Origin of the sequence: Anaerococcus urinomassiliensis (genome assembly GCF_900128425.1) — a bacterium.
Lineage (GTDB): Bacteria > Bacillota > Clostridia > Tissierellales > Peptoniphilaceae > Anaerococcus > Anaerococcus urinomassiliensis.
In genome coordinates, this window is record NZ_LT635782.1 from 1,576,887 (window position 1) to 1,692,229 (window position 115,343).

The following is a 115,343-nucleotide window of genomic DNA, read 5'->3' on the forward strand; positions in this document are numbered from 1 at the left end:
CCAGCTGTTGCCATATTTGACAAAACTGATGCTATACCACCAATAAGTCCAGCGCCAACAAAGGCTGGTATTAATGGAACAAATATCGAAGCTATAGTAGCTGTAAACTTCTTAAATCCACTTTGTTTTTGTTTTGCCTTATAGGATTCTTTGTTTTCTCTAGTTCTTCTTTCTAGGCTTTCTTTATCAGTGCTTGTTGCTAATTCTTCAGATAATTTTGCATTTGAAATTTCTGCCATTGCCTTAGCGACTTTTTCACTTTTACCTGGTCCCAATACTACTTGTATCTGGTCTCCTTCAACTAGGCCCATTACGCCCTCGCGACTTTTTATGGCACCGTAGTTTACCTTACTATTATCTCTTACTTTTACTCTAACTCTTGTCATACAATTGATAACTTCTATGAGGTTGCTACTACCCCCAAAGTCATCTACTAATAATTTTGCTAATGTATTATTATCCATTACAAATCCTCTCTTATAAATCCTTTATTATTTTCAAGAATTTTTATAGACTCTTCATAGTCTACATTCTTTGTAGCCATTATTATTGCAGATTTTACATTATTGTTGGCTTGGCTTAGTATCTTTTTTGATGATTCATAATCATATCCACTAATTTCGCTTATAATTTTTGTTGCCCTATCTACCAGCTTCTCGTTAGTTGGTTTTAGATCGACCATTAAATTGTCGTATACTTTCCCAATTTTGATCATAGCTGTGGTAGTAATCATATTTAGAACCATTTTTGTTGCAGTTCCTGCTTTCATACGAGTTGATCCACTCAATACTTCTGGGCCAGTTTCTATCTCTATTGGGTAGTCTACATAGGTGGAAATCTTTGCATCTTTGTTGCAGGCAATAGAGCCTGTCTTTGCTCCAATTTCTCTGGCATATTCCACTGCTCCAATAGAGTATGGTGTTCTACCACTAGCAGCAATACCTATTACAAAATCCTTATTAGTTAAATTTGCTTTTTGTAAATCCATTTTTGCTGCTTCTTTGGAATCTTCTGCATTTTCTATTGGATTTCTTAAAGCATCATCACCCCCTGCTATAAGACCCGTAACTAAAGTTGGATTTACTGAAAAAGTTGGAACCGTCTCAGATGCATCCAAAACTCCTAGCCTTCCACTTGTGCCTGCTCCTAGGTAGAACAATCTACCTCCATTAACAAATGTAGTAATAACCTCATCAACCAAAGGTTGAATTTGGTCCATGGCATCTTTTACCTTATAAGCTATCTTTTGGTCTTCATTATTGATAATTTCTAATATTTCTCTAGTTGATTTTAAATCCAAATCGTAACTTATAGGATTCCTATCTTCTGTCGAATTCAATAATATCACCTCCTTTTATCAAATCTAAAATACCTATATAAGACTTATCAATCCTGCCAATAAAGTTTCTATCTTCGCATAAGCCTAGATCTTTTCTTACAATTTCAATCTCTCCTGCATATCGACCTGACAAATTGTTCATGATAACAAGGTCTCCCCTCTTTATCTGTCTAGGCTGGTCTGGACTGACATCCTTTTTCTTTCTTTCGTTTCTAATTATATAGTCACTTATGTCATTTCTAACTTTTATTTTTGATATCTGCTCATTGTTTTTTTTCCAAATTATAGGTAGGCTTATAACTCTATCATTTATAAATTTAACTATGCAATTTTGGCTATATTCGTCTACATCTTCGGCCAGAATAATTTCATCCATCTTGTATTTTCTTTTTTGTTTTACTAAGCTAAGGTATGGATTCATATGCCTATCTTCTTCTAGTGTAGGCAAACCTTCAAAAACAGGTCCTCGAAGATTTATATTGCCTGGGACAAAGCTTGCAATTCTAATATCAAAAGATTTGATAAGCTCATTCTGTCTTAGGAAATATTCTTGGGATAGACCAGAAAAAACTAGCGGATAGTAATTATGAATTGCTATCATATTTGCCATATTTGCACCTGCTTTTGCCAAGTCTTCCAAAAACTTGTAATTAACAGTAGAGGCGTTTATAGCTATCTGGTTCTTGTTGGATAAATCTGATATTTCTTTTGGACTAAAGCCAAAATCAAGCCTTATAATTAAATCCATATCTAGTAAATCTGGATGATCCTTTAGGGTTTGATTGTTGATATCTACACAAATATTAATATCTTTAGCCACATCCAACAAAGTTAGAAACTTATCATAAGTTTCATCACTTGCTGGATAGTGCAAGGATGTAAACAACAAATCAAAGCCTTTAAATTTTTCTATTTGTTCTTCAAAATCAGTATCATTTTCAAAGTATAAAGAAAATCCTAACATTTACATATCCTTTAGTTTATTTGTCAGTAGTTTAGATGTTCTCATATTTTCATTAACTTTTTCTGTGTTTGCAGCAACATAGCCATAGTAAAGAATGTCCGTTATTATTTGTGATGATAGTCGTGAAGAAATAGCGCCATATCGCATTTCCCTTTCAATCTCTGGAATAAGGAGTAGTTCGTCAGTATTGTTAGCCAAAGCACTGTTAAGAGCCTTGCTAATGCTTACAACTTTCGCTCCTATATTTTTAGCGTATTCTGATGCAATCAAAATTTCTTTTGTTAATCCAGAATAACTAATAGCTATCAGTAAATCATCTTTACAGATATTGCTAACTAGGGCTAGATTGGTATGAGCATCTACTTGGTAGAAAACTTTTTTCCCAGATCTTTGTAGTTTGTAGGAAAAATCTTCACATATCAAGCCCGAACTTCCCACTCCAGCAAGGTAGATATTATTTGCCTTGTTTATATCCTCTACGGCTGTCTTAATTCTCTGATCATCAATCAGTGCATAAGTTTTTTCCACGGTAGATAAGACATTGTTCTTGCTTTTTGAAATAATATTTTCTATACTTTCGTCTTTCGATATTACCTCATCAAGCAAGAATTCACTATTCTCTTCAATTGATCTTGCAACATCGATTTTAAAATCTATATAGCCCTTATAGCCTATTTTTTTGATAAATCTTATTATAGCTGATTGGCTAGTTTGAATAATCTCAGCAAGTTGTAAAGTATTATAATTAATTATTTGCTCGGGATTATCTATTATATATTCACCTATTTTTTTATCAGATGGAGTAAAATCATCCCATCTTTCTTTGATTTTTATTAAATAATCCATATTACTCCTGTAAAGAAAAGCTTTTCTTAAGTAAATTATAGCGTATTAAATAAATATTTCAAGATGTTCAATATAATGTTAAATAATTATTTTATATATTCAATCACATCTAATAATGAATCTACTTCTTTGTCGGCTTTAAAAGTTTTATGAAATGATGTATCGTGGATTATGAGATAGTCTATTCCACTTGACTTTGCTGCCAAGTATCCATTGTGGGAATCCTCAAGTATTAGGGCACGACTTTTATCAACATTAGCTATTTCTGCGGCTTTTTCAAATATTTCTGGATTAGGTTTGCTATTTTCAAAATCTCCCCCAGATACTACAAAGTCAAAGTAGTCTTCTATATTTTCTTTTTCTATTAAGTATAGGATTTTTTCTTTGTCAGAAGATGAAGCTATACATGCTCTTATGCCATTTTCCTTTAGAAAATCCAATAGCTCAACAAGTCCCTCTTTTTTTATTGAATCATTGTAGTTTTTTAATCCTTCTTTCCTATAAGCATTAATTTCATCACGCAAATTCTTAGCTTTATCATAGTCCCCTAAAATTTTGGCAAACTCATCTCTAACATTGTCTTCATTCATTCCGGCAATTCTGTTGCGAGTTTTTATATCAAAGCGAAAATTATACTTATCTTCAAATGCCTTCCAAGATTTAAAATAAAAAATCTCAGTATCAAACATCAATCCGTCCATATCAAATATTATCAAATCGTATTTCATATCAACCCTCCTTTATGTCTATTATTTACCCAATGTAAATTTTCACAATATCTCTACATATTTTTTAAAAGAGAAAAACTCACAATACTGTATAATACTGTGAGTTTTCCCCTAAATATATTATTTACTATTTTGTTGGATCCTATAGAATTAGTATCCTAGTATACTTTCATATTCCTTTAGAACAAGTTTTGCTTGTTCCTGTAAATCTACAGATTCTTTGAGCAAACTTTCAAGTTGGCCTCTTACATCTTTTACTGTATTCGGTGTATATTTTAGTAAAATTCTTATAGCCTGAGCATAGATTTCATTCTCATTTAGGGCAAGTTTTAGTTTGTAGTAAGAATCTTCTAAATCTAATCTGTGATAGAAACCTTCACTAACGTACTTATAACCTTTTGCTACGTATATTAAATCACTTGATGAATCTTCTGACTCGTCCTTGCTGTGAGGAGGTTTTGCTGGATTGATTGGATTTTCACTTTCATTTTCTTTTGATGGTTTTTGCTTGCGAGAAGTATTTAAAGCTACCGCCTCATTGTATATATCGTAAATCTCAGCATTAGTCTTTGCCTTATCCATTCTTTCTTTGAATGATTCTTTTTCTGCATAGCTTAGTTTAGACAAGGTCAAAAGATTATTTAAGAACATATCTTTGTAATCTTTATTTACAGACGAGTCTTCAGGCTTCTTGTCTCGTGAGTTATTTAAATCAATAGCTTGGTTATAGATATCATAGATTTCACCATTGGTTTTTGCTTTTTCTATTCTCTCTTTGAATGCTTCCTTTTCCTCATCTGTTAATTTTGATAGGCTTAGAAGGTTTTCTAAGAACATATCCTTGTAATCCTCATCTATTGTTGGTGTCTCTGGATCTTGAGGATTTTCTGGTTCTTGAGGGTTTTCTGAGGCTTTTTTAGCTTCTTCTAATATACCAGTTATAGCGCCTTTTGTTGGTGCCTTGTCTATTTGCTCTTTGAATGATTCTTTTTCTTTTTCTGTTAGTTTGTCTCCGTAATCATCTATTTCTTTTTTTGCATTTTCTTTATCTTTTGCAAAGTTTTCTTCTCTTTCTTTCTTTTCTCTGTCGTATTCTGCATCTTGGTTTGCTGAGTATGCTTTGTTATATGCTTTGTTTACTTCAGCTTCACTTGTTGCATTTGCTATTTCTTCTTTTGCTGCTGCTTTTTCTGCTTCTGTTAGATCGGATAGACCATCTATTTTGTCGCTATATTTCTTTTTATAGTCTTCAAATTCCTTAGCTTTGTCTGCTTCTGTTGAACCATTGCCTGGATTTTCTTCACCTGGTGTTGGTGAATTTTCTAAAGCTTTTATTTGTTCTTGAATGGCTGCAATTTTTTTATCCAATTCAAGCATTTGTGCATCACATTCTTCTATTACCTTTCTGTCTTTCTGATCCCATATTTCATATTGTTTTAATTTTTCCTCAGGTAATTCGGATACCTTTCTATTATCTTCTCTCCAATTAATAGCATTTTTAGATTGAGCTTTTTTTCTATCTATCTCATTTTTTTCATTTTTTAGTTGTGTAATTTGAGCTTTAAGCTCTTCTATTGTTGGTTGACTTTCTGAAGCATAGGCAACATTTATATTGCTATTAGCTAGGTATGCTCCACTAAAAACTAAACCTGCTGATAATGCTACAGCTAATACTTTATTATTTTTCATATTGTTCTCCTATTATAAAATTTAATATATTAATTTCGCTATTACTGTATGCCGATAATATAAGTTTACAACGGAAATATGTAAGGTTTGTGATAAGTTTTTGTAATGATTTTGAAATTTTTATATTTTGAATAAGTTTCATTAAAAGTTTGTTAGTATTAATTTTTTTTTATTATTAAACAATGATTATAATAATTATTTACTTGCATTGCTGTAAATCATAATACATCTTCTCAGTGTCAAATATAAGTCCATCCATATCAAAAATTATAAATTCATAGTTCATATTATCTCCTCATAATAACTTTACGCTAAAATCGGCAAAATAAAAAGCACCTTTGTTTTACAAAGATGCTAGCTCTCTACTTTAAAATTGGCATTTTAGATTTGACATATTTTGACGCACAATTTCTTGGCATATAAGGCCGAGTTTGCGGTCTTATATGTAACAGAGATTTAATATTTTATTTTCAATAGATTATTAAACTAACTCTAAAATAGCCATTTCAGAGCCGTCACCTCTTCTTGGTCCTAGTTTAAGTACTCTTGTGTATCCACCATTTCTTTCGGCATATTCTGGTGCGATTTCATCAAATAGTTTTTGTACTGTTGATGGTTTATATATATAGCTTGCAGCTTGACGTCTGGTGTGAAGAGTGTTTGTTTTACCAAGTGTGATCATTTTTTCAGCTACTTTTTGTGTTTCTTTTGCACGTGTAACTGTTGTTTCAATTCTACCATTATCAAATAATGATGTAACTTGGTTTCTTAGCATTGCGTTTCTGTGGTCACTTCTTCTGCCAAGTTTTCTTTTGTTTGCCATTCTTACCTCCTATTCATCTTTTAGTGTAAGGCCCAAATCATGGACCTTATTTTTTACTTCTTCTAAAGATTTTTTACCAAAGTTTTTGATAGCTTTTAGTTCTGCTTCAGTTTTATCAACTATGTCACCTACTGTATCAAAGCCTGCTCTTTTGAGGCAGTTAAATGAACGTAAGGATAGGTCTAATTCTTCTATAGTTTTATTTAGGTTGCTATCACTAACTTCTTCTTCGGTGATTTCTTCTTCTACTTCTTCACTTTGGTCTTCTTCTACGAAAGAAGCGTTTGGTAATTCTTTAAAGTAGTTAAAGTCATCTATTAAGATACCTGCTCCTTCTGCAAGGGCTTCTTGTGGAGTTATTGTTCCATTGGTCCAAACTTCTATTATTAGTTTGTCATAGTCTGTGATTTCTCCAACTCTGGTATTTTCTACATAATAGTTTACTTTTTCTACTGGTGTAAATGAAGAGTCGATTGCTATTGTTCCAATTGGATCTGATTCAGATTTGTTAAATTCTGAAACTCTATATCCCTTACCGTTTGTAACTTCTAGTGAAATGAATAGTCTGGCTTTGTCATTTACTGTAGCTATATAATGGTCTGGGTTTGCAATTTCAATTGAAGCATCTTTGCTGATATCTTTAGCTGTTACAATCTTTGGTCCTTCGATTTCTAAAAATAATGTTACATCTTCATCAGAATGTTTTTTTACATCAAGACCCTTGATATTTAATATTATTTCAGGAACGTCTTCTACTACTCCATCGATAACTGAAAATTCATGAAGTACGCCTTCTATGAGTATTTTAGAGACGCTAGAACCAGGTAAGGATGATAATAACACCCTTCTCATACTGTTTCCAATGGTTGTACCATAGCCTCGTTCAAGTGGATATAAAGCAAATTTACCGTAGTTATCTTCTTCCTTTATATCCAGAATTTCTATTTTTGTATCTAATTTTTCGATCATGGTATCTCCTTGAGTCTCAACTATTTTATTTATTATTTAGAGTAGAACTCTACGATCATACGTTCTTCAACTGGAATATCAATATCTTCTCTTTCTGGGAATCTATTGATTGTAACTTTTAAGTTTTCTAAGTCTGAAGTCATCCAATCAACTACACCAAATGTAGCATTAGTTTCTTTGATTGTTTTAAATAAAGTATTGCTTCTAGATTTTTCACGAACTTCTATTACATCGCCTACTTCTACTAAGTATGATGGGATGTCTACTTGTTTGCCATTTACTAGTAAGTGGCCGTGTGTTACGATTTGTCTTGCTTCACGTCTTGTTCTTGCAAGTCCTGATCTAAATGCTATATTATCTAATCTTCTTTCGCAAAGGATTATAAGTTGTTCACCTGTTTGTCCTTTGATTTTTGTAGCTTTATCGTAATATCCTCTAAATTGTTTTTCAGATACACCATAGATAAATTTAGCTTTTTGTTTTTCTCTTTGTTGCATACCATAATCAGAAAGTTTGCCACGTCTTTGTGGTAATTGTCTTTTTGACTCGCCTGTATAACCTAAGTATGCTGGAGAAATTCCTAAAGCTCTTGCTCTTTTATATACTGGATCTTTTGATACTGCCATTATTTCTCCTTATTAAACTCTTCTTCTTTTTGGTGGTCTACATCCATTGTGTGGGATTGGAGTTACGTCTTTGATCATTGTAACTTCAAGGCCAGCTGCTTGTAAGCTTCTAATTGCTGATTCACGTCCAGAACCTGGTCCTTTAACGTACACTTCAACAGTTTTTAATCCTTGATCCATTGCTTTTTTTGCAGCTACTTCTGCAGCTTCTTGTGCAGCAAATGGTGTAGATTTTCTGCTTCCTCTAAATCCTAATTGTCCAGCTGAAGCCCAAGATAATGCATTGCCTTGCATATCTGTTAGTGTTACCATTGTGTTGTTAAATGTTGAGTTAATGTGAGCTTGGCCACGTTCAACGTGTTTTTTAACTCTTCTTTTACGAGATGTTTTTGCTTTAGTTGCCATTTATTCTCCTTAACCCTTTCTGTTTTTTCTTGTTCTAGCGTTGTTTTTTGTATTTTGTCCTCTTACTGGAAGACCTGCTTTGTGTCTTAATCCTCTATATGAACCAACTTCACGTAGTGCTCTTATGTTCATTGATGTTTCACGACGAAGGTCACCTTCGATTGTGTAGTGATTTAGTTGTTCACGGATTTTACCTAACTCTTCTTCAGTAAGATCTTTCATTTTAGTATCAGGGTTGATTCCTGTGTTTTTTAGTATTTCGTTTGCAGTTGCACGTCCTATACCATAGATATAGGTAAGGCCAATTTCTGCTCTTTTTTCTCTTGGTAAGTCTATACCAGCTAATCTAGGCATTAAACCCTCCTAACCTTGTCTTTGTTTATGTTTTGGATTCTCGCAAATTACCATAACTTTACCATTTCTTTTGATAATTTTGCATTTATCACACATTTTTTTAACTGATGCTCTAACTTTCATGTTATGCTCCTATCTGTTAACCTTATGCTTTATAGAATAGTCATAATTTTAGTTTGTAATCTTTCGGATTTTCCACCCAAGATGATGTCCTCTCGCTTGGACTTTCGTCCTCGCTCGCTTAGTTCTCTGGATTCGCTTGATGCTTCGCATCTTCGCTTATCTCAGAGATGAAAAATCCTTCGGATTTTCCACCCAAGATGATGGGACTATTTTTTACGCCAAGTAATGCGTCCTTGGCTTAAGTCGTATGGAGATAATTCTACTGTTACTTTATCTCCTTCTAGTATTCTTATGCTGTTCATGCGGAGTTTGCCTGATAAGTGGGCTTGTATTTCGTGTCCATTTTCTAGTTCTACTTTAAATATTGCATTTGGTAGAGCTTCTGTGACAACTCCTGTAACTTCTATAGCATCTTTTTTTGACATATATAGAACCTCCTTTAATTCTTCAACATGTCTTAAAAAATCTTACTTTTGCCTTAACTTAATAAGACATATCTTAGAAACTAATTAAAGATTCTAATGTAACTTTTGTTTTTGCCATAAGTTAGTTTATTTCCTCTAACTTATCTTCGAATTCTTTGTATACAAGATCTGGTTTTTTTGTGCCATCAATACTCTTTAATATACCTTTATTTGTGTAATATTCAATAAGTACAGAGGTTTGTTTGTTGTATACATCGATTCTATTTTCAACAGTTTCAATTGTATCATCTGCTCTTTGGATTAACTTAGTTCCACATTTATCGCAAATGCCTTCTTGTTTTGGTGGATTGTTTGTGATATGGTATGTTGCTCCACACTCTGGACAAGTTCTTCTTCCTGTTAGTCTTTGGATTAAGATCTCATCATCTACGTCAAAGTAGATTACCATATCTATCTTTTGATTTCTTTCTTCCATTCCAGCATCTAGTGCTTTTGCTTGGCTAATGGTTCTTGGAAATCCATCAAATAAGATTATTGAGTCTTTACTTTCATCATCAAGACTATCGAATTTGTCCCACAATAAATCTATTGTTAGTTCATCTGGGACTAATTCTCCCTTGTCCATGTAAGCTTTTGCTTTTAAACCAAGTTCAGTTTCATTTGAAATATTATATCTAAATATGTCTCCAGTTGATATTTGAACTGCTTGTTTGTTTTCAATGATTTTGCTTGAAAGTGTACCTTTACCAGCTCCTGGAGGCCCTAACAAAATTATATTCATCTTTTACCTATTTAAAAACCCTTTATATTGCTTCATAGTCATCATTGCTTCAATTTGTTTGATAGTTTCTATTATTACACCTACTACGATTATTACTGATGATCCACCAAATGATATTGATAGTCCTAGTAATTTTGAAGCTATTGCTGGAATTATTGTTAGTAGGGCTAGTGCTATTGAACCAATGAATGTGATTCTTGTTGCAACTTTTCCTAAGTAGTCACTTGTTGGTTTGCCAGGTCTAATTCCAGGTACAAAACCACCGTTTTGTTGAAGTTGTTTTGCATATTCTACAGTGTTAAATTGAATTTGATTGTAGAAGTAAGCAAATATTAATATTAGTGCTGATTGGATTACTAAGTATAGTATAAACCCAAATGTTGTGTTTTGGAAGAAATTTGTTATTCCAGATTGTCCAGCATTTCCAAAGAATAAGGAAACAGTTGAAGGTATTGCTAGTACTGCTGATGCAAATACTATTGGCATTACTCCGCCCATGTTTACTTTTACTGGGATGTGAGTAGATTGACCACCATACATCTTACGTCCAACAACTCTTTTGGCGTATTGGACTGGAATCTTTCTTTCACCTTCTGATATTAATACTACGCTCATTACAATTAAGATTACTAGGATAACCATGATTACTATTGGTAAGTATCCTACTAGTCCATAATGAACTTGGTTTTTCCAACGAGCGATAGTTTTTGGAAATGAAGCTATAATACCCATAAAGATTATTAAACTTGTACCATTTCCAAGTCCTTTTTCGGTAATTGTTTCACCCATCCATGTTACAAACATTGTGCCACCGATTAGGACAACATTCATAACAATTTTTTGAAATACTGTAGCATTTGATAAGGCAGATCCATATAGACCATTTGTTACTGCTATGGCTTGGAATATTGCCAAAACAATTGTCATATATCTGGTGTATTTTTGGATTTGCTTACGGCCTTGTTCTCCCTCACGTGTCAATTCTTCTAGTCTTGGTATTACAACTGTTAATAGCTGCATTACGATAGATGAAGTGATGTAAGGTTGTACACCTAGGGCAAAGATTGATAGGGTTGATAGGCCCCCACCTGTTAGCATGTTAAGATAATCAACTAATGTTCCTTCTACATTTGAATATGCATCACGAAGGGCTTGGGGATCTATAAATGGTATTGGAATATTGTTCCCAAGTCTATAGATTACAAGCATTAGGATTGTAAACCAAAACTTTTTCTTAATTTCTGGCTCTTTAGATGCTTTTTTTATTGTTTCTAGCATTCTTCACCTCGCAGATTATTCACTAACTTTATCGTTCTTAGATGGTTTTACCCATTTTTTAACTTCTATTTCTTCGAATGATCCGCCTGCTTGCTCAATTTTTTCTTTTGCACTTGCTGTAAACTTGTGAGCTTTAACATTTAATTTTACATTTAGCTCACCATCGCCAAGGATTTTAACTCCATCTTTAGCTTTGTGTTTATTCAATATTTTATTTTCGAATAATAATTCTGGTGTTACGTCAGTACCATCTTCAAAGATGTTTAAGCTTTCAACATTGATGACTTCATATTGTTTTTTGTTGATGTTCCTAAATCCTCTTTTTGGAAGACGTCTGTATAGTGGCATTTGTCCACCTTCAAAACCTGGTCTTGTTCCTCCACCAGATCTTGAGTTTTGTCCATCTTGTCCACGTCCTGCGCGTTTACCATTACCTGAACCTGGACCTCTACCTTTTCTCTTTCTCTTTTTTACTGGTTGGTTAGGTTGTAATTCATGTAATTTCATCTTACACTCCTAGTTTAATTCTTTTACTTCAAGCATAAATGGAATTTTGTTAATCATTCCTCTTACTGCTGGATTATCTTCTCTTACAACGCTTTGGCCGATCTTTTTTAGACCTAGGGCTTTAGCTGTTGCAATTTGATCATCTTTTCTGCCGATAAAAGATTTTTTAAGTTTGATTTCTAATTGTGCCATAGTCTTCTCCTTAATAATCGAATTCTTCTACCGGAATACCACGAAGTTTAGCTACATCTTCAACAGTCTTCATCTTGTTAAAAGCATCTAGACAAGCATTAATGATGTTTCTTGGGTTGCTTGATCCTAAGTTTTTAGCACGGATATCTTTGTAACCAGCAAGTTCGCATATAGCACGTACTGGACCACCTGCGATAACTCCAGTACCTTCTTTAGCTGGCATTAGTAATACATGTCCTGCGCCTTTTGCTCCTTCGATTCTGTGAGGAGTTGTTGTTCCTACAAGTGGAACTCTGATCATGTGTTTTTTAGCATCTTCGCTTGCTTTTCTGATTGCTTCTGGTACTTCAGTAGCTTTACCTGTTCCAACTCCAACTACTCCGTTAGAGTCTCCAACAACTACTAATGCAGCAAATCTCATGTTACGTCCACCTTTTACAGTTTTAGCAACTCTGTTGATTGATACTACTCTATCTTCGAGGTTTAGTTTTTCTACTTCACTTCTTAATAAATAATTCATCTAATAGCTCCTTAAAACTTAAGACCAGCACTACGAGCGCCTTCAGCTAAAGCTTTAACTTTACCGTGGTATAGGTTACCATTTCTGTCAAAGGCTACTTCGCTAATTCCTGCTTCAATAGCTTTTTTACCAATAGTTTCTCCTACTTTTGTTGCAGCTTCGATATTAGATTTGCTTTCTAATCCTTCTGCTACATCTTCTTGTAAAGTATTAGCACTTACTAGTGTAACGCCGTTTACATCGTCAATTATTTGTGCATAGATGTTGGCATTTGATTTGTATACTGATAGTCTTGGTCTTTCAGGAGTTCCGCTGATTTTTGCTCTAACTCTTTTTTTACGAGTTAAAAGTCTTTGTCTTTTATTATCTTTAGCCATTTATTATCTCCTACTTACCTGTCTTACCAACTTTACGTCTTACATGCTCGTTTTCATATCTGATACCTTTACCCTTGTATGGTTCAGGTCTTCTCCAATTTCTGATATTTGCAGCGTGTAAGCCTACTAATTGTTTGTCTACACCTTTTACAATAATAGTTCTATCGTTTGGTACTTCTACTTCGATTCCTTCTGGATCAGCCATTGTTACTTGGTGAGAGAAACCTAGGTTCATTACAAGGTTGTTACCTTGTTTTGCTGCCCTATATCCTGTACCTTCGATTTGTAAAGTCTTGCTATAACCTTCAGTAACGCCTGTTACCATGTTAGCAATTAGTGATCTAAATAAACCGTGGTCTATGTTTTGTTGTTTTGTATATTCTTCTGGAATATTTACATGTATTTGATTGTCGCTTTCAACAACTTCAACTGTTGTTGGGAATTTTTGAGCTAGTTTACCTTTTGGTCCTTCAACTCTAATTTCTTGACCATCAATATTAACTGTTACTCCAGATGGTATATCGATTGGTTGTTTACCTATTCTTGACATATATTTCTCCTTACCATACGTAACAAATAACTTCGCCGCCTACATTTTCATGTCTAGCTGCTTTGTCAGTTAAAAGTCCTTTTGATGTTGAAATAATTGCTGTTCCAAGACCGTTTAATACCTTTGGTACTTCGTTTGCTTTTACATATACACGAAGACCTGGCTTACTGATTCTTCTAAGTCCTGAGATTACTTTTTCACCGTTTTCTGTATATTTTAAATCTATTGTAAGAATTCCTTGTTTATTGTCTTCTTCTACGTTAAATCCGCTTATGAAGCCTTCATCAAGAAGAATTTGTGCAATAGCTTTCTTTTCATTAGAAGATGGTAAGCTAACTTGTTTATGGTTAGCTTTAACTGCATTTCTAATTCTTGTTAGCATATCCGCAATTGGATCTGTCATCATAATTATTATCCTCCCTAATTACCAGCTTGATTTTCTTACTCCAGGAATCTTGCCTTCGTTTGCTAGTTCTCTAAAGCAAATACGGCAAATTCCATATTTTCTTAAATAACCATGTGGTCTACCACAAATTTTGCATCTGTTGTATTCTTGAGTTGAAAATTTATGTGGTCTTTTTTGTTTAGCTATCATTGACTTTTTAGCCATTTAGCGCTCCTTTATTTTGTAAATGGCATTCCCATTAGTTCTAAGAATGCTTTAGCTTCTTCATCTGTTTTAGCTGTAGTAACAATTGTAATATCCATACCGTGTAAGAAATCAACATCATCATATTTGATTTCTGGGAATATTAATTGTTCTTTGATTCCTAGTGAATAGTTTCCACGACCATCAAATGAGTTTGGATTGATACCTCTAAAGTCACGTACACGTGGTAGTGAAATTGAGATTAGTTTGTCTAGGAAATCATACATTTTTTCACGTCTAAGTGTTACTTTTGCTCCTATAGCTTGACCTTCTCTAAGTTTGAAGTTAGCTACTGATTTTTTAGCATGAGCTTCAATTGGTTGTTGACCTGTAATTAAAGCAAGTTCGTTTTTAACAGACTTTAGTAGGTTTTGGTTGTCTTTTGCTTCACCAACACCAACGTTTACTACTATTTTTTCTATTTTTGGAACTTCCATTACATTTTTGTAGTCAAACTTTTCAATTAATGCTTTTACTACTTCATTTTCGTATTTTTCTTTTAATCTGTTTGCCATAATATCTCCTAACTAGTCAAATTTCTCGTTTGTTTTATGGTTTACTCTGATTTTTTTACCATCTTCAAACACTTTGCTAGTTCTAACACCTTTTTTAAGTTCTTCTGAATAAAGTAGAACTTTTGAAGCATCAATTGGACATTCTTTTTCGATTCTTCCACTTTCGCCACCAAGTTGAGTTGCTCTTTGGTGTTTGATTCTAATGTTAGCACCTTCGACTATTACTTTGTTTTCTTTTGGGAAAGCTTTAAGTATTTCTCCAACATGACCCTTATCTTGGCCTGATATTATTTGAACTTTATCGCCTTTTTTAACGTGCATTTGTGCCTCCTATAAAACTTCTGGAGCAAGGGAGATGATTCTCATAAATCCCTCTCTTCTTAGTTCTCTGGTAACTGGTCCAAATATACGTGTTCCTACAGGTGATTTGTCGTCTTTGATGATTACTGCTGCGTTTTCGTCAAAGTTAATTTTTGATCCGTCAACTCTTTTTAGACCTCTTTTGCTTCTAACTATTACAGCTTTTACAACGTCACCTTTTTTTACCGCTCCGCCGGGTGTTGCACTTTTAACTGAACAAACTACAACATCTGCAATATTAGCGTATCTTATACCTGTTCCACCTAGAACTTTAATTACTGATAATTCACGAGCTCCGGAGTTATCTGCAACTCTCATACGAGTTTCTTGTTGTATCATTATAATCTCCTTAATTAATTAAATAATTTCAGCAGCTTGTGCAATTCTAACAAGTCTCCATCTTTTTGTTTTTGATAGAGGACGAGTCTCCATAATTACGACTGTATCGCCTACTTTAGCTTCATTATTTTCATCATGAGCTTTATATTTTTTACTTCTGTTTATTCTTTTTTTGTAAACTGGGTGTGAGATTTTTTCCTCTACTAAAACTGTAATTGTTTTATCCATCGCATTGGAAACTACAACACCACGCTCTACTCTTCTACTATTTCTTTCCATGAAATTTAAGCCTCCCTATTTATATTAAGCTTTCTTTCAGTTTGAATTGTTTTAACTCTTGCGATGTCTTTTTTGACATTTCCAATTTCTGATGGATTTTCTAATTGGCCAGTTGCAAGTCTGAAACGAAGATTAAAAAGCTCACCTTGTAAATCATATAATTTTTTATCTAAATCTTGGTCTGATAAATTTCTGATTTCTTTTGCTTTCATTATTATTCCTCCGTACCTGTCACTTCAAGTCTTTTGATGAATTTTGTTTTAACAGGAAGTTTTTGTGCAGCAAGCCTCATAGCTTCTCTAGCAACTTCTTCGCCTACACCACTCATCTCAAATAGTACACGGCCTGGTTTTATTACTGCTACCCAATATTCTGGAGCACCTTTACCAGAACCCATTCTTACTTCTGCAGGTTTCTTAGAAACTGGTTTATCTGGGAATACATTGATCCAGATTTGACCGCCTCTTTTTATATATCTTGTCATCGCACGACGAGCAGCCTCGATTTGGTTAGCTGTCATCCAGGTTGGTTCAAGAGCTTGTAAGCCATATTCACCGTAAGCTAGTTGGTTTCCCTTTTGAGCTTTACCTTTCATTCTGCCCCTGTGTTGTCTACGATATTTAACTCTTTTAGGCATTAACATAAGTTATCTCTCCTTATATAAATACTATCTGTTAGTATTTTCCTTGTTGTTTCTATTAGGACGTCTGTTATTATTTCTTCTTTTTTTGTTTCTGTTGTTTGGTTGATTTTTCATCTTTGGTTCACGAACAGCTTTTTCTCCTGGTAGGATTTCGCCTTTGTAGATCCAAACTTTACAACCAATTTTACCATATTCTGTATCTGCTTCTGCAAATCCATAATCAATGTCAGCTCTTAGTGTTTGAAGTGGAATTGTTCCTTCAGAATATCCTTCACTTCTTGCCATATCAGCTCCACCAAGACGTCCTGATACCATAGTTTTGATACCCTTAGCTCCAGCTCTCATTGTTCTTTGGATAGGTTGTTTCATAGCACGTCTAAATGCAACTCTGTTTTCAAGAGCAGATGCTATATTTTCTGCAACTAATTGAGCGTTTAGGTCTTGGTATTTGATTTCTTCAACGTTTATGATTGTTCTTTTGCCTGGAGCAACTTTTTCGATTTTCTTCTTTAGTTCTTCGATTCCTGCTCCACCTTTACCTATAACCATTCCTGGTTTTCCAGCAAAGATTGTGATTTTAAGGTTATTTACAGCTCTTTCGATTTCGATATCTGCAATACCTGCATCATACATTTCTTTTTTGATTAATTTTCTGATGTTATAGTCTTCCACTAGTAGGTCTGAGAAGTCTTCTTTGTCCGCAAACCATTTTGAATCCCAGTCTTTAATAACACCAACTCTAAATCCCTTAGGGTTTACTTTTTGGCCCATTTTTTCCTCCTAGTCTTCTATATTAGTAAGAACCACACCAATGTGGCTGTTTCTCTTAAGTATTGGATAAGCTGCACCTTTAGCTTTTGGATGCCATCTTCTAAATGTTGGAGCATCGTTAGCAAATGCTTTTGATACTATTAGGTTTTCTCTGTCTAAACCATTGTTGTTTTCAGCATTTGCAATAGCACTTTTTAGTACATCTTCAAGTAGTCTAGCACCCTTTTTGTTTGTAAATCTTAGAATGTTTAGTGCTTCGTCTACTTGCTTACCTCTGATTTCTTTACAAATATAGTTAACTTTTAGAGGAGATATTCTTTGATATTTAGCTGTTGCTTTAACTTCCATTTCTATCTCCTAACGCATTTTTGCTTTTTGTTCAGTAGCTTTTTTAGCATGGCCTCTAAATGTTCTTGTTGGTACGAATTCACCTAATTTGTGTCCTACCATATCTTCTGTGATATAGATTGGAACGTGTTTTCTACCATCGTGAACTGCTATAGTGTGTTCTACAAATTCAGGGAATATTGTAGAACGTCTTGACCATGTTCTAATAACTTTTTTCTCATTTTTTTCATTTAATTCGTCAATTTTTTTCATTAAATGATCATCGACAAATGGTCCTTTTTTAAGTGATCTAGCCATTATATCCCCCTATTTTTCGTCTCTTCTTCTTACGATATATTGATTAGAAGCTTTTTTCTTATTACGTGTTTTAACACCGATAGCTTTTTGGCCCCATGGTGTCATTGGTGCTGGACGACCAACTGGTGCTCTACCTTCACCACCACCGTGTGGGTGATCTACTGGGTTCATTGCAGAACCACGAACGTGAGGTCTTCTTCCTAGGTATCTAGATTTACCAGCTTTACCAAGTCTTACTAATTCGTGTTCTTGGTTACCTACTATACCAATTGTTGCCTTGCAGTTTAGATGTATTAGTCTTGTTTCACCTGAAGGTAATCTTAGTGTTGCAAATTTACCTTCTTTAGCCATAAGTTGTGCTCCAACTCCGGCACTTCTTACAAGGATTCCTCCTTGACCTTGGCGTAATTCGATGTTGTGTACTGTTGTACCAACTGGGATATCTTTAAGTTCAAGTGCATTACCTGGTTTGATATCAGCTTCTGATCCTGAAAGTATTTCATCTCCAACTTTAAGTCCTCTTGGAGCTAGGATATATCTTTTTTCACCATCAGCATAAGCAAGTAGAGCAATGTTTGCAGATCTGTTTGGATCGTATTCAATTGTCTTTACTCTTGCTGGGATACCGTCTTTATTTCTCTTAAAGTCGATTATTCTATATTTTCTTTTTACTCCACCACCTCTAAATCTTACTGTGGTTCTACCTGTGTTGTTTCTACCACCTTTTGATTTTAGGTCAGTTAGAAGTGATTTTTCTGGTTTGTTTGTAGTAATTTCTTCGAATGTAGAAACAGACATATTTCTATGGCCGTTTGAGGTTGGTTTTAATTTTCTTATAGGCATTTAAATCCTCCTTATAAACCTTCGAAGTATTCGATTTCTTGGCTATCATCTGTTAGTGTTACGATAGCTTTCTTCCAGTCTGCTCTTTTACCATAACCATATTTTGTTCTAACTTTTTTACCTTCATAGTTCATGGTTCTAACTTTTTTGACTTTTACACCGTCAAATATAGCTTCGATAGCAGCTTTTATTTCTGGTTTGTTAGCATTTTTATCTACTTCAAAAGTGTATTTGTTTTCATCAAGCATTCCCATGCTTTTTTCTGTTATAATTGGTCTTTTGATTACTTCATAAGGTGATTTCATTAGATAAATACCTCCTCAAGTTTAGCAATAGCATCTTTTGTTATCACTAACTTGTTATGTCTTATAAGGTCATATACATTTATCAAGTTTGCAGGAGCTACATCTACGCCTTCGATATTTCTAAATGATCTATATACTACATTGTCATTTTCAGCTGTAACAACATATGCTTTTTTACCAGCATCTATTGTATTTAGGATGTTTGCTGCTTCTTTTGTTTTAAATGTATCCATCTTTAATTCATCAAGTACTACTAGTTCATTTTCGTTAACTTTGCTTGTTAGTACTGAATAAAGTGCTTTACGTCTAAGTTTCTTTGGAACTTTGTAGCTATAATCTCTTGGCTTTGGAGCAAATACAACACCACCACCTGTGTAGTGTGGAGCTCTTATAGAACCTTGACGAGCTCTACCTGTTCCCTTTTGTCTAAATGGTTTACGTCCACCACCACGAACTTCAGCACGTGTTTTAGCAGATTGTGTACCTTGTCTTTTATTAGCTAGTTGGTTTTTTACAACTTCATAAACAGCTTGCTTGCTGATATTTGTTGCAAATAGAGTTTCGTTTAACTCGATTTCGCCAACATTTTCTCCTTTAATGTTTAAAACGTTAACTTTAGGCATTACTGTCCTCCTTAGTTTTGGCCTTTGACAGCTTGTTTAACTTCTACCACGCCGCCTTTAGGTCCTGGAACCGCACCTTTAACTAGGATGTATGAGTCATCAGCATTAACCTTAACCACTTTTAGGTTTTGGATTGTTACGCGTTCATTTCCCATTTTTCCTGAACCTTTTCTACCTTTGAATACTCTAGCTGGATCTGAACCTGCTGCACGAGCACCAGCAACTCTGTGTGATTTAGAACCGTGAGATACTGGACCTCTACCATAGTTCCATCTCTTTATTGCACCTTGAGTTCCCTTACCCTTGCTTGTTGCAACAACGTCTACTACTTCGCCTTCTTCAAAGATATCAACGCTTAGTGTGTCACCTGCTTTAAGCTCAACCGCTTCATTTCCGAAGTTGATTTCTTTAAGGTGTCTTTTGTAAGATGCGCCTGCTTTGTCAAAATGTCCTCTTTGTGGCTTTTTAACATTCTTTTCTTTTTTGTCTATGTAGCCAATTTGAGCTGCGTTGTAACCATCGGTTTCATCTGTTTTTACTTGTACAACTACATTCTCATCAGCTTTTAGAACAGTAACTGGAGTAACAGCTCCATCTTCGTCGATGACTTGAGTCATGCCTACTTTTGTTGTAAATATACTCTTCATTCGAGTACCTCCTTAATTACAGCGGATTGAATATCCAATCATTCTAATTACAGTTATTATAACTTAATCTCGATATCAACACCTGCAGGTAAGTTTAGTTTCTTAAGTGCATCAAGTGTTTTTGCATTTGGGTTGATGATATCGATTAATCTTTTGTGTGTTCTTTGTTCAAACTGTTCTCTAGAGTCTTTGTATTTGTGAACCGCTCTTAAGATTGTGATCTTTTCTACTTCTGTTGGAAGTGGGATTGGTCCAGATACTTCTGCTCCGCTTCTTTTAACCGCTTCTACGATTTTCTCTGCTGAGCTATCGATTACTTCGTGATCGTAAGCTCTAAGTCTAATTCTGATCTTTTGTTGATTAGCCATTTTTCCTCTCTCTTTCTTTGCCACGCTTCCGGGCGTTTGATATTTTTTTGGAAAGCGCTTGAAATATATTTTCAAACTTGCTGGTCAAGAGTTCCCTTAGCTTGCGGCCTACAAACCAAGCAACATCTTGCTTCAAAGCACCATATAATAATACAACAAAAGACTTATAAAATCAAGCCTTAATTATTAATTTTTACATAATTTTAGATAAATTTATGATAATATATAAAAATTAACTTAAAAGCTTAATAATCAGCCTTTTGCCAGTTGCTTTTAAATATACTAGGGATTTTTTACTTGTCAAGGCAAAAAATAATGTTAAAATCTAATTAGCTTATATTATATATAAATGTAAGAAAAAGGAGTTTATATGAATTTTTTAGAACAATTTGCAATTTTGATAGCTGCCCTCTTTGCTGGTAGTGTCTTAAAAGCAATATTACCCCTGCCAATACCAGAAACAATTTATGGCATGGTTATACTTTTTATCTTGTTTTTGACCAAGGCCCTAAAAACATCAGATGTCAAAAAAGCCTCAGAGACCATTCTTGAGAATATGAGTTTCCTCTTTGTCCCAGCTGGAGTTGGCATCATAGAAAATTTTGACTTATTTAGGCAAAATTTCCTTGCAATGTTTGCAATCACTTTTATAACAGCTAGCATAGCCATGATAGTTAGTATGAAGCTTGTATCAATCGTACAAAAAGGAAAATAATATATTTGCTAATTCATATTTTGGAATAATTTTATCATTTGTAGTCTTTGAAGCTAGCAAAAAATTAAATGCGAAAATTAATAATGTGATTTTGAAAGCTATCTTTAACCCACTGCTTCTATCCATCGTTACCATATCTGCCATTTTATCATTGGCTGGCATCCATTACGCAGATTATAACATGGGAGGATCAATCATTTCCTTTTTCATAGGACCTGCAACTGTAGCTCTAGTAGTTAGTCTTTATGAAAATATTGATATATTAAAAGAGAATTTCAAGGCTATAATGATTGGAATCATAGGCGGAAGTTTTATCTCCATGTTTCTTACAGTAATTCTTGCTAAAATTTTTGGAGTAGAATTTGTAATGACTGTAACACTCTTGCCAAAATCCGTAACCACAGCCATAGCCATAGGTTTATCTGAGGAATACGGAGGCATAGTAGCCCTAAGTGCTATAGCTGTTATAATCCGAGGAATTGTAGGCATCATAATAGCCCCAATTATAATTAAAGTATTCAAAATCACAGATCCAGTAGCCCAAGGAGTTGGCATAGGCACAGTTGCCCACGCCCTAGGAACAACCAAAGCCCGTGATATGGGAGAAGTCCAAGGAGCCATGAGTGGCCTATCAATAGCTGTAGCAGGCATTGTAACAGTAATCCTAATGCCTCTAATGGTCTTTATCACAAACATAATAAGCTAAAAACCTGCAAGAAAAGAGTCCTTGCAGGCTTTTTATTAGTCTAATACTATATTGTTGTAGGTTTTTTCTGTTAACTTGAAAGTCACAAAATAAAATACTATATAGAAGGCAAATACTGATACTAGGCATATCATGTATAGGCTTGTGTTTGACAGGCTTAATAATTCCAAGAATTTGGTAATTATTGGTATGGCAAATAGGGAGTGGGCAAAGGCAAATATTAGTGGTAAGAAAAACACCAGACCCATTTGCTTTGATATAGATTTTTTGGCTTCCTTGTCAGTCATACCAAGTTGGCGCATGGTCTTAAATCTATTTTTATCTTCTATACCTTCTGAAAGCTGCTTGTAGTATATGGCAAGTACTGTCGATACAATAAATCCTAAGCCAAGGATAATTCCTACAAAAAATATTCCTGCATAAATGGCCATGAATTCCTTCCTACTACTTATGTCATCATTTATGCTAAACCAACTGTCGCTAAATTCATCCATTAGTTTGTCACGTAAGATTTCTATTAATTTTGGATCGTATGGACCATCTACATCAAAGTTAATATGCCAATTAGGTTCATAGCCCCCATTATCATCCAAGGCAAGAGTCTCTTTAACTCTGTTATATTTTTCTGGATCCTTGAATACTAGCATATCTTTATTGGTCATTGTAATATCAGCTACGGCAAAAGTAATTGGATAATTTTCTCTTTTTTCCTTCTTAACTTTTAGGTCCATATCTCCAATTTTGCTGATATCGGTATGATCATCTTTGGCAAATAATATTGCATCATATTCCCCAAAATCATAGGTGGGTTTTTCATCCAAAAATGTATGGATCCCATCAACATCTTCATCCCAAGCAAAGCCAGGGTCATTGTCTACATGATTAATCTTGCTACCATCTCTACTTACAGGTAAGAAATTGCTCTTATAAGAATAGATTTTTCCATTTTTATTGTTTTCTTTTAGAATATCATCTATCAATTTTTCAAAGTAGGAAACATCATAATCATTTGCTGGAAAAGACATGCTGTAGTCTGTTGGAAATAGACTATCTTGGACTTCGCCTATGCCAAAATATAGGGAAAAACCAGAAGTAAGGACAATAATTACCATAGTTGATAGGATTGCTATACTTGCAAGGGTCTTGGCACTGTTTCTAACCCTATAGATTAAACCAGAAACAGCAGTAAAGTTTTCTTTTTTGTAGTAGAAGCTTTTTTTCTTTTGTAAAAGTTTCAAAATGCCAGAAACAATTACAGTAAAGGCGGCATATGTTCCGATTATTACAAGAAGAACTGCAAAGAAAAACAACTTAAAGGCTTGCATAGGGTTTTGGGTTGTAAGGCTTATATAATAGCCTGCTCCTATGCACAAAATTCCAAATATACCAATGGCTATAGGGTTTCTTGGAGCTTTTTGTCCAGCCTTTGATTCTCCAATATAGTCAAGAGGTGTATAGTTCCTATTTTTGACAATTTGTTGGATCAATAGCAGCATAAATATTACAAAAAATATAAATATTGTTATTAACAAGGGCTTTATTGCAGGCAAAACTCCACTATCTAAGACATTATAGTCAATGTTAGCAAGATTTATAAAGCCTGATAAAACCAGCTTATAGATAATAGCTGAAATTATGGTCCCAAGAACTATTGATTTAAAAAACAAATACAATAGTTCATTTACATATATCCTTATGAGGTGCTTTTTTTCCATGCCCAGCATCAAGTATAGACCCAATTCTTCAGATTTATTTTTCTGTATGAATATATAATTTGTAGAAATAGTTAAAATAGCAAAGATGGATAATATTATAGATCCAAGCTTCATCAATGTTATTATAGTAGTTTTACCAAAAAATGTAGTCGTTATAGGATCGTATTTAATGGATAAGCACAAGCCAATCAAAACTATAAAAAATACTGTGGTTCCCACAAAAGGGTAGTAAAGTCTCTTGTGCCTTTTTATCCCATCTATGGCAAGTCTATGATATAGGGAATTCATCTTATATCACCTCTTTGGAGCATTTGCATAGTGTCGGCTATCTTCTGGCTCATCTCATAGTCAGAAAAACCAGAGTTATAAAGTTCGTGGAAGATCTTGCCGTCTTTGATAAACAAAACCCTCCTTGCTCCTGATGCTGCTTGGATGGAATGGGTTACCATTATTACGGTTTGACCGTTCTTGTTTAACTCTTTGAAAACTTCCATCAATTCCCTAGAAGAGTTAGAATCCAAGGCGCCTGTTGGCTCGTCTGCTAGGAGCAATTTGGGATTGGTGATAAGGGCTCTTGCTACAGCACATCTTTGCTTTTGTCCACCAGAAACTTCATAAGGATATTTGTTTAATAATTCATATATCCTTAGAGGCTTTGTCACTTCTAGAAGCTTCTGATCAAAAGTTTTGGGATCATCTTCTGCAAGTATTAGGGGTAAGAGGATGTTTTCTTTTAATGTAAGGGTATCCAAAAGATTGAAATCTTGGAATACAAAGCCTAGGTGGTCACGTCTAAATTTTGAAATCTCAGAATCACTTATGGTCGATAGATCCTTGTCTTCTAGTATTATTTTCCCTTTGCTAGGCTTGTCTAATAGAGCTAACAGGTTAAGCAAGGTAGTTTTTCCTGAACCGGACTCCCCCATGATTGCAATATATTCGCCCTCTTCTACTGAAAAATTCACATTGTTTAAAGCGTGAACTTGGTTTGTTGATAATCTTGACTTGTATATTTTTTCTAAATTTGATACTTTTAATAACATATTTTCACTTTCCTTTCTTATCTTTTCTCTATATTACAACAGAAAAGAGAAAAAATCCTTGCATTAAAATAACACTTATAAGATTAATGTGACAATATGTTAGTTTAGGACATTTTTTAGATCAAATATAACTTTTGTTCCCTCAGTAAGCTTTGACTCTATAGATACATCTATAGCCAAATTTTCACTAGCAGCTTTTACCAGACTTAGGCCGATGCCTGTCGATTTTTTGTAAATTCTGCCATTGTAACCAGTGTATGATTTGTCAAAAATCCTAGGCAAATCTTCCTCTCTTATTCCAATGCCGGTATCTTCGATTATCAGCTTCTCACCTTCCATATAAAAAGAAATTGTCCCATCTTGGGTGTACTTGTTTGAGTTTGACAAAATCTGATCTAGGATAAAGGCAAACCATTTTTTATCCGTTGTAAGCATAATACCTGTTGGCTTAAAGTCCACCTTGTTTTTCTTTCTTATGAAAACTTTGGAGTATTTTTTGATAGATGAACTTATAAGCTCATCAAGTGAGGCTTCCTCAAAGACAAAGTCTGTAGAAAGAGACTCCAAGCGTGTATATGATAGGAGAGTTTCTATATATTCTTCTATGGCAAAAAGCTCAGCCTTGGCCGCATGGTCATCTATGGGATCGTCATTTAGTATCAAGTCCAGAGAAAAAAGTGGGGTTTTGATTTGATGGGCCCACATACTAACATATTCCTTGAAAACTCTCATCTTATCTTCAAAAGAATTTTCCATGTCCTTATTTTTCTCATAGATAGTCATAATGTTCTCATATATTTTGCTTTTTTCTATTAAAAAGTTTGGACTAGATGAAAAGTCGTTGGTCCACATAGTTATTTCCTTGTAAGCTTTCTTAAATTTTATATAAGAAATTACAAGACTTAACACAAAGAAAAACGTGGCTAGTATCAAAATGTAATAAATATAGTTTCTGTCTATGCCAAAGGATATGCTAAAGATCATCAAGACAAAAAAGATTATGAAAATCACCAGGCTATGGGCCTTAATTCTAATAAATTTAGACATCTCTTTCAATGTAATAACCCACCTTTTTCTTGGTCTTTATCAAATCGCCAAGACCCATGTCTTCTAGTTTTTTTCTAAGTCTCATTATATTGACAGTCAAAGTATTATCGTCAATAAATTCGTCTGTTTGCCAAATCTTATCCATTATTTCTTCTCTCTTGTAGACTTTTTCTGGATATTCGAACATCATCTCTAGTATCAAATATTCATTTTTTGATAAGACCAAATCATTGCCAGCAAAGCTTAATACCATCCTGTTTCTGTCAATTTCTATATCTTTATAGGAAAGCTTGCTAACAGTTTCCCTGTATTGGTAAGATCGCCTTAGCACAGCCTTTATCTTTGCAAGGAGGACGTCCAAGTCAAAGGGCTTAGTTATGTAATCATCTGCTCCCATATTCATAGCCATAATCTTGTTTAGATTTTCATCTGCAGAAGAAATGAAAATTATTGGCACATTTGATGAAGACCTAATCTTCTCACACCAATAATAGCCATTAAAAAATGGAAGGGACACATCTAGTAAGACCAAGTCCGGATTGATATCTAGAAAATTTTCATAAACAGAGGAAAAGTCATCTGGTGAAAAAACTTCATAAGACCATGATTTCAAAAATTTCCCCAAAGATTTTAATATAACTTCGTCATCTTCAACTATATAAATTTTAACCATAAAAACCTACTTTCTACTATAATTATAAGGCAAAATCGGCAAAATAAAACCGCCTGGAAGGCGGCCCATTCTATCTTTCTTTTATTTTTTGTTTTATGTCAGAGAAATCATAAGACCTATCATCCAAGTCACGGATTAGATTTGGGAAGGCCTTTAGTATTCTTCTCTCGCTTTTCTTTTCAAAAATCGCTTTAAACTCGGCAATTCTTTGGTCGAACTCTTTGCGTTTTTCGCTTGTTTTTTCTGCTGTTTCTATGCCCCTATCAGCAATTTTCTCCCCAATTTCGCTAGTAAGCTCACCAAGTTTTTCTGATGATCTTTCTATTTGCTTAAATTTCTTGTTGATTCCTATAATTGTGTTAAAACTTGCTATTGTGTCTATGGCAAATAGAATTGCAACTACTATATTTACACCAAGTACAAGCTTATAAGGCATAGCAAAGACCATAGATCTAATCATTGGGTGAATGGCTTCGTAGAGGATAAAGCATAGGGCTCCCCATAGTAAGGAATACTCCGCACAAATATGGCCACCAATGTTAAATTTCTTATCCGAATAGTCCCACCATTTCTTATGAAATATCTTTTCTAGGATAAATCCTGTAATTAGCTCTATTATTGATGCGATTATCATCGATGCGAAAAATAGAAATATTTTATTCTCCGTATCGACCATGTTTAAGAGCAATATTATGGAAACGGCAGCAAAACCATAGATTGGGCACCAGGGACCATTCAAAACTCCACAGTTGATGTATTTGCCAGCTCTGATGCCATTGTAGGAGACTTCCAAGATCCATCCTACTATAGCGTAGATGAAAAAATATATTATATAAACTTTTGTCATATGTCCACCTCAAAATCATTTGTGTCTTTTCTTTTTGATGATATCAATCCTTGCCCATTTCTCTTCCAGGTCCTCTGATAGGTTAGGGAAAGCGCGCAGGATTCTCTTTTCTCCAAATCTGTCAAAAAACTCTTTAAATTCAGCACTTCTTTGGTCAAATTCTTTGCCTATCTTAGATTTTTCAATTTCCTTTTTCCTATCTAAGGCCTCAAAGGTCCTATCAGCAACTTTTTGGCCAATACCATCTGAGACTTTTCTTATATCCTTTGATTGGTCTTCAATTAGCTTAAATTTCTCGCTTAGGCCCATCAAGGTAATAATGGTTGCAATTAAATCCACTACAAATATTAGTCCCATTATGATATTTAGAGTTATTATAGCTTTGATTGGTAAAAGATTGATAGCTTTTCTTATCATAGGATGGATAGCTTCATAGAGTATATAACAAACTGCTCCCCATACTAAAGAAAATTCAGCACAAATATATCCGCCTATATTAAACTTGTAAGACCTGTAGTCCCACCGTCTCTTGTGGAAGATTTTCTCTAGAATAATTCCTGTAATAAGTTCCAAAACACTAGCAACTATGGCTGACATAAAAAGTATGTATAACTTGTTGGAATTGCCCAAATCTCCCAATATTATGACCACTGCCAAGGCTCCAAAGCCATAAATCGGGCAGTATGGGCCATTTAGAAAGCCCCTATTAATAAATTTGCCTTGGCTTATTACATGAAATGAAACTTCCAATATCCATCCAATTACTGCATAAATAAAAAAATAACTTATGTAATATTGCATAATTCTTCCTTAAAAAAATAAGCTCCCAAGAAAAATATCTCAGAAGCTCATTTACAAAACTTATTTTATACCTTCAACAACTTTCACAGCTTCCTCTTTTTCAAGAGTAGATCTAGCGTAAATCTCGTTTTGGCCATTTTTAATAAAGATGTAGTTAAATGATCCATCATCCCAGTATTTGCCAGTGTTTTCGCCAATTGTGATATCTTCTGCATCTTCTGGAACATTTACAAGTTCAGCCATTCTCTCTTCGTTATTTGAGATTTGAACGGTGATTTTTTGGGCTGGATTTTTTGGAGCGCCATATTCAACTGTAAGCAAATCATTTTTTTCATCTTTGAAATTTTCACCAAAACCTTCTGGTAGGTATGAAAATTCTAAGTCATAGATGCCTTTTTCTCCAGAATCCTTATTGTCAATCTCATTTGCAGGGTCCGGCTCTACTGCTAGGTCTCCATCTTCCTTAGCTTCTTTTATTTCTTCACTTGCCTCTTGAGCTGGTTTTTCTTCTGTGGTTTCTGCCTTATTACCACAAGCAGATAATGGTGTTGCTAAAGCTAAAATTAATACTAATTTTAAATATCTCGTATTCTTCATCTTATCTCCTTAAAATATTACAGTGTTAATTATACTACAATACTTAAGAAAATAAAAAATTATTTATTATTATTCTTTGCAATCTCCTTAAGATGTGCCTTTTCCTTATCCAAGAACTCTTCCATAACTTTTATCCTTGCGTAAGGCTTATCGTTGCCCTCAACTATTATCCAAGGTGCGAAGTCAAAATCAGTGCGGTAGAGCATCTCATCCATAGCTTCAATATATTGATCCCACTTGTTGCGATTACGCCAATCTTCGTCTGTTATTTTATAATTTTTGTCTGGATTATTAACCCTATCCATAAATCTTTGGTATTGCTCATCCTTATCTATAACTACAAAAAATTTCATTACTAAAGTTCCGTGATTAGCAATCTCTTTTTCGAATTCTTTGATCTCATCGTAGGACCTTGACCATTGTCTGGTAGTAGCAAAGCCTTCTACTCTTTCTACCATAACTCTGCCATACCAAGATCTAGAGAAAATTCCGACATATCCGTCTTCAGGAAGTTTATCATAAAATCTCCACAAATAATGGTGGTCAAGCTCTTCCTTGCTTGGAGCTGATATTGCGTTTACTGTATATAATCTTGGGTCGACTTTTTTGACAAGTCTTTCTATAGCCCCATCTTTGCCAGCTGCATCCACACCTTCAAATACCAAAACTGTTGATACACCAGCTTCATAAAGCTCAAATATTACATCTCTAACTTCTTTTTGGAGCTTATCCTTTTTCTCTTTATATTCATCTTTAGATATGCTCTTATCTAGGTCCAATTTTTCAATAATCGAGTTTTGATCTTCGATAAATCTTTCTGTATTTTTATTGTCCATTTTTTGTGTGGATACTCTCTCTATGCCAATTGTTAGCATCTCAAGCATTTGATAGAGCATAGTCTTTGAAGCTTTTTTCAAGTCATCGCTATCAATTATAGTCCAAGGACTAAAGTCAAAGTTTGTCTTTTCCAATACATTCTCAAAGTGTTTTTTATATTTTTTATAATTTTTATTCTGATCTGTGTCAGACTTGGTTAGATAGAAACTCTTTTGTTTACTATCCTTCATTTGCTCTATACGTTTTCTTTGCTCTTTTTCGCTCACATTTAAGAAAAACTTGATAATGATTGTCTCATCATCGTAGAGCATTTTTTCTATTTTTTCTAGGGATTTTATATTCTTTTCCAAGTCTTTTTCGCTAATTTTAATATCATCAAATAGCTTATAATAAAAAGACCTATCAAATATTTTAACATGACCCTTTTTTGGGGTATTAGTAAAAAATCTCTTTGCAAAAGGAAACTTTTTATCGTATTCTTCATCTTTTTCAAAAACTTCTACATCAAAATACTTAGGGTTCAATTCCTCGCTTAAGTCGTTTATTACATGACCCTTGCCGGAAGATTCAAAACCATCCACCATGACTAAGACAGGAATCTCCAAATTTTCACAAATTCTCATCAGCCTTGCAAGACGCTTTTGCAAATCTGACTTACTAATATCATCGTATTCATATTTTTCACTTAAATCCATAGCACTCTCCTTATATTTACTGATACCCTATTCTAGATAAGATCAGCCATTTGTGATAGATTTGTAATCTTGATTGTCTTGTTTTCGACTTCTATCAAGCCATCATCTACCATATTTGAAAGTTCACGAGAAAGGGATGGCCTTGTAGTAACTAGAATATCCGCCCACTCTTCCCTAGAAAGATTTACCTTTACCATAGAGTTTTCTTGATTTAGCAATAGGTACTTGCTTACTTTTTGGCGTAGACTTGCTTGGGAAGTGATTTGATTTGTCCTTGATAATTCTAGACATTTTCTTGAAAGCATATCTATATACGATTTCAAAAATTCTTTTGATCCATAGGAAAAAATAGATGCAAAATCGTGAATTACAAGTATTTTACTAGGAACTTCTGCTTGGGCAGAAAAGTCAAAGCCTTCTTTGAGATATGAGTAGACTTCCCCAAAAACTCCTGGCTTTTGAATCTTTTTTATTATAAATCTCTTGCCATTAGAATCAATTTTATAAACCAAAATACTACCTTCTATAAGATAATAGGCATCTCCTGTAACATCCCCAACTCTAAAAATATGGTCTTCTTTTTGATATATCTTTTCTTCTATGATATTTCTTTCTTCTATTGATTTTAAATCTTGGGCACTTAAATCTTTAAACATAGAAATTTGTCTTAAATCCATAATTCACCTCATCTTTATTATAAAAAATAGATGCTATTTTTACAAATTTTGATTAAATATCTTTCTTTAACTAGTAGCAATTTATTATTTAAATATTTTGAAAATCAAGCTAAATTAACTTGAAATTTTGTTATCAATCTCATATACTATATTTATAGATATTTTTATCTTAAATTTTTTTATTGTATTAGTTATGTTTTATATAATATATTAAGTATAGTCTTAGTATAGGAAAGGATTATAATATGGAGGAAACATTAAAAGATAAAACAACTAAGCTAGCTTTTTCAAAATCTATTGATATAGCACTAAAGAAGATAAAAAAAGATCCAGTAAAAGGTATGGAAGATATCACTGCCATAATGGATAAGTATATAATGCCAAAGGATGCTGAAGAAAACAGTGCCAAGCACGCTCTTGACAGAATCAGAGGAGAATTTGCTGACCCATCATCAAAATGGGCTTCATTTGCAGAAGATATAGTAAATGACATTGACGACAATGTCCTAAAACAGTTTATAATGACAGTAGCCTACAACGCTGTCTATAAGGGTAACTCCAAGAGAAATAAATTGCAAAAAGGATACAATTGCAATATTCCTTGGACAATATTATTTGACCCTACCTCAGCTTGTAACCTAGCTTGTACTGGTTGCTGGGCTGCAGAATACGGCCACAAAAACAATCTTTCTTATGAAGAGATGCAAAGTATAGTAAGACAAGGCAATGAAATGGGTTGTTATTTCTTCTTACTAACAGGTGGAGAACCTCTAGTAAGAAAAAAAGATATAATCAAATTGGCCAATGAATTTAATGATTCTGCCTTTCATATCTTCACAAACGGCACACTAATTGACGATGAATTTTGCGAGGAAGTTGCTAAGGCTGGTAATATTTCCTTTGCCCTATCTGTAGAGGGAACAGAAGAATCTACCGACTTTAGAAGGGGTGATGGAGTTTATAGCAAGGTTATTAACGCTATGGAGACTCTTAAAAAACACAAACTTCTCTACGGTGTTTCTGTTTGCTACACATCAAAGAACTACTTACAGGTTACTTCAGATGAATTTATAGCAAATATGATAGATCATGGTTGTAAACTGGCTTGGTTTTTCCATTACATGCCTGTTGGCAATGATGCTGATGTATCACTTTTACCAAGCCCAGACCAAAGAAAATATATATTAAAGAGAATTAGAGAGATTAGATCTGGATCTAGTCCTCACAAAATTTATGCCATAGATTTCCAAAATGATGGTGAATTTATAAACGGTTGTATAGCCGGTGGCAAAAACTACCTACACATTAATTCTCAAGGGGATATGGAGCCTTGCGTATTTATCCACTATTCAGATTCAAATATTAGGGATAATACTATCCTAGAAGCTTTGCAAGCTCCACTATTTATGGCCTACCATGATAATCAACCATTTAATGACAATATGTTTAAGCCATGTCCAATGCTTGAAAATGCAGGAAAACTTACAAAAATGGTCAATGAGACACATGCACACTCTACTGATTTGATATCTCCAGAAGATCCAAAAGATCTAGAAGGTAAATGTGCACCATATGCAAAAAAATGGAACAAAACAGCAGATGATATTTGGGAAATAAGAAAAGAAGAAAGAAAACATCTTTAATATAAAATTAAGATAAAAACTAAAATAAGCTCGAGTCTCATTATTAAGGCCCGAGCTATTGTTTTTTGGATTTATAATAAGTTTCTAATTACTTTATGACTATAATTTGTCTCCTATATTTTAGATAGCTTCTTCTTTGTATACATAAGGAGGGTTGTTTCCCCTGCCTGGGACTCTCTTTAACAAACCTGTAACCATAAGGGCTATTGCTCCATCTCCTGTGACGTTGCAAGCTGTACCAAAGGAGTCTTGGAGAGCAAATATTGAAAGCATAAGAGCTGTTCCTGTATCATCAAAGCCAAGGACAGAAATAATAAGTCCAAGGGAAGCCATAACTGTACCACCTGGTACACCAGGTGCGCCTATAGCAAATATTCCCAAAAGAATAACAAATAGTATCATAGAACTTAATTCTGGAAGTTTGCCATATAGAATTTGTGATACGACCATTACAAAGAATGTTTCTGTAAGCACTGATCCACATAGGTGGGTGTTTGAGCAAAGTGGTATGACAAAGTCTCTAATCTTAGAATCTAGGGTCTTGGCCTTTGAGGCTGACTTTAGTGCAACTGATAGGGTTGCTGCTGAAGACATGGTACCAAGGGCTGTTAAATATGCCGGTCCGTAGTTTTTGAGTACTTCCATTGGATTTGTTTTTGATATAGCTCCACCAATTAGATATAGCAAGGCAAGCCATATGTAGTGCATAATGATTACTATAAATATTATCTTGATAAAAACTGGTAATTGCTTATTTATCATCCCTGTATATGAAAGTTCGGCAAAGGTTGTAAATATGTATAGTGGCAAGATTTTGATAATAATCCTATTTACAACTTCCAAAGTAATGTTATTAGTTTCTTTTAACAACTTAATCCAAGTTTCTGACTTTGACCAAACTACTCCAAGTCCTAAGATAACTGATGTTACTAGGGCTGTCATTACTGGCATTAGTGGATCTATGCTAAGTTCAAAGATTGATTCTGGAATTTCCTTTTGCTCGGCTAATTCCGATGCTATATGTAGGTTTGGAATCACTGATCTTCCAACTACAAGTGAGAATAGGGCAGCTCCAACTGATGATATGTAGCAAATGATTAGGGTTATAGTTAACACTCTTCCTGCTTCCTCACTTAGTGATACAATAGCCGGTGTTATGAAGCCCAAGATAATGATTGGCACTGCATAAAATATCAATTGACCCAAAACAGCTTTTATAGTATTTATTATGACTATAACTGACTCGTTACTTATATTTCCAACAATTATTCCTAAAATAATACCAAGAATTAGTTTAAATATTAAACTATCAAATATTTTTTTCTTGCTCATAAATTCACCTCTTTTATTTATCTATTATATCTAGCATCACTTTATCAGTTTGGGAGAAACCTAGGTGGGATAACTTACCTATATTTATAATGGTTTCTTCTATACTATCACCCACTATGCCTACATTCGCATCAGTCACTACTCCATTTAGGGCAAGATAGGCTGCTATGACAGATTCTTCTGCACTAGTTGATAGCTTCATCGAGCAAGACTCTTTGGCCCCATCACAGACTATGCCTGTGAGATTAGCAAAGACATTTGTACAAGCACCCTCTATCTCTTCTTCGCTACCACCTAACATAAAAGCAATTCCTGCACTAGCACCTATTGCCGCTCCTATAGCACAACCACAAAGGCCTGAGAGTTTGCCAGAATATTCCTTAACATAACGGTTAATAATATGTGCAAAAAATAGTCCTCTTGCAAGACTTTCATCATCCAGATTTTCTCTTTTTGCAACTATGTATATAGGTAAGACTACCCCCACTCCTTGGTTACCAGAACCACCGGATGTCATTATAGGAAGGGCTCCGCCGCCCATTCTCATATCAGCCGCAGCTGCAGTGAGTATTCTAGTATCAGTAACAAAATTATCTGGCAAAATTTTGGCATCCTTTAGCTCTTTTAGTTTCTTGCCAAGTTTTAGACCATAGCCCTCTAAGCCCTCATTGGCCGCATTGAGATTGACCTCAACTCCTTCTAGGACAAAAGAAATATCATCATAGTCCATGTCCCTTACAATTTGTCCAAGCTCTTCAAAGGACATATCTTTGATAGAAACTTTATCTCCTTTGCCATCATCAACTGGATTATCATATATGACTTCCTCATTTTTGATGATTTTTACAATGTTTGAATGGGAATGGGATAGAACCACCTTAGCATTATCTTCTCCTGCAAATATTGTAAGTTCTACATAAACATCAGGAACATCGTCAATGTAGTTTACTGTGACCTTCCCATCTTTGACAAAGTCTTTGGCTCTTTTTATATTACCATCACTTAGCTTTGAAAAAACTAAAAGTGGACTAGTTGTCTTCTCTGTAAAAACACCAAGGCTTGCTGCTAAATCCAAACCATGATCTCCAGTGTTTGGGATTTTGACAGCTTTGCCATTTTTAAAGATATTCTTGCTACAAAGCACTTCTATCTTTTCCACATTTGACTTATCAATATATTCTGAGCCAACATTAGCCGCATAGGCAACTGCAACGGGTTCAGTGCATCCCACTGCCTTAGTCGAGTCCTCTTTTACAATATTGATAAGTTCTTTATTTATCAAATTTTTATCCATACTCATTATCCTCCAGAAAAATTATAATATAATTTTTTTGATTTTGCAAACGATTTCATTGTTATTATAAAGATATTCGAAGTATTATATTTTTCTAAAAAAATCAGCCTCCTTAATAAGGAGGCTGGTGATTTTATGCTGTCATTGTTTTTAGGTCTTCTTCTACAGTAGAAATTGGAGAGATTCCAAAGTTTTCTACTAAGAAGTCAACAACTGTTGGTGATAAGAAGGCTGGAAGTGTTGGTCCAAGGTGGATATTTTTCACTCCTAGGCTTAGTAATGCTAGTAAGACTATTACTGCCTTTTGTTCATACCAAGCTATGTTATATTCTATTGGCAAATCATTAATATCATCAAGACCAAAGGCATCTTTTAGGGCAAGGGCAATTTGTACTAGAGAGTAAGAGTCGTTACATTGACCAGCATCAAGAACTCTTGGTATTCCGTTAATGTCTCCTAGACCAAGCTTATTGTATCTATATTTAGCACAACCAGCTGTTAGGATTACATAATCTTCTGGTAGGCCTTGAGCAAATTCTGAGTAGTAGTTTCTTTCTTTGAATCTACCATCACATCCACCCATAACTACGAATTTTTTGATGTTTCCAGCCTTAACTTCTTCTACAACCTTATCTGCTAATTGGATAACTTGATTGTGAGCAAATCCACCAACTACTTTTAAATCTTCTAGGTTAGTTGGAGCATCACAAGTTTTGGCAAGTTCGATTATTTCAGAGAAGTCTTTTTGACCATTTTCATCAGCTTCAATGTGTTTGCAACCTGGATAACCAGCATTGCCTGTAGTAAACATCTTCTCTAGGTAAGTATTGTTTTTCTTTGGTGGTACTATACAGTTTGTTGTCATTAGGATTGGACCGTTGAATGATTCAAACTCATCATTTTGGTGCCACCAGCTTGAACCATAGTTACCATGGAAGTGATCATATTGTTTGAATTCTGGGTAGTAGTTTGCAGGAAGCATCTCTGAGTGGGTGTAGATTTCTACTCCACTATCTTTGGTTTGTTCAAGAAGCATCTTCATATCATGTAGGTCGTGACCAGAAATTAGAATACCTGGTTTATTTCCTGCTGAGTAGTCAACTTCTGTGATTTCTGGGTTACCGTAAGACTCTGTATTAGCCTTATCAAGTAGGGCCATAGCCTTAACACCGTGTTCACCTGTTTGCATTACTAGATCAATTAGGCTAGGAACTTCGTTGTCATCCTTGGTAGCTTGTTCTAAAGCTTTTGCTATGAATCTGTCTACTTCAACATCATGGAAGCCTAGAACATTAGCGTGACGGTTGTAGGCAGCCATACCCTTTAGTCCATATGTACATAGTTCTACTAGAGATCTTTGATCTTCATTTACTATATTTAATACACCAACTTCTATAGCTTTTTTCTCAAGTTCTTCATCCTTATCTGTTGAGAATAGAGCAAAGTCTGATAGGCCTTCCTTGCTATCTAATTTTTCAATTAGAGAATCTTTTAGGCTGATAGTTTCTTTAACTATCTCCATAATTGCTGGAGTATCGAAGTTTGCATTAGTGATTGTAACAAATAAGTTATTTGAAATCCTAGTATAAGCTTCTTGGTTGTCATCACCCAATTTGTTAGCAACTTCTGCTAAACCCTTGGTAACATATATTAATAAATCTTGGCTGTTCGCAGTATCTTCTTTTTTACCGCATACACCTTGAACCGTACATCCTGTATTCTTTGCAGTTTCTTGACATTGATAACAAAACATAATAACCTTCCTTTTTAGTTTTTCTTATCATTCTTACTATGTTTCTATTATAAAATCTATTATTGGAAATTTCAGTAACATATGTTACTATTTCTTAAAAAAACTAAGTTAAGGGTATAATTATAGCAAATTTAAAAAATTAGGAGGCAATATGTCATTATTTGGAAATTTATTTAAAAAAGATAAAGAAAATGAAAATCAAGCAGTTAATGCAAACACTAGCGATAAAATTTTAGTACCCATAACAGGAATAGTTTCTAGCGTCAAAGAATGCCAAGACCCTGTTTTTGCAGGAGAAATGGTAGGCAAGGGAAGCTTGATCCTACCTAGTGAAGGCAAGGTTTATAGCCCTGTTGACGGCGAAATCTCAATGGTAGCTGACTCAAAACACGCCCTAGGAATCACATCAAATACAGGTCTTGAAATTCTAATTCACATAGGACTTGACACAGTTGAACTTAATGGCGAACCTTACACTTCTCACGTAAGCCAAGGACAAAAGATAAAGGCTGGAGATTTGTTAATGGAATTTGATATCGAAAAAATCAAAGCAAGCGGCAAAGCAGTAGAATCACCAGTAATCATCACAAATGCTGACGACAAAGAAATAAATCTACTAGCAAATGGTCAAACAAATCACGGCCAAGCATTAATGGAAGTCATCGGCTAATCTATGAAGCTCATTGGAGTTGATGTCGATGGAACGTTATTAAATAGCGAAAATAAAATTACCCCAAGGACACGCCAAGCCCTTATAAGAGCAGGCAAAATGGGCCATAAGATTGTCATAGTTTCGGGTAGGCCAACAAGTGCTGTCAAAGACCTTGCAAAAGAGCTTGAATTTGACAAGTTTAACGGCCTGCTAGCAAACTATAATGGTGGATCAATAACAGATTTCTCTAGTGGCAAAGTTTTGGCAAATCATAATTTAGAAAGAAATTTGGCCCTAGAAATCCTAGACCAAAGTCGAGATATGGATATTGATATCATAATACCATATGAAGATATGATATTATCTGACAAAGACCATAAATTTCTTCAAGCAGAAAGCAAACTACTAGGACTTGAAGCAAAAATAGTAAGTGATATAAGAGATAAACTAGATTTTGATCCAAACAAAATCCTCTTTGCAGCAGAAATTGCTAAACTTGAAGAAAACATACCATTTCTAAAAGAAAATTTTGGGAATGTAACAAGTCAAGTAAGAAGTCATAGAAATTATTACGAGATAATGCCAAAAGGTCTTTCAAAAGGCAATAGCCTACTTGAAATAGCAGAACTTTATAATATTGATCAAGCTGACATCATAGCCTTTGGCGATGAAATGAACGACTTCACCATGATAGAAGTAGCAGGAGTTGGAGTAGCCATGGCCAATGCTGTTGATGAAATAAAAGAAATAGCTGATTATGTAACCCTTTCAAACGATGAAGATGGCATAGGGGACTATCTAGAAAAATATGTCCTATAGCTAGTTATCGAGGTGATATAATTGTACACTTTAAAAATAGCATCTCTTATAATAATCCTTCTAGCAATTCTTGTCATGGCAAGCCACTTTGCCCATCTCATCACTTGGATCAACAAGATCTTGGGCAATATGGATTACAATCCAGACATAAAAGAAAATGCAAACGAACACGCTGGGGAAAATCACTTTGCTAATAGAGATAAGGTATTTGCAATAGTCAACCACTACGCAGATATAATGAATGAAGTTACTATAAAATCTTTTGATGGGACCAGGCTATCTGGGTCCTATCTTTTTAGTGCAAATAGCAATTTTTGGGTCATCCTAATCCATGGTTATACAGCCAAAAACATAACTATGTTTACCATAGCAGATAGATATTACAAAAATGGATATTCAATACTTGCACCAGACTTGAGAGGCCATGGCAAAAGTTCCGGCATCTTTACTACATATGGTATAAAGGAAAGTAAGGATATAATCTACTGGATAGATTGGATAAGAAAGAAAAATCCAGACGCAAAAATTGTTATCCAAGGCGAATCCATGGGAGCTAGCACTGCCATGTATGTGGCAGGGGAAAATCCTACAAATGTTATAACTTGCATCGAAGATTGTGGCTACACAACATACTACGGTATGTACGAACACCAGGTCCACAAAAGATTAAGATTCTTATATAAGCCTGCTGCTCTAATAGCAAACTTATTCATAAAAGCTCTCATAGGAGCAGACCTCTTCAAATCAACTGAAGATGCTATGAGAAAAACAAAAATCCCAACACTCTTCATCAACGGAGGAAAAGACGACATAGTACCAGTATCTATGTGTCAAAAACTCTACCAGGCTCATAGGGGGCCAAAGGAAATTTACATAGCAGAAGGCTCAGACCATGCAGAATGCAAACTCTATGACGAGGAGATTTACTACAAGAAAATCTTTGACTTCATAGAATCCACTAAAGAACATAGAGATATGATATGATAGCAAAAATAATACTTATTTTCTTAATTATAATTTTAATAGCTTTAATAATAGGGGCAAATCATTTAGTAAACAAAGCCTGTCTTAGGAAATATTATCTGAACGATGACCCCATCAAGATAAATAAAGAAGAAAATTTGGAAGCTAAACAAGAGATAAATAGAAATAAGGCAAAACTTGTAGAACTAGAAGATTACTATTTTGATACAATGAGAGATTGCTCGATAAAAAGCTTTGATAATCTAAAACTTTTCGGCAAGTACCTGATAAATAACAAGAGTAATAACTGGGTCATACTAGTCCACGGGTACACAGCAAATGCCAAAACCATGCTAAGTCTAGCTGATAAATACTACAAAAACGGCTTTTCTATACTTGCCCATGACCAAAGAGCTCACGGCCAAAGCGAAGGAACTTATACAACATTTGGCATCAAAGAAAAAGAAGATATAAAGGCTTGGATGGACTGGATCAAGGATATTAACCATGATGCAAAAATTATAGTTCACGGAGAATCAATGGGAGCTGCAAGCACTATGTTTCTAGCAGCTGATAACCCAGAAAATCTACTAGCTTTCATAGAAGATTGTGGCTACACAAGTTTTTATGACATGCAAATCGACCAACTAAAAGGCGACCTGGGATTTTTAGTATATCCCATTACTTTTATAGCCAATATAATAGGAAAAATAAGATTTTCCAGTGATTTTCATAAGTCCAACATAGACTCAATGAAAAACACAAAAATTCCCGGCCTATTTATCCATGGCCAAGCCGACAGACTAGTCCCTGTCCAAGTGTGCTATAAAGTCTACAAAAATCACCCAGGCAAAAAATCCCTATACACCCCAAAACTAGCCGACCACGCCGAATGTAAGTTTTATGATCAAGATGAATACTTTGGGAAAATATTTGAGTTTTTGGAAGAATTATAAACAATAAATCGAGTAGGAGATAGATGATTAATTCATCTACCGTCCTCTCACACCACCGTACGTACGGTTCCGTATACGGCGGTTCTACAGTTTAATATGAACTTTATTGTAATAGCTGACTAGGGATATATAGCCCCTTTCAGCTATTCTTTTGTTGTTAAGAGCTCTGTTTAGTACTGGACTTTTGGCTATTCTCCAATAGGATTTACGTGTATTTGCCCATTGCCAGGCTTGAAATTTTGCTGTTCCTAATTTTACTAAGTTTGTAAATTTGGTTTTGATTTTTTTCCAGCTTTTCCATGCACACATTCTTATTCTTCTTCTTAACCACTCGTCTAGGTTTTGAAGATGGTTTCTCATATTTGCCAATTTGAAATATTGTATCCATCCTCTTATGATTTGGTTGATTTTTATTCTTCTTTGCTTATAGCCTAGTGCATTACTTCTGTTTGTTACTTCTTTTAGTTTTGTCTTCAGTTTCTTTAGGCTTTCTTTGTGTACTTTTAGTTGGGTTCCGTTGTTATGGTAAAATCCATACCCTAGATATTTTGTTTGGCTTAATTTTCTTATTGATGTCTTTTCCTCATTTACTTTAAGTTTTAATTTTCCTTCTAACAGCTTTTTGACTATTTTGTGGTATCTTTCGGCTGCTTTTCTATTTCTTGCAAATATTAGCATGTCGTCTGCATATCTTACAAATTTGTATCCCCATTTTTCAAGTTCTTGGTCAGCTTCGTTTAGGTAGATGTTTGCTAGTAATGGACTTAAGGGTCCACCTTGTGCTACTCCTTTGTCTGATTTTACTTTTATCCATCTATCATTATTCCTGATTTTAGATATTTGTGTATTAGGGATATTACGTCTCCATCTTTTATTTCTTCTGATAGGATTTGTATGAGTTTGGATTGGTTTACTGTTTCGAAGTATTTTTCTAGGTCTAAGTCTACTACCCAGGTGTTTCCTTCTTCTGCTATTTCTTTTATCCTTTTTAGGGCATCATGCGCGCTTCTATTTGGTCTAAATCCATAGCTGTTTTCTGAGAATTTCTTTTCATAGATTGGGCTTAATTTTTGTGCTATTGCTTGTTGTATTACCCTATCTGTTGTTGTGGGTATGCCTAGATTTCGTTTCTTTCCATTTGATTTTGGTATTTGTACCCTTTTTACTGGTTTGGGTTTGTATTTCCTTGCTCTTATTTGTCCTAGTATTTTCTCTTTGTTTTCTTTTAGATATTCTAGAAGTTCTTCTGTTGTTATTCCATCTATTCCTGCTGTACCTTTATTTGATTTTACTCTCTTAAAGGCTTCGTTTAGGTTGTTTCGATGGAGTATTTTTTTCAATTAGTTCATTTTTGGTATTTTCTTTTGAGTTAATCTTTTCATGACTGTGTCCAGCTAATTTATTTTCACTTGCCGAGCTATCTTTGATTAGTCTGGTTGATTTTCTACAGTCTTTGTCATGATTAGTTTCTTTCATAAATTTATACTTCCTGTAGTTCTGTCCTTCCTAGTTTTTACTAGTACTATGACTTCTGCTGACTTCTCACTATTCGTTGTTACTACTGTTTCGCTAGTGAGACCTCCTCGGGTAAGGGCATGTTCTTTCCTCTCATATATCTGCCACATTTACATTTACGTATTCCGTGTAGTTATTGGACTTTGGCTTGTAATGCAGTCTTATCCTACGTACCTGCCTTATGTAGTTTCTGTTCGTCAGACCAAGAGTTTGCCTAGGGCTTCCTTCAGATTCCACCTCACGATGGACACCCTTGCCTTTGGCTATGTGTTTCCCACTACCGGGCACACTTAGGACTTTCACCTGTTAGAATATGCTCATGCCGAGCGCACATTAAAAATCCCAAGATCTCAAAACGATCTTGGGATTTTATATTTCGAGGTAATCATACTTTAAAATATTTCCTCAAAAGCTTTTTGTATGCATTATCAATTTCTTCTTGAATTTTTGCATCTTCTATAACTTTTTTAGCTTCTTTTACATCGTCAGCTAATTTTTCTTTTAACTTGCTATTTTTTTCTATATTATTTATTAATTTTTCAAGTTTACTAATGTTTAGTTTATTTTTCTTTGTTTCTAGCTTAGTCGATGCATCTTTTAGGTTAGATATTGCATTTTCTACTTGATTCTTGCTTGGAGAATTGTCTCTTAAAACATTTTCTGCTTCTGTTATAGCATTGCTGTAGTTTTTCACAGATTCTTCTGTGTAGTTAACAGTATTCAATTTTGAAAAAATTTCCTTGTTGGTTTTTACTAGGGTCTCAAGATTGCCCTTGTCAACAACTCCATCTTTTCTTAAGCTAAAGACAGCTCTAGCTAAGTTAGTTTTTGCTCCGTTTACTTCTTTTTGGCTTGCGTTTTGATTATTAATGACTTTTTTTGCTTCATCTATTGCATTTTTAAGTTTTCCTTTGGAGTCTTTTGTATAGCCGTTCATTCTCAAGTATTTATTAGCCTGATTAATAGACTTTTCTAAGCTACTTTTGTCCACCGGATCAATTTTTATGGTAAATGTTCTCCTATTTTGTCCATTCTCGGATTCTAGGATTATTACTTTGGTCAATTGATCGACATCTACTAAAGTATATGAAGCATTTTCTTTGGTTTTGATTTCTATGTCAGGGCTTTTGCTATGGCTTAGATACTCATCTGCATTCATTTCTTCTTTTGTCAGTTCGTAGTCATCTATTATTAGGCTTTCAAATTCTGTTGACTCATAGCTTTCTTTGCTTGAGGATGCCTGTCTGATTTCAAGTTCTGATACGGCCATTGGATTTTCATCATTTCTTAGGCCGATTTTTATAAATGTAGCTTGAGTAGGATTAAAAGTTAGGTTGTATTTTAATATGCCATCGCTTTGTTCGCTAATTTCTGTTTTTGCATTTACTTCCTTATAGGAGTCTTTGGCTCCCGTTTCTGACATATATACGCCAAGTTTTTCAGCTCCTTTATATTGACTATTTTGGGCAAAGTATAGGTCTATTTGACCAATTACTTGTTGTGTCGCGTATTCAAATATCAAATTTGCATCCTTTTTGCCAGATTCGAAATTTTTGATATTGGTCCATACATTTTCATCAGTTGGAGCTTTGATATCTATTTTACCGTCTACTAAGGCTTCTAATTTTCCTGAGTTTTTATCTTCTTCTAGGTCATGGGTCATTCTTATAGTATCTTTGGCAATATTTGCTCCTAATTTGACGGTTGGATCTGTGATTCTTATACTTGATGTTAGGTTGTAAGTTTTGCCAAAAATATTCGCTTTGCCTTTTTTTATAAGAATTCCAGGTCTTGAAACTTCTTCTTGCGTAATATCTTCCCATTGTACATTAAAAGCTTGGTCTATTATTTGTCCCTTATTATTAATGGCAAGTCTACTTTTTGCCAAATCTGGTATTACTCCAACTAAGCTTGATGTTGAATGATTTAATAGGGCAGATATTTCTTCAACTACTGTCAGTTTTACAGATATTTCGTCATTGTATTCTGTTAACCCTTTAATTTCATAAGAAGCAGGTCTATCAAAGACACTAGGGTCTATCTCTTGCCAATTAACCTTAGCTGAAACTTCACTACCATCTGCCATTATCGCAGGTATTGTTTCTGGTAAGTTTAATGAGCTACCTTGTTTTACCATGTAGTTCTTGGATAAATTGTAGTAAACTACACCTTGATAATCACTATCGTCATCACTAGCTTGTGAATTTATTGTTATGGTTTTGCTTATATCCCCACTAGATGCCGTAATATTAATTGGGCCTTGATCATGGGTGGATTTTACTATTGCCACTAACCTACCAGCTAAGGCATTTCTATTGCCAGAATCATAAGGTTGATGGTCTGCTTGGTGTCCATTATCTAGTCCCATAAGAATTCCATTGCCATCAACATTTACACTTACATTGTCATTTGCAGTAGGAACTATGTTTCCCTTATCATCTATTAGGTCAATTGTTATATAGGATAAGTCATTGTTGTCAGCTTTGATTGTTTCTCTATCAGCACTTAAATTTATATTTGTAAATTCTCCTGTTGTTTCCACCTTGTTTCTTCCAACAGTATCACTTACAATTTCATCGCCTCTGTAGCCAACGGCTTCTAGCAAGCCATCTTCGTAATCCAAATTAAATTCTCCGTATAGGGCTTTGAAATCGTCCTTTCCATCTACTGTTTTATAGGTAAATCCACCAGGGGTATGTTTTTCTACAAATTCTTGCCTACCTATTAGCCTTTTCTCTCCATTTTCTGGTGTGAAATATAATTCCACTTTGTCTAAATTTGTATAAACTACTATAGGTACATTTTTATCCCCTGATACTGCATCCTTATTCCAAGCTGGAAGAATGTGCAATGTGTCTACCTTGTCATTCCATTGAGATTGGTAGAAATAGTAGGAATCTTTAGCAAGCCCTGCTGTATCGATTATTCCAAAGTATGATGATTTTGATGATGGCCAACTTCCTTGAGCTCCAGGTGTTATTCCATTCCATGGGGTTGGTTCTCCTAGGTAGTCAAAACCAGTCCATACAGCTTCGCCCATGACAAAGTCACGTGTAATAACGTCATACCAAGCTTCTGCTGCTAACGCTCCCCAACCAACTCTAGAATTGTCATATGATGTTAGAAGCTTATCAGAAGGAGTTTCAGGAGAGTAATTAAATGAACCAGTCCTTGTATAAACACCTCTGGAGTTTACTGATGATGCTGTTTCTGAGCCAAATAAGGTCCAGTTTGGATAGCTGCTGTGGATAGTATCATATCTATTTCCACCAGCATAATTTAGACCAACAATACCACCTGCATCTGTTATAATATTTGCCTGGTCGACAATATCTCCTGCTAATCCATCCTTTAATTGATTGTCGCCCATTGTTACAAAACGTGTAGGATCAACTTCTTTTGCCCACTTTACTAAATTTTGCATTATGGCTGGATATTCACTACGACGAATTCTTGCTGTTCCTTCTATGACTTCATTACCCATGGAGTACATCACTACTGATGGGCTGTTCATATCACGAGCAACCATGGCCTTGATGTCGTATTCTGCCCAAGTCATATCTGGCTTTGTCGCAAGCATTTCATTTTCACCTATTTGATTTTCAAAATACTTAGAATAATCATTTTTATTAAGGTTTTTTGCCATAACCCAACCATCGAAGGCTTCATCTATCAACAACATTCCATGCTTATTAGCTATATCAATGAGCTCTTTACTTGCTGGGTTGTGGGTTACTCTTATGAGATTTACGCCCATATCTTTTAAAATTTCTACCTGACGTTCAATAGCCCTATAATATTGTCTAGCTCCTAAGGCACCTTGGTCATGGTGCATACATACACCCTTGAGCTTTATATTTTCACCATTTAAGAAAAAACCTCTGTCTTTTGAAGTTTCTATCCATCTAAATCCATAGTCAGTATCCACAAGATCTACATCTTCACCATTTTCTATGATTTTACTTTCGATTTTGTATAAATTTGGATTGTCAACATCCCAAAGTTTAATATTTGAAGCGATCAAACCTTGCTCATCTTCTATAGAAGATTTTGCCGAAATTTTTATGGATTCCTTAGTACTTTCTCCTACTACATTTCCATCAGTATCTAAAAGCCTATGTTCTAAAGTAACTACTCTTTCATGATCAGATTGGTTTTCTAATTTTGTCTTTATATCCATAGTCACATTGCCAGCATACTCGTCAGCAAGCTTAGGTGTTTCTATTTTTATACCATTATGGCCAATATGGAGGTCATTAGTCGTAACTAATGTTACAGTTCTTGATATTCCTGAACCAGAATACCATCTACTTGTAGGAATGTCGTTATCTACGCGGACAGCTATTATATTTTCCCCTTGCTTTAAGTAAGGAGTCAAATCATAGGAAAAGGGTGTATATCCATATGGATGATCACCTAGTTTATGGCCGTTGATATAGGTTGTTGAGTTCATATAAACAGCATCAAAATTTATGAAGTATCTTTTTGCTTCTTCTAGACTAGGAATATTAAAACTCTTCCTGTACCATCCAATGCCCCCTGGCTTGTAGCCTGATTCTGCCTCTGCCGATGTACTATAATCTTGGATTAATGAATAATCGTGTGGAAGGTCGACATTGGTCCAACTAGCATCGTTGAAGTTAACATTTTGTGCATTTAATTGCTCGCCTAGTGCAAATTTCCAGTTATCGTTAAAGTTTTGTTCTCTTTTGCCTGAATAATCTGATACATAGTATTTTTCTACATCAGATATGATTACGTTTTCATTTTTTGCAAATACTGGTCTAGCAAAGCCTGGTGCTAATAAGCCTAAACTTGTAAGTATTGCAAGTAGTTTTACGCTTGTTTTTTTCATAAAATCCTCATAAAATATTTTATCAACTAATTTAAAATTATTTTAGATAAATAGGCCAAGTGAGCTTAGGAAAGTTCACAATGGCCTATATTTTTACCTTAAATTAACCAACGCTTTTAACAATTTGCTATATGCACTGTTTACTTGCATTTGAGTTGACTGGTCGTTATTATTAATCTTTTCAGCATTAGCTAAAGCTTTTTCAAAATTCGTCCATTTTCTTTGGTCATATTTTGTTTTTTCAAACTTTTTGGCTCTTCTTATTAGCGATTGAAGTTTAGATTTATCAACTTTTGCCTTTAATACTAGGCTAGAAGTCGCATTTCTTAGTTTGCTTGTAGCCTCATTCACTTCTACTTGCGATACTTTTTCATTTTTATAAACACTTTCAGCATTTATCAATGACTCTTTAAATGGAACAACACTTGCACTTGTGTATTCTTCCACCTTTATGGCCCTTGCTATATTTAGAGCTTTTTCTAGGACTTTCTTATCAGTTTTGGAATTGTTGTCTTTAACAAGTCTAAAGCCAGCAGATACTAGCTTTGTATTAGCCTTGTTGATTTCTTCTTTGCTAGCTTTTCTATTAGCAAGAACAGCTTTTGCTTCTGATATTGCTTTTTCTAAGTTATCCTTAGAAGTCTTGGTGTAGGTTCCAGCATTAAGTCTATTTTCAGCATATTTTATATTTGCTCTTAATTTATTTTTGAATGCTGCATTTAATTCTTGGCCCCAAAGCTCTAGTTCAGTTACGGCAAGGGATTTGTTTTCTTGTGGAAGCATAACCACTCTTATTGCTCTAGTTTCAACTTCATCAAATGAAATATCATTGGCTTTTGATGTATCAAATGCTTGACCTTTAAGATTTTTAACATCTTCCCAGTTTTCTTCTTTGTTGAATGGATGGTCCACTTGTTTATATAAGTGAGCATTATCTGTAATTGGAGGAACTTCATCTGCTTTGTAATATTGAACTCTTATTTTTGCTGGTTTTTTGGTTCCATTATCTTCAAAGAAGTGAAGACTTAGACCTGATATCTTGTATTTGTCTTCTTTACTATCTCCAAATAAGATACCTATATATTGGTTGCCTTCTATAGGAGTTCTTTGCCAAGTGGTCCATCTATTGGTTCCATTTGATTCTGGATAGTCAATAATACCATCATTTAATGATGAAACTCTATCATTTGATTCTGGCGGATTATTTGTAAATGATGCGAAGGCAAGTGGATAATCACTTCCATCGTCTGTTTTACTTACTATGTTGTTTGATTTTTTGTCTATATTTGCAGCTTCTTTTAGTTCATGGTATTTGTAATCATCTTTTTGATCTTCAATCCAATCTCCAAGAGTTTCTACCATAAAGTCTGTAACTTGCACCCAGTAAGGTCCTTCAGTTAAAGATCTGACTGCTACATATCTAGCCTTGATATCGTCGTCTTTAAAGTTGAATTCTGTTGTAAGTTTAGGAGTGTTTTGAACAATAGGATCTTTATAGCGTGTCCAATTTACCTTATCATTTGAATATACTATCTCATATTTCTTGAAGTAATCGGACTTGCTTGATCCTCCCATTACAAGTCTAAACCTACCTAGTGGATATTCATGCTTAAGGTCTAAACCTACATAATCTCCCGCCTTGTACTTATCCCCTGGTGTTTGCCACCATACAAAGGTTGAATCATTCTTATCAATCATTTTATCTGGGGTGTATTGTTGATAAGCTGAGTAGTTACTTGTAATTATATTTGAAGCATTTATATTTCTGTTTTTAAATGGTCCTTCTGTTGCATCTGGATCATAGGCAACATCATTTAAGTAATTCATCATCTTTTCTACGTTTGGACGAATCCTTTTAGAACCTGTTTTAGTTGGGTATTCTGTTCCTCTAGAGTTGAAAGTATGGGAGTTTGCTTTCTTCCAAAGGTCATTTACTTCTTTATTTTTAGCAATAACATCCTTGCTTTGACCTTCATTTTTATAGGCTATTATAGTATCTATAGCTGCTATTGCAGTATTGGCAGTGTCCTTCATTGAGTCAAGATATGCGTCTAGCTCTTCTACTACTTCTTTATGGCTTGCATTTTGCCTATAAGCATCGACATTATCAGCAATTTTTTGATATTCTGCCTTTAATTCTTGACCACTTGTTTGAATTTGATCGATATCTTTGCTTTCCATAACCTTTTGGAAGGCATCTATATATGGTTTTAATTCCTCAGATTCTTTTAGATAATAGCCAACTTCTTCGGAAGATTGGTTGTGGCGAGCAAATTCTTTAAGCTCCTTATATGCTGTGGGTTCTACATATTTAAATGAATCTTCCCATGTTTGGTCTGCATCAAAGTCCTGGATATTCCAACCGTAGTTAGCCAAGGTAAATATAGAATGTTGGGATAGGTGGGCATGTTCCATAGGGTTTGTCACTGCACCAACTATATTATCAACATCATTGTTTAACATCTCCGCATGGGATAGGTAGACTCTTCTATAACCACGGCCATTGTCTATATCATTTACTGACCAGTTTAGCCAAAATAGTGGGTCACGTCTTACCTGACCTGGATTTGTTTGCCTTGTTTTAAAGGTATCAACATCTCTTTTATTGATAGTAGACATTGTTGATGATCCAGTAAAGAAAAACTGAACATTATCTGGGAAATTTTGGTCATAGGCATTTAGCTCATAGGCATTCCAGTTCCATGATAGGGTGTAGGAAGTTGGGCAGAAAAGAAGGTCGTATACATCACCCTTTGATATAGCCCAATCAGATAGACTTTTCATAACATCTATTACAACCTGGTAAGCTTCGCTACGGCTGGAAGCTATGTTGTTTAAGTTAATATCATCTGCCAAGACTCCAAATTGGCGCACACCTGCACCATATAATTGCTCAAATTTTTCAATAAGTATTTCTGTGTCTTGGTCGATTGTTTTTCTTGTTATAGGGTTATTCATAAAAGGGTGGATCATCCAAACAAATCTGTTTTTGTTTTCGTTACCAGCTTTAGATACTCTTGCTATTTCTTGCAATTGATCTTCTGGGTATAAGTCTCTCCATTGTTTGTTGTGGTAAGGATCATCTTTTGGTGCAAATACAAAAATGTTATCCTTAAATTGTCCACCAAATTCCAAGTTAGCTATTCTATCATTCCAGGACCAAGGATTGCCATAATATCCTTCTATGACTCCTCTATACTTTGTAGAAGCGTAGTCATTTATAGCTAGGTTTCTAACATTTTTATTTGCCTGACGCAAAATCAAATCAAGGGTTTCAAGACCATAAAATGAAGCGTCCGTATCTTTACCAACTATGGCTATGGTATTATCTTTTACCAATAGACTATAGGCATCAAATTTGTCAAATATATCAGCACTAGCTGCATTTTCCTTTATAAATTGATCTGCTTTATCATCGCTTCCCTTTATCCCAACTAATATGTCAGGATTTTCTGTATCTTCTAAATTATAAGTAATATCATTATTAGACAATACCTTGTTAGCTTTGGCAATTGTATAATCATCTAGGCCCTCAGCTAATAATAAGTCTGCCCCATTAGCTAAATTAACACTCCCACTAGTATAGGAAATGTTTTTAACAATTGGATATATTTCATACTGGCTAGATTCTTCATTAGATAGGTCGCTTGCATATGCATTGCTAGTAGCTTTTGATAGTGGAATCGCTACTAAAGATGTCAGCAAAATACCTGTGCATATCTTTTTAATAATTTTATTCATATTTCCCTCCATTTTATCCTTTATATGTGGAGTATTTGTTCGACAAATTTCTTATTTTTCAAAATTTTAAGAAATAAAGCTCCTTTTAAATTAATAGATATCAATCAATCCATCATAAGACTTCCTTCCCAGAAAGTTTTAGATTTATCCCACTTACTAGTGAGGACCTTCCTGGGAGGATAATCTAATGGTTTATAAAGGATTATCTATCTTGAGATAACCCTCTATTTTTATCTTAAAGCAAACATTGACCTTAATAGTTTGTTATAAGCTTGGTCGACATCTTTTTGACTTGCATTTTTAGCACTTAAAACTTCTTTAGCCTTGTTTAGATCATTTTTAAAGGTATTTATTTTGTCTTTGTCCTTGAATTTGCTCAAGTCAAATCTATCAGCCTTACTAACTAGGCTTTTAAGTTTTGCTTTATCTGCTTTACCTCTTACTTCAAGTTTTAGACTAGCTTCTTTTAAATCGTCCATAGCCTTATTGTAAGTTTCCTTATTCACATCTTTTTTTAGAGCTTCTTCGGCTGCTTTTAGGGCATCTTCATAAGCCTTGATAGATTCTTTGCTATAGTTACCAGCCTTGATGTCTTCTAGTTTGTCTTGGGCTTGTTTAACTTGTTTACCAAGTTCTTTCTTGTCAAAAGCTTTTTCTCTTTTTAAGCTAAACATAGCTCTTGCTAAGTCCGTACTTATTTTATTTACTTCTGCTTGGTTGGCATCTTCATCCTCATATATTTTTTGTGCCTGATCAAGCTTTGTTTTTAGATCTTCTAGACTTTTTTGGGTGTAGTTTCCTTTCAATCTTTCTTCTGCCTGCTTGATTAATTTTTCTAATTTTCCCTTATTTGCTTTTGCAACTAGGGATTTTACACCTTGGTCAAGTTTTGTAACCATCTGGTCTACTTGATCTTGGCTATTGGCATTGTTTACGAGTTTTTTAGCGCCATCAAATATTTTATCTAGATTAGCTTTGCTAGATGGACTTGCATTTTTATATTCATCTGTTTGCAAAATGCCTTCAATTTCTGCAATTTTTTGTTCCAATCTTTGATAGTTAATAACAGGTTTTACAACTGAGTATTTTGTTTTTATACTTTTATCCTTGTATGTTATTACAAGCTCTCCACTCAGCTCTTTTGAACTATCAAAACCTTCTACTGATACGTCTTCGTCTGATAAGGCAAGTTCTAAAGGATTTCCTCTATAGAAATTGACTTTTATTTTTGCATCCATATCAAGACTTTCACCAATTTCATAAGTTGTCTTGAAATCATTTGGCAATTCAATAGATTTTATAGTGGAAGAAAGCTCCTCTAAAGTTTTTACTTCTATTTCTAAGCTAGTTTCTTTGCCAAGATATTTTATTCTTAGTACTTGCTTACCAATAGCATCTGGGTCATAGCCTTCTACTATTACATTTTCATTTGCTAAGGATATCTCATCCTTGGACCCATTAGAAAATGAAACTTCAAGTATGCCTTCTGATAAGTCAAGATCTTCACCTTTTGCATATATGGTGTTTGGAGCTTTTTTAATCGCAATGGATTCCATCGCACTTTCACTAGCCTTATAGACAATTGCCATTACTGGAGAAGGATCTTTGCCTCCTTGTTGACTTTGATAGTAAACTATGCCTTTTTCGCCAGATAGTTTGATATCATTAAAGGTATGGGCTGCTTTTTCCTTTGAATCAAAGCTAGCCAACTCTTTTGTCAAATCCCTATCCGCAAATAATTTCACTTTAGTGTTTGCTGGAATTTCCGCAAATGTGATGTCATATAAATCATTTCTTGTATTTGTAGCTTTAACATATGGCATTGGTATTGGAGATGATGCTTTGTCTTCCTTAGTTTCATACATCTTCCAATTGTAAATTCTTGTAGCTCCCCATGGGGTACCATTGTGAGCTTGACTAATATCTAGCCTGTAGTATTTTGCTTCTACATCATTATCAAAACTAACATCTGTGACATTGAGTTTGTTATTTGTAATAGCTTTTAGTTCTGTCCAAGGATCGTCCGGATTTACCTTATAAGAAATCTTGAAGTCTTTGGTATTCATAGATCCGCCCTTGCCTGTAGATGGATCGTATGGGTCTTCACCACCTGCACCAGCGTGATCCATAACCCATCTTCTTATGGTGCGTGGCTCTGTTAGTTCGATTTCTAGCCAAGAATCATAAGAGTAACTGTTACACCACTTATCAGAGTTTCCTGAAATAGTTCCACTTAGGGCATTTCGGCCTAGTTCGCCAGAATTTTCTGCATTAACTCCAATGACACTTGCACCTATTACAACATTTTCAGCTTCTTGGGCTATAGTATCTGTGTCGCTAATGTCCATCTCATAATCTATGCTCGCTGGTGTTTTTGCTGATCTTGTACCGTTTTTACCAACAGCACGTACATAAATTTCTTGTGTATGTCCTTCGTTTCCTTCAGCTCTTCTTAGTCTATCAAGGTAGATATAATTAGAAGATGAGCTTGTGAGGTGTACTTCTTTTCCTCCGACATTTTGGAAGACTTCGTAATAAGCAGCATCATCGACCCTATCAAATTTGATGATTGCTTCAGCATTTGTTGCTGTATGGACTATTTTATCCAATACTTCTACATTAGATGGAGCTTGAATTTCGCTTTCATCGTCAATAATCGCTATCTGACCAAGGTTGAATTTATAATCATTTGAAGTTTCGTCATTGACAAATTGGAGTTTGATTGCGCTAATATTTTCTCCTGCCAAAGTGCTTATATCAAATGTCTCTGTTAGCCATCCTTCGCTATCTGTACCCAAATCAAAGTAGGTAAATGACTCTGGAGAATAATTTACATCATTAGAAAGTCCAATTCTTACAGTAGAATTTGCTCCGCCCTTATGACTGACTACTAGTTTGCTAGCGTTTGTTAGATTCACATCTGTTGAATATAGCATGACATCGTTAGTAGAACCACTTTCTAAATCTCCCTCGAAAGCTATGGAGTTTGGACCATTATAAGCATCGTCAAAGTCAAATCTTGGTGCTATTTTACTATCGGTAGATGAACGAACCCACCATCTCCATGTTGGCAGAATCTCTTGAACAGATCTTTGATTCCAGGTATCTGTTTTAGAAAGACTTCCGTCTATAAAGTATCCTTTACCATGGCCAGTATTGAAGAATGTATTAAAAGGCAAGCTTGTTATTGGTGTGCTATCTCTGACAAACCTAGCCATACCTGACCATCTGTTTGAATCATCGGAAGTAGTAGGGTCCCCACCAAAACCTGTCCAGAATTTTCTTTCTTGTTCGTGATAATCTTCTCCGTCTATAGATAAGCCCTGAATAGAGTCTGGAGTGAATAGTCCTATAGATGTCCTAAGTTTATTGTCACTACCAACTAGCTCATTTCTTCTTATGTTTGTATTGTATGAACCTGCTTGCAGCTCAAAACCGGCATAAGAATCAAAAGGACTTCTGCCAATTTCATTCATAACCTCTTGGGTTGTATTTAAAGAAGAATTTGACCAATTAAAATTCATAAAGAATTCATCCGCAGGGACTTGGCCATCACTTCTAGGCTCTACATATAGGTGGTTAGCTCTAGATACTCCATTGACGTGGTTACGTCCGCCAGAGTTTGCCATGGCATCATACCAAGAGAGTCTAATATCGTAGTCCAGCTCATTTTTTGCATAATCTTTCATATAATGCATTAGAGCTATCATTTTTTCTGCCTTACCATAAGTCTCTGAACCAGCTGTTTCTTGGTTTATGAAATATCCATCAAAACCATAATACTTAGCAGCCTTTGCCAAAGTCCTAGCTGATGGGAAGGTGTTTGATCCTGGTGAATCTTCTGTAATAAAATTCTTAAATCTTTCATTATCCTCTGTAGAAGTTGACCAGTTAAAGAAAAGAGTACCATAAATGGCAACACCGTTTCTGTGTGCAGCATCTATGACATCTGGGGTAGGAATTGGCCCATCCCAGAAAATCATAGAGTCAACATATTGCCAGAAATCAAATGTGTAGGCCTTAAACTCAGGTCCACCAACAGTTGTTGTTCCCTCACCTTTCTTGTTCATCAATGATAGAACTTGGATTTTGGCATCTTCACTTGCAAGTGGATTTATAATAGAACCTTGACTGCGGTCAACCTTATCTACACTTGATTTGTTGATTTCATTTTCTATACTATCTTCCGGCATCCATTCTTCGTTGCCTATCCAATCAATATCCACTTTTTGTTTAACTAGACTAGTTCTTGGCAAGTCAGATGCATAAGCATTGCTGGCAAAAGCCACTGCCATAGAAATAGCAAGCGCCCCCTTTAATAATTTATTTTTCATATTTTCTCCTAAAAATTACGACTATAAGCTTAAAATTCAAGCGAAGCATTGAGCTTGATTCACTTTGACTCAAATTTCAGCCTTATAATCTAAGTTAAGAATCTTATCGTATTCTATTAGCATTGCTTCTGCTTGTTTTTGAAGTTCTTCTGATTCTACGATAAGTTTTTCTAGTTTTTCTCTTACATTCTTAACTGTATTCGGATAATTTTCCATTAAAATTTTTGCTGCTGCTGCAGTTATTCTATTATCTCTATAAGCTTCTAATAATTCTTGGCGGATATTGTATAAATCTGACCTATAATAGTAGCCAGATTCTATAAATTCAAACCCTATTGGAACATAAATCATGCCATTAGCTTGCATATCCATCTTTATGGCTTGTAGGTAGAAGTCAAATAAACTTTCAAATGTATTAGCATCTTTTACTTTCGCAATGAAATATTCTTTAGAGAAATCATTCAGATTTTCTAGTTCATTTATACGGTCAATAATATATTTTCTTAGGTATTCGATGTCACCATCATTATTTTTTCTAGAAACTACTATTTCTAACGCTTTATCATAGGTGGATTTGATTTGATCTAGTGAGTTTGCCTTATCAATTTGCTCTTTGAACGATTTTTTCTCTTTAGCTGTTAATGAAGGTAGATTATCAATCATCTTCTTGTACTCATCTTTATTAGCTTTTAGTAAATCTTCTTCTGGCAACTTTTCACTACTATCGTTTTTAGCCCTACTTACTATTTCATTTACCTTTGCAATAGTATCTGTAGTAGGTCTATTGATTTCATCTTTGTAAGATTGTTTTTTATCTTCATTTATTTTTTCTAGTTTATCTATTGTTGACTTAGCGGCTTCTTTAGCTGCTTTTAGATTTTCTGCATCCTTTGCTTTAGCGGAAGCTACTGTTTCATCAATTACTTCTTTACTATTAGCCTTATCAAGCTGATCTACATAATCCTCTTTTTGTCCATCGCTTAAGTTAGCAAGATTATCTATTTCATCTTTTGCTACCACTTTTGCTTTTTCTAAGTCTGATTTTCTTTCATTTAATGCTTTTGCTGATTCGACTGCTTTATCAATTGAGTCTTTGTCATTTGCTTTATCAACTTCAGCTAGGTAATTGTTCTTTTCTTCTGACGTTAATTTTTCTAGGGCATTGATTTCATTTTTCGCTGCTTCTTTTACTTTTTCTAGGCTATCATCTTCAGCCTTCCATGCTGCAGCTTCTGCTCTTATAGCATTTATTTTTTCTGAAGCTATATTAAACGCATCTTCGTCATCATCTAATTTCACTGCCTTGACTTGGTTAAGGAACTCCTCTTTTACTTTTTCATCAGTTAAGTTTTCCAAAGCTTCTATTTCTTCCACAGCAAGAGCTTTATATTCTTCCAAAATTTTTTCGTCTAAATTTTCATCTACAGGTTCTTGGTCTTGATTTGTTGTTTGAGCATCATAATCAATCAATCTCATAGCTTCTTGATCTTTTGCTTCTTTGAATTGTTTTTCGTAAGCAGATCTTTGATCTTCTGTCAAGTTTTTATAGCTAGGAAGTTTAGCTATATAACCTTCTCTTAAGCTTTCTAACCATTTGTTTGACTCTTCATTTTGAATATCTTTATCTTTTGCTTTATCAAGTACTCCATTAAGACCACCATATGATTTTTCTTCATCTAATTGATTTTTGAAATCTTGTTTTTCCTCTTCAGATAAATTTTCTAGCCCATCTACTACAGATTTTGCAAGCTCTCTTAGCTCTTTTAATTCTTCTTGATCTTCTATAGGTTCTTGACCCTCATTTTGAGTTTGAGCTTCATTCCAAATTTCTTGTATAGCGTCTTCTGCACCATCAGCATCTTCATCTACAGCATCTATTTGATCTTTGAATCCTTGTTTTTGGTCTTCACTAAGATTTTCTAATCCATCAATTAGATCCTTATATATTCCTTTAAAGTCAAATTCTTCTACTGGAGCGTTTTCATTGTTTTCGTTTTGAGCTTCATCCAAGATTTTTCTAAATTCTTGGCTACCAGAAGCATCGTCAATTTTAGACTTATAATATGCTTTTCTTTCTTCATCAATATATTCTAATTTGTCTATATTGTTTTGGTAGGTTTCTCTTTCCTCTTTTAGTGGGTCCTCTTCTGGATCGTCTAGCTCTTCCCACACATTGGCTTCCATGACAATGTCTAACATTTCATCCATATCCTTGGCAGCATCTATCCTTGCATAATACTCCTTAACAAGATCTTCAGGCATATTTTTCACGGTAGCTACTTCATTTATCTGAGTTTTTGCCAATTGTCTTTCTTCAGCCAAATCGTCTTCTACAGGTTCCGTATCATTATCTTCTTCTGGCAACTCTTCGCCCAAGGCTAGATATATTTCAGCTTTTATAGCTTTGATAGCTTCGTCGCTTTCAGCAGAGGCAACTTTTTCAGTAAATTCGCTTAGTTTCATAGGGTCTAATGTTCCAGATGCCATAGCATCAACAAGCTTATTTCTTAACTCTTCTTTTTTAGATTCTAGATTGGATTTTCCCTCTTCACTACTTACTTGGTCAGAATCTTTTCCTAAATCTGAAATTTCTAATTCTTTATCGTCAGAAGACTTATCATTATTTTTATCGCTTGATTCAGTTAAATCTGCCTCTTCATCAGAGCTTTCATCCTCTCTCTCAAATAGGTCAGCAAAAAATTGATCTTCTATTTCCTCTAAGTCTTCTTCATTTTGAGCTTGATCAATTTGATCGCTATAATCTTTTTTCAAATCATCCGATAAATCACTTAGGTTTATATCACTTTTTAGAGATTCTTTAATAATTTTTAATTCATCTTCGTTTGTTGAAGGATCAATTTCGGCCCCATCCCCAGACTCAATATCTTTATTGCTATCAGCATCACTTTCTTCTACACCTAACTCATCTTCTTTTAAATCATTATGCGAAACCTTATCTTTACCTTGATTCTCATCAATAGCAACATCACTATTAACTCCTATTTCATCCTCACTCGCAGCATATGAAGTTTGAGTAATAGCAGAAATAGACATAGCTAGAATAATCGCACCAGCTATGATTTTCTTGTTTTTATTAACCATATTTACCTCCAAACAATAAACGTTATCATAAATAAATTATAAAACAAGTACATTTCTAAAGCAAACAATTTTAGTTATATTTTTAACTAAATTTGCCAATGTTGATTTTCCCAAAAATTTTCAGATTTATTTTTATTTTAATTAATATAAATAATATGTTAATAATCTTTGAACTTATTAATTTACTATTCATATAATTTAATTATGATTTTGCTTGTCTTTGTAAATATCCTTATTTTTTTAAGATGAAATATAAATAAAACATTTTTAACAATCTTTAAAAAGATTTTATTTTCATAATCATACAAGGACAATATCTAATTAATGAAAATGATTACATAAAACTATGATTTCTTCAAAAGAGATTAACAACCATCTCTTAATATAATCATCAATAACATATGAAACCAAATATGCCCCAGAAAAATTAAAATAAAAAATCGGATTATTCTTTGTCATAATATATACAAAGAATAATCCGCTCAGTTTTTTTAAGATCCTTATACGAAATAAGCGCAATATTATTTTTTCTAATAGTTTTTAAAAATTTTTCATCTTTTAATTCAAAAAGGGTCAGAGCTCTTATTGTATTAAAAGATGAATTTCTGAGTAAATAATGATCTACGTATCCTGGATGACACGCTGTTTCTACTACATTATAATTTTTACAATCTTTAATTAAGCTGTCAAGTTCCATTTCTTTCCAAAAACCCTTAGCATTTGAAATTTTATCAAAATATTCTACTATTTTATCTGGAGATTTTATATCTTCATCAGCGTTTAAAGTATATCTCATTGGAAGATTATATTTTCTTGCCAAGTTAAAAAACACTTCCTTAATTCCAGGTATATTTTGTACATAGTGGTGGGTATCCAGATGAGATGGATCTATACCATGTTCTATAAGTTTTTCTATTTGAGAAATCCACTCCTTCTCTACCTCTTCTAGATTAATCTTACTTATTGTTTCATAATCCATATATGAATCTACTTTTTTAAATTGTCCATTATCATTAACTAAGCTTTTAATATTGCTTGATACGGGATATCCAGTAGTTAATGTAAGATGAGCTCCTATTGGTAATTTAGGATTTTCTTTAGCAAGTATAATTGCATTATCAAATCCAATCATATTAGCCATCATGCTTGTAGAAGTCAATGCACCTTCTGTAAAACCTTCAATGATTCCAAGATTTACTCCTTTACATAAACCAAAATCATCAGCATTTATAATTAATTTTGCCATAACTAATCTTTGCCCTTGGCCGGATTGTGAATATCTACATACTTGATTTCATTATCATCACTAATGTCGAATTCTAGTATGCAACAGTTACCAAAATACTGGGCATCGTCTGTGTTTTTTTCTGCTACCTTGGATAAGTAATATACCCATAAGGCCCCACCATGGGATACACATAAGATGTTATTGGTAGCAGAATTTTCTACAATTTCTTGGATTGTATTAGAGAATCGTTCAAGTAGCTCTGCATCTGATTCTCCACCGAAAGGTACAAAGAAATTCTCATGGGTCATTTGTCCCTCGTGACGCGGTACATTTTGTAAGTCCTCAGGCTCACCTTCCATTTTACCAAAATTCCATTCTTTAAGGCCCTTCAAAGTTTTTATTGGTAAGTCTGATATAATGCTTGCAGTATCAATAGCTCTTTCAGATGTCGATGAATAAACTTCATCAATTTTTATATTATTATCTTCAAAAAACTTTCTAGTAATCTTTGCTTGCTCAATTCCTAGCTCTGTCAAAGGAGAATCACACCATCCTTGGGTTTTTCCTCTTAAGTTAAATAATGTTTGTCCATGACGGACAAGATATAACTTTCTCATTTATAATAACTCCCTAAAATGTGTGTTAGCATAGCTTTATTGAAACTTTTATTATAAAAAAAGTGATATTTAAGAATATTTAATTATATTCTTATGTATCACTTTTAACCATTATATTATTATCTATTTTGCTACTTGAGCTTGTTTTTTAGAAACACGCTCACTTATTTTTATGAACGGCAAATAAAGAACTACACCTATTACAATAGTGATTAATTGTACAATTACAGCTCTAAAATCTCCGCCAGTAGCTAAAAATCCATTTAATAATGGAGGTGTTGTCCACGGAACTAGAACAGTACATTTATTCATGAATCCAACCGCTGTAGCAAAGTATGCTAAAACTAATCCTATAGCTGGCGTTAATACAAAAGGTATTATCATAGGTAAATTGAATACTATAGGAAATCCAAATATAACCGGTTCATTTATGTTAAATATTCCCGGTGCTATAGCCAGCTTGCTAAGCTCTTTATATTGTTGATTATTCCTATAGAATAAAAATAGAGCTATTAGTAGACATATAGTTGATCCGGTACCACCGAGCATTCCAAATGTAGGAACAAATGTAGAGTTAATTATATATGGTATTTCTTTTCCAGCTGCAGCAGCAGCCATATTTTCATTCATATTAACTAACAATAAAGGTTCAAGAATAGTACCATTTACTACGGTTTGGTGTATGCCAAAAGTAAATAATAAGTTGCCAAAACTATATATTATAACCGTGCCAAGTAATGATGTATTAACCTTTCTAAGCGGTTCTTGAATTAATGTTGTAATCAATGTTATTAAATCATTATTAAATACTACATATAGTACAAATGAAACTAATGAAAAAATAATTATAGTTAGCATAACAGGAATCATATTATTAAATGATGTGTTAACTTGAGGTGGAACATCTCCACCTAAATTTATTTTCAACTTTTCAATTTTAGCCAACTTTAAGTATAATTCAGTAGATAATAACCCTACTATAATACCTGCAAACATAGAAGTAGTGCCAAGATTACCAAATGATAAAAAACCTGTAGCACTCACTTCAGATCCATCAATGCCTGATATTTTTAATGTTTGTGGCATCATAACTATTAATGAAGCTAATGCAACCATTACACATGTGTATGGGCTTGAATAGCTTTTATTTCTTGATAATGTAAAGCCAATTATACCACAAAGTATAAATCCCGATACATTTAAAGTTGCATTAGCAATTGAACTAGCCCAATAACCAGCTGTTTGAAGACTGGATTCGCTTAGGATTCTGGGAAAAATAACTGAGTTTATAAGTACTGCTAAACCTGCCAGAATGAATAAAGGCATCATAATCGAAAATGCATCTCTAAGTGATCTTAAATGCACTTCTGCCCCAAACTTCATTGCAGCTTCAGTAAATTTATCTTGAAAGCTTTTATTTTTTGTTTCTGTCATATTTTATCTCCTCTAAAATATTTTGACTATATACTTTTTTAAAATACTCGAAACTTTTTTTCTTAATTCTTCTTAAATCTTTTAAATCATGGTTATCTCTATTAACATAGATCGCACCATATCTTTTTTCTACGTCTCCTGATGAAGAAGGAATATCTATAAGCCCCCAACCTAAATATCCAATACAATCTACACCATTTTTCATAGCCTTTTTCATTTCATTTATATGACTATCATGGTAATTAATTCTCTCTTCATCCTTAATATATTCATCATCGGGTAACTCTTCTCTAAGCCCTATACCATTTTCAATTATAAAAACAGGTATATTTGAGTCAGCATATATATTCTCCATTGATATTCTTATCCCTATAGGATCTATTTCCCAATTCCATTCGCTTCTATCTAAAAACTCATTATCAATAATTTGATTCAATGATAAAGTATTAAATTCACTACCATTGCTCTTTACAGTTTGTGATTGATAGTAACTAAAAGACATGAAATCACTATATAGCTTGTCTAACTCCTCAGAATCTTGTTTAGTTAAATCAAGTGCTATATTATTTTTATTTATATAATTTAAGAAAAATTTAGGATAATTTCGGCCACTAAAAATATCTATAAAAAGTTTATTTAAAAATCTATCGTATTGATTTGCTATCAGCACATCATCTGGTCTTGAAGATGCAGGATAAAACGGTGAATATGCGAGCATTCCGCCAATTTGTAAATCTTTATAATTATCATGAACATAGTTTGCTATTTCTGCATGAGCAAGTAATGTATAATTTTGAATATTATATATATTTTCTAAGGTATGATCCTTTTTACTACCTGCGATTACAAATCCCATATCCATCGAATAAAGATTATGTTCATTAAAAGTAATCCAATATTTCACTTTTTCGTGAAATCTGTCAACCATTAATGTACCGTATTTAACAAACTCATCTTTTACATGTCTACTTGAAAAGCCATCATATTTTTCATATAAAGTTAAAGGCATATCAAAGTGATAAAGGCAAATCATTGGTTCTATATTATATTCAATTAACTTGTCTATTAAATTTTCATAAAATTTTATACCTTCCTCATTTATTTTCCCTTCTCCTTCTGGAAAGATTCTAGACCACGAAATTTGAAATCTATAGCAATTAATTCCCATTTCAGCCATGAGCTTGATATCTTCTTCATATCTATGATATTCATCAATAGCTACTTTCCAATCACTTTTATTTCTGCTAGCTTCTCTTATATCGTAAACAGATGGACCTTTACCTCCCTCATTATACGCACCTTCAGTTTGCATTGACGAGGTTGAATTCCCCCATAAAAATTTATTCATAACGTACCCTTACTATAATGTTTCTAATATTATATCAGCCATTTTTTTAACACCTGTTGACGTTGGTGAATATGCATCAAACGGTAATTGAGCTATTTTCTTTCCATTTTCTTCTGCTTTTATACTATATTCATTAAATAGCATTCTCACTTGAGGGCTAACTAAAATCATTTCATATTCAGTATTCTGAAATACTTCTGATGCATTTGCAACAGTTGTAGCGTTAATCTCTATATCTTGATTGTTATTTTTCATATATTCAGAAACTTTTTTAGCCATCAAAGAACTACTCATACCAGCATTACAAATCAACATAACTTTTTGCATTATTTACCCTCATTTTCTTTCATTTTCTTATACATTGTTACTAATCTCTTGGCGTTATCCATTGCCATAGTTGCCATTGTTAAGTGGTCTTGGGCGTGGATAAATATAACATTTATTTCGTTTTTTTCGCCGTTTGCTTCGCTTGTTAGCATATCCGTTTGGATTTGATGACAAGCTAAAAATTCTTCGTTTGCTTTTTCAAGCAATTCTTCAGACTTTTCAAAATCATATTTTTCTGCTGCATCCATAGCTTCTGTGGACAGCGACCTGGATTCCCCAGCATGAACTATGATTTGAAAGGCTATCTCATACATTTCTTGGTTATTCATAGCTATTCCCCCTTGATAAAAATATTCATAAATTCTGTTGTATTTTCTGCTTTCTTAGCCTTTGATATAGCCTGGTCATTGATCAAAAAGTCTCCCAGTTTATCGTAGTATAAGGACATATCTCCTATTTCTTTGCCCACGAACAAGGAATATATGAGGCCAACTTTATCTTTATTCCAGTCTACCTCGTTTTTAGGTATGAGTATTATGGAAAAGCTCTCGGCATCTACTTGTTGGAGTATGTGTGGCAAGGCAACATCTGTTACTAGAGCAGTTGATCCCAAGTCTTCTCTTTGCTTGTATTGACCTATGATATCTTCTTTTTCTAGACCAATTATTGGGCTAGCTATGTCTGCTAGTAAATCTAGGGCTTGGTCCATATCTTTTAGGTCAACATCTCTTAGCAGAACAGAATTTCTAAAGATTTTGCTTATCTCTTCTAATCCTCCTCCTTTCATTGCGCTTTCGATATTTTTGATATCTTTTTGTTTAAATAGTATATCTACATATACTATTGGTGTTGATGTTTGAACATCTAGCTTTATTGATGAAACGATAAAGTCATAATCGTCCAATCGATATTCGTCGATTTTTGATATATCGGTTAGCTCAAGTTTGTTAATTTGATTTGAAAATTTTGTCTTAAGCTGACTTTTCATTATTTGAGCACTAGAATTGCCACTGCCACATACTACTAGGATGTCTTTTTTTAGGTCTGAATTATTACCCATGGCTGTCATCACATGAAGGGCAATATAGCCTATTTCATCTTCAGATAGTTTTGTATCATAGTTTTCAGTTATGACATTTGATGCTATGGTTGCTATGAAAAATGCCACTTGATTTTCTTTGATATCATCAAGGATTGGATTTTTCATATCAAATCCATATTTTATTCTCTCTAGTAGAGGTCCTAAGTGGGCACTTAGGGAAAAATAGAGATCTATGTTGGACCTAAAGTCGTATTTGGTCACTTCATATATGGTATCTATCATCTCTTGGGCAAGAGCTGATACTTCTGTCGATAGCTTCTCATGCTTTGTGATAGTGTTTTTTGCTACCAGTTGCATGGCGATGTAGACTAGCTCTTGGTAGGGGATCTCCATATCAAGTTTAGAATTTAAGTTATCTACTATTAGATTAGCTATTTCGAATTCCTCGTAGGATACAATCTTTTTTTGAAGTTCCTGTGGGTGTTCGATAATCTTGTTATCTCTTATCCTAAGTATAGAAATATAGATATGGATTACTAGATTTTTAAAGTTAACATAAGGCATATAAAATGATGGACCATAGTCTATATCTGCTATTATTTCTTGAATTTGGTTGAAAATCTCATTATTTTCGTAGATGCTTGGATCTATACCAACTTCATTTTTTATAGCTTGACGAATGTTTTTTTCTTCACCTTCAACTTTCATCCCATAGTAGGGTTTTGATTCTAGGCTTAGATTGTACTTGCTCAAAATGACCTTAATTTGCGCAATATCTTTTTGGGTTTGAGATAAACTAATGTAAAATGTATCTGCTATTTCTTGTTGTTTGATATATGAGTTTGAAAATAGAAACAAACGTATAATGCTTTCAATTCTCGCCTCCTTATCCACACTGTCTTGGACAAAGTAGGCGTGCTTATACCAGTCGTCTTTCAAGAATTTTTTAAATTTTTCTTCATCATTGATTTCAAATCTATAGCCACAACCTGTACATGATTCTATAAATGCTCCACTATCTTTTATGTGGGTGTTTAATATAGAAATCTCTTTTTGTATGGTCTTGCTGCTTAGTTGAAGCTTATCAGCAATTTCTTCAGATGTGTGGTAGTCATAATCTTTTGTCAAAAAATCAAATATTTGCTTTAGTCTAGTCTCAATCATTTCATCACCTGTCTATATTATATAAGGAAAACGATAACGCTTCTACACACTAAATTTCCTTAGCTAGTTTTATCTATGTGTGAGGAGTTTTTAATACTAATTATAACAGCAAATTTAATCGAAATAAAAAACGAGGATGTATAGCTTTATTTATAAAGCTAATCCTCGCTTAGTCTATTTATTTTTTACCAAATTTGTAGTTCTTCTGCCTTTTTAGTCAATTCTTCCCTAAAGTCTGGATGAGCTATGGCAATTAGAGCCTTTGCCCTTTCACCAATGGTTAACCCTGTCAAATCAGCCACTCCATATTCTGTTACTACATAGTTAGTGTCGTTTCTAGATGTTGTAACTGCTTGGTTGATTGCTAGATGTGGTACTATCTTTGAGTAAGTCTTTTCATTTCCATTTTCATCCCTTTTGGTATATGTTGAATGCATAGCCAAGAAGGACTTGCCACCCTTTGATCTTTGGGCTCCATTTACAGTCTCTGATTGACCACCTGTACCAGAAAATGGTAATCCGTTCACAGTCTCTGAGGCTGCTTGACCATATAGGTCTATTTCAAGAGCTGCGTTTATAGATACAAACTTGTTGTTTAGTCCAATAGTGTATGGGTCATTAGTAAATGTAGATGATTTAAATAAAACTGCTGGGTTGTTATCTATATAATCGTAGAGTCTTTGGCTACCTAATGTAAATGACGCTACAGAATATCCATTCAATAATCCCTTTTGTGAGTTGTCCACAGCCCCACATTCTATAAGGTCTATCATAGTTTCTGTAAACATCTCTGTGTGGATACCCAAATGTTTCTTGCTTTTAAGCTCGTGGGCTACTGCATTTGGTATATTGCCCACACCCAGTTGGATTGTTGATCCATCTTCTATATATTCTGCAATGTATTTACCAATTTTTGCATCTATTTCTCCATAAGGAGCTATTTTCGCAATTGGAATCGGATGATTTGCTTCAACTATAGCATCAACCCTAGAAACGTGAACATGATTATCTCCAAAGGTTCTTGGGAAATTTGGATTTACTTCAACAAGGGTCAATGCACCTTCGTTAATCAGATCCATCTCGTAGACATTTGAGACAGATGTTGAGAAATATCCGTGTTCATCCATTGGAGATACTGTTAGAATAACTACCGGTCTTCTGTTTTCTTTTTTGATCCTCTTTAGAGTTTTTCCAAGTATTGTAGTAGATCTTTGTGGAACGGGACTTACTAGTTTTTCTTGGTAAGATTTTCTAAGACCAGCTGACATAAACCAGGCGTGGTGGTCAAGGATACCCTTCATTTCTTGGTCATGAAAATAGTCATAATCTCTAAGGGGTAAGCAAGTTATCAAGACACAATCCTTAACTCCAGTCTCCTTTAAGTGTTGAAGATTGGACATAATTTCAATTGGTTCTGCTGTTGCCTGTGCTGAGAAAATATAGTCACCATCTTTGATTAAATCAAGAGCCTTAGCAGCTGTCTTTACCTTTTGATTATAATTTGTTTTATTATCTGTCATATCTATCTCCTTTAATAATTATTTATCTTTGCTTGTTTCTGGTAGTAAGAATCCACCTATTACAAAAGTTAGTGAAAGTATCACTGCTATATACACTGAAAGTTCATTGGAACCAGTTCTATCTTGAAGTATTCCAAAAATATAGAATACTATAGTTTCAATTATATATGACAACGCCCAAAAAATTCCCATAATGGTGGTAAGTCTTGCAGGTGTCATATTGGGTAGTTCTTGTGGAATCATCATAAGAGACGTCATTGGCAAGAACATAAAAACACCTACAAGAAGTGCAGCTATTATTGCAAGTGTTGGACTTGTAGTCTTTACCATAAAGAATGCACTTAAGGTCATTATAAGCCCACAAACAATGATAACTGGTTTTCTTTTTTTATAAACTTTAGATAGCCATATAGCTAGCAAAGTTCCTATAATGCCACCTATACCTGAAAGAGCACTAAGTTTTGCTGATGATATGGCCGCTGATTCAGTTTGTGGGAACAGTTGTAATAGTGACAAGTATAAAATTAACACACCAGAGTAAGAAAGTGGCAAGAGCAGAGTTATCTTATCTTTAAAAGCTTCAGAAAAAGAAACTTTTTTCTTTTCTCCCTTACTATTTTCATTAATATCAAAGTCATCTCCAAACACCAACCATAACACAAACAAAACTGCACTAATTGTTAGGAAAAATGTCATTGACCTTTGCCATGTACCAAACTTCTCAATTACTGGAGCAACTATCAGCAAAGCAAGAACTGCTCCAAAGTTATAAGCTACGCTATTTAAAGCATTGACAGTTGGTCTTTTTTCCGATGAAAAAAAATGGATAAATACTGGTGAAAAATATATTACAAATACTGCTCCACCAAATCCCATTATAAATCTACCAAGCAAAAACATTTGATAGTTCTTCGCCAATACTGCTAGTAGCGACCCTCCAAATATCAAGAAAGAGCCTAAAGCTATTGATTTTTTAGGATAAAGTTTGTTTAATATAGCTGCTGCTGAAAAGTTGCCTATGATTTTAGCGATTGTTACGGCATTAGAAACAAATGATGCACTAGCTCCACTATCGACACCAAAATAATTTGCTATATCAGGTGTCAAAGTAGATCCTGCTATCCAATTGACTGCAAAGAATGCATATGTAAAGAATAAAATAGTTTCAATTACATAAGATCTTTTAGAATCTTTAATAGAAACCTCACTCATATAATCCTCCATAGTTTTGATAACGTTTTTTCTAAATATAGTTAGCTAACTTCTATTTACCTATATTATAAGTAGAAAGCATAAAATATACAATATGCTAGCCATATCAATATTTCATAAGCTATGAATTATATTCATACATATGTTTTTTTCTATAGATATAACTTTGTATTAAACGTAGCGGAATCGTTTTTATGATGAGCATATACTTATGAATTTTTGCATTTCTTTAGTTAGAAAATCTTCTTTTAGATATATTAGTGTGAGTGCCCAAGGAAATATCGGATTTTTTAGTCTGATAAGTTTTACTCTTGAAGAAAAATATTTAGTTACTAGAGGCTTTGGCATGATGGTAACTCCTACGTTAGCAGCAACCATCTCCAAAATCATATCCCATTCGTAATTTTTGAATATAATATTAGGCTCAAAATTAGCTTTTTTACAATAATCTTCGAAAACCTGATAGTATTGATAGTCTTCTGATATCTGAAGAAATCTTTCATCTTTTAATAAGGAAAATTCAATCTCTTCCAAATGGCTAAATCGATGCCTTTGGCTGACTACAAGAACAGCCTCTGACTCATAGACTATATTTTTGACAAATCTATCATCATCAAAGGGTTCTATGACAACTCCCAAGTCCAGCTTATGATCTAGTAACATTTCTGGCAAATACTTAGAAGTTTCATTTTTAATCTCTAAATCTATATCTGAATATTTGTTCTTAAATATAGAAATCTTTTCAAAAAAATATATAGAACCAGCAGTAGGAGGAAGTCCAAGTGATAGCTTTCCTCCTAAATTTTGAACTTCTTGTAAAAATTCATATTCTTTTTTGTCATAATATTCTGTAACATCAAGGGCAAATTCATAAAGCAATTCCCCTTCTCTTGTAAGAATAAATTCTCCCTTGTCGATCCTTACAAGTTTTGCATCAAGCTCTTTTTCAAGACTTGACACAGCCTTGCTTACAGTTGATTGGCTTACAAATAAAGTCTCACTAGCTCTGGTATAGTTTTTTAGCTTTACCAGCTCGATAAAATATCTTAAGTGCTTATCTAACATTCTTATCTACAATCTTATCAATATGACCGTAAAAATCTTCTGGGCAGTCATTAAAGGCCATGTGGCCTGCTTCGTCTATGGCTATGAAGTCTAGGTCGTTTAGGAAATATATGGCAGAGTTTTGGCCTATCACAAATGGAACAACTTGGTCTTTTTTGCCGTGAATCCATGTTGTTGGACAGGTGATTTTTTCTATAGATCCATCTCCACCTTCATTTGTTATATTAAATTGGCAAAGAGCCACGCTTATGTCCGTAAAACATCTTTCTTTGAAAAATTCGTCCATGTATATTTCATACATATCTTTGCTCGGCGTTTTTATACTATATATGCTAGCATCCCACATTTGTTTAGTTGCAATCTTATCTTTGCTTTTGATGAGATTTTCTACAAAAATCATTGATGGATGACCTGTTACTTCTTCGTAAGTTCTGGCAAATTTTCCATCTATTGGGATAAAATTCTCATCTACCATTGGCAAATAGAATCCTTTAACACCAACAGAGGCTATGAGAACAAGTTCAGCTACTTTGTCTGGATAGTTGCTAGCAAGTTTTAGTCCAACCCCACCTCCTGCAGAGTGACCCACTATTATGGCATTTTCTAATTCTAATTCATCCATAAATTCTTTGACATCTTTGGCCCAATCTCCCATTTTTTTTGTGAGGATTATTGTATGTAGACTCTCCAAAACCAGCCAGATCTACTGCATAAAATTTGGCCTTATCCTCATATTTTTGCATGAATTCGTGGTAAATAGTAGATGAACATTGGTTGCCGTGGATTAGCAAGATTTTTTTATCCCCACTTCCACAATTCCTATAGGCTATTGTTTCACCTGATGCTATTGATACTTTTTTTAGCTCGTACAAAATTTCCTCCTATGTTTTACTGTATTATATTAATAAAATACTTAATCATCTTATTATCTTGATACCCTTATAAGAGACTAATTAATGATAATTTTTATAGAAAAAAGGGCCTGCCACAGATTTTGTGACAAACCCCATTTATTAAAACCTATATTTTTCGTAATCTTCTAAGTTGCTCTTACCAGCTATAATAGTATCTAATATATCAAAATCTTTGTTTATGATATTAAGATCTGCATCAAAGCCAACTTTAATCTTGCCTTTCTTGTGGTCAAGACCAAGTCTTTTAGCTGGATTTACAGCACTCATGGTCACTATATCTTCCATAGTCGCACCAGTAAATGCCATAATGTTTTTTATCGACCCTGGAAAAGTCATTGGTTTTCCAGGTAGTCTATTTTCCCCATGGTAGTTGGTATAGGCAAAACCATCTTCAAATCTAATCTTTTTGCCCATCCACTCGTACTCACCATTTGGCAAGCCTTTTAGAATCAATGCATCTGTAGCTATGACCATCTTTTCTGGACCCTTCATAGCAAAGGCTAGTTTCCGGGCTTTTGGATTGATTGATAAGCCATCGCATCCAACCATTTCTGCATATATATAATCATTTGTAAGAGCCTCTCCAACAATTCCTATATCCCTATGGTGAAAGCCTCTCATGGCATTGAATAGATGAGTTACTTGACGTAGGCCGTGATTATAAGCTTCTACCATATCTTCTTCCTTGGCGTCGGTATGACCAGCTGATGGAATGATATTTTTATCAAGCAAATATTCTATCAATTCCATGGACCCATCTAGCTCTGGGGCTAGGGTGACAATGGAAATATTATCTGCAGATTTTTCTATAAATTCTCCCATCAAATCAAGGTCAGGGTCTATGGCTAGACTCTCATCCATTGCCCCTCCCTTTTCCTTGCTAACAAAGGGACCTTCAAGGTGGATGCCAAGGATTTTGGCACCCTTATCGTTTTGATCTTCTATATATGCTTTAAGTTTTTCTATGGCAGCAAAGGTCTTTTCCTTGCTACTTAGGCCAAGGGTTGCCACCATTGATGTTATCCCTTCGCTGGCTTGTAATACTTGGAGTCTTTCGTATTTTTCTTTATCATCTTCAAGATAGTCAACTCCATAGCCACCGTGGTTATGGATATCTATAAAGCCAGGAATCATGATGTTTTCATTATCAACATCTTCTAAAGTTTTTATAGATTTAATTGTTCCATTTTCTACAGTTACTTCTTGATTCTCAAGGATTTCTTCGCCAGTATAAAGTTTCTTAACCTTGTAGGTCTGACATTTGGCTAGCATCTGTTGTTCCTTTCGGTACTATTTTTTCTTCCTTTAATAGTGGTGCAATTTCATTTGCCAATTGTTCAACTTCTAGGCCAACTACAAGGTGAACATTGTTATTTGACATCTTCATAACTTCGATTATGCCAATTTCTTTTAGTTTCTCTACATTTACCTTTGATGGATCTTTTAGTTTTAATCTAAGTCTTGTAATACAATTCTCAAATTCTACAATATTTTCTGCTCCACCTATATATTCTAGAACTAGCCTTGCTTTTTCTGATAGTTTTATTTCAGTATTCACATTTTGTATGGTCTTATCTTCCCTACCTGGTGTCTTTATATTTCTTTTTTCAATGACAAATTTAAATGTGAAATAGTAAAGTGCAAAGATAAGTAATCCAACTGGTATTACTAAAAGTGGCTTGGTTCCTTTGTTAAATTGCAAGATGTAGTCAATGATACCCGAGCCTCCAACACCTACCATTTTTGAACCAATGATATTCATAATAACTGTTCCAAGTCCAGTATAAAAAGCATGCATTACAAATAACAGTGGAGATACAAACATAAATGAGAACTCAACTGGTTCTGTAATACCTGTCAAAAATGCAGTAAATCCTGCTCCTAAAAGTAGGCCCTTAACCCTGTTCTTGTTTTCTGGATAAGAAGCCTTATACATAGCCAAAGCTGCCCCTGGAAGTCCAAACATCATCATTGGGAACATTCCACTTACGAAAGTACCTGCTGTAGGGTCACCTGCAAAAAATCTTGGGATTTCACCTGTTACACTTGCAAATTCTGCAAGACTTGATGGTAATTGCATTTGAATGTAGATATTTATGATGTGGTGTAGGCCAGTTGGTATCAAAAGTCTATTCAAAAATGCAAATAAGAATGGTCCTGCTTTCATATTGCCCATAGCTTGGCCAAGGGATAATATAGCCTTATCCAAAGCTGGGAATATGAATGAGAATATTAAAGCTGTTATGATTGCAAAAAACGAACTCATTATAATAACAAGCCTACGACCTGAGAAGAACTCTAGTCCCTTTGGCAAGGTCTTGTCCTTGTATTTCTCGTAGGAAATCCCTGCTATAAGTCCTGCCACTATACCTACAAAAATATTGCTTTCTATAGTAGGAATAGCCGCTCTACCAAAAGAGTTAAGGTCTGTATCCCCCACTGGTCTTAGTGTTCTAACCAAGATATTAAAAGCAATAACAGCACCTATACCACTTGCTATATGCTTATCTTTTGTAATTCCTCCTGCTACAGAAACTGCAAATATTAGAGGCAATATTGCAAATATTGTCCATGCCGCTTCTTTTAAAAATGGAATATTTAGCAAGTCTCCATCAGCTAGCCTATTAAGGATAGCCGCTGCTGGTAGGGCAGAAATACCCAGTAGCATTGATCTACCAAAAACCTGCAGCTTATCGCTAAATTTGTTCAATGATTTGTTCATAGCTCACTCCTTATATTTTATGTGCCTTGATTTTATGTGAAAGGCATCACTTTACCAAGGCTACACGTTAACAACTTTCGCAAAATTCCTTTATCTTTATTTATACCCTTTTTTGCATAATAATAATTTTAATATTTTCCTATACATCTTTACTGGAAATTATTCCTTGTCTATAGTTAGGGTTCTCATATTTTTATTATCTTCTGAAACAAGAATCAATTTCCCACTTTCCTTTATATAATTAAAGGAAATATTGTCCTTGGATACTACATCTATGGACTTTATTTGACCATCGAATTTTATATCGTCTGCATATAAAGAATCTTTGCCATTTATGATAATCTTCTCTATTTCTAAGGATGGACTAATTTCAGAGATGTATTTTAGGGATAAGATTTTTATTTGCTCATCTTTAAGATTTTCACCGACAATCTTGACATAGGTTGCCAGTAAATGTTCGAATTTGTAGACTAGCCAAGAATCTCTTTTTTCTATCCTATAATCCCTTACTTTTTCCCACTTATCTTCTGTACCATATTCTGACACATATATTTGATAGCAATCTTTGTTTCCACCTATGAATTCTATCTGACCTATAGTTTGTTGGTTGTCGTAGGCATAGTAGATAAAATCATCATTTATTTCCTTTTCCATGGTGAAATTTTCTATATAAGTATCTGGATAATAATCTTCTTTTCTTATCCTAATTTTGGACTTGCCTTGGTAGGTCTTATCTTTAAATTTCAAATAATAAGCCTTGGATAGGTAGCCTTCTTTCTCTATCTCATCTTCTCTTATATCATCCCAAGTAACTTCTAAGCCACTAGCGATAATCTTCCCATCTTTTCTAATTAATGGAACTTGCTTTGGCAACTTTGGTATTTCACTTGGGAGAATCGCTGTGTTTATATTTAATATATCAATTATATCGTCTATGAAATTTACATAAACTGTAATTATATCTTGATTTTCTAAGCTACCGTTTATGATTAATCCACCCTCACAGATAGATTTATCTTGCCAAGAAACTTTCAGGTCTTTTTTATCTTTATAGCTATAAATCTTATCAACTAAATTTAATTCGTCATTGGAACTGATATTATAGTATTTTTGATACTTATAAGTTTTACTTGTTGTAGTTTTTGGAATATCAATCTCTATCTCATCTCCAATAAGCCCATCTGCTGATACTTTTATGGATAGTTTATTTATATTATTTGATTTTGTTATGGCAAGAAGTTTACCTCCATAGGCTTTTTTCTTATTTGCCATAAAGCTTGTCATATCATAAGGACATCCATTATCGAGTCTAAGGCTAGTGTGGGCATCCGATAGTTCAACTTTGATTTCTTTATCTTTATTAGTGATTAGATTGTTATCCTTATCCAAGATAGAAATCATAAAGTAGTTTATAGCTTGCATGCCATTAGATTTATTATCCAATTCTACCTTTAATTTATAAGGTTTTTTGGTCGTAGATACGACAGATCTTCCTATGGTATCTTCTATAAGTTTGCCATTTTCATCGTAGGCTTTGGCAAATATTGTTCCATCTTCATAAGGAAGGTACCATGTCATATAAAGCGACTTATGTCCTCTTTCTCCAACTACAGTTTGGTAGGAGCGACCTGCCTTAGTAGTGTGCTTTTCAAAAGTCTTGCTACCCAGTGATTCTTCTTCTCCCTTTGTATTTTTGAAGAATAACTCAACACTTTTTGCATTGGAATAGATATCTACCCTGACTTTTCCATCCATTATTTTTACTTGATCTTTGTTCCAGGATGGAAGAATGTGAAGGACATCTTCCTTTGACCACTGGGACATGTAGAAATAATATCTGTCTTTTGGGATACCAGCTATATCTATAATGCCAAAATATGACGATTTAGGTGCAGGCCAGCCAAATATATCACCCCTTATCATTCCATTCCAAGGAGTTGGCTCGCCTAGGTAGTCAAAGCCTGTCCAAATGGCCTCTCCTATGACAAAGTCACGGCTGATAACCCTGTACCAGGCTTCACTTGACAAGGATCCCCAGCCTACCTTTGACTCATCATAAGATGTAAGCTCAAATCCCTTAGTTTCGTTATTTTCAGTTATATCATAGACTGATCTTGAATTGATGGCTGATGATGATTCAGATACCCACAAGCACCAATCCTTATGGTCCTCATGCATTTGATCAATCCTCTCATCTTCTCCATAATTGATGCCAACCAAGCCATTGTTGGCTGTGATATTATCTTCTATATCAACGAAAATAGGGTTATCCCAATCTCTTAGTACATTATCACCTATAGTTATTAATCTTTTTTGATCTATTTCCCTTAAGCTTTTGATTAGAAAGTCTCCTATACGAGGATAATCACTTGCTCCAATCCATGAGGTGCCACCCAAAATTTCATTTCCCAGCGAATACATAAATATAGATGGGTCATTGTAGTCTCTGTGTATAGTCATCTTTAGGTCGTACTCTGCCCATGTCATATTTTCATGGGACATATACAAAGCATCATCGGATATTTTCTTATCAAAGTATAGGGAATAATCATTGTAGTCGTTGTTCTTTGGCAATACCCAACCATCAAATATTTCCTCTATGACCAAAAATCCCATCTTATTGCACAAGTCAATTAAATTCCTAGAGCCAGGATTGTGGGTAATCCTTATAGCATTGGCGCCCATTTTCTTTAGAAGGCTTAGCTGCCTATATATAGATTCTTTGTAGTCACAAGCGCCCAATGCTCCCTGGTCGTGGTGCATACATACTGCCTTAAGCTTTGTCGCCTTGCCATTTAGGAAAAATCCTAGGTCCGGATTCTTGTCAAAGTATGAGAATCCATAGTCAATGGTTTTTTCGTATATGCACTTATTAGAAGAAGTAATTTCTAGCTCTATTTCATACAAGTTTGGCTTATCAACATCCCATAATTTGGGATATTCTATAGCTATGCTCTCGTTTATACAAAGACTTGCGTTTTTATTGATGGATATATTCCTTTCATCAAGGCCAATAATATCTTTGCTTACCTTATCCTTGACCCTAAGCATTGTCTTTATATTAATTTCTCTGTCTGTAGTGTTTCTTAGCTTGTAGCGATAAGTTAGATTAATATCATCTTTTCTTAAATCAGAGTAATCGACTTTAAAGCTAAATGGTTCTACAAAAACATTATCATAATTTAGTAGATACAAAGATCTATATATGCCAGATCCTGAGTACCAACGACTGCTTGGTATGTGACTCTCGACTCTAATTGCTAGCAAGTTTTCCCTATCTTCGTATAGGTAGGGGCTAATGTCAATTATAAATGGGGAATATCCGTAGTGATGTTCTCCTATAAATTTGCCATTTATATAAATATAGGCATCAGAATATATGCCATCGAAGTAAACGAAAGTATTTTTGATATCATCTATCCTAAAAAACTTCCTATACCAGCCTATGCCTCCAAGTTTGTAGGCTGACTGTGCTTCTCCTGCCTTGGAGTAGGGCTGATCAATAGAAAAATCATGGGGCAAGTCTATGTCTTGCCAATTTGAATGATCGAAGTTTGGTTTTTCCGCTCCAATTATTGGTCCAAAGGAAAACTTCCAATTATCATCAAATTTTATAAGTCCTTTATTATTAATATATTGTGTTGTTTCTATGTACATATTTGTATCCTATACAAATAAAATCTCGGAAAAACCGAGATTCTATTATTTTCCTATTATGTTTAGTCTATAAACAATTTCTTTGGCATTTATAAAGTCTTCGTGGGAAATTTTTCTCTCATCTATGACTTTGCCATCTATTTTTATAGTGTCTACAAACTTCTTATGATGGTAGTTCTCATCTACTAGTATCTTAAGTGTATTGCCATTAGCAAGCTTTATGCTGACCTTATCAAATAAGCCAATTCCTAGCATATATTCGCTTGTACCAGGACATACTGGATAGATACCTAGGGCGGAAAGAATGTACCAAGCACTCATAGAACCATTGTCCTCATCACCTGGATAGCCCTTAAAGTCGTATCTGAAATAGTTTAATAGGAGATTTTTCACCAGATATTTACTTAGATCAGGCCTATCTACAAAGTGGTAGAGGTATGGTAGGTGAAAACTAGGTTGGTTGGATATACCGACTTGACCAAAATGTGCTGTCTCAACTTCTAGCATCTCGTGAATAACACAATCGTAATGACCTATATTGAAGTTAGAATCAGCATTTACAAGCTCATCTAGCCTTTCTTTGAAAGCTTCTTTTGATCCAAAGAGTTCTACTAGTTTATCAAAATCGTGGTACATATTGTAAGAATTTTGATAAGCTCCACCCTCGGTGTAAGGTGATCCCCAATCGTATGGATCGAAGTTTTCTTTGAATTTGCCATTTTTATCTTTTTCTACTAAAAACTTAGTATCTGGATCAAAAAGATTGGTCCAATTGTGGGAATAATTTAGATACTTTTCTGCCAAATCATCATAGCCAAGCTTTTTAGCAGCTACTCCTATAGAAAAATCAGACAAGCAGTTGTCTAGGGTTTGGTTTACTGATTCGTGTTTGTCAGATGAAATATATCCATTTTCTCTAAATTCATAAGCACCATATCTGCCATAGTGAGGGTCGTCAGATTCTTTTTCTGAAGAATCTATCATAGCTTTTAGTAAGTCATCGGCCAAGTCACTTCCAATGTCCTTTGTTATAGCATCAGCTATCACACTATCAACAAGGGTTCCTGGCATTAGCCCTCTCTCATCTGGAGATAGCCACTTAGGAAGAAATCCTGTTTCCTTATAAGAGTTATATACTCCCTCCAATATATCTTCGTAGTCCTTTGTAGCAACAAGGCTTAAAAGTGGGAATAAGGTCTTTTGACCATCCCAAAAACCAATATTGGTGTATAGCTTCCCAGTTCTCACTTCTTTTGCTAGGGTGTTGTAGTGGACTTCATTGCCATCTCTGTCTATTTCATAGAATTTTGTTGGAAATAGGAAAGACCTATAGACACAATGATAGAACATTGATACTTGGTCTTTTCTATCATAGACCTCGTATTGGTCATATTGGCTAGGCTCTCTAGTAAGCTCTACATCAAATATACCAAGGTAGTCCTCCCACTTGCTAGCTGCAGATCCTATCATATCGTATATATCATCGCAAGCTTTCTCATAATTATAGGTCGCTTGGCCTTCTGATATAAAAGAGCTAGCAAGTTTTAAGTTGACTTCTCTTGCTTTTGTTTTTATATAAAAATACCCTTCAATATTTTCTAGTTCAAAGTCACAGTCTAGGCGAATTTCCACATACATGGTAAAATCTTCATCCTCACAACCAGAATAGTTGATGACTTCGCCAACAATCTTTCCATCTTTTTGACTAAAATCTATGCCAGGACCTGATATTTTGAAGGAAACTTCGCTATCTGCCTTAAAGTTTATAATAGCTGCTTCTTCATCCGCTGTTATTATAGCTTCTTCTCCTGACTCATAGATTATCTTATTAACTATTGGTCTAAAAGTAGATTTTTTAGTATCATAGTAAACCTTTTGATACTCAGTATCCAAGTCCTTTGAAAATGGCAAGATTGTCATATAAGAGAAATCTTCCATCCAAGGACTTGGTTGGTGAGTTAACCTGAATCCTTGGAATTCTCTCTCATTTGGATTGAAAAACCAAGAACTCCTACCATCTGTTTGGACTGCAAAATAGTTTAGGCCATGAGGGGTGCCTAACAATGGAAGAGTGTTACCGTTAGAAAATTCTCTAAGACTATCAGTTCCAATTCTAGTATCTGTAAATTTCTTATTTGCTAAAATTTCATTAATTATTGAATTCATTAGTTCCCCTATATATCACTATAAGTAACATTTGTCTTTTTTATCTCATATGGATCAAGACTTATCTCTATAAGACTTCCACCCTTTGGCAAGTCGCCATAAGTTTGGTAGCCGCTTGAGTTAGCATACGCAAGGTGGACACCATATTTTACTGCATCAAAGTTATTGTCATGGTCGTGGCCAACTACAATGCCCCATGTTTCACCATTTAAGACCATATTGGCAAAAAGGCCAGTATTTATAAACGGCGCTGCCATAGTCATAGCCTCTACTTGGTCGTGAGTTACATATATTGTAGTGTTGTCCAATTGCTTGGAAATATTTGATATCTCAGACCTTGTTTGAACCCTTAGCTTAGCATCAAGGTTACTTAATGGCTCGTCCATGAGAAAGACTTTTGGGTTTCTAGAAATTGCACGTCCTAGGGCTACCCTTTGCCTTTGTCCACCAGATAGTTCTTTTGGAAGTCTATCACGGTAATCTTCTAGGCCGATGACCTTGGAAGTTTTATCTACCCTTTCGTCAATTTCTTTTTGTGGGATTTTTTGCATTTTTAGACCAAAACCCATATTTTCGGCTACTGTCATCTGTGGATATAGGGCATAGTTTTGAAATACCATCGCTATATCCCTATCCTTAGGGTGGACATCATTCATAAGTTCGTCATCAAAATAAAGTTTGCCAGCTGTGATATCCTCAAGTCCTGCTATCATGCGAAGAAGAGTAGACTTTCCACAGCCTGATGGACCAACTAATACTATGAATTCACCCTCGTTTATAGTCAGGTTGAAGTCTTTAATAACATGGGTCCCTGGAATATAATCTTTGTAAATATGTTCTAATCGTATTTCTCTCATAGCATCCTTCCTATCAGATTGCATCTTCTATCAAATCAGCTAGTTTTTCAATTCCTGTTTTTATAGGAGAATAGCAATCAGCTGGAATTTGTAAAATCTCTCTATTGTTTTTATCGGCTAAATCTTTTAGCTTATCAAAATGAAGTTTCATCTGTGGGCTGACTAGGTAAAGGTCATATGATCCATCCTCTATAGATTTGTCAGCCTTCATCACTGTTGTGGCATCGACTTCTATATCCTTGCCATTATCCTTAAAATAAGCGCTAGTCTTATCAGACATCAGTGATGAACTCATTCCTGCATTACAAATTATTAAAGCTTTCTTCAATTATCCTCACCTCCTTGGATTTTTTTATAGACTCTAATAAGTTTTTCAGCAAATTCAATGGCCATGCTTGCCATGGAAAAATGGTCTTGGGCATGGACTAAAAATATATTTATATCTCCGCCTTCTCCGCTAGCCTCCTTATTCATAAATGAAGTTTGAATATTGTGGGCTTCTACGAGTTTTTCGCGAGCTTGTTTTAGTTTTTCTTCAGCAGACTTAAAATCATAGTCATCAGCTAGATTTGATGCTTCACTTGCATAAGCTCTGGCATCTCCAGCCAGAATAATCATGCTAAAGATATCTTCATATTGTTTTTCATCTAAAGCCATAATGGCTACTCCTTTAATTATTATTTTCTTTGATTAGCTTAAGGGCAAAAGGACTGTATATCAAAGTGGCAAGACCTATAATTATTACTTGGGTAAGTATGGATTTTAGGGATAAATTCATCAAAAATCCTTGGACGAAAAATGGCAAACCACCAACTGGCTGTATTATCGCCTTTCCTATGTATCCATATTTGAAGGCTAGACTTACGAGTATTGCCACAAGGGATGGACCTATTACAAAGGGTAGGAAAAAATCTTTGTTTTTTGTAAGTGGTATGCCAAAGACTATATTTTCATTAATCCCCAAAAGAGCTGGTTTTATGCTCATTTGCCCCAGTTCATAGAAAGGATTTCCTTTCTTTAATAAAAGTATAATTATAAGTCCAATAGTTAGGCCTGATCCTGATAGTAGCAAGAAGTTACTTAGAAAAGTCTCTGTAAATATATGATTAAGTTCAAGACCTCTGGACCAATTTATTATGTTTTCGTTGATATTTCTTATGGCCAGGGGAAGTATAAAGGGATCTACTATAGAATCTCCATGAACTCCCAGCCACCAATATATTTGTATAATAAAAACCAAAATCCCAAGTACTATAGGCTGGTCAAAGATATTTAAAACTGGATTTACTATGACAAATATGGCAGATGCCAGGGACATAGCAAATATTTTTACCGATAAATATGCTAGCATGCTATAAATGAGGCCAATAATTATGAGGGCCAATACTTCTACGAGCTTTTCTTTTGCCCCAAAAGGGATTTTCTCTCCAAAAATTTGATCTAGATAAGTTTCAATTTTTTTTGCAGACTTTATATTGATAGGCACAAATATTAGACTTAAAATTATTCCCATTGTCCCCAGCTTACTTAGGTCAAATTCACTAATGCCAAATAGGAGGGCTATCATGGCAAGTAAATTTATTAGTAGGTATTTGTTTGCTTCATTTCCCAAAATTTTGTTTATCTCAGCATTCAAATTTATGATAAAGACAATCCCTATTAGACCGACACTTATGCTAGTTAAATCCACCAAGTAATTCTTAGCTACTAAGGCTAGGATGGATCCAACTACAGTAAGAGCAAGGAGGTTTTTTGCCACCCCTTTGATAGCCTGCAAGTAAGGATTCATCTCCACTTTGCCTGCAAGCTCTAGGAGTTTGCCTTCAACTTTTGGACTAATAATCTCCTTTTTCATTATTTTAGCTCTGGCCAGTAGCCTTCATTTGCTATTATTAGCTCATCCAAAACTTTTTTCGCAACATCAGCATTTGGAACTGATTGGTTCAAAGAGAAGGCTTGAAGGGCTTTGTAGTATGAGTGTTCAAAGAATGCATCTACCAAGAGTTTTTCTGCTGCAACTTGAGCTTCCATAAGTCCCTTATGGAAATCTGGTATATCTTCCCTCAAGCTGATTGGCTCTGCTCCCCTGGCATTGACATAGCAAGGCACTTCTACAACTGCATCATCTCTGAGATTTGGAATAGCACCCTTGTTTGGAACTATTAGCATAAATCTGTCGTTCTTGTCATGGAGGATACTTGCAGCAATGTCTACTATATATTGGCCATGGGAAGTAGAGTCGTAGTCTATTTCTTCTAGGTCTGGGTTATTTCTTATAGCCTTTGATACTTCTTTGATTTTCTTGTATCTACCATCCATTATTTGATTGGCACGGGTATAATTTATGTCTGCTGACTCTACAATCATATTTGGGAATAGGTAATATTCTAGGTAGTTATTTGGCAATCTATCAGGGAACATTTCCACAAGGTGGCTGTATGATATCCATGTCTTTGCCCAATCTGGATCTTCTTCAGAAACGTCAAATCCCTCATTTATAATCTTTTGGATAATCTCCGGCATTACATCTCTTTGTAATTTTGTATCATAGATTTCTTTGTACCAGCCAAAGTGGTTGAGTCCATAATATGTTTGGATCCAATTTTTTCTATCATAGTCAAAAGACTTGCAAATCATATCTTCTATGCCTATTGTCATATCACAAGCATTGATGATCTTGGCATCTGGGAATTTTCTTCTTACAGATTCTGATATGACCGATTCAGGATTGGTGTAGTTTAGTATCCATGCATCAGGTGCGTATTCTTGGATGTAGCCTACAAGTTCTAAGAATCCACCCATAGACCTTAAGGCATAGGCAAAGCCACCAAGACCACAAGTTTCTTGGCCAACTAGACCGTATTTAAGTGGGATTTTCTCATCCTTTTCACGCATGTCGATTTTGCCAACTCTGATTTGGCTAAACACGAAGTCGATGCCAGTAAAGGCTTCTTTTGGATCTTCAGTTTTTATAATCTTTACATCATAGCCTCGTTTTTTTATTACAAAATCTATGATAAGGGCCATATCGTCGTTGCGGGCTTTGTCATTGTCGTAAAGTCTGATTTCAGATACATCCAAATCATCGTGGTTTAGTATTGATAAGATTATGCCAGGTGTGTAACCACTACCTGCACCAGCTATAGCAATTTTAAGTTTGTCCATAATTATCCTTTCATAAATATTTCGCAAAATTCTAGCATATTTTTACTTTGTATAGCTTCGTCAACTAACTTTTCTTCTCCTAAAAACCTCCCCAATTTTTTATAGTATAGTTTCAAGTCTTCTTCACTATTGCCGACTATCAAGGAATACATAATTTGAATCTTTTCACCATTTTTCCACTTAATTGGCTTATCACTTATAATAATCACAGAAAAAGTATGGCTATCAGCTTGTTCCATCATATGGGGTATAGAAATTTTCCCAATGCCGGTCGAGTTAAGCTCTTCTCTTTTTATCAACTGATTTTTTACATGAGACTTATCAAGTCCTGTTTTTTGGCTAATAGTTTTGGCCAGCAAGTCTATAGCACTGTCAAAATCATCTATCTGATCTGTGTGAATGAATATAGAGTTTTCAAAAATACTATAAATTTCTGCTAGTTCTTCCTGGTCAAAGGCCTTGTTGATATTCATATAATCTCTTTGTTTTAAAAGTATATCTACATAGACAATAGGAATGTCTGTTTCTATATTGAGGTCAACTGTGGAAATTATAATATCATAAGCTTCTACAGATTCATTGTTAATCTTCGTAATATCTAATGTATCTAGTTTGTTGTAGGATCCTTGGAACTTATCTTCAATCTGAGCCTTTAGTAACCTAGCACTCGCGTTGCCAGACCCACAAACTATCAAAATGTTCTTCTTCGGAGATGATTTATCTTCCATTGATGCTAAAAGATGGAGGGCTATATAGCCAATCTCATCTTCTTTGATTATGGTATTGTATTTGTTATTGATAACACTTATGCCAATAGTTGCCAGATGGTAGGCTATTCCTCTAGATTTGATATCATCTAGAATAGGATTTTTCATCTCAAAACCATATTTCATACGCTCAAGCAAGGCCGCCAAGTGCTGGCTTAGGGAAAGATACAAATCTATATCCCCTCTAAAGTCATATTTGCTTACCATATATATTTCTTCTAGCATATTTTCAGTAAGCTCTGTTATCTCAAGAGAAATCTTTTCTATATCACCAATCCTATTTTTGCTTATAAGGTGCATGGCAATGTAGTGGATTTCATCTTGGGGAATAATTATATCGAGCCTTTGATTTAGCTCTTCTACAATCTTTTTGGCAAATTCGAATTCATCGTATAGTATTACTTTGTTTTCAAGAGCGTTGGACAGATTTATAGTAATGCCCTGGTTAATCCTTAGTATGGCAATATATATGTGGATGATGAGGTTTTTGACCTCGACATAGGGCATATTAAATACTGGGTTGAAGTTTAGCTCTTCTACGACTTCTTCTATGGTATTTAAGATCTTTCTATCCTTGTCTATGTCAAAGATGTATGATTCTTCCCCTATTTCATTTTTTATGGCAATTCTTATGTCTTTTTCATCGCCTATGATTTTCATACCATAGTGGGGTTTACTTGCTAGAGACAAGTTGTATTTTTCTAGTATCTTTTTTGTTTTCTTGATGTCTTTGTTTACTTGAGATAAGCTTAGGTGAAATTTCTCTGCTATATCCTGCTGCCTGATATAAGTATCTGAGAAGAGGAATAGCTTGATGATATTTTCTATCCTAAAATCTACCGAGCTATTGATTGAGTGATAGTAAGCGTATCTTCGCCAATCATTTATCAAAAACTCTGTGAAAGACTTCTCATCTACCACTTTAAATTTGTAACCCTTGCCCTTGGTCGACTTGATCTTTGCACCATTTTCTTTGATTATCCTGTTCAGATATGCTATTTCCTTTTTGACCGTACTAGGAGAAATCTCTAGGGCTGATCCTATTTCTTCAGATGTATGGTAGGAATCATCAGCAGACAAGTAATCAAATATTTCTTTTTGTCTAGTTTCAATCATATCTCTAGTTTCTTACTATATTCATAAATAGAATTGTAAATATCTATGACTTCGTCATATAGGTCGTCTCTGACCTTTTCGTCAGCTTCTTTTGTCCCCATAGAAGTACTTATATAAGCTTTTGGACTCATAGTTTTGATTTTTGATATAAATTCTTTTTTGTCATCTTCGTTCAAATTTTCTATTAGATAGTTAATCTTACCTATCATAGACCTTGCATATCTTAAATGTTCAAATCTTGGTGATGTGCGTGGTTTTTTGACTTTTTGATCTAATTCTTCAGGATAGATCAAAAATGCATCTCCTGCTTCCCGCCACCAGTGGCTGGTATCTGCTAGGGGTTCTTTGACCCAAGCATCGAGGGCCCATCTCAAATATCCATTAGCATTTATAGAATTTGCATAAAGTATAGTCCAATCACTTTCAATTGGCATAGATCTGGCAAAAGAATTTGGATACATACCTGTGCAAGTATAGATTGTCGTAAGTTTGTCCCCACGTTTGTCTATATAGGCCTTGTTTTCATCGTTAATATCTACAAAGCCAAAGGATATATCATCAAGTCTATCGTATATGTCTACATAACCTGGTTTATATCCCAATTGACTGGCGATTTTTAGAGTCTTGCCGTCCTTGTTTTTATGTTTGGATAAAACTTTTAGCACAGCATCTAATATGTCTGGACTTCTCTCGTCTACTGCTATATAGGTGATGTCAAAGTATCCTTTAGAATCCAAATGGTCTATAAAGATATCCAAGAAATAATCCCAATATTCTTCCCATTCTTTACTTCCTGGCTTGAGCCCTAAAACCAATCCCTCATCTTTTCTGTCATTTTCATACCAATCAGCCAAGGAAAAGGCCATAATTTGCTCATCTACTCCCTCAGCAATAGCCAAGTCTACGTAAGTGTCAAAATAGGTAAAGTCATAAGTAACTTCCCCATCTTTGGTAATTTCTCTTACCATGGATGGATATTTGTCATAGGTCTGCTGGTACCAAGGGTCATCTACAATGGTTGTAGTGATGGACGTGCCACCAATAGACTTATAAACTCTTAGGTGTTCTCTTAATATGTCTAGATGTTTTTCTTTGAAAAGTTCGTCATCGCAAATCCCATAGTATCTAGCTACTGTAAAAGGATACTGCCAGAGGTTTATGGCGAAGTCATTTTTATCGGCTTCTAGGTCTATTACTTCAACTTCTATTGGTAGACTAAGATTAGTTCCTTTAATACTTATGTCGCCCTTATAAAATCCTGCTTTAGCATCTGATTTTATAAAGATATAAAATCCTCGCAAGTTATTTTCTTCAAGGTCTGTTTTCTTAGTATAGTCCAATATATCTGGGATATTTTCCTTTGGAAAATCTGGCAAAACTCCCCATTCATAGCCAACACCTACAGAACATAGGGTATCCTTGGTAAATCTAATCTCTATATTTTTCTCTTTTATAGTATTTGACCCACAGATCAAATCGCTTACTTCTATTTCAATAGCAATAGGAGTAGTTGACTTGTTTAGTACTACATATTGGCCCATGTAATAGTCGTTTTTGTAAAGGAATTTCTTCCTATCTTCAAAGTCAAAATCTTTTTCTTTATACTTATAGAAGTCTCTTTTCAAATAATGCTTGCCAAAGTTTCCCTCAAAGAATAGCAAATTGTCGTTTTCAATATAGTTAGTCATATTATTCTGACCTTCTTTCTACGTTAAAAATCATATTTGTAATGGATCTCTTAGCTAAAATATTCTTGTAATAATAGTAGGTAAATTCCAAAACTATGCCTGGAAATAATATCAAAATAAGGATAAATGCAAATTTGTATAGGGCATAGCCAACAATGCCTATAACTATAGTCATTAATAGAAAATCTACAATATTTACAATAATTATTGAAACAGAATTTTTAATAAGTTCTTTTTTGGACAAATCATACTTGGTATCCAAAAAAGAAGACAGTAGTAGTGTGTGAATATAAATAAAATATAAAATAACACCGATGTAAAAAGCACCAGTATGAATAGGAGTGTCAATCATATAAAAATATATGATATCGACAAAGCCAATAACAATAAGGGCAGTCGTACCTATAGAGCGAAGATAGGTCCTTTTAAAATTAACTTTAAAATTGGCAAGATAAGTTTTGAAAATCCTTACTTTTTCCCTGTATGTAACTTGGTACATCTTATCTATGACTTGGTAGGATGTTTCCAAAGATCCTATGTGGCTTAAGAAAAACAGGCCAATTACAAGGCTTAGAAGGTGCAAGATTGATATTGCCATAAAATAATATAATCTTTCAATAAATACGCTGACTTTAACTCGGCTTTTAAATCTTTGAGCAAGCACAATAAGACCACCTTTCAAAATACAGTATCTTTAGCTCTTAGTTTGCAAAATTTAGGTATTTTCTCAATTTGATTATAATATATAGGATGAAAAAGTTCTACCTACTATTTTCTACTTGCTAAGATTATAAGATGGACATAACGTTTTCAATTTGAAAATTTTACTAAAATTTTACAATTTTATAGAAATTTGAAAAGTTGCTAATTTTTTGTATATTATCTATTGAAAGATAAAAGGAGGGATTATGGCAAAAATTATCGCACTTGACATTGATGGAACACTTCTAAATAGCCAAGGTGAGATTACAGATAGAACCAAAAAATCTCTGGAAGATGCTCTCAAAGAAGGAAATATAGTAGTTATCGCTTCGGGTAGGGATCCAAAGGGTGTTTTCCAATATGCACAAATGCTTAAACTAGATGAATACGACGGTCTACTTTCTAACTACAATGGCGCTAGAATCACAAATTATGGAAGTATGGAAATGATAATAAACCACACTTTGGACCTAGCTGATATGAAAGAGCTTTTGGAATTTTCTGAAGACCTTGATGATATGAATTACACCATATACTATGATGGAAAATGTTACACCAATTCTATGGATACTTACCGCTTAGAAGACACTCAGAAGAAAAACGATATGGAATTAATCTATGATCCAGACCTTAGCTATAATGTAGACTTTACGCCAAATAATGTTTTATTTGCCTGCCATCCTGACAAAATATCTGAGCCACTAAATAAAATCCACAATAAATTTTCTGACAAATTCACCCTTGTAAAGTCTACTCCATACTATTATGAAGTTATGCCAAAGGGAGTCAGCAAGGGCGAGAGCCTAAAGGAAATTGCCAAATACTACGACATTGCTATGGAAGATGTTATAGCCTTCGGTGATGAGGACAATGATTTGTCCATGATTGAAGCTGCAGGAACTGGAGTTGTCATGGCAAACGGTTCAAAAGCCATGCTTGCAGTAGCTGATTATGTGACCTTGTCAAATGATGAAGATGGAATAGCTGATTACTTAGAAAAATTTGTCTTAAAGAAAGAGGAAAATTAATGAATGCCATAATTGCCCAATCCGGTGGACCAACAAGCGTTATAAATTCATCCCTTGCTGGAGCCATTTCTGCCTTTATCGAAAATAATTTTGACCATATCTACCTTTCCTTAAATGGAATCGAAGGTATTATTTCAGGAAATTACAGGGAAGTTGATAAGGATAACTTTATAAGAAATAAAATAAGCGAAAAACTTTTGGCTCGCCCTTCATCAATCCTTGGTTCTTGTAGGTTCAAGCTTTCAGATGATATGGACGATGAGAATTACAAACAAATCTTCCAAACCCTAGAAGAACTTGAAATAACAAGCCTGGTTTACATAGGCGGCAATGACTCTATGGATACAGTTATGAAGCTAAATTCCTACATGGTTTCTAACAATATTTCTGGCATAAATGTGATTGGTTGCCCAAAGACTATAGATAACGACCTCTGTCAGATGGACCACTCCCCTGGATTTGGATCTGCAGCAAAGTTCATCAACCATAGTCTCTTAACCTTAAGAACTGATGTAGATATCTATAATCTCAAATCCGTTACCTTTGTGGAAATCATGGGAAGAAATGCCGGTTGGCTTGCAGCCTCATCTCTTCTTTCCAACCACCAAGCAGGAAAAGATGTTGTCAACCTATTGTATCTTCCAGAAGATAATAAGTCCTTAGATGAAGTAATAGAAGAAATCAAAAAGGCTCTAGAGAGTGAAAACAACCTCATAGTTGCTCTTGCAGAAGGCTTCAGAGATAGGGAAAGACTTCTCGATAAGCCTATGTTTTCAAATACCGATGATGGTTTTGACCACAAAATAGTAGCAGGAGTTGGCGAAAGACTTGCTGATATCATAAGAAGTGAACTAGAAATTAAATCTCGTGCAGTAGAATTATCCATACTTCAAAGGACAAATACCACAATCAGTAAAACCGATGCCAAAGAAGCCTACGAGCTTGGCTATAAGGCTGCAAAGCTATCAAAAGACAAAACAAATCTCATTCCAATACTAGTAAGAGAAGATTCCGATCAATACAAGGTCACATATACAGAAGTTAGACCAGAGAAAATAGCAAACCTAGAAAAGAAAATCCCACAAGAATGGATCGAGGATAAAAATATCCTTAATGAAAAAATAGTAAACTACGCCTTGCCATTAATAGAAGGTGAAGTTAATCAAAAATACCAAAACGGCTTGCCAGTTTTTGTAAAACTTAAAGATTTCATTAAGTAAAACTATCCTTTTTATATACTTAGATAAGGCGGTTGATAAAGTAGGTGACAAGTAGCAATTTTACCTACTTTGTCGATAGTCTTATATATTAGCATAACATATTGAATATTTAACTGCTTCACCTTCACAAATTAGGTTATTTAATATTACATTTTTATCTGTTTATTATCTTTCTTTATAAATTGTCGTTCTAAATTTCATGGTATAGATATCTAATTTGGAACAATAGTCTTTTTATATTTTATACTAGAGCTTTTTTCTTAATACTTCCTATTATTATTACTTAACTCATATTATCTTAAACTGCTAAATCAGAATATTAGTATTTTCACTAATATATTCACTTATTGTATAATTCGTGAAGTCTTTAATATTTAGATTTTTCAGATTTTAAAACATGGTATCATTTTTACGTGTTGCTTATATCCTAAGCATTTGCTTCTGATTAAATTTTCACCAGTAAATAGTTGCTTGTCTACGCTTGTGAAATTTAAATATTCGCTATAATAATCCTTGTTAGTTGTTGTTTTTATTTCAATACCATATTTTGTTTTCTGCCAATAAAATGCCTCCTAATAGCTTAATCAAATTTTAATTAATAAAATATATTGCTTACTTTTTAGGAATCATATGAATCATCAATTTATAGTAATTAAAATACATACCTACTTTATAAGTTAAATATAAGTAGAATTTTCAAAATTTTTATTAAATGGACTGATTATATTATCTAATTGAAAATATTATCTCCTTTGCATAATTTTCTAAATAATATTTATAATTAATTTGATTATCTCCTATTATATCTACAATTGCTGAGCCAATAATTATTCCATCAGAAATCGTAGATTTTATTTTAGCATCTTCACAAGTTCTAATACCGAATCCTATAGCTGTTGGTATGTCTCTAATTGATTTTACGCGATGTATTAATTCTTCTATTTCAGTAATACTATTTGATGAATTTCCAGTCTTAGTTCCACCAGCAATATAAATAAATCCATCACTAAGATTAGTTTTTGCTAATATTTCACTATCTGACATATACGGATTAATAACACTAATAAATGAAATCGATGAATTTTCAAGATATTGTCTGCGTTCAGTATACCTATCATCGAATAAATCAGGTATAATCATCCCATCAATTCCAATATCTTCGAACTTTTTTATAATGTCAAAAAATCCATATTCAGCAAGCACAGACAAATATGCCATTATGAGGATAGGAATAGACAATTGGCTTTTAATTTCTATAATCAAATCAAAAATAGTTTCATAAGGAAAATTGTTTTTTAAAGCACGCTCATGAGCTTTTTTAACTGATGAACCATCAAGTGGTGTATTTATAGAAGGTAGACCCAGTTCAATAAGACTGGCCCCACTACATTCTAAAGTTTTTGCTATGTCAATCGTTGAATCATAATCAGGATCAGCTAACATTATAAAAGGAATAAAGACCTTCTTTGAAAATGCTTTTATAATTTTTTCGCTAGTTTTCTTCATCCTATCACCTAAAATATTAATTTAAGGATATAACCTAGTAGAGGGCCATAGAAGCAGTAATCAGTCTCTGATAATATTCTCATTATAGGTTCGTATGACCCTACCATAGGCAATAGAAGTGCCTGACCGAAAATAAGTAATAATCCATTTATAGCAGATCCAATTATCGCTCCTCTTCTGCCTCCTGTAGCATTACCAAAAATAGCTGTAACAGCGCCAGTGTAAAAAGTAGGTATTAATGCTGGAAAAACAGGAACTGGATACTTCATAAGGCCTAGTATCCACATACCTATTAAGCCACTAACTAAACTTACTAAAAACCCTAGAATTACAGAATTTGCATAATTTGGAAATAGTAGCGGAATATCTAACCCTGGTTTCGCATCTGGAATAATTTTGTTAGCTATCCCATGGAATGATTCAATGATTTCACTTAGCATCATACGCACACCAGTAATTGTAACAGTAATCCAAGCTCCAAAAAGTATACCATTTAATAGTGAGAAAATAAATATGTCTTGGCCAGCAGAAACATTTTCAGTTACCCAGCTTGGACCTGCAACAAGCGCTAAGGTAAAGAACAAGAAGAACATTACTACTGCCAACGATACCGTCATTTCTCTTAGAAAAGATACTTTTTTTGGTAACTCTATATCCTCAAGATCCTTCGATCTATCACCTAATCTTAAACCTAATTCTGATGCTAACAATATACCTATTGAAGATGAGTGACCAAGTGTAAAGCCTTCTCCACCCTTAACATATTTCATGTATGCATCAACATAGGCGCAGGTGAATGTCATATAAGCACCCAACAAAATTCCACCAATAATTATAATTGCTGTGAATGATAATGATGTGTTGTATTTTAATAATGCCGCTATTAATCCAGAAAAGAAAAAAGCAACGTGAGCTGAAAGGTGAACATATTTGAATTTTGTAAATCTAGCTAAAATTACGTTCATTAAAAAGCCAAGAGCGAATATCAAGCTCATTTCAGCACCTATGCCTGATAATGATTCTCCAACGGCTGCGTTTACATCAGCTGATTGTAAAGGTATACCAAATATTTTCCCAAAAATTGGCTGAAGTGGTAAAAGAGCAGAGCCTAGGTTCTTTCCTGATACGTCAATAAGTGTAAAACCAATCATTCCTTTAATAGCAGAACTAATAATCTTTTCTATAGGTTTTTTTTGAACAGCTTGTCCAAGAATAATTACTAAACCAATAATGATTACAGGTTGACTTAAGAAGTTATTTATGAAATACATTAATCCTTGCACATTATCCCTCCAATTCTTTTATTTTATTTACTATCACATCTCTGAGTTCTTGCTTGTTTGTGAGATTAGAAACTTTTACTATTTTGTCCTCATAACCACTTAAAGCTTCTGAAAAATCAGAAGTTGGTATGATAATATCATAATCTTTTGGACTAAGTGATGTTATATCTGAGTTTTCTACACTTGCATCTATACCTTCAGCATCAACAATTTGTTGAGCGTAAAGTTTTGTCATTAAACTACTTCCTACACCACTAGCACATACAGCAATAATTTTGTACATAAATTCCTCCTAATTATTTAAAATCTTAAATATTTCTTCTTGATTATTTGAGTTTATCAGTAATTCTCTATTATCATCTGAAGATAAAATCTCCATCAGATTTTGTAACAATCCGATATGAGATTCACTATCTTTGGCACAAAGACCAATTAACATCTTTACAGGATCATTATCTTTGTTTCCGAAGTTAATAGGATTTGAAAGACTTACAACGCAAGCACCAACCTTGTTAACCCCACATTCAGGTCTTGCATGCGGCATGGCAAGACCTGGAGCTATTACAATATAAGGGCCGTGCTCATTAAAAATCTCCACCATAGCATCAGTGTAAGTTGATTTTACCAAACCATTGTCCTCCATCAAGACACCCACAGCTCTAATAGCAGATTCTGGGTTTGTAGCATCAATATTTGTCTTTATATATTCTTTCTTAAAAAACTCTTTCTTCATGTTATCCTTTCATTTTTTATAATATAATTTTATAAGACTAGCAGCTTCTTTCTCACTTCTAACTTTAAACAATTTATTTCTAAAAATTCTGTCTGAAAACATATATGATAATTCGAATAGTGCCCTGCTGTGTTCATCTTTAGTATTTGCCGCCAGCATACATACAAAATAGATTTGTTCACCTTGATAATAGCAATTAGAATCTGTAATGATTGCAAGAGAAAAAGCAGTTCTTATTACCCCATCATTTGCACCAGCATGTGGTAAGATTAAATTTTCTCCAATAATAATATTTTTGCTTTCTAGTTTAATATTAGAAATTACTTTTTCTTTGTAAGTTTCCGTAATATATCCAGCTTCTATGAGTTGTTTAGATGATAAATTTATTATATCTTCTAAGTTATCGAAATTTGAAACTATATTTATAAAATTTTCGTTCAAATAATAATCTATACTTGGTAGAAACTTAAGATTAGGATAAAGTTTATTATTATTTATCTCTAAATAATTATTTTTAAAATTTCTATTACCTTTACTAATTAGAGAAGAATGGGCGGATTTTTGTAATTTATTCTTTATTTTGTAAATAGAATAATCTTCTAAATTAGGATTAACTTTTATGATATTTGCCCCCTTTAACCAGATTTCTTCTGTTGAGATAATTATATCAATGGTTTCAATTTTGTAATTTTGTAAATTGTATATTGAGCAAGATGTGATAGTTCTAAAATTAAATGCACCAATAAGTTTAGCTTTAATTAATTCACTAATTCCAACACCGTAGTTACATACTACAACACAATTCATATCTCTAATCTTATCTCTTATTAATCTTTCGTAAGACATATAAAAATATAAGTTTATAAAATTTAACTCAGAATCACTTATCGGTCTATTGTAATAAGAACTGGCTAAATTGCGAATTATTTTATCGCTGTGCTGTAGAAAGCTATATTCATTGTCTTCGTTGATATAAAATACATTGAAAGGGTGATGAAATGCATAATTTTCATTTCTTTCAAGGTGTTGATAAAGACTTTCAAAAAGCTGGAAGTCTGAAGTGAAAGGTAAACCCGTTTCAAGTGAAACTCCTTCAATAATATCATTTGCTAATATTTGAATAGGAATTAAATTATTAGTATCAGAAATATTAAAAACAAAATCTAAAGACTCTAAGAATGTATTTAGTTGATCAATTTCAGCTTTATTTAAAGCTATGTCTAAATCATTAAAAACCTTATAAGCAATATCGTGAGCCCAGTTATTCATTAATTTATTATTGATATATAAATCATTATCTTTAGTAGATATAAAAATGGTGAGTAATAAATACCACTTAAGCTTAAATCTTGAATATTCGAATATATTTATGCTATTTTCGTTCTCAAATTCTCCAATTATATTAATCAAAATCTGGTGCATTTCGTCATAATTTATTCCAAATATTGACTGATATTGAAGATATGAGTTTATAAATATATTCAACAAGTGCGGATATGAATTTATCATATCTAAAAATAACAATTTAATTTCTAATTTCTGATCTAATATTTCTACGCCTCGACCAGGAGTAACGGATAGTATAATATCATTACTTTTTAGTTTTAAAGAAAGGTCTTTTATATCGTTTAGAACAGTAGACCTTGAAACATAAAGCATATTTGCTAAATCCTCTAATTTTATTGCCCTTATATTATTAAAGAATAATATAAACGCTTCAGATATCAACCTTTCATTTTTTGATAGAGAATAATTCTGGTAGTTCATATCCATAAAAATCAAGTCTAAATCTTGATTTCTAGAGTATAGTATATTATTGTCTAAATATAATGTTTCAAAATCATTGCTGCTCAAGAAATGATTTATTGCTGAAATGTCATTAATAACTGTTCTATAGCTAACTTTGTACCTATTCATAATCTCTGATAATTCTAATTCATCATTAATAACGATGTTTTTTAAAATATCAAATCTTCTTGAGTTTATATAATCACCTCTACTTTCAATATAAGTTTATAATAAGATAAAGTTTATAACAAGTGGAAATGTTTTCACGCTAGTGAAATGATTTGCACTATTCTGTGATTTGTTGATTTGTTTTTTAATTAAGCAGTTTTATATTTTATGATTTATAATTTCTGATAAAGACCATATAATTGTGTAAAAAAAGGCCATTTGAAACCCAAACTAGTGCAATGTTTTTAACCAACAAAAACAACTAGGAGCAATCAAATGACCCAATTACCCTTTACAATTAATCAAGAAGAAATACAAAATTTAGTTAATGCATCTGTAGATAATAAAATTGCTAAATCTATATTAACAAAAGGTTTTAATGAACTTATGAAAAAAGAGAGGGTTTGATACTTAAAAACGAAGCTTACCAAAGGTATCCTAATAGAAGTACTTATCATTATGGCTACTATGAACGTTACTATACAATAAAAATAAGAACATTAACTTTAAGAGTGCCTAGAACAAGAGATGGCAATTGCTCAACAGAAGTTTTTGAAAGATATCAGCGAAATGAAAAAGCTCTACTCTCAACAATTCTAGAAAGGTATGTACAGGTAGTATCAACAAGAAAAAGTATACAAGATAATAGAAAATATGCGTGGTAAAATATACTCCAAATGCTTTGTATTATATTTAACTAAAGATCTTGACTAAGAAGTGAAACTATGTAGAAGCAGTGACCTAAGCACAATAAAATATCCTATATAATTGTAGATGTAATATAAATAGAAGTTAGAGAAAACAATCGAGTAGTATCAGAAGATTGTCATAATGCAATAGGAATAAATGAAAAAGAAAATATAGAAATCATAGGCTTCGACCTAAGTTATAGTGAAAGTGAATATTCATGGATAAATTTCTTTTAATATTTAAAAGCCATAGAACTATCTGGACTTAAAATGGTAATATCAGATGCTCACAAAGGTCTAGTAAAAGCAATAAAGGAAACATTCGTAAATGTAATATGGCAAAGATGTCAGGTACATTTCTTAAGAAATATCCTATCAAAAGCACCAAAGAAAAACACTGAAGACTTTAGAACTGATATAAAAGCACTATTTGAAATCCAGGATATAAACATAGCAAGAAAAATGAAAGACGAGATATTCTTAAAATACGAAAGCGAAAAGAAATTCCAAAACTCTTTAAACACCTTAGATGAAGGATTTGAAGATGCCTTTGCATATTTAGCTAATGATGTAATTCATAGTAGACTTAGGTCAACCAATTGCTTAGAAAGATTAAATCAAGAAGTTAGAAGACGAGAAAAAGTCGTTAGGATATTCCCTAATGAAGATTAAGCTATGCGTTTAATAACTAGCCAGTCGGCTTTGGGAGACCAATCCTCATTGATATCAATGAGGACCTCCTAACATCTTCTAAAATGTATATTAGAATGAAATAGTAAATATTGTGCTAGTTTAATTTACACAATATTATGGACTTGACTAGAACACCCTTATGCAAGAGTATTCTTTGAATAAAGAACAATTTTCTGACCTTGTTCAGTATAGAAAAAACTATGAAAATTATTATGGAAAAGAAGTGGAGATGGTCTGTAAATAATTTTGTGTATCAACCTAAATTCTGATATATGATATGTACCCTCTTTACTGGTCACCCTAGTAAGGAGGGATTTTTATACACAAAATGTTTCAAAGCTTCTAGGCATTATTTTCTTACAGAATAATTAACAACAACTATTCCTAAAATCGTAATTATTCCAAACAACACCCATGCTCCCATAAGAATATCATTATAAAGCTTAATATTCTTAACAAAAAAACTAGACAAAAAGGCAATAACTAAAGGTATACTCATTATAAAAGTCATTTTTTTGACTTTAGATAGATATCCTTTTCTTATTAGCTCTTCTTTCTTGTCTTCTTCCATAGTATTAAATCCTGCTATAATATTTCCATTTGTCTTATCTATCATATATGAAGAAAATAATGTTAAAATAATCGGTATCAATAAAACTATTTTAACAGTAATATCTTTGGGATCCGCTAAATTCATATGTAAATCACTGCCCTTCAAAAGTCAAAATATTATTTCCGTTTAAAATAGAAAATATCATTGTATACTCATTATACTCCTCAGGTTTTAAATCAGTAAGTATCTTTCTTCATGCATATTTCCAGAGTCTATAATTACATTTGGTTCTGTATACTTTTTTATATTATTCTCCTTGAATTTATTTAATACATATACTAGACTACGTTAATCAACATTTTTATATTATTAATAATTACAAAACATATTAATCCCCCATTCTCCGAATCGATTATAATGATTAATAAATAAGAATCTATAATTTAAAGGTAACAAATCATTATTCAGTAATACAATTACACAAATAGCTAATTCATAAATCATAACCAAAAATTGTAAATGTCAACCGAAAATTGGTCCACAGTTATTATCGAAAAGTGGTCCACATATAGTAAAGATATTGACCACACTTGTCCTTTCCCCTAGGGGAAAGACTTTTTACATATATTTCATATATTCTTTGACCACTCCATTGTATCTTCCATCATATAAGATTTTTCTCTAGACATATCCATAATATGGGCCCTATGAGCAAGTCTATCNTCAGAAGCAATATTCTCATCAAGAGCAATTGAAAAATCTTGTAAATATGATTTAAGAATAAAATATTTACTAGATTCACAACAAGCACCTGACCATAGTACAATAAACAGATTTAGGCAAAAAATAGTAGAATTAGCACCAGATTTACTAAATCAAATGGTGCAAATACTAATAGAAGAAAAACAAATAGATCTATCAAGTATATACATAGATGGAACAAAAATAGAAGCCTACGCCAATAGATATAGCTTTGTATGGAGAGGAAGCATAGAAAAGTGGCAAGAAAAACTAAGGATGAGAATAATAAAACACTTCAATTTAAACAAAGACCTAACTGCAAGCCAAGTATTAGAAGTAGTAAAAATAGTATTTAATCAAGTTAGTAAAGAATGCATAGAAAAGAAAATCAACTTTGTATTTGGACAAGGCAAAAGAAAACATCAGCTTCAGCGTGAGTATGAAATGCTAAAAGATTGGAAAAGCAAACTAGAAACTTACCAGAAACATCTAGAAATAATGGGCGATTACAGAAACTCCTACTCAAAAACAGACCATGATGCAACCTTTATGAGAATGAAAGAAGACCACATGAGAAATGGTCAACTAAAGCCAGCATATAATGAACTAGCCCGTCCGGCTCGTGGAGGACCTAGCAAGTGCCTCAGGCTTCATCATAGGAGAAAATGTATCCCATCACCCATCTGATATGTATACGCTAAAACCATTCTTAACAAAACTACTAAAAAGTTACCCAAACAAACTAGACAAAGTAGTAGCAGATGCAGGATATGAAAGCGAAGAAAACTATGTATATCTTGCAGAAAATAACTTAACATCCTACATAAAGCCATCAAACTATGAACAATCCAAAACACGAAAATATAAAAAAGAACAAGAATTCAGGAAAAGCCTAGTCTATGATGAAAATCAAGACAAATACATATCAGAAGAAGGTAAAGAATTCATAAGATGCAATGACAGATATAGAAAAAGAAAAAATGGATATGTAACAACCACAAAAGTCTACAGGTGTTTCCATTGGAACAAAGATGGACAAAAAACTAAAGGCATCTACATATCAGAAACATTCCAAAAATATAGGAAAGAATCATTAGAAAACATAATATCCGACCAAGGAATAGAAGAAAGACTAAACAGGTCTATTCAAGCTGAGGGAGCATTTTCTAAAATAAAATCAGGGCTAAACTACAACAGATTCCATCATAGAGGAAAAGCAAATATAATAAGTGAAATATGCCTTTTATCAATAGCGCTCAACTTAAATAAACTGGCATCCAAAATAGAAAACAAAAACTTAGAAATCATAAAATACAAAGCTGCTTAAGAAAAAAACATTAATTTCATAAGCTCTATTAAGTGACCCTATTTTTAAGAAAAATGTGGAAAAGTTCACTCATATCTTAAAAAACTCTATAAAAATTAATGGCTTGATACAGATATACAAGAATCAAAACTACCAGCTTAGCTGGTAGTTTGCACAGCGCCTATAAGGCGCGAATACCGGAACGCCCCTATTGGAGCTGTCGAATATTCCATCACATGCACCACTTTCCCAACTACTGCTTAAGCAGTTTTCTATTTGTTTTTATTTACTGACTTTCCCGTAAACGGGTCATAGTATTCCTTTATACTTATTTGGTCTGTATAATAGTCTTCTTTTAATTGATTTTGTATATATTCTTTTATTTTCTTTTCATTTCTGCCTACTGTATCAACATAGTATCCTCTAAACCAAAAGTGTCTGTTTCCATATTTATATTTTAAGTTGGCATGTCTATCGAATATTATCAGTGAACTTTTTCCTTTTAAATATCCCATAATTTGTGATATTGAATATTTGGGTGGTATTTCTACCAGCATATGGACATGATCAGGACACAGCTCTGCTTCTATTACTTTTTTTTCTTTTCTTGGACATAATTCTCGAAGTATGCTTCCTATATCTTTACTTAATTGCCTATATATTACTTGTCTTCTATATTTTGGTGCAAATACTATATGATATTTGCATCTCCGGCTTGTATGTGATAAAGTATTTTTATCCACGATTACCTCCTTATTTAATTGTGCATGTGACTATCACAATTATACTTTAAGGAGGTTTTCTTGGTGCTTGAAGCTAAAGCTAAATGCCTCCACCTGCATAGCAGGTGGTTTTTTGTTTCGCTCTCTTTCGTTCGCTCAACTCACTTAAGTGGACAGTAAAAAAAGTGATGAGCAGAATAGATTTACCTATTCTGCAACATCACCTTTAATTCTTCCTATATTTTCTAATATCTACATTCAAAACCAAAGAGCCTAAAATTACTAAGACCAATCCCAAAAATAAATTTCTTGTAAAAGATTCACCAAGAATTATTACTGAAAGTACCGATCCAAATATTGGGATAAATAGCTTGTACATACCCATTTCATTAGCAGAGTGATATTTAAGAACTGTATTCCAAATCACATATGCCGTTGCCGAAATAAAGGCTCCGTATACTAATAAGAAAGCTGCTCTGGGGGTAAAGTCCAAGCCTTGAGGATAGAGGATTTTCCCTATGATGATTAGGGGTATGGACCCTATAATAAATTGGGATGCTGTAACCAAGTACTCATTTTGGTTCTTGCCATTTTTCCTTACATAAACCGAAGATAGGGCATTGAAAAACGTCGATAAGAGGATTAGTCCCTCACCCATGGGGTTGAAATTTGTACCCATGTCTCTTATTCCACCATTTACAACAATTATCCCTAAAGTACCAAGGACTATGGCAAAAATAGTTTTGGGGTGAACTTTTTCAGTGGGCAAAATCAGCAAAGAAATCAAAACTACCATAAAGGCGTTGGTTGATTGGATGATTGCCGCCTTGACCCCAGCTGTGTTTGATAGAGCGATATAATATATGAGGTACTGGACAAAGGTCTGGGTTAAGGAAAGAGTTAAAATATACTTATAGCTTATATCCTCTTTTACTATTTTTTCTTTATTAAAAGCTTTCAAATAAACAAAGCCTAATACTCCAGCCAGGAAAAATCTAATTCCTGCAATGAAAAGTTGAGCTCCAGTATCTGCTCTACCAACTCCAAGTTCAAGGTAGGTTGTCTTTATAGTTGGAATAGCCGACCCCCACAAAAGCATGGATATGAGAGTTGCTATTATAGCGATTTTCTTATTTTTTAACATTTCTTCCATTTCTAAAAAATTAATACCGATACCAAAAGATACAGTCCTCCACTAGCTAGCATTAGTTTGATAGGATCTATCTTTGTCTTTAGCATAAGGGCAAAAGCAAGGATGAAAATCCCTAGCATCAAGTAATCCATATTTGCAAATGCTACAAGCTCTTCTCCAAAAAATGCCGTCTTAAGTATTTGCACACCTGCTATCAGGATCATAGATACTATGGCAGGTCTCAAAAAGTATAAAATATTTGACATCACATCTATGTTTTTATATTTCTTATAAAAATATGAGATTGTCCCTACAATTATAGCAGACGGCAATACACAACCAAGGGTCGCAGCCAAGGCTCCTGGAAAACCAGCAATCCTAGTACCTACAAAGGTTGCAGAATTTATAGCAATAGGTCCTGGAGTCATCTGACTAATTGTGATTAAGTCGTTGAATTCACCTAGACTTAGCCAGCTATTTAACTCAACCACTTCTTCTTGGATTACAGGCAAGGCTGCATATCCACCGCCAAAAGAGAAGAGACCAATCTTTAAAAAGCTTATAAATAATTTAAGCAGCATGGTTCCTCCTTGCTAGAGTATAAATTACTCCAATTACTATAAGGCTCCCTATGATATAAATGACATTTACATCAAAGAAATATCCCAAGATAAAACTAATTAGCATAATTCCTATAACAAGAGGAGACTTCTCCTTTAGAAGGTCACGACCCATATCGATTACAACCTTGATAATCAAGGCTCCAACCCCTGCCTGCATACCCTTAAGGAAAAGTGCTATATATTTATTAGTAATAAAAGCCTGGTAGGCCAGTGAAATCAAACTTATTATTATAAGGGGAGGAATAATAGTACCAAGAATTGCCACAAACATACCAGCAAGACCCAAAGTTTCATAGCCTACGACAACTGCCGCATTTACAGCAACAGCGCCAGGCGCAGATTGGGCAATAGCTGTCATATCAAGCATCTCATCTTTGGAAATCCAACCCAATTTTTCTACAAATGTCTCTTTCATAAGAGACAAAATAACATAACCCCCACCAAAAGTGAAAGCTGAAAGATAGAGGGTGGATTTAAATAATTCCCATAATTTATTTTTTTCTTTCATAACGCCTCATTTCTACTAAGTCTTACACAATTATGATACCATAAAACTTCTCCCAATTATATTTTGATAAAAAACACCTCCAAAATTAACCTTTGGAGGTGAGATTTATAGGTGTTTTACTTGAAGAACTTTTGATTAATTTTTTCGGCAACTTTTTCAGGAGTAAAGCCAAATTCAGCTGTTACTTCTTCTCCTTTGCCTGATATACCAAAGCTATCTATGCCGATGTTTAGGCCGTCAGTGCCTGTCCATTCTGCCCAGCCGAAGGTTGATGCCATTTCTATGGATACTTTCTTAGCTTCTTTTGGTAGGACTTCTTCTTTGTAAGCTTCATCTTGTTCTCTGAATAGTTCCATACTTGGCATTGATACTACTCTTATCTTTTTGCCATCGCTTTCAAGTTTTTCTTTTACTTTTAAGGCAAGGTCCACTTCTGAACCTGTTGCTATGAGTATTAGATCTGGAGCTTCAGAAGAGTCACTTATGATGTAGGCTCCCTTTTCAATACCTTCTATGTTTTCTGTTTCTTTTAGATTTGTAAGGTTTTGGCGGGTTAGAGCCATTACTACTGGTCTATCCTTGCTCTCAAGAGCTATCTTCCAAGCAAGTCTTGTTTCGTTTCCATCTGCTGGTCTTAGTGTGATGGTGTTTGGTATTGACCTAATCATTGCTAATTGTTCGATTGGTTGGTGGGTTGGTCCATCTTCTCCTACTGCTACAGAGTCGTGGGTCATAACATAGGTTAGTGGCAATTTTGATAATGCTGATAGTCTAATTGCTGGTTTCAAATAGTCGGTAAATACGAAAAATGTTGAAACATGATGCCATGTTCCACCGTGAGCTATGATACCATTTCCTATGGCTGCCATAGCAAATTCACGTACTCCGTACCAAATGTTGCGTCCTTCTGGACTTTTGTCTGTGAATGCTACTGTGTCTTTGATATTTGTCTTGTTTGATGAGAATAGGTCAGCTGATCCACCCCAGAAGTTTGGTGTGATTTTTGCTAAATCTTGGATGATTTCACCATTTGATGCACGGCTTGCAAGGGCCTTATCGTCAGCGGAATATTTTTTGACTTCATCTATGAAGTTTTCTGGCAATTCTCTATTGATACCTGCCATTAGATTTTTGTAATCTTCTGGATATTTTTCTTGGTATTTCTTTAGTAATTCATCCCATTTTTGCATTGCTTCTTGGCCAGTTTTTCCTATGCCATCTGCAAAAGTTTGATAAATGTCATCTGGAACTGTAAAGTCATCTTCTGCCCAATCGTAGATTTCTTTGGCCTTGATGAAGTCTTCTTCACCTATTGGTGCACCGTGAACTTTGTTTGTTCCTTGGTTTGCTGAGCCGTAGCCAATGACTGTCTTGATTTCAATAATTGTTGGTCCATGATGATTAGCTTTTGCCTCATCAATAGCTTTGTAAATCTCTTCTAAATCTCTACCATTTTCTACACGTAGATAGTTCCAATGTAAAGCTTCTGCACGTTTTTTCATATCATCAGAGAAAGATGTGCTTGTTGCCCCGTCTAGGCAAACATCATTTGAATCATATAAAAGTATTAATTTTGATAGATTCAAGTGTCCTGCCAAGCTCATTGCTTCGTAGGATATGCCTTCCATTAGGTCACCGTCACCACAAAGTGCGTAGGTGTAGTGGTCTATGATTTGGGCATCTTCTTTATTGTATAAGGCTTCTAGGTGTTTTTCTGCAATGGCAAGGCCTACAGCTTGGGCTATACCTTGACCAAGAGGGCCTGTTGTGACTTCAACTCCATCAATATGACCACGTTCAGGATGTCCGGCAGTCTTTGCCTTAAGCTGTCTAAAGTCCTTGAGGTCATCAATACTTACATCATAGCCTGCAAGATGAAGCATAGAATATAGCATAGCAGATCCATGGCCAGCTGATAATACGAATCTGTCGCGATCAAACCATGTAGAATTCTTTGGATTGGCCTTCAAAAATTTATTCCATAAAACATAGGCCATTGGTGCTGCTCCCATAGGTAGACCAGGGTGACCACTGTTTGCTTTTTCAATTTGTGCAATGGAAAGTGCACGGATGGCACTTACCGCTCTATCATCATTTTTATTAAACATGTAAACTCCTTACTAAAACTAAAAGTGTAACTAATATAATCATACCATAAATATTTTATTTTTGATAAGAGCAAATCGATAGCTTTTGTGATATACTAATAACATCTGACAAAAAAGGAGAATGTTATGCCGCCTAAAACAAAAGATTTGCTCAAAAGAATCATAATATCTATTATTGGCACATTTATGATTGCCGTAACTATTGGGATTATGCGAATCCTTGCCCTTGGGGTTGACCCATTTACATCATTTATCCTTGGTATATGCAATATGACCCATACTCCATTTAGAATCATCTATCCAATCATAAATGGACTAATACTAATCTTTATATTTTTCTTAAACAGGTCTATGATTGGTTGGGGAACTCTCATCAATTTGATCCTAATAGGACCTGTAGCAGATTACTCTGCCAATGTTTTTGCGAATATATACACCAATCCTACATTCGCATCAAAGGTTGTAATACTAATCCTTGCTACCATGGTAATGGCAATGAACGTTTCACTTTATGCAAGCACTGATATAGGTGTATCAGCATATGATTCCCTATTTATTACCATCAATAAAAGAAAACCAAATATGAGCCTTGGCAAAGCAAGAATACTCACAGATACAATCAGTGTCATAGTTGGATTCATAGGCAAGGCTGCCCTTGGCATCGGAACCATACTAAATGTTCTAATCATGGGACCTTTGGTTGAATTCTTCACAAAAACTACAACCAAATCGATCTTAAAAGTCTTTGGTGTAAAGGCTGCCAATATAGAATAAGGATGAGAGCAAGTCTCATCCTCTTTTGTTTCTATTTATTTCTAGCTTCAAATTTTTCCCAGTCTTTGACAAAGGCATCTATGCCTGCTGTGGTCAATGGATGAGTCCACAATTTCTCAAATAATGAACCTGGAATAGTTGCTATGTGTGCACCTGCTAGAGCAGCTTCTTCTAGATGGTTGATGTGTCTAATACTTGCTGCGATTATTTCTGATTCGTAACCATATATATCGATTACATCACGAAGAGATGCAACAAGCTCTGCTCCGTTTTCTCCCATATCATCAATTCTTCCCATAAATGGAGAAATATATGTTGCCCCTGCTTTCATAGCCATAATTCCTTGGGAAAGGGAAAATATCAATGTACAATTTGTCTTAATACCTTCCATTGATAGGGTGTGTATAGCCTTAAGACCATCCTCTGTCATAGGGATCTTTACAACTATATTCTCAGACCACTTAGCCAAATCACGAGCTTGGTCAACCATCCCTTCATAGTCATAGCAAGTAACTTCAGCAGAAACAGGTCCATCAACTATCTTTGAGATCTCGCTAACAACTTCCTTAAAATCTCTACCCTCTTTGTTAATCAAAGAAGGATTAGTAGTAACCCCATCACAAAGCCCCAGATCGTTAACTCTTTTGATTTCATCTACATTTGCAGTGTCCAAGAAAAACTTCATTTTGCCTCCTTTGTATTTTCATTCCTTTTTGCCTTCACCTTATACACAGTTTTTGAATAGAACTCATTTCCCTTCTTAAGTATTATATTCCCAAAATCTTCGTGATTTATAGCATCTGGAAACAATTGTGTTTCTAGCGCAATTCCTTGGTGTTTACAAAGATCCATTGAGGAATCCTCATTTATTTTATTTAGAGTATAAACTATTAAACAAGTCCTATCTGTATTAATTTCTAGATTAATGTTTTTTGAAGGATTTTCTAAAATAACAGGATTGGTATTATCTAGTACATATATAGTATCCAAACCCTTATTTTTCAATACTTCAGGGTGATTGCTTTCAAATATTTTTTCCATCCTGACAGTTTTGTTAAAATATATATCTGTCCCTAGTGCTGATTGTCTTTTTCCATTTGGACTACTATCATCATTTGTTTCTAATATTTCTGTGGAGGGTATTGTTAGATAGTGATTCGCAACAGATGATTTTTCTCCATTTAGATTAAAATAAACATGGTTAGTTGGATTTACTATGGTGTCTTTGTTAGAATGTGCCCTATACTCAACAGTCCATTCGTTATCATTATTAAAGCTATGAATTACTTTGATTTCTAAATCACCTGGATAATAATTGTCTTTCTCTTTGTCGAGCAAAGAGAATATCACCTTTATTGCCGAATCGCATTCTTTTATTTCATAAGACCAATTTCTTAAATCATAACCTGATTTGCCACCGTGCAAGTGATTGTTAGCTTCGTTTGCATCTAGGATATAATCAGTATCATTTAAAGTAAATTTAGAATTTGTAATCCTACCTGCCACTCGACCAATAGTTGCTCCAAAGTAATAGGACCTATTATTTATAAGTTGGTCAATGTTTTTATATGATAAAACAATATTACCAATAGATCTTATATTAAATTCATTTATACGAGCCCCAAGGCTCCAAAATACAATTGAATTTCCAAGGTCATTTATAAGTTCAATTTCAGTTACAGGCTCTCCATTAAAAGTTCCTATATTTTTTTCTGTATATTTCATATTAAATCTCTAGAAGTTCTTTGGATATAGCTTTTGTATTTTGGTAAATAGTCTTATATACCTGATAATATTTCTCGTAAACTTGGACATTCTGAGGATTTGGCTGATATTCTTCTTTGTAATTTACAAACTTATTGGCACATTCCCCAAAGTTTTCGTAATATCCCAAGCCTACTGCAGCAATCATAGCAGCGCCAGTTGATGGTCCATTTTCAATCTCTAGAGTGATAATTTTCTTATTTAAAATATCAGCTTGCAATTGCAACCAAATTTTATTTTTGGCGCCTCCACCTACTGATACCAATTGGCTTACATCTTCACCAGGTTCTTTATCAATTATTTCCAAGCTATCTTTAAGAGAAAATGTAATTCCTTCAAGGACTGCTCTTGTAAAGCATGGTAAATCATGAGAGATATCTATTCCCACAAAAGAAGCTCTTATACTGCTATCATTATACGGAGTTCTTTCACCTTGGATGTATGGGGTAAACATCAAACCTTCTGAACCAGGACTAACATTTTCAATCCCCTCTAGAAATTCATCAAATGTCATATTCGATCCAAAAGTCGATTTTAACCAATCAAGACTTTTACCGGCAGCAAGGGTAACTCCCATAGAATAATATGAGCCAGGGATGGCATGGTTGAAGGTATGTAATTTCCCATCTTCATTGCCTGTTAAATTTACCTTGTTGGCCAATACAACTCCTGATGTTCCTATACTTATCATTCCTTTATCATTTGTTGTGATACCTGACCCTACTGCACTAGCTGCATTGTCAGCTGCTCCAGCATAAACTTTCACTTTATTTTTAAGACCTAGTTTTGCCTGTATATCTGGCAAAATATCTCCTACATATCCTATAGATTCCACCAAAGGCGGGAGTATATTTTTATCTATTTCAAATTGATTTGCTATTTCATCTGACCACTCTTTTATATATATATCTAATAATAAAGTACCTGCCGCATCAGAATAGTCCATATTATATTTGCCAGTTAGCCAATATCTTAGATAATCCTTTGGCAAAAGCATATGTTTTACTTTATCCCAAATATCTGCTTCATTTTCTTTAACCCACAAGATTTTAGGGAGGGTGAAACCTTCTAAGGCTATGTTTTTGCTAATATTAACTAGGTCATTTCCATAATTTTCCATTATTTTCTTACATTGCCTAGTTGTCCTAACATCATTCCATAAAATAGCATTTCTTAGAACTTGATTATTTTGATCCAACAATACCAAACTATGCATTTGCCCAGAAAAACTTAAAGCTTCTAAGTCTTTATCAAAATCTTCTATCTTTTTTTCAAGGTCATATATTACATTTATAAAAGCATCTATCCAATCGTGAGGATTTTGTTCACTGAAGCCCTTCTGTGGAATTATTAAGTCATAGGCAGATGAACTTGTTTCTACCAGACTACCATCTACAGTATAGACAGATCCTTTAAGAGAACTAGTCCCCAAATCTACTCCTAATATATATTTCATAAGAATCCTTTCTAGAAAAAAGGGCTGTTGCAAAATATGAATCCTTTATAGTTAATATAAGCTTAATCTTTAAAAACCTATTAATCTATCAATACATAGATATAAGGTTAGAAAGCTCTTATACTAAAAACAATATTCACTATGCAACATCCCTTTAATTTAACTTATACTAAATAATCATTAATTCTTTGTTTTAGATATTCTACATGATATGACTTATTGACAATCTTATCATTCTTCAATGCATATTCTGTAAGTTTTTCAAAGTCTGTTGTTCCGTCTATAATAGATTTACCTAAATCAGACTCAAAACTTTCATATTTTTCATTTAAAATATTCTCAATAAATCCATCCTCTTTCATCTTTGCTGCAGCTAGTAGACCCCTAGCAAATGTATCCATACCAGCAATATGAGCAATCAAAAGGTCTTCTTGGTCAACTGAAGTTCTTCTTACTTTAGCATCAAAGTTAATTCCACCCTTATGAAGTCCTCCGTTTTCTAAGATCTCATACATAGCTAGTGTTGTGTGATACAAATCATATGGGAATTCATCAGTATCCCAACCCAATTGTTCTTCACCATGGTTAGCATCAATAGAACCTAGAGCTCCTTCTGTTCTTGCCACACGCAATTCATGTTCAAAAGTATGACCTGCCAAAGTAGCATGGTTGCCCTCAAGGTTTAACTTAAATCTATCTTTTAAGCCATATTTGTTGATAAAGAATAGTGCAGTTGCAGCATCATAGTCATATTGGTGTCTCATTGGTTCTCTTGGCTTAGGCTCTATTAAGAATTGAACCTTGTGGTCAATCTTATCTGCATAGTCGCAAGCCATATGGAAAAATTTCGCAAGATTTTCTTGTTCCAATTCATAATCTGTGTTAAAGAGCTCTTCATAGCCTTCTCTTCCACCCCAGAAAACATAGTTTTCACCACCAAGTTTTTTAGAAATATCTAGACCTTTTTTAACTTGAGCAGCTGCATATGCATAAACATCTACATTGTTAGTAGTAGCTGCACCATTTAAGTATCTAGGGTGACTAAACATATTAGCAGTATTCCAAAGTAACTTGATGCCAGTTTCATCCATTTTTCCCTTGATTAGATCAGTAATCTCATCAAGATTTGCATAAAACTCTTCTAAAGAATCTCCTTCTGGAGCAATATCAACATCATGGAAGCAGAAGTATTCAACTCCAAGAAGTTCTAGCAATTCAAAAAATGCTTCAACTCTATTTTTTGCAGTCTCCATTGGAGAAGCACCATGCCAATTTCTCTTAGCAGTACCAACTCCAAAAGGATCAGCTCCTTCTTGACCCATAGTATGCCAATAAGCAAGTGCAAATTTAAAATGCTCTTTCATAGGTTTTCCAAGCACTACTTTGTCAGCATCAAAGTAGTGATAAGCAAGAGGATTCTTAGAATCAACCCCTTCAAATTTAACTTTTTCTATTCCTTCAAAATATTTCATTTTTTCTCCTTTTTTTGCTACATATCCTATAAATATAATCTTTTAACCAAGCAATAAAATCATTAGCAAATATAATAAGTCAAACTCTAAATGCCCGATTTATATTTTATTATTGCAGAATAAAATACGTAAGTCTTATTCATCATCTTCATCTAGAGTGTCATTTGAAAGTATTCTATTAACAAATATGATTCCTTCTTTAGATTCATTTATTGCAGTTGTCAGTTCTTCTTCGCTAATATCTCCATTTTGTGTTAGTAGACAAACATTTAATAATAGAGGTAGGTTAACACCAGCAACAACAAAATAATTATTTCTACCTATTTTCTTTGAAAATTCTTGGTTTACCGATCCCCCCATTAAATCAGTAAATACAATAACTTGCTCATCTTCACTTATATTTCCTAAAACATCATCTATAGTTTCATGCAAAGGCTTATCATCTATATAAGCTGGTATAGCAATGATTTCCTTTACAGATGGTAATATATACTCAAGTGTTTCCTTTAAACCTTTTGCTAGATTACTGTGTGAAGCCAAAATAATTTTACTCATTTTTTCTCCTTTGTATTATGGTGCAACGGCTAGGATATTAAAGTAAGAGCCTATTAGGCAAATAGCAATTATACCCATAATAATTTTCAAAAAACTAAACTTTTTCTTCTCCATCAACCAGTATATGAGCATAACTAGTAATACCGGTAAAAAGGCAGGTAGAATAGCATCAAATATTTGCTCTTGTAAATTTAATGTTACATCTCCAAATTTGAATTCCAAGCTTGTATAAACTTTAATAGCTGTTGCAATTAAGCTTCCCACTACTGTAAGACCCATAACTGATGCAGCATCTGTAAATGTAGTTAGCTTGTCAGATAAGTCCGTTACTAATCTAGTACCAGATTTGTATCCAATATCATAAAACTTAAGTCTTAGGAACACTAGAAGTATGTTTAGAGCTATCCAGATAATCGCACCCAACGGATTTCCTTCTAGAGCTAGATATCCTCCTATAGATCCCATTATTGTTGGGTATAAAACCCATAAAATAGAATCTCCTACACCAGCTAACGGACCCATTAGAGATGTTTTTACCGACCTAACAGCATCTAATGACTCTATTCCTTCTTGCTCCTGCATAGCAATGTCAGCTCCTAATATAAGTGGAATTACATATGGAGTAGTATTAAAATATTCGTACTCCACGTCCATTGCTTTCTTGAAATCCTCATCATCAGGATAAATTTTCCTAAGGGTATCGTGAATTGCCCAAGCATATCCTGTTCCTTGTAAAGTTCCATAGTTGATGTTGTTACTTCCAATAAAAGAACACTTTAGAGCAGCCTTCTTATGATCTTTTTCAGTTAAAATTTTATTTTGTTTGTTATTCATCCCAGTCATCTCCCATATTATTATCTATAGCTTGCATATTTTTCCTAGCAATAAGGTTATTGTATGTGTGTAGAGCCATAGCAAAACCTAATATTGATACACCTAGTATTGGCAGTTTCAAATATGCCGAAAATACAAAACCTATTAGTAGAGCCCAAAAATATCTTTTTGTAGGCATATATCTAAGTAGCATTACAACACCAACAACAGGCAACATTCCACCGGCAATATTTAAACCATTTGTTATCCACTCAGGAATAACTTCTACTACAGATTCGACAGCTATTTGTCCCCATAGCACTAGAATTAGCATAGGTATAAAAGCTTGCATTGCAACAAAAAATATAGAAATCCAGTTTATTTTTTTTGAAGCTTCAAATTTTCCTTCATTTAATAATTGTTTAGATTTATTTGTAACCCATGAGTTTAATGTTCTGGTAAGTATATCTAAGTTAATAGCTAGTATTCCTACTGATAGACCAACAGTAATAGATGCACCTAAGTCTACCCCTGTTCTAGCATTTAAATATATAGCAACAACTGTAGCTAATGCATAATCAGGAACTGATGATCCTCCCAGAGCCGCAACCCCTAAACTCATTAATTGGAATGTACCTGCAATATGAAGAGCTGTTGTTAAGTCTCCCATTATTAATCCTGCAATGAGTCCTACTGTTATAGGCCAGTGATTTATTATGGTTATTCCTCTATTATCAATTAGTGCCCACATCGGCAATAGTATTATTAAAATATTTTGTAAAATTTCATTCATTTCTATAAACCTCTATATATATTTGGATAAATCTTCTTTTGGATTTGATGGTACATACTGAAAGTATACATGTGTACCTAATGACTCAATTTCTTTTAATTCTTTTTTCTGTTTAGAATTTAAATTTACTTGATTCATTATTTCTTCGCTATCATCAGACTTAAAGACAATACCAATATTTACTTCAGGTATCTTTACCCCTCCTTCAATTAATTTTAGAATAGTAGACGGCTCTTTTACAACCATCAAAACATTGTGATTGTCATATTTTCCGCTATTAAAGTTAGTTATTGCTGTAGCAGTATCAATAATGGACATACCTGTTCCAGCTGGCTTACTCATTCTCATAACGCTTTTTTGTACTTCGTCTTTACTAACCTCATCATCAACAACCATTATTCTTTTCGCCTTTGAAGCACTAGCATATTGTGTTACAACGATACCATGTACTAATCTTTGATCAATTCTTACTAAAACCAAACTCACTTAGTTTTCCTCCTATAATCTTAAACTTTAATATTAAATCATCATAATTGGCAGAACTTTTTCTTAAAAAAACTGGTATTTTATATAATGGGCAATCAACTGTGTTGTATCCCATTTCTACTTCATATCCAGTATATGGGTCTACCCAACCACTATCTGGAATGAATACTTCCATTTGCCTATCACCATAATTAACGACTGGGCAAATCAATAAATCTGAACCAAAAAAATATTGGAACCTTTCATCATAGCATTTATCTATATGTGGATACTCAAAAAACATTGTCCTCATTAGTGGCCATCCCTTTTGAGACGCTTCAATAAATAATGTCTCTATATATGATTCTAATTCATTTCTTAAGGTTACGTATTCGATTAATATTAGTTCTACGTCTTTCCCAAACGAAAATATTTCATTGCTAGATCCACTTGTTCTTACTCCTCCTCCACTATCTCCAATTTTGGGGAAGTGGGGTTGTCTATCTCCATGCATTCTCAGTATTGGGCTAAAAACAGAAAATTGAAACCATCGTATCATTAGTTCTTTGAAGTAATCGCTATCACTATTACCACTATGAAAACCACCTATATCACTTGTCCACCATGATTGTCCACACATACCAACACTCAAGGCGAATTGAATCTGATTTTTCATTGATTCAAACGAAGACTCTATATCTCCTGACCAAAGCAGAGCCCCATATTTCTGGCTTGATACGAACGCCGATCTAATTAATATAGGTAACTCAGCAGAGACACTGTTTATAGTTTTTACATAGTGTAAGGGATAGGAATTGGCAATCTTACTCATTCTATCATCATTCATTTCGTATATAAAATGATTGTAGTAATTCATTTCTGGCTCAGCCTGATCTGCCCAAAAAAGACTAACACCATTCTTTATATAATTATTTACTATCTTATTTTGCAAAAATCTTTGTGATTCATATTTTGTGAAATCAATAATGTACTTATCATTAAATAACTTGCCATCATTTATTTCACTATTTATAAGTAAATTGTTATCTTTTAAATACTTATAATTTTCAGAATCTATAGAAACTGTAGGCCAAAGCGAAACCATCAGCTTAGTGCCATTGTTCAACATTCTTTGTGACAAGTCTTTTATTCCACTCCAATATTTGTAATCAAATTTATAGTCGCCTTCTTCAGTCCAATGAAAATAGTCAATAACCATTACTGATGGTATAACCTTACGTTTTATATATTCATCATAAACAGTCTCAAGCTCTTCTTTTGTCTGATACCTTAGTTTACTTTGCCAAAGTCCCAATAACGAAGAATCCATAATTCCAGGCCTACCAATTATGCTTGTTAGCTTCTCTATTAATTCTTTAGGATTATCTCCCACAAATATTGTGTAATCAATAACATCTGAGTCAGATGCTTCCCATACTTTTTCATTATCTCCAAAAAATACTGAGCCTACTGAAAAATTATTCCATATAAATCCATAGTTTTTATCAGATATATAAATAGGTATAGCTATTTGTGAATTTCTATGAATTAATTCTATGAAGTCATTGTTTTTATTAAGTTTTTCTTCCTGAAAACCTCCCATTCCGTATATTTTTTCATTCCTATCCCCTTTAAATCTAAGTCTAGACCTAATGATTCCATTTGCTTGTTCAATAAACTCATATGGATCAATATTTAAAGATGAAGTTGGCAGATTGGGAATAGAAATGTGTTCATCAATGCCAAGTGTTCTCCTTACATTGCTCTGCTTCAGAGATACTTCTTCTAAAATCAAATTGTTATTGTTGTAATATAAAAGCTTATTGCCATTAAATATAACTTTTAACTTTGCATTTATTATGGTTATTCCATCTTCCTCAACTACTATTTCTGGTTTTGTATAAACTTGTGGATCATAATCCAAATCATTTGGAATAAAATCAGATCTTGGGCTAGCTATTACTCTAATACTGCTTTCGCTTATAGCCTTAATCTTTAAATTATATTGACTTAATTTAAAGCAAATCCAGTCATCAATAATTTGGTATTTCTCAAATATTTTCATGTTGGTTATTATTAGTAAATTCTAATAAAGCTTTAAATTCATTTGATGAACCCTCTTTAATAAATACTGGAATTTTATCTATATTAGCATCAACAGTAACATACTGACCACCCTTATAAATTTTTCCATCGAAAATATCAACCCAGCTACTTGAATCAGGTAAGTATAATTCTCTACTGGTCATACCTTCATATAAAATAGGTGCAACTAGCATTTTATCTCCAAACATATATTCATTATCAACATTCCAGCATTCTTTATCTTCTGGGAATTCGTAGAATAAAGGTCTCATCAGAGGATTTCCGAAATCATGAGCGTCTTGCATTAAGTTGTCTATATAATCTATGATTTTTTCCCTTATGTGTAAATATCTAGTAAATATTTCCTCAGCTTGATCTCCATATGACCATATTTCATTAGGTGCACCTGTAGGCATTCTTCCGCCACCTTTGTTAGAAAGTGGTTTACTATGTGGTAGCCTGTCACCGTGCATTCTAAGAATTGGCGAAAATGTTGCATATTGAAACCATCTAATCATTAGTTCCCTGAAACCTTCATCGTTTGGATTACCACCATGGAAACCACCTATATCCGTTGTCCACCATGGTAGGCCTGCCATTCCAACATTCAGTCCTGTATTAACCTGATTTCTTAAAGCTCTAAAACTACTATCTATATCACCCGACCAAGCCAATGCGCCATATCTTTGTGCACCAGCCCAAGCTCCTCTTACAAGTGTAACAACTGGCTTTTCACTTTCACTCAATCCATCATATATCATCTTAAGATATCCAATTGGATATAAATTCCCAATTTGTAGAACGGTTCCTTTATGATATCTATAATTGTCAAAATCATATACTGCATAGCCAGGCTCTGCAACATCTATCCAATAGTAGTCTATGCCTAAAGATTCATAATTCTTCTTCAATAAAGACCACACATATTCAGTAGCTTCTCTATTAGTAGTATCTACAAAAACAGTTGTTCCCTGAATTTGCATAGTGAGTCTAACACCCCTATTTACATCTACCAAATAACCATTTTCCAGATAAACATTGTAGTTTTCAGCATCAGTTTGTACAGTAGGCCATACAGAAATCAAAGGTTCAACATTATAATTATTTTTCAAGTCATCAATCAGCACTTTTACATTTGGCCAGTAGTCCTCATCAAACTTATATTCCCCTTGGTGAGGCCAGTGAAAATAATCAATAGCAATTGTAGATAATTCAATCCCCCTTTCTTTATATCCTTTTACTACTTCCATTACTTCTTCAGGAGTTCTGTATCTTAACTTGCTTTGCCATAATCCCAATAAATTTTTTGGCATTTTAGGAACTCTTCCTGTTACAGCGGTATATTTTTGCATTATTTCTTTTGGGCTATCACCTGCACAAATCCAATAGTCGATTGAAAAAGTAGAAGGCATTTTCCATTCAGTAATATTTTTTGCAAAATTAACCTTACCAATACCTGGATTATTCCATAAAAAACCATAGTTCAAATTAGAAATATAAAAAGGTATAGATATTTGTGAATTTCTTTGTGCAAGTTCTAAACTAGTATATTTAAGATCTAGAAATTCGTGTTGATACTGACCCATACCAAATATTTTTTCTTTATTATCTGATTCAAATCTACATGTGATTTCAAAATCTCCACCATTATTCGATCTATACTCTCGTGACTTTAATTTTAATGTGGAGTTAAAATCTCTGGTAACTTCTATATTTCCTACATCTTCTGAACCATCATCGTGTTTTACAGCTCTTAATCGGATATACTCTCTTAGAATAATTTCATTTTTGTCATTATAAAATGTTATTCTATCCCTATGATCCAATATAGCACATATCTTTCCATTCCTAATACTATA

Annotated in this window: 112 protein-coding genes and 2 pseudogenes (2 of these 114 cut by a window edge); 13 read left to right on the plus strand and 101 right to left on the minus strand. The window is 34.0% G+C overall.

The genetic code is table 11. The features are described from left to right. The 36 genes from BQ7474_RS08405 to rpsJ form a co-directional block, all read right to left on the minus strand. Positions 1–464, minus strand: the 5' end (the start) of a protein-coding gene (locus BQ7474_RS08405; protein ID WP_073998415.1) for a PTS transporter subunit EIIC. 988 nt of this gene lie to the left of the window's left edge; the window shows 464 of its 1,452 coding nt (coding positions 1–464); the start codon lies at positions 462–464; its stop codon lies beyond the left edge, outside the window. Beyond that, complete coding sequence (gene murQ / locus BQ7474_RS08410) at positions 464–1,348, minus strand: N-acetylmuramic acid 6-phosphate etherase (protein WP_235821508.1); 885 nt, start codon at positions 1,346–1,348, stop codon at positions 464–466. The genes BQ7474_RS08405 and murQ overlap by 1 nt, the downstream gene beginning before the upstream one ends. Then, positions 1,320–2,303 carry a MupG family TIM beta-alpha barrel fold protein gene (locus tag BQ7474_RS08415; RefSeq protein ID WP_073998417.1) on the minus strand — a complete coding sequence of 328 codons (984 nt, stop codon included), beginning with the start codon at positions 2,301–2,303 and terminating at the stop codon, positions 1,320–1,322. Before BQ7474_RS08415 ends, murQ begins: the two co-directional genes overlap by 29 nt. Beyond that, positions 2,304–3,149, minus strand: a complete 846-nt coding sequence (locus tag BQ7474_RS08420; RefSeq protein ID WP_073998418.1) for a MurR/RpiR family transcriptional regulator — start codon at positions 3,147–3,149, stop codon at positions 2,304–2,306. It lies immediately after the preceding gene. A gap of 86 nt (positions 3,150–3,235) precedes the next feature. After that, positions 3,236–3,877: an HAD family hydrolase gene (locus BQ7474_RS08425; RefSeq protein WP_073998419.1), complete on the minus strand. Its 642-nt coding sequence runs from the start codon at positions 3,875–3,877 to the stop codon at positions 3,236–3,238. A gap of 150 nt (positions 3,878–4,027) precedes the next feature. After that, entirely contained in the window at positions 4,028–5,566 is a 1,539-nt protein-coding gene (locus BQ7474_RS08430) for a GA module-containing protein (RefSeq protein ID WP_073998420.1), read from the minus strand. 481 nt (positions 5,567–6,047) lie between these two features. Then, positions 6,048–6,389 carry a 50S ribosomal protein L17 gene (gene rplQ / locus BQ7474_RS08435; RefSeq protein WP_044565324.1) on the minus strand — a complete coding sequence of 114 codons (342 nt, stop codon included), beginning with the start codon at positions 6,387–6,389 and terminating at the stop codon, positions 6,048–6,050. Between the two features lie 9 nt (positions 6,390–6,398). Continuing rightward, positions 6,399–7,358, minus strand: a complete 960-nt coding sequence (locus BQ7474_RS08440) for a DNA-directed RNA polymerase subunit alpha (protein ID WP_073998421.1) — start codon at positions 7,356–7,358, stop codon at positions 6,399–6,401. 32 nt (positions 7,359–7,390) lie between these two features. Continuing rightward, on the minus strand, positions 7,391–7,984 hold the full coding sequence (gene rpsD, locus BQ7474_RS08445) for a 30S ribosomal protein S4 (protein WP_073998422.1): 594 nt from the start codon (positions 7,982–7,984) through the stop codon (positions 7,391–7,393). Between the two features lie 12 nt (positions 7,985–7,996). After that, entirely contained in the window at positions 7,997–8,389 is a 393-nt protein-coding gene (rpsK, locus tag BQ7474_RS08450) for a 30S ribosomal protein S11 (RefSeq protein WP_044565321.1), read from the minus strand. Positions 8,390–8,398: 9 nt separating this feature from the next. Continuing rightward, positions 8,399–8,743, minus strand: coding sequence for a 30S ribosomal protein S13 (gene rpsM / locus BQ7474_RS08455; protein WP_044565319.1), 345 nt, complete (start codon positions 8,741–8,743; stop codon positions 8,399–8,401). A 9-nt stretch (positions 8,744–8,752) separates the two neighbouring features. After that, positions 8,753–8,866, minus strand: coding sequence for a 50S ribosomal protein L36 (gene rpmJ / locus BQ7474_RS08460; RefSeq protein WP_004818043.1), 114 nt, complete (start codon positions 8,864–8,866; stop codon positions 8,753–8,755). Between the two features lie 206 nt (positions 8,867–9,072). Next, the gene (gene infA / locus BQ7474_RS08465) at positions 9,073–9,291 is read right to left on the minus strand and encodes a translation initiation factor IF-1 (protein WP_073998423.1); all 219 of its coding nucleotides are present in this window, start codon (positions 9,289–9,291) and stop codon (positions 9,073–9,075) included. A gap of 121 nt (positions 9,292–9,412) precedes the next feature. Next, positions 9,413–10,072 (minus strand): adenylate kinase, encoded by a 660-nt coding sequence (locus tag BQ7474_RS08470; RefSeq protein ID WP_073998424.1) that lies wholly within the window; start codon positions 10,070–10,072, stop codon positions 9,413–9,415. Between the two features lie 3 nt (positions 10,073–10,075). Beyond that, the gene (gene secY / locus BQ7474_RS08475; RefSeq protein WP_073998425.1) at positions 10,076–11,350 is read right to left on the minus strand and encodes a preprotein translocase subunit SecY; all 1,275 of its coding nucleotides are present in this window, start codon (positions 11,348–11,350) and stop codon (positions 10,076–10,078) included. A 15-nt stretch (positions 11,351–11,365) separates the two neighbouring features. Continuing rightward, on the minus strand, positions 11,366–11,857 hold the full coding sequence (gene rplO, locus BQ7474_RS08480) for a 50S ribosomal protein L15 (protein ID WP_073998426.1): 492 nt from the start codon (positions 11,855–11,857) through the stop codon (positions 11,366–11,368). 9 nt (positions 11,858–11,866) lie between these two features. Beyond that, on the minus strand, positions 11,867–12,049 hold the full coding sequence (gene rpmD / locus BQ7474_RS08485; protein ID WP_073998427.1) for a 50S ribosomal protein L30: 183 nt from the start codon (positions 12,047–12,049) through the stop codon (positions 11,867–11,869). Positions 12,050–12,059: 10 nt separating this feature from the next. After that, the gene (rpsE, locus tag BQ7474_RS08490; protein ID WP_073998428.1) at positions 12,060–12,569 is read right to left on the minus strand and encodes a 30S ribosomal protein S5; all 510 of its coding nucleotides are present in this window, start codon (positions 12,567–12,569) and stop codon (positions 12,060–12,062) included. Between the two features lie 11 nt (positions 12,570–12,580). Further along, positions 12,581–12,946: a 50S ribosomal protein L18 gene (gene rplR, locus BQ7474_RS08495; RefSeq protein ID WP_073998429.1), complete on the minus strand. Its 366-nt coding sequence runs from the start codon at positions 12,944–12,946 to the stop codon at positions 12,581–12,583. 10 nt (positions 12,947–12,956) lie between these two features. Beyond that, positions 12,957–13,496, minus strand: a complete 540-nt coding sequence (gene rplF, locus BQ7474_RS08500; protein WP_073998430.1) for a 50S ribosomal protein L6 — start codon at positions 13,494–13,496, stop codon at positions 12,957–12,959. A 10-nt stretch (positions 13,497–13,506) separates the two neighbouring features. After that, a complete protein-coding gene (gene rpsH, locus BQ7474_RS08505; RefSeq protein ID WP_073998431.1) occupies positions 13,507–13,902 on the minus strand; it encodes a 30S ribosomal protein S8 in 396 nt (131 codons plus the stop codon). 18 nt (positions 13,903–13,920) lie between these two features. Then, positions 13,921–14,106 (minus strand): type Z 30S ribosomal protein S14, encoded by a 186-nt coding sequence (locus BQ7474_RS08510; protein WP_073998432.1) that lies wholly within the window; start codon positions 14,104–14,106, stop codon positions 13,921–13,923. A gap of 11 nt (positions 14,107–14,117) precedes the next feature. Further along, positions 14,118–14,660, minus strand: coding sequence for a 50S ribosomal protein L5 (rplE, locus tag BQ7474_RS08515; RefSeq protein ID WP_073998433.1), 543 nt, complete (start codon positions 14,658–14,660; stop codon positions 14,118–14,120). A gap of 12 nt (positions 14,661–14,672) precedes the next feature. After that, complete coding sequence (gene rplX / locus BQ7474_RS08520; protein ID WP_044565303.1) at positions 14,673–14,981, minus strand: 50S ribosomal protein L24; 309 nt, start codon at positions 14,979–14,981, stop codon at positions 14,673–14,675. Between the two features lie 9 nt (positions 14,982–14,990). Next, positions 14,991–15,359 carry a 50S ribosomal protein L14 gene (gene rplN, locus BQ7474_RS08525; RefSeq protein WP_073998434.1) on the minus strand — a complete coding sequence of 123 codons (369 nt, stop codon included), beginning with the start codon at positions 15,357–15,359 and terminating at the stop codon, positions 14,991–14,993. Between the two features lie 18 nt (positions 15,360–15,377). After that, complete coding sequence (rpsQ, locus tag BQ7474_RS08530) at positions 15,378–15,638, minus strand: 30S ribosomal protein S17 (protein WP_073998435.1); 261 nt, start codon at positions 15,636–15,638, stop codon at positions 15,378–15,380. Positions 15,639–15,643: 5 nt separating this feature from the next. After that, entirely contained in the window at positions 15,644–15,850 is a 207-nt protein-coding gene (gene rpmC, locus BQ7474_RS08535) for a 50S ribosomal protein L29 (RefSeq protein WP_073998436.1), read from the minus strand. Between the two features lie 2 nt (positions 15,851–15,852). Continuing rightward, positions 15,853–16,281 carry a 50S ribosomal protein L16 gene (gene rplP / locus BQ7474_RS08540; protein ID WP_073998437.1) on the minus strand — a complete coding sequence of 143 codons (429 nt, stop codon included), beginning with the start codon at positions 16,279–16,281 and terminating at the stop codon, positions 15,853–15,855. A gap of 24 nt (positions 16,282–16,305) precedes the next feature. Then, on the minus strand, positions 16,306–17,052 hold the full coding sequence (gene rpsC, locus BQ7474_RS08545; protein WP_073998438.1) for a 30S ribosomal protein S3: 747 nt from the start codon (positions 17,050–17,052) through the stop codon (positions 16,306–16,308). 9 nt (positions 17,053–17,061) lie between these two features. Then, positions 17,062–17,400, minus strand: coding sequence for a 50S ribosomal protein L22 (gene rplV, locus BQ7474_RS08550; protein ID WP_044565295.1), 339 nt, complete (start codon positions 17,398–17,400; stop codon positions 17,062–17,064). A 9-nt stretch (positions 17,401–17,409) separates the two neighbouring features. Further along, positions 17,410–17,697 carry a 30S ribosomal protein S19 gene (gene rpsS / locus BQ7474_RS08555; RefSeq protein ID WP_073998439.1) on the minus strand — a complete coding sequence of 96 codons (288 nt, stop codon included), beginning with the start codon at positions 17,695–17,697 and terminating at the stop codon, positions 17,410–17,412. 9 nt (positions 17,698–17,706) lie between these two features. After that, on the minus strand, positions 17,707–18,540 hold the full coding sequence (rplB, locus tag BQ7474_RS08560) for a 50S ribosomal protein L2 (RefSeq protein WP_073998440.1): 834 nt from the start codon (positions 18,538–18,540) through the stop codon (positions 17,707–17,709). Positions 18,541–18,551: 11 nt separating this feature from the next. Beyond that, positions 18,552–18,845: a 50S ribosomal protein L23 gene (gene rplW, locus BQ7474_RS08565; protein WP_044565292.1), complete on the minus strand. Its 294-nt coding sequence runs from the start codon at positions 18,843–18,845 to the stop codon at positions 18,552–18,554. Continuing rightward, complete coding sequence (gene rplD, locus BQ7474_RS08570) at positions 18,845–19,468, minus strand: 50S ribosomal protein L4 (RefSeq protein ID WP_073998441.1); 624 nt, start codon at positions 19,466–19,468, stop codon at positions 18,845–18,847. The genes rplW and rplD overlap by 1 nt, the downstream gene beginning before the upstream one ends. Before the next feature lie 11 nt (positions 19,469–19,479). Further along, positions 19,480–20,115: a 50S ribosomal protein L3 gene (gene rplC, locus BQ7474_RS08575; protein ID WP_073998442.1), complete on the minus strand. Its 636-nt coding sequence runs from the start codon at positions 20,113–20,115 to the stop codon at positions 19,480–19,482. Positions 20,116–20,171: 56 nt separating this feature from the next. After that, positions 20,172–20,483, minus strand: a complete 312-nt coding sequence (gene rpsJ / locus BQ7474_RS08580) for a 30S ribosomal protein S10 (RefSeq protein ID WP_044565289.1) — start codon at positions 20,481–20,483, stop codon at positions 20,172–20,174. Between the two features lie 370 nt (positions 20,484–20,853). Here rpsJ and BQ7474_RS08585 point away from each other — a divergent pair, with 370 nt between their 5' ends. Together BQ7474_RS08585 and BQ7474_RS08590 are read left to right on the plus strand one after the other, a co-directional pair. Next, entirely contained in the window at positions 20,854–21,198 is a 345-nt protein-coding gene (locus BQ7474_RS08585; protein WP_073998443.1) for a CidA/LrgA family protein, read from the plus strand. After that, entirely contained in the window at positions 21,170–21,904 is a 735-nt protein-coding gene (locus BQ7474_RS08590; RefSeq protein WP_328585404.1) for an LrgB family protein, read from the plus strand. The genes BQ7474_RS08585 and BQ7474_RS08590 overlap by 29 nt, the downstream gene beginning before the upstream one ends. Before the next feature lie 35 nt (positions 21,905–21,939). Here BQ7474_RS08590 and BQ7474_RS08595 read toward each other — a convergent pair whose 3' ends face one another. The 9 genes from BQ7474_RS08595 to BQ7474_RS08635 all read right to left on the minus strand — a co-directional run bounded on the left by BQ7474_RS08595 (position 21,940) and on the right by BQ7474_RS08635 (position 30,836). Then, complete coding sequence (locus BQ7474_RS08595; protein ID WP_073998444.1) at positions 21,940–23,907, minus strand: FtsX-like permease family protein; 1,968 nt, start codon at positions 23,905–23,907, stop codon at positions 21,940–21,942. Further along, entirely contained in the window at positions 23,904–24,662 is a 759-nt protein-coding gene (locus BQ7474_RS08600) for an ABC transporter ATP-binding protein (protein WP_073998445.1), read from the minus strand. The genes BQ7474_RS08595 and BQ7474_RS08600 overlap by 4 nt, the downstream gene beginning before the upstream one ends. Before the next feature lie 99 nt (positions 24,663–24,761). Continuing rightward, positions 24,762–25,709 carry a sensor histidine kinase gene (locus tag BQ7474_RS08605; RefSeq protein WP_073998831.1) on the minus strand — a complete coding sequence of 316 codons (948 nt, stop codon included), beginning with the start codon at positions 25,707–25,709 and terminating at the stop codon, positions 24,762–24,764. Then, positions 25,702–26,382, minus strand: a complete 681-nt coding sequence (locus BQ7474_RS08610) for a response regulator transcription factor (RefSeq protein ID WP_073998446.1) — start codon at positions 26,380–26,382, stop codon at positions 25,702–25,704. The genes BQ7474_RS08605 and BQ7474_RS08610 overlap by 8 nt, the downstream gene beginning before the upstream one ends. Positions 26,383–26,452: 70 nt before the next feature. After that, entirely contained in the window at positions 26,453–27,229 is a 777-nt protein-coding gene (locus BQ7474_RS08615) for a putative ABC transporter permease (protein ID WP_073998447.1), read from the minus strand. Between the two features lie 15 nt (positions 27,230–27,244). Further along, positions 27,245–28,030 (minus strand): putative ABC transporter permease, encoded by a 786-nt coding sequence (locus BQ7474_RS08620; RefSeq protein WP_073998448.1) that lies wholly within the window; start codon positions 28,028–28,030, stop codon positions 27,245–27,247. Between the two features lie 60 nt (positions 28,031–28,090). Next, a complete protein-coding gene (locus BQ7474_RS08625) occupies positions 28,091–28,627 on the minus strand; it encodes a DUF4367 domain-containing protein (protein ID WP_073998449.1) in 537 nt (178 codons plus the stop codon). Positions 28,628–28,686: 59 nt separating this feature from the next. After that, positions 28,687–30,159 (minus strand): hypothetical protein, encoded by a 1,473-nt coding sequence (locus tag BQ7474_RS08630; RefSeq protein ID WP_073998450.1) that lies wholly within the window; start codon positions 30,157–30,159, stop codon positions 28,687–28,689. 32 nt (positions 30,160–30,191) lie between these two features. Then, positions 30,192–30,836, minus strand: coding sequence for a Crp/Fnr family transcriptional regulator (locus BQ7474_RS08635; RefSeq protein WP_073998451.1), 645 nt, complete (start codon positions 30,834–30,836; stop codon positions 30,192–30,194). A 245-nt stretch (positions 30,837–31,081) separates the two neighbouring features. Here BQ7474_RS08635 and BQ7474_RS08640 point away from each other — a divergent pair, with 245 nt between their 5' ends. Continuing rightward, positions 31,082–32,479, plus strand: coding sequence for a radical SAM/SPASM domain-containing protein (locus tag BQ7474_RS08640; RefSeq protein WP_073998452.1), 1,398 nt, complete (start codon positions 31,082–31,084; stop codon positions 32,477–32,479). Positions 32,480–32,599: 120 nt separating this feature from the next. Here BQ7474_RS08640 and BQ7474_RS08645 read toward each other — a convergent pair whose 3' ends face one another. The 3 genes from BQ7474_RS08645 to hcp form a co-directional block, all read right to left on the minus strand. Next, complete coding sequence (locus BQ7474_RS08645) at positions 32,600–33,811, minus strand: dicarboxylate/amino acid:cation symporter (protein ID WP_073998453.1); 1,212 nt, start codon at positions 33,809–33,811, stop codon at positions 32,600–32,602. A gap of 13 nt (positions 33,812–33,824) precedes the next feature. Then, on the minus strand, positions 33,825–35,105 hold the full coding sequence (locus tag BQ7474_RS08650; protein ID WP_073998832.1) for an L-cysteine desulfidase family protein: 1,281 nt from the start codon (positions 35,103–35,105) through the stop codon (positions 33,825–33,827). 133 nt (positions 35,106–35,238) lie between these two features. Continuing rightward, entirely contained in the window at positions 35,239–36,858 is a 1,620-nt protein-coding gene (gene hcp / locus BQ7474_RS08655) for a hydroxylamine reductase (protein ID WP_073998454.1), read from the minus strand. 151 nt (positions 36,859–37,009) lie between these two features. On the opposite strand from hcp, the gene BQ7474_RS08660 reads away from it, so the two are divergent. The 4 genes from BQ7474_RS08660 to BQ7474_RS08675 are packed head-to-tail and all read left to right on the plus strand — an operon-like array spanning position 37,010 to position 40,248. Further along, positions 37,010–37,528 carry a PTS sugar transporter subunit IIA gene (locus BQ7474_RS08660; RefSeq protein WP_073998455.1) on the plus strand — a complete coding sequence of 173 codons (519 nt, stop codon included), beginning with the start codon at positions 37,010–37,012 and terminating at the stop codon, positions 37,526–37,528. A 3-nt stretch (positions 37,529–37,531) separates the two neighbouring features. Further along, complete coding sequence (locus tag BQ7474_RS08665; RefSeq protein ID WP_073998456.1) at positions 37,532–38,329, plus strand: Cof-type HAD-IIB family hydrolase; 798 nt, start codon at positions 37,532–37,534, stop codon at positions 38,327–38,329. A 21-nt stretch (positions 38,330–38,350) separates the two neighbouring features. Next, complete coding sequence (locus BQ7474_RS08670; RefSeq protein WP_073998457.1) at positions 38,351–39,313, plus strand: alpha/beta hydrolase; 963 nt, start codon at positions 38,351–38,353, stop codon at positions 39,311–39,313. Then, on the plus strand, positions 39,310–40,248 hold the full coding sequence (locus BQ7474_RS08675; RefSeq protein ID WP_073998458.1) for an alpha/beta hydrolase: 939 nt from the start codon (positions 39,310–39,312) through the stop codon (positions 40,246–40,248). Before BQ7474_RS08670 ends, BQ7474_RS08675 begins: the two co-directional genes overlap by 4 nt. An 84-nt stretch (positions 40,249–40,332) precedes the next feature. Here the strand turns inward: BQ7474_RS08675 and BQ7474_RS10775 are convergent, their stop codons facing one another. The 32 genes and pseudogenes from BQ7474_RS10775 to BQ7474_RS08820 all read right to left on the minus strand — a co-directional run bounded on the left by BQ7474_RS10775 (position 40,333) and on the right by BQ7474_RS08820 (position 86,468). After that, complete coding sequence (locus BQ7474_RS10775) at positions 40,333–41,154, minus strand: reverse transcriptase domain-containing protein (RefSeq protein WP_328585408.1); 822 nt, start codon at positions 41,152–41,154, stop codon at positions 40,333–40,335. Then, complete coding sequence (locus BQ7474_RS10780; RefSeq protein ID WP_218188985.1) at positions 41,055–41,588, minus strand: reverse transcriptase domain-containing protein; 534 nt, start codon at positions 41,586–41,588, stop codon at positions 41,055–41,057. Before BQ7474_RS10780 ends, BQ7474_RS10775 begins: the two co-directional genes overlap by 100 nt. Further along, complete coding sequence (locus BQ7474_RS10550; protein ID WP_073997991.1) at positions 41,545–41,724, minus strand: hypothetical protein; 180 nt, start codon at positions 41,722–41,724, stop codon at positions 41,545–41,547. The genes BQ7474_RS10780 and BQ7474_RS10550 overlap by 44 nt, the downstream gene beginning before the upstream one ends. After that, positions 41,721–41,873, minus strand: coding sequence for a hypothetical protein (locus BQ7474_RS10645; RefSeq protein ID WP_159429550.1), 153 nt, complete (start codon positions 41,871–41,873; stop codon positions 41,721–41,723). Before BQ7474_RS10645 ends, BQ7474_RS10550 begins: the two co-directional genes overlap by 4 nt. Positions 41,874–42,148: 275 nt before the next feature. Next, a complete protein-coding gene (locus BQ7474_RS08685) occupies positions 42,149–46,618 on the minus strand; it encodes a glycoside hydrolase family 2 TIM barrel-domain containing protein (RefSeq protein ID WP_073998459.1) in 4,470 nt (1,489 codons plus the stop codon). Between the two features lie 93 nt (positions 46,619–46,711). Further along, on the minus strand, positions 46,712–50,359 hold the full coding sequence (locus tag BQ7474_RS08690) for a glycoside hydrolase family 84 protein (RefSeq protein WP_073998460.1): 3,648 nt from the start codon (positions 50,357–50,359) through the stop codon (positions 46,712–46,714). Between the two features lie 230 nt (positions 50,360–50,589). Further along, positions 50,590–54,693 carry an endo-beta-N-acetylglucosaminidase gene (locus BQ7474_RS08695; protein WP_073998461.1) on the minus strand — a complete coding sequence of 1,368 codons (4,104 nt, stop codon included), beginning with the start codon at positions 54,691–54,693 and terminating at the stop codon, positions 50,590–50,592. Positions 54,694–54,762: 69 nt separating this feature from the next. Then, the gene (locus BQ7474_RS08700) at positions 54,763–57,795 is read right to left on the minus strand and encodes a GA module-containing protein (RefSeq protein WP_073998462.1); all 3,033 of its coding nucleotides are present in this window, start codon (positions 57,793–57,795) and stop codon (positions 54,763–54,765) included. A gap of 445 nt (positions 57,796–58,240) precedes the next feature. Continuing rightward, positions 58,241–59,041: a carbohydrate deacetylase gene (locus BQ7474_RS08705; RefSeq protein ID WP_073998463.1), complete on the minus strand. Its 801-nt coding sequence runs from the start codon at positions 59,039–59,041 to the stop codon at positions 58,241–58,243. 2 nt (positions 59,042–59,043) lie between these two features. Further along, positions 59,044–59,640, minus strand: coding sequence for a histidine phosphatase family protein (locus BQ7474_RS08710; protein WP_073998464.1), 597 nt, complete (start codon positions 59,638–59,640; stop codon positions 59,044–59,046). 123 nt (positions 59,641–59,763) lie between these two features. Then, positions 59,764–61,074, minus strand: a complete 1,311-nt coding sequence (locus BQ7474_RS08715) for a PTS sugar transporter subunit IIC (protein ID WP_073998465.1) — start codon at positions 61,072–61,074, stop codon at positions 59,764–59,766. Next, positions 61,055–62,422, minus strand: coding sequence for a glycoside hydrolase family 1 protein (locus tag BQ7474_RS08720; RefSeq protein ID WP_073998466.1), 1,368 nt, complete (start codon positions 62,420–62,422; stop codon positions 61,055–61,057). The genes BQ7474_RS08715 and BQ7474_RS08720 overlap by 20 nt, the downstream gene beginning before the upstream one ends. Positions 62,423–62,434: 12 nt before the next feature. Further along, positions 62,435–62,749 carry a PTS cellobiose transporter subunit IIB gene (locus BQ7474_RS08725; protein WP_073998467.1) on the minus strand — a complete coding sequence of 105 codons (315 nt, stop codon included), beginning with the start codon at positions 62,747–62,749 and terminating at the stop codon, positions 62,435–62,437. Further along, positions 62,749–63,078 (minus strand): PTS lactose/cellobiose transporter subunit IIA, encoded by a 330-nt coding sequence (locus BQ7474_RS08730; protein ID WP_073998468.1) that lies wholly within the window; start codon positions 63,076–63,078, stop codon positions 62,749–62,751. The genes BQ7474_RS08725 and BQ7474_RS08730 overlap by 1 nt, the downstream gene beginning before the upstream one ends. Before the next feature lie 2 nt (positions 63,079–63,080). Then, positions 63,081–64,955 (minus strand): BglG family transcription antiterminator, encoded by a 1,875-nt coding sequence (locus BQ7474_RS08735; RefSeq protein ID WP_073998469.1) that lies wholly within the window; start codon positions 64,953–64,955, stop codon positions 63,081–63,083. A gap of 185 nt (positions 64,956–65,140) precedes the next feature. Then, the gene (locus BQ7474_RS08740; protein ID WP_073998470.1) at positions 65,141–66,475 is read right to left on the minus strand and encodes an acetyl-CoA hydrolase/transferase family protein; all 1,335 of its coding nucleotides are present in this window, start codon (positions 66,473–66,475) and stop codon (positions 65,141–65,143) included. Between the two features lie 18 nt (positions 66,476–66,493). After that, complete coding sequence (locus BQ7474_RS08745; RefSeq protein ID WP_073998471.1) at positions 66,494–67,687, minus strand: MFS transporter; 1,194 nt, start codon at positions 67,685–67,687, stop codon at positions 66,494–66,496. A gap of 192 nt (positions 67,688–67,879) precedes the next feature. Then, positions 67,880–68,752 carry a LysR family transcriptional regulator gene (locus BQ7474_RS08750; protein WP_073998472.1) on the minus strand — a complete coding sequence of 291 codons (873 nt, stop codon included), beginning with the start codon at positions 68,750–68,752 and terminating at the stop codon, positions 67,880–67,882. Beyond that, positions 68,742–69,374: an alpha/beta fold hydrolase gene (locus BQ7474_RS08755; protein ID WP_159429559.1), complete on the minus strand. Its 633-nt coding sequence runs from the start codon at positions 69,372–69,374 to the stop codon at positions 68,742–68,744. Before BQ7474_RS08755 ends, BQ7474_RS08750 begins: the two co-directional genes overlap by 11 nt. Next, on the minus strand, positions 69,367–69,624 hold the full coding sequence (locus tag BQ7474_RS08760; protein WP_073998474.1) for an alpha/beta fold hydrolase: 258 nt from the start codon (positions 69,622–69,624) through the stop codon (positions 69,367–69,369). Before BQ7474_RS08760 ends, BQ7474_RS08755 begins: the two co-directional genes overlap by 8 nt. Positions 69,625–69,765: 141 nt before the next feature. After that, positions 69,766–70,938, minus strand: a complete 1,173-nt coding sequence (gene nagA / locus BQ7474_RS08765) for an N-acetylglucosamine-6-phosphate deacetylase (protein WP_073998475.1) — start codon at positions 70,936–70,938, stop codon at positions 69,766–69,768. Next, positions 70,907–72,388, minus strand: a complete 1,482-nt coding sequence (locus BQ7474_RS08770; protein ID WP_073998476.1) for a PTS transporter subunit EIIC — start codon at positions 72,386–72,388, stop codon at positions 70,907–70,909. Before BQ7474_RS08770 ends, nagA begins: the two co-directional genes overlap by 32 nt. A 159-nt stretch (positions 72,389–72,547) precedes the next feature. Continuing rightward, positions 72,548–76,045, minus strand: a complete 3,498-nt coding sequence (locus BQ7474_RS08775; RefSeq protein WP_073998477.1) for a glycoside hydrolase family 2 TIM barrel-domain containing protein — start codon at positions 76,043–76,045, stop codon at positions 72,548–72,550. Between the two features lie 45 nt (positions 76,046–76,090). After that, on the minus strand, positions 76,091–78,211 hold the full coding sequence (locus BQ7474_RS08780; RefSeq protein ID WP_073998478.1) for a GH92 family glycosyl hydrolase: 2,121 nt from the start codon (positions 78,209–78,211) through the stop codon (positions 76,091–76,093). A 251-nt stretch (positions 78,212–78,462) separates the two neighbouring features. Continuing rightward, positions 78,463–79,068 (minus strand): annotated as a pseudogene (locus BQ7474_RS08785) (ABC transporter ATP-binding protein); the annotation flags it as partial. A 13-nt stretch (positions 79,069–79,081) separates the two neighbouring features. After that, positions 79,082–79,396 (minus strand): PTS cellobiose transporter subunit IIB, encoded by a 315-nt coding sequence (locus BQ7474_RS08790; RefSeq protein ID WP_073998479.1) that lies wholly within the window; start codon positions 79,394–79,396, stop codon positions 79,082–79,084. Next, positions 79,393–79,725 (minus strand): PTS lactose/cellobiose transporter subunit IIA, encoded by a 333-nt coding sequence (locus BQ7474_RS08795; RefSeq protein ID WP_073998480.1) that lies wholly within the window; start codon positions 79,723–79,725, stop codon positions 79,393–79,395. The genes BQ7474_RS08790 and BQ7474_RS08795 overlap by 4 nt, the downstream gene beginning before the upstream one ends. Positions 79,726–79,738: 13 nt before the next feature. Beyond that, entirely contained in the window at positions 79,739–80,923 is a 1,185-nt protein-coding gene (locus BQ7474_RS08800; RefSeq protein WP_073998481.1) for a PTS transporter subunit EIIC, read from the minus strand. Continuing rightward, positions 80,923–82,233, minus strand: a complete 1,311-nt coding sequence (locus tag BQ7474_RS08805) for a family 4 glycosyl hydrolase (protein WP_073998482.1) — start codon at positions 82,231–82,233, stop codon at positions 80,923–80,925. Before BQ7474_RS08805 ends, BQ7474_RS08800 begins: the two co-directional genes overlap by 1 nt. A gap of 2 nt (positions 82,234–82,235) precedes the next feature. Then, entirely contained in the window at positions 82,236–84,116 is a 1,881-nt protein-coding gene (locus BQ7474_RS08810) for a BglG family transcription antiterminator (RefSeq protein WP_073998483.1), read from the minus strand. Beyond that, on the minus strand, positions 84,113–85,804 hold the full coding sequence (locus BQ7474_RS08815; RefSeq protein ID WP_073998484.1) for a DUF4091 domain-containing protein: 1,692 nt from the start codon (positions 85,802–85,804) through the stop codon (positions 84,113–84,115). The genes BQ7474_RS08810 and BQ7474_RS08815 overlap by 4 nt, the downstream gene beginning before the upstream one ends. 1 nt (position 85,805) lies before the next feature. After that, a complete protein-coding gene (locus BQ7474_RS08820; RefSeq protein WP_073998485.1) occupies positions 85,806–86,468 on the minus strand; it encodes a YesL family protein in 663 nt (220 codons plus the stop codon). A 244-nt stretch (positions 86,469–86,712) separates the two neighbouring features. On the opposite strand from BQ7474_RS08820, the gene BQ7474_RS08825 reads away from it, so the two are divergent. Together BQ7474_RS08825 and BQ7474_RS08830 are read left to right on the plus strand one after the other, a co-directional pair. After that, positions 86,713–87,534 (plus strand): Cof-type HAD-IIB family hydrolase, encoded by an 822-nt coding sequence (locus BQ7474_RS08825; protein ID WP_073998486.1) that lies wholly within the window; start codon positions 86,713–86,715, stop codon positions 87,532–87,534. After that, the gene (locus tag BQ7474_RS08830) at positions 87,534–88,754 is read left to right on the plus strand and encodes a diphosphate--fructose-6-phosphate 1-phosphotransferase (RefSeq protein WP_073998487.1); all 1,221 of its coding nucleotides are present in this window, start codon (positions 87,534–87,536) and stop codon (positions 88,752–88,754) included. The genes BQ7474_RS08825 and BQ7474_RS08830 overlap by 1 nt, the downstream gene beginning before the upstream one ends. Positions 88,755–89,480: 726 nt before the next feature. Here the strand turns inward: BQ7474_RS08830 and trpA are convergent. From trpA to BQ7474_RS08855, 5 genes are read right to left on the minus strand one after another with little or no spacing between them, the layout of a single operon-like run. Further along, positions 89,481–90,260, minus strand: a complete 780-nt coding sequence (gene trpA, locus BQ7474_RS08835; RefSeq protein WP_073998488.1) for a tryptophan synthase subunit alpha — start codon at positions 90,258–90,260, stop codon at positions 89,481–89,483. Between the two features lie 8 nt (positions 90,261–90,268). Then, positions 90,269–91,543, minus strand: coding sequence for a PTS ascorbate transporter subunit IIC (locus BQ7474_RS08840; RefSeq protein WP_143180001.1), 1,275 nt, complete (start codon positions 91,541–91,543; stop codon positions 90,269–90,271). A gap of 1 nt (position 91,544) precedes the next feature. Then, entirely contained in the window at positions 91,545–91,826 is a 282-nt protein-coding gene (locus BQ7474_RS08845) for a PTS sugar transporter subunit IIB (RefSeq protein WP_073998489.1), read from the minus strand. Between the two features lie 9 nt (positions 91,827–91,835). Further along, the gene (locus BQ7474_RS08850) at positions 91,836–92,276 is read right to left on the minus strand and encodes a PTS sugar transporter subunit IIA (protein WP_073998490.1); all 441 of its coding nucleotides are present in this window, start codon (positions 92,274–92,276) and stop codon (positions 91,836–91,838) included. A gap of 9 nt (positions 92,277–92,285) precedes the next feature. Further along, the gene (locus tag BQ7474_RS08855; RefSeq protein WP_073998491.1) at positions 92,286–94,193 is read right to left on the minus strand and encodes a BglG family transcription antiterminator; all 1,908 of its coding nucleotides are present in this window, start codon (positions 94,191–94,193) and stop codon (positions 92,286–92,288) included. A 315-nt stretch (positions 94,194–94,508) separates the two neighbouring features. Between BQ7474_RS08855 and BQ7474_RS11140 the strand changes: the two are divergent. Continuing rightward, positions 94,509–95,697 (plus strand): annotated as a pseudogene (locus tag BQ7474_RS11140) (IS256 family transposase). A gap of 266 nt (positions 95,698–95,963) precedes the next feature. On the opposite strand, the gene BQ7474_RS08865 reads toward BQ7474_RS11140, so the two are convergent. Then, positions 95,964–96,311 carry a DUF3784 domain-containing protein gene (locus BQ7474_RS08865; RefSeq protein WP_073998492.1) on the minus strand — a complete coding sequence of 116 codons (348 nt, stop codon included), beginning with the start codon at positions 96,309–96,311 and terminating at the stop codon, positions 95,964–95,966. Between the two features lie 735 nt (positions 96,312–97,046). On the opposite strand from BQ7474_RS08865, the gene BQ7474_RS10785 reads away from it, so the two are divergent. Further along, positions 97,047–97,595, plus strand: a complete 549-nt coding sequence (locus BQ7474_RS10785; RefSeq protein ID WP_073998493.1) for a transposase — start codon at positions 97,047–97,049, stop codon at positions 97,593–97,595. Continuing rightward, positions 97,531–98,235 (plus strand): transposase, encoded by a 705-nt coding sequence (locus BQ7474_RS10790; RefSeq protein WP_218188986.1) that lies wholly within the window; start codon positions 97,531–97,533, stop codon positions 98,233–98,235. Before BQ7474_RS10785 ends, BQ7474_RS10790 begins: the two co-directional genes overlap by 65 nt. A gap of 251 nt (positions 98,236–98,486) precedes the next feature. On the opposite strand, the gene tnpA is transcribed toward BQ7474_RS10790, so the two are convergent. The 5 genes from tnpA to tkt form a co-directional block, all read right to left on the minus strand. After that, positions 98,487–98,957, minus strand: a complete 471-nt coding sequence (tnpA, locus tag BQ7474_RS08885) for an IS200/IS605 family transposase (protein WP_143180002.1) — start codon at positions 98,955–98,957, stop codon at positions 98,487–98,489. Positions 98,958–99,162: 205 nt separating this feature from the next. Further along, a complete protein-coding gene (locus BQ7474_RS08890) occupies positions 99,163–100,080 on the minus strand; it encodes a DMT family transporter (RefSeq protein WP_073998834.1) in 918 nt (305 codons plus the stop codon). Positions 100,081–100,091: 11 nt separating this feature from the next. Beyond that, on the minus strand, positions 100,092–100,649 hold the full coding sequence (locus tag BQ7474_RS08895) for a chromate transporter (RefSeq protein ID WP_073998496.1): 558 nt from the start codon (positions 100,647–100,649) through the stop codon (positions 100,092–100,094). After that, complete coding sequence (locus tag BQ7474_RS08900) at positions 100,639–101,199, minus strand: chromate transporter (RefSeq protein ID WP_073998497.1); 561 nt, start codon at positions 101,197–101,199, stop codon at positions 100,639–100,641. The genes BQ7474_RS08895 and BQ7474_RS08900 overlap by 11 nt, the downstream gene beginning before the upstream one ends. 116 nt (positions 101,200–101,315) lie before the next feature. Then, a complete protein-coding gene (tkt, locus tag BQ7474_RS08905; protein ID WP_073998498.1) occupies positions 101,316–103,307 on the minus strand; it encodes a transketolase in 1,992 nt (663 codons plus the stop codon). Positions 103,308–103,433: 126 nt separating this feature from the next. Here tkt and BQ7474_RS08910 point away from each other — a divergent pair, with 126 nt between their 5' ends. After that, positions 103,434–104,081 carry a YczE/YyaS/YitT family protein gene (locus tag BQ7474_RS08910; protein WP_073998499.1) on the plus strand — a complete coding sequence of 216 codons (648 nt, stop codon included), beginning with the start codon at positions 103,434–103,436 and terminating at the stop codon, positions 104,079–104,081. A 31-nt stretch (positions 104,082–104,112) separates the two neighbouring features. Here the strand turns inward: BQ7474_RS08910 and fsa are convergent, their stop codons facing one another. From fsa to BQ7474_RS08960, 10 genes are all read right to left on the minus strand, one after another. Then, a complete protein-coding gene (fsa, locus tag BQ7474_RS08915; protein WP_073998500.1) occupies positions 104,113–104,766 on the minus strand; it encodes a fructose-6-phosphate aldolase in 654 nt (217 codons plus the stop codon). Continuing rightward, complete coding sequence (locus BQ7474_RS08920; protein WP_049944419.1) at positions 104,763–105,806, minus strand: aldose epimerase family protein; 1,044 nt, start codon at positions 105,804–105,806, stop codon at positions 104,763–104,765. Before BQ7474_RS08920 ends, fsa begins: the two co-directional genes overlap by 4 nt. A gap of 1 nt (position 105,807) precedes the next feature. Next, a complete protein-coding gene (gene xylB, locus BQ7474_RS08925; RefSeq protein ID WP_073998501.1) occupies positions 105,808–107,301 on the minus strand; it encodes a xylulokinase in 1,494 nt (497 codons plus the stop codon). A gap of 164 nt (positions 107,302–107,465) precedes the next feature. Further along, positions 107,466–108,773 (minus strand): xylose isomerase, encoded by a 1,308-nt coding sequence (gene xylA / locus BQ7474_RS08930; RefSeq protein ID WP_073998502.1) that lies wholly within the window; start codon positions 108,771–108,773, stop codon positions 107,466–107,468. 135 nt (positions 108,774–108,908) lie between these two features. Beyond that, positions 108,909–109,328 (minus strand): PTS sugar transporter subunit IIA, encoded by a 420-nt coding sequence (locus BQ7474_RS08935; RefSeq protein ID WP_073998503.1) that lies wholly within the window; start codon positions 109,326–109,328, stop codon positions 108,909–108,911. Positions 109,329–109,343: 15 nt separating this feature from the next. Continuing rightward, positions 109,344–110,162, minus strand: coding sequence for a PTS system mannose/fructose/sorbose family transporter subunit IID (locus tag BQ7474_RS08940; protein ID WP_073998504.1), 819 nt, complete (start codon positions 110,160–110,162; stop codon positions 109,344–109,346). Then, positions 110,155–110,934, minus strand: a complete 780-nt coding sequence (locus BQ7474_RS08945) for a PTS mannose/fructose/sorbose/N-acetylgalactosamine transporter subunit IIC (protein WP_073998505.1) — start codon at positions 110,932–110,934, stop codon at positions 110,155–110,157. Before BQ7474_RS08945 ends, BQ7474_RS08940 begins: the two co-directional genes overlap by 8 nt. A gap of 12 nt (positions 110,935–110,946) precedes the next feature. Then, positions 110,947–111,420 carry a PTS sugar transporter subunit IIB gene (locus BQ7474_RS08950; RefSeq protein WP_073998506.1) on the minus strand — a complete coding sequence of 158 codons (474 nt, stop codon included), beginning with the start codon at positions 111,418–111,420 and terminating at the stop codon, positions 110,947–110,949. Continuing rightward, on the minus strand, positions 111,395–113,464 hold the full coding sequence (locus tag BQ7474_RS08955) for a TIM-barrel domain-containing protein (protein WP_073998507.1): 2,070 nt from the start codon (positions 113,462–113,464) through the stop codon (positions 111,395–111,397). Before BQ7474_RS08955 ends, BQ7474_RS08950 begins: the two co-directional genes overlap by 26 nt. After that, positions 113,451–115,343 carry the 3' portion of a glycoside hydrolase family 31 protein gene (locus tag BQ7474_RS08960; RefSeq protein ID WP_073998508.1) on the minus strand. The gene runs 192 nt beyond the window's last position, so only the last 1,893 of its 2,085 coding nucleotides appear in the window; the start codon falls outside the window, past its right edge — the gene reads right to left on this strand; the stop codon is at positions 113,451–113,453. The genes BQ7474_RS08955 and BQ7474_RS08960 overlap by 14 nt, the downstream gene beginning before the upstream one ends.

Bases quoted from the DNA above. Each gene is read 5' to 3' on its own strand.
- BQ7474_RS08415 (WP_073998417.1), bottom strand. From the start codon at position 2,303: ATGTTAGGATTTTCTTTATACTTTGAAAATGATACTGATTTTGAAGAA.
- BQ7474_RS08420 (WP_073998418.1), bottom strand. From the start codon at position 3,149: ATGGATTATTTAATAAAAATCAAAGAAAGATGGGATGATTTTACTCCA.
- BQ7474_RS08425 (WP_073998419.1), bottom strand. From the start codon at position 3,877: ATGAAATACGATTTGATAATATTTGATATGGACGGATTGATGTTTGAT.
- BQ7474_RS08430 (WP_073998420.1), bottom strand. From the start codon at position 5,566: ATGAAAAATAATAAAGTATTAGCTGTAGCATTATCAGCAGGTTTAGTT.
- rplQ (WP_044565324.1), bottom strand. From the start codon at position 6,389: ATGGCAAACAAAAGAAAACTTGGCAGAAGAAGTGACCACAGAAACGCA.
- BQ7474_RS08440 (WP_073998421.1), bottom strand. From the start codon at position 7,358: ATGATCGAAAAATTAGATACAAAAATAGAAATTCTGGATATAAAGGAA.
- rpsD (WP_073998422.1), bottom strand. From the start codon at position 7,984: ATGGCAGTATCAAAAGATCCAGTATATAAAAGAGCAAGAGCTTTAGGA.
- rpsK (WP_044565321.1), bottom strand. From the start codon at position 8,389: ATGGCAACTAAAGCAAAAACATCTCGTAAAAGAAGAGTTAAAAAACAC.
- rpsM (WP_044565319.1), bottom strand. From the start codon at position 8,743: ATGCCTAGATTAGCTGGTATAGACTTACCAAGAGAAAAAAGAGCAGAA.
- rpmJ (WP_004818043.1), bottom strand. From the start codon at position 8,866: ATGAAAGTTAGAGCATCAGTTAAAAAAATGTGTGATAAATGCAAAATT.
- infA (WP_073998423.1), bottom strand. From the start codon at position 9,291: ATGTCAAAAAAAGATGCTATAGAAGTTACAGGAGTTGTCACAGAAGCT.
- BQ7474_RS08470 (WP_073998424.1), bottom strand. From the start codon at position 10,072: ATGAATATAATTTTGTTAGGGCCTCCAGGAGCTGGTAAAGGTACACTT.
- secY (WP_073998425.1), bottom strand. From the start codon at position 11,350: ATGCTAGAAACAATAAAAAAAGCATCTAAAGAGCCAGAAATTAAGAAA.
- rplO (WP_073998426.1), bottom strand. From the start codon at position 11,857: ATGAAATTACATGAATTACAACCTAACCAACCAGTAAAAAAGAGAAAG.
- rpmD (WP_073998427.1), bottom strand. From the start codon at position 12,049: ATGGCACAATTAGAAATCAAACTTAAAAAATCTTTTATCGGCAGAAAA.
- rpsE (WP_073998428.1), bottom strand. From the start codon at position 12,569: ATGAATTATTTATTAAGAAGTGAAGTAGAAAAACTAAACCTCGAAGAT.
- rplR (WP_073998429.1), bottom strand. From the start codon at position 12,946: ATGGCTAAAGATAATAAAAGACAAAGACTTTTAACTCGTAAAAAAAGA.
- rplF (WP_073998430.1), bottom strand. From the start codon at position 13,496: ATGTCAAGAATAGGTAAACAACCAATCGATATACCATCTGGAGTAACA.
- rpsH (WP_073998431.1), bottom strand. From the start codon at position 13,902: ATGATGACAGATCCAATTGCGGATATGCTAACAAGAATTAGAAATGCA.
- BQ7474_RS08510 (WP_073998432.1), bottom strand. From the start codon at position 14,106: ATGGCTAAAAAGTCAATGATAGCTAAACAAAAAAGACCACATAAATTT.
- rplE (WP_073998433.1), bottom strand. From the start codon at position 14,660: ATGGCAAACAGATTAAAAGAAAAATACGAAAATGAAGTAGTAAAAGCA.
- rplX (WP_044565303.1), bottom strand. From the start codon at position 14,981: ATGCACGTTAAAAAAGGCGATAAAGTTCAAATAATATCAGGCCAAGAT.
- rplN (WP_073998434.1), bottom strand. From the start codon at position 15,359: ATGATACAACAAGAAACTCGTATGAGAGTTGCAGATAACTCCGGAGCT.
- rpsQ (WP_073998435.1), bottom strand. From the start codon at position 15,638: ATGGAAAGAAATAGTAGAAGAGTAGAGCGTGGTGTTGTAGTTTCCAAT.
- rpmC (WP_073998436.1), bottom strand. From the start codon at position 15,850: ATGAAAGCAAAAGAAATCAGAAATTTATCAGACCAAGATTTAGATAAA.
- rplP (WP_073998437.1), bottom strand. From the start codon at position 16,281: ATGTTAATGCCTAAAAGAGTTAAATATCGTAGACAACACAGGGGCAGA.
- rpsC (WP_073998438.1), bottom strand. From the start codon at position 17,052: ATGGGCCAAAAAGTAAACCCTAAGGGATTTAGAGTTGGTGTTATTAAA.
- rplV (WP_044565295.1), bottom strand. From the start codon at position 17,400: ATGGAAGTTAAAGCAACAGCTAAATATCAAAGAATATCTCCTCTAAAA.
- rpsS (WP_073998439.1), bottom strand. From the start codon at position 17,697: ATGGCTAGATCACTTAAAAAAGGACCATTTGTCGATGATCATTTAATG.
- rplB (WP_073998440.1), bottom strand. From the start codon at position 18,540: ATGCCTATAAGAAAATTAAAACCAACCTCAAACGGCCATAGAAATATG.
- rplW (WP_044565292.1), bottom strand. From the start codon at position 18,845: ATGAAATCACCTTATGAAGTAATCAAAAGACCAATTATAACAGAAAAA.
- rplD (WP_073998441.1), bottom strand. From the start codon at position 19,468: ATGCCTAAAGTTAACGTTTTAAACATTAAAGGAGAAAATGTTGGCGAA.
- rplC (WP_073998442.1), bottom strand. From the start codon at position 20,115: ATGAAGAGTATATTTACAACAAAAGTAGGCATGACTCAAGTCATCGAC.
- rpsJ (WP_044565289.1), bottom strand. From the start codon at position 20,483: ATGGCTAATCAACAAAAGATCAGAATTAGACTTAGAGCTTACGATCAC.
- BQ7474_RS08585 (WP_073998443.1), top strand. From the start codon at position 20,854: ATGAATTTTTTAGAACAATTTGCAATTTTGATAGCTGCCCTCTTTGCT.
- BQ7474_RS08595 (WP_073998444.1), bottom strand. From the start codon at position 23,907: ATGAATTCCCTATATCATAGACTTGCCATAGATGGGATAAAAAGGCAC.
- BQ7474_RS08600 (WP_073998445.1), bottom strand. From the start codon at position 24,662: ATGTTATTAAAAGTATCAAATTTAGAAAAAATATACAAGTCAAGATTA.
- BQ7474_RS08605 (WP_073998831.1), bottom strand. From the start codon at position 25,709: ATGTCTAAATTTATTAGAATTAAGGCCCATAGCCTGGTGATTTTCATA.
- BQ7474_RS08610 (WP_073998446.1), bottom strand. From the start codon at position 26,382: ATGGTTAAAATTTATATAGTTGAAGATGACGAAGTTATATTAAAATCT.
- BQ7474_RS08615 (WP_073998447.1), bottom strand. From the start codon at position 27,229: ATGACAAAAGTTTATATAATATATTTTTTCATCTACGCTATAGTAGGA.
- BQ7474_RS08620 (WP_073998448.1), bottom strand. From the start codon at position 28,030: ATGCAATATTACATAAGTTATTTTTTTATTTATGCAGTAATTGGATGG.
- BQ7474_RS08625 (WP_073998449.1), bottom strand. From the start codon at position 28,627: ATGAAGAATACGAGATATTTAAAATTAGTATTAATTTTAGCTTTAGCA.
- BQ7474_RS08630 (WP_073998450.1), bottom strand. From the start codon at position 30,159: ATGGATTTAAGTGAAAAATATGAATACGATGATATTAGTAAGTCAGAT.
- BQ7474_RS08635 (WP_073998451.1), bottom strand. From the start codon at position 30,836: ATGGATTTAAGACAAATTTCTATGTTTAAAGATTTAAGTGCCCAAGAT.
- BQ7474_RS08640 (WP_073998452.1), top strand. From the start codon at position 31,082: ATGGAGGAAACATTAAAAGATAAAACAACTAAGCTAGCTTTTTCAAAA.
- BQ7474_RS08645 (WP_073998453.1), bottom strand. From the start codon at position 33,811: ATGAGCAAGAAAAAAATATTTGATAGTTTAATATTTAAACTAATTCTT.
- BQ7474_RS08650 (WP_073998832.1), bottom strand. From the start codon at position 35,105: ATGGATAAAAATTTGATAAATAAAGAACTTATCAATATTGTAAAAGAG.
- hcp (WP_073998454.1), bottom strand. From the start codon at position 36,858: ATGTTTTGTTATCAATGTCAAGAAACTGCAAAGAATACAGGATGTACG.
- BQ7474_RS08660 (WP_073998455.1), top strand. From the start codon at position 37,010: ATGTCATTATTTGGAAATTTATTTAAAAAAGATAAAGAAAATGAAAAT.
- BQ7474_RS08665 (WP_073998456.1), top strand. From the start codon at position 37,532: ATGAAGCTCATTGGAGTTGATGTCGATGGAACGTTATTAAATAGCGAA.
- BQ7474_RS08675 (WP_073998458.1), top strand. From the start codon at position 39,310: ATGATAGCAAAAATAATACTTATTTTCTTAATTATAATTTTAATAGCT.
- BQ7474_RS10550 (WP_073997991.1), bottom strand. From the start codon at position 41,724: ATGAAAGAAACTAATCATGACAAAGACTGTAGAAAATCAACCAGACTA.
- BQ7474_RS10645 (WP_159429550.1), bottom strand. From the start codon at position 41,873: ATGTGGCAGATATATGAGAGGAAAGAACATGCCCTTACCCGAGGAGGT.
- BQ7474_RS08685 (WP_073998459.1), bottom strand. From the start codon at position 46,618: ATGAAAAAAACAAGCGTAAAACTACTTGCAATACTTACAAGTTTAGGC.
- BQ7474_RS08690 (WP_073998460.1), bottom strand. From the start codon at position 50,359: ATGAATAAAATTATTAAAAAGATATGCACAGGTATTTTGCTGACATCT.
- BQ7474_RS08695 (WP_073998461.1), bottom strand. From the start codon at position 54,693: ATGAAAAATAAATTATTAAAGGGGGCGCTTGCTATTTCTATGGCAGTG.
- BQ7474_RS08700 (WP_073998462.1), bottom strand. From the start codon at position 57,795: ATGGTTAATAAAAACAAGAAAATCATAGCTGGTGCGATTATTCTAGCT.
- BQ7474_RS08705 (WP_073998463.1), bottom strand. From the start codon at position 59,041: ATGGCAAAATTAATTATAAATGCTGATGATTTTGGTTTATGTAAAGGA.
- BQ7474_RS08710 (WP_073998464.1), bottom strand. From the start codon at position 59,640: ATGAGAAAGTTATATCTTGTCCGTCATGGACAAACATTATTTAACTTA.
- BQ7474_RS08715 (WP_073998465.1), bottom strand. From the start codon at position 61,074: ATGACAGAAACAAAAAATAAAAGCTTTCAAGATAAATTTACTGAAGCT.
- BQ7474_RS08720 (WP_073998466.1), bottom strand. From the start codon at position 62,422: ATGAATAAATTTTTATGGGGGAATTCAACCTCGTCAATGCAAACTGAA.
- BQ7474_RS08725 (WP_073998467.1), bottom strand. From the start codon at position 62,749: ATGCAAAAAGTTATGTTGATTTGTAATGCTGGTATGAGTAGTTCTTTG.
- BQ7474_RS08730 (WP_073998468.1), bottom strand. From the start codon at position 63,078: ATGAATAACCAAGAAATGTATGAGATAGCCTTTCAAATCATAGTTCAT.
- BQ7474_RS08735 (WP_073998469.1), bottom strand. From the start codon at position 64,955: ATGATTGAGACTAGACTAAAGCAAATATTTGATTTTTTGACAAAAGAT.
- BQ7474_RS08740 (WP_073998470.1), bottom strand. From the start codon at position 66,475: ATGACAGATAATAAAACAAATTATAATCAAAAGGTAAAGACAGCTGCT.
- BQ7474_RS08745 (WP_073998471.1), bottom strand. From the start codon at position 67,687: ATGAGTGAGGTTTCTATTAAAGATTCTAAAAGATCTTATGTAATTGAA.
- BQ7474_RS08750 (WP_073998472.1), bottom strand. From the start codon at position 68,752: ATGTTAGATAAGCACTTAAGATATTTTATCGAGCTGGTAAAGCTAAAA.
- BQ7474_RS08755 (WP_159429559.1), bottom strand. From the start codon at position 69,374: ATGGATGAATTAGAATTAGAAAATGCCATAATAGTGGGTCACTCTGCA.
- nagA (WP_073998475.1), bottom strand. From the start codon at position 70,938: ATGCTAGCCAAATGTCAGACCTACAAGGTTAAGAAACTTTATACTGGC.
- BQ7474_RS08770 (WP_073998476.1), bottom strand. From the start codon at position 72,388: ATGAACAAATCATTGAACAAATTTAGCGATAAGCTGCAGGTTTTTGGT.
- BQ7474_RS08775 (WP_073998477.1), bottom strand. From the start codon at position 76,045: ATGTACATAGAAACAACACAATATATTAATAATAAAGGACTTATAAAA.
- BQ7474_RS08780 (WP_073998478.1), bottom strand. From the start codon at position 78,211: ATGAATTCAATAATTAATGAAATTTTAGCAAATAAGAAATTTACAGAT.
- BQ7474_RS08795 (WP_073998480.1), bottom strand. From the start codon at position 79,725: ATGGCTTTAGATGAAAAACAATATGAAGATATCTTTAGCATGATTATT.
- BQ7474_RS08800 (WP_073998481.1), bottom strand. From the start codon at position 80,923: ATGAAAAAGGAGATTATTAGTCCAAAAGTTGAAGGCAAACTCCTAGAG.
- BQ7474_RS08805 (WP_073998482.1), bottom strand. From the start codon at position 82,233: ATGGACAAACTTAAAATTGCTATAGCTGGTGCAGGTAGTGGTTACACA.
- BQ7474_RS08810 (WP_073998483.1), bottom strand. From the start codon at position 84,116: ATGATTGAAACTAGACAAAAAGAAATATTTGATTACTTGTCTGCTGAT.
- BQ7474_RS08815 (WP_073998484.1), bottom strand. From the start codon at position 85,804: ATGACTAACTATATTGAAAACGACAATTTGCTATTCTTTGAGGGAAAC.
- BQ7474_RS08825 (WP_073998486.1), top strand. From the start codon at position 86,713: ATGGCAAAAATTATCGCACTTGACATTGATGGAACACTTCTAAATAGC.
- BQ7474_RS08830 (WP_073998487.1), top strand. From the start codon at position 87,534: ATGAATGCCATAATTGCCCAATCCGGTGGACCAACAAGCGTTATAAAT.
- trpA (WP_073998488.1), bottom strand. From the start codon at position 90,260: ATGAAGAAAACTAGCGAAAAAATTATAAAAGCATTTTCAAAGAAGGTC.
- BQ7474_RS08845 (WP_073998489.1), bottom strand. From the start codon at position 91,826: ATGTACAAAATTATTGCTGTATGTGCTAGTGGTGTAGGAAGTAGTTTA.
- BQ7474_RS08850 (WP_073998490.1), bottom strand. From the start codon at position 92,276: ATGAAGAAAGAGTTTTTTAAGAAAGAATATATAAAGACAAATATTGAT.
- BQ7474_RS08855 (WP_073998491.1), bottom strand. From the start codon at position 94,193: ATGAATAGGTACAAAGTTAGCTATAGAACAGTTATTAATGACATTTCA.
- BQ7474_RS08865 (WP_073998492.1), bottom strand. From the start codon at position 96,311: ATGAATTTAGCGGATCCCAAAGATATTACTGTTAAAATAGTTTTATTG.
- BQ7474_RS10785 (WP_073998493.1), top strand. From the start codon at position 97,047: ATGGTGCAAATACTAATAGAAGAAAAACAAATAGATCTATCAAGTATA.
- BQ7474_RS08890 (WP_073998834.1), bottom strand. From the start codon at position 100,080: ATGTTAAAAAATAAGAAAATCGCTATAATAGCAACTCTCATATCCATG.
- BQ7474_RS08895 (WP_073998496.1), bottom strand. From the start codon at position 100,649: ATGCTGCTTAAATTATTTATAAGCTTTTTAAAGATTGGTCTCTTCTCT.
- BQ7474_RS08900 (WP_073998497.1), bottom strand. From the start codon at position 101,199: ATGAAAGAAAAAAATAAATTATGGGAATTATTTAAATCCACCCTCTAT.
- tkt (WP_073998498.1), bottom strand. From the start codon at position 103,307: ATGTTTAATAAAAATGATGATAGAGCGGTAAGTGCCATCCGTGCACTT.
- BQ7474_RS08910 (WP_073998499.1), top strand. From the start codon at position 103,434: ATGCCGCCTAAAACAAAAGATTTGCTCAAAAGAATCATAATATCTATT.
- fsa (WP_073998500.1), bottom strand. From the start codon at position 104,766: ATGAAGTTTTTCTTGGACACTGCAAATGTAGATGAAATCAAAAGAGTT.
- BQ7474_RS08920 (WP_049944419.1), bottom strand. From the start codon at position 105,806: ATGAAATATACAGAAAAAAATATAGGAACTTTTAATGGAGAGCCTGTA.
- xylB (WP_073998501.1), bottom strand. From the start codon at position 107,301: ATGAAATATATATTAGGAGTAGATTTGGGGACTAGTTCTCTTAAAGGA.
- xylA (WP_073998502.1), bottom strand. From the start codon at position 108,773: ATGAAATATTTTGAAGGAATAGAAAAAGTTAAATTTGAAGGGGTTGAT.
- BQ7474_RS08935 (WP_073998503.1), bottom strand. From the start codon at position 109,328: ATGAGTAAAATTATTTTGGCTTCACACAGTAATCTAGCAAAAGGTTTA.
- BQ7474_RS08940 (WP_073998504.1), bottom strand. From the start codon at position 110,162: ATGAATAACAAACAAAATAAAATTTTAACTGAAAAAGATCATAAGAAG.
- BQ7474_RS08945 (WP_073998505.1), bottom strand. From the start codon at position 110,934: ATGAATGAAATTTTACAAAATATTTTAATAATACTATTGCCGATGTGG.
- BQ7474_RS08955 (WP_073998507.1), bottom strand. From the start codon at position 113,464: ATGAAAATATTTGAGAAATACCAAATTATTGATGACTGGATTTGCTTT.